Below are 114,527 nucleotides of genomic sequence, written 5' to 3'. Positions count from 1 at the left end.
TCGTCGGTCGGCGGCCGCCGGCCATCCCGCTCCCACAAGGAGGTCCCGTGCCACAACCGGAGTGGTCACCCCCGATGAGCCGGCGTCGACGCCGGCTCATCGCCGTCCTGGCGACGACGGCGACCCTCGCCGCGCTGCTACCCACCGGCACGAGCAACGCCGCACCCGCCGCCGCTCCCGCCGAGCGCACGTCCGGGCCGTTCGCCGAGGGGCACCAGCCCGCCGACCTCGACAACCGCACCGGTACGGCGGCACCCGACGCTCGGCAGCGCGGGCTGGCCCGCGCGGCGGACCCCGACGCGCGGTGGAACCGGCTCGGCACCCCCCAGGCGCTCGGCCCCGGTCGTACCCCCCTCGCCACCGGACTGCCCGCGGACCCGGAGGCCGCCGCGCGCGCCTACCTGACCGCCAACCGCGACCTGTACGGCATGGACGCCGCGACGGTCGCCGACCTGGACCGGGTGCTGGTCCGGCCGATCGGCAGCGGTGCGGTGGTGACCCTGCGGCAACGCTTCGGTGACCTGCCGGCCGGTCACGACGGTCTGGTCACGCTCGCGGTCAGCGGCGGCTCGGTGCTCGCCGTCAACTCCTCGCTGGCCCGGGACACCCGCGCGCCCGCGCCCGCGACCCGCACCGCCGAGCAGGCGTACGCCGACGCGCTCGCCGACGCCGGGTTGAGCCCGACGGCCGTGGCCGACCACACCGTTCGGGCCGTGGCCGTGCCCACCCCGCTGGACGGACCCCGGGCCGCCTACGAGGTGACCATGATCGGCGCGGACGCCGACCACCCGGCGGCGTTCACCAGCTACGTGGACGGCAGCACGGGCAAGGTGCTGATCCGCGAGGACCTTGTCGACTTCGACTCGGAGAACCCGAGCTGGGCGGTCTTCCCGGCCACCCCGCCCCGCGACCTCGCCGCCGGCCAGGACCCCCGGGTCCGCTGGTGCGGCGACCCGGCCCCCGACTGCCAGGCGGCGTTCCGCGACCCGGCCACCGGGCAGCCGTGGGACGTCGACGCGGCGACCGGCACACCCACCTTCACCTCGCGCGGCAACTCGGCGAACACCGTGCTCTCCTGGGGCAACAACACCCCGGTCGGGCCGGCCACACCCAGCCCGGACCGCCGCTACGAGTACCCGTTCACGGACCAGTGGCACCAGGCGAGGTGCAACCCGGAGGTGTTCACGTCCACCCAGCGCAACGACGCGGACGCGGCGATCGCGAACCTGTTCGTCATGCACAACCGCATGCACGACTGGGCGTACCAGCTCGGCTTCACCGAGTCGGCGTGGAACCTCCAGGCGGTCAACCTCACCCCGTCCGGACTCGGCGGCGACGCCGAGCAGGGCCGCGCCCAGCAGGGCGCGCTGACCGGCAACCGCAACAACGCCAACCAGGGCACCCCGCGCGACGGTCTGCCGCCGACCACCAACATGTACCTGTGGCAGCCGCAGGCCGGTGGCCCGTACCCGCCGTGCGTGGACGGCGACTACGACATGACGGTGATCGGCCACGAGTACACCCACGCCATCACCAACCGGATGATCGCCGGCCCGGACAGCGGGATCAGCGGCCACCAGGGCGGCGCGATGGGCGAGTCGTGGGGCGACCTGATGGCCGCGGAGTACCTCTACCAGAACGGCCTGCGCGCTCCCGGCGAAACGCCCTTCGTCACCGGCGGCTACGTCACCGGCAACCTGGTCAGCGGCATCCGCAACTACGACCTGAGCCGCAGCCCGCTGAACTACTCCGACATCGGCTACAACACCGCCGGCCCGGCCGTGCACGCCGACGGGGAGATCTGGGGCGCGACCAACTATCGGGTACGTGCCGCGCTGGTCAAGCGGTACGGCCTGGGCACCCCGCAGCGGCAGCGGGAGTGCGCGCAGGGCACCGTTCCGGCCGACCGGTGCCCGGGCAACCGGCGCTGGTCGCAACTGGTCTTCGACTCGTTCCTGCTCCAGGCGGCCAGCCAGGTCAGCATGCTGGACATGCGGGACAACATGCTCACCGCCGACCTGCTGCGCTTCGGTGGCGCGAACCAGGACCTGATCTGGGCCGAGTTCGCCCGCTCCGGGATGGGCCGGGACGCCGCCACCAACGGCGCCGCGGACACCGACCCGACGCCGAGCTTCGCCTCGCCACGGGGCGGCAACGCGACGCTCACCCTGCGCCCCCGTGGGGACAGCGCCGACGCGCCGATCCGGGTGTACGTCGGGGCGTACGAGGCGCGGGCCGTACCGATCGCCGACACCGACCCGGCGACGCCGATCCCGGACACGGTGGAGATGGTCGCCGGCACGTACGACCTGCTGGCCGTCGCGCCCGGCTTCGGGCACCAGCGGCTCAGCGTGGTCGCCGACGCCGGCAAGGCTGGCTACGTGGACCTGCGGATGAGCCGCAACCTCGCGTCCACGGCGTCCGGCGCGACGATCAGCGGTGACGGGGTCAACCTGGACCGGGTCGCCGACGACACCGAGGCGACGAACTGGGCCTCGCTGGACGGGGTGGCCGGCAAGCAGCTCACCGTGGCGCTGGCCGGTGACGCCCCGCAGGTGGTCAAGCGCGTGAACGTCAGCGCGATGCTGCGGCCCGCGATCGTCGGGGACGCGGACACCGGCAGTCAGAACGCGCTCAGCGCGCTGCGCTTGTTCGCCGTGTCCGCCTGCGACGCGACCACCACCGACTGCGCCGACCCGGCGCGCTGGCGGCGCATCTACACCAGCGCGGCCGACGCGTTCCCCGGCGGGGCGTACCGGGCGTACAGCCGCGACATCAACCTGCGCACGTTCGCGGTGCCGACCACCGTCGCCACCCACCTGCGCCTGGAGGTGCTGGCCAGCCAGTGCACCGGCGGACCGCAGTACGCCGGTGAGCAGGACGACGACCCGGCCACGACGACGGACTGCGCCACGGCCAGCCCGTCCCGTGCCCAGGTCAGGATCGCCGAGTTCCAGGCGTTCGCGAAGTGACACCGTCGGGGCCGGCGGTTCCCCGCCGGCCCCGACAACCCCCGATCAGCGGCGTGCCGGGTGCCAGCGCCCGGTCGGCGCGGGCCGCTCCCAGAGCCGGTCCAGCGGCGGGTCCTCGGTCTCCTTGTTCGCGGCGCGGGTCAGGTGGCGCAGTCGCAGCAGCAGGCCCACCCCGAGCGAGAGCAGCAACCCGCCGAGCAGGAACGCCGCCTGCACCACACCGAACCCGCCGGTCTGCGCGACCGGACGGCCGGCCGACGGTGGCGCCGCGTCGACCGGTTGCTCCGCGACCGGTTCCTCGGCCTGGGTGCTCTCCTCCTGCGCCGGTTCGCTCGGTGGGTCGCTCGGCCGCGCGGGGGTCGGGCTCGGCGTCGGCGTACGGGCGCCGGCGCCGCTCGCTCCCACCACCGATCGGGTGGCGGTCTGGCGGGCCAGCAGGCGCAGGTTGGCGTCGTACGCCTCGGCGGCGAGGGTGACCCGCCCCTGCGTGACGTCCTCGGCGAAGGCCACCCGGTAGCGGGCGGTCACCGTGCGTCCCGGGCAGAGGGTGCCCGGGTCGAGTTGCCGGTCGGTCAACCGGGCCACGTCACCCTCGGTCCGGATCTCCACCGGGAAGTCGCCGTTCTCCTCCACCCGGTCCATCTTCACCTGGTCGAGCCGGATGCCCTGCACCCGGAGCACCATCGACCAGCGCACCTTCGCGCAGCCGCCGCGCCGGTCCGTCTGCGAGACCACCGCGGAGATCGTGCGCACCTGGTCGCCGGCGGTGAACCGGGCCGGCAGGCCGCCCATCTCGGTGGCGAACGCCGCCTGCGCCGGCGCCGCCAGGGTGAGCACCACCCCGGCGCTGCCGGCAACCAACGCCCCGAGCCGCAGCGCGTACCGCCACACGATCACCACCACCTCGTTCCTTCTCGTCCCTGTAGGGAAACGCTAGGAGGAAACGGGCGGATCACACAGAGGGGTGTCTTCGCACCGGACGACAAGGATGAGGGGTCATTTCACCGACAGTGGTGAACCCGTCACCACTGCCCCGCGACACGCCGGGCGTCGGGTCGCTGGAACAATCGGGCGGGTGTCCGAGCTCTCCAGCACGTTCGTCCGGCTGCACGCCCGGCTGACCCCGGTCCCCTTCGTCCCCGAGGTGCGTCTGCATCAGGCGGATGAGCCGATCGGGCTCTGGGAGTTGACCGAGGGCCAGTTCTCCACCGACCGGCCGCCGCCGTTCTGGGCCTTCGCGTGGGCCGGCGGGCAGGCGCTGGCCCGCTACGTCACCGACCATCCGGAGCTGGTCGCCGGCCGGCGGGTGCTCGACCTCGCCTCCGGCTCCGGCCTGGTGGCCATCGCCGCCGCCCAGGCCGGCGCGGCGTCCGTGCGCGCCGTCGAGGTCGACGAACTGGCGGTCGCGGCCGTCGCGCTCAATGCCGAAGCCAACGGGGTACGCGTCGACGCCGAGTTCGCCGACATCCTCGACGGCGACGCGGGCGACGCCGAGGTGGTGCTGGCCGGGGACGTCTTCTACAGCGACGCGATGGCCCGCCGGGTGCTGCGGTTCCTGCTGCGCGCCACCCGGGCCGGGGCGCCGGCCCTGGTCGGTGACCCCGGCCGGGCGTTCCTGCCCCGGGATCGCTTCGACGAGCTGGCCAGCTACGACGTGCCGGTGCCGGAGGCCCTGGAGAGCGTACGGGTGAAGCGCACCACCGTCTGGCGGTTGCGCCCGGGCCTGCCCGGAGCCGCCGGCTAGCGTGTCGGCGTGCTCTTCTCCGGCTCGGCGTCCGCGGTCGAGGCACCCTGGCCGGACGTCGCCGAGGTGACCGACCACGTCGGCGTACGCCACCTCGTCGTCACCCGCCACGCGCTGGTCCGCCAGGTCCTCGCCGACCCGGAGCGCTACCGGCCGGACAACGCCCTGGATGCGGTGACCCCGATGCCGGTGACCGCGCTGCGGGTGCTCGCCGGGCACCGGTTCCGGCTGCCGCCGACCCTGGCGAACAACTCGGGAGCCAGCCATCCGCAGATCCGGGGCATCGTGGCGGACGCGCTGCACCCCGCGAAGGTCGCCGCGCAGCGCGCCTGGCTCACGGCCCTGGTCCGGGAGCGGGTGGCCCGGCTACGGGCCACCCTCGACGCCGGCGCGCCGGTCGACCTGTACGCGGACCTCGCGGCCGACCTGCCCCTGCTGGTGCTGGCCCGGCTGGTCGACCTGCCGGACGCGCCGGTCGGCGCGGTCAAGGAGTTCGCGCGGGCGGCGCTGGAGCTGTTCTGGGCGCCGCTGGACGACGACCGGCAGGTGGCGCTCGCCGCCGAGGTGGGCCGCTTCCACCACGTACTGCGGGAGTTCGCGGCCACCGGCGGCGGCCTGGCCGCCGAGCTGCGCGCCGCCGGGCATCCGCCCGACGTGGTGGTCGGCGCGCTCTTCTTCCTGCTGGTCGCCGGACAGGAGACCACCTCGCAGTTCCTCACCCTGCTGCTGCACCGGCTGGCCGGCGAACCGGCGGTACGCGCCGCGCTGCGCGCCGGTGACGTCGCGGTGGCCGACGTCGTCGAGGAGGGCCTGCGCCTCGAACCGCCCATCGTCACCTGGCGGCGCGTGGCTGCGGCGGACGGCGTTCTCGGCGACACGGCCGTGCCGGCGGGCACCAGCATCGTGCTGTGGCTGGCCCGCGCCGGTCGCGACCCGGCGGTCGTCGACGCGCCGGACGATTTCGTTCCCGGGCAGCGCGGATCGCGGCGGCACCTGGCGTTCGGGGCGGGGGCGCACCGGTGCGTCGGCGACGTTCTGGCCCGCATGGAGGCGGCCGTCGTGGTGGCCGAGGCCGCGCCACTGCTGGACGGGGTGACGGTGATCCGTCCGCCGTGGTGCCCGGACAATCTCACCTTCCGGATGCCGGACGCCTTCGTGGTGCGGTCAGTCGAGCGGCCCGCTGACCAGTAGCACGATGCCCCCGATAACCGCGGCGGCGCCGAGGAGCAGGAGGGCGCCGCCGACGAGGAACCGCACGGCGGCGAAGCCGACGCCGTGCCGTAACTCAGCCGGATCACGGTCGGGAATCCCCCACTGGCGATTCCACAGGTTCCTCGACAACCGGCGGGCCTCGGCGTCGACAAACCCGAACAGGTTGCAGGTCATCGTCAGCCCGATGAACCCCAGCAGCGCGCCGAAGCCGACGACGGCGAGCACTTGCAGGATCCACCGCGCCATGGGCCGCCTCCGCAGGTCGAATCGACTCGATCCGAGGCTAGGCCGGCCGGGCAAGACCGTCCGGGAAGATCGCCACGGGACGCGGAACCCGACCGTGACCCGCTATGTTTCCGGGCGTGTCATCAGCCCACCCGCGCCGCATCTCCGCAGTGGTAACGCTTCTGGCCCTGCTGGCGCTGAGTGCCTGCGCAGCCGGACCCGCGTTCCACGCCCGGCAGATCGCGGCCCAGCCGAGCCCGTCGGCCGTACCGATCCTGTCCACCACGCCGTCCCCGTCGGCCTCGCCGTCGCCGACCGCCCCGCCGGCACGCGGGACCCTGGACTGGTACGTGTCGCAGGCGCCGACCTTCCCCGCAGCGCCACCTCCGGAACCGGTGCCGCTGCCGGTGACCGGTGCGATCCCGTTCTGGCACCGTCTGCCGACCGACCAGAAGGTCGCCTTCATCACCATCGACGACGGCGGGTTGGCCCGCCCGCCGGCGGTGCCCGACTTCATCGCCCGCGCGCACATCCCGGTCACCATGTTCCTGAACTCACCGGCGGCCCAGGAGCACGACGTCTACTTCCGCCAGATCCAGGTCGCCGGTGGGGTCGTCGAGAACCACACCATCCGGCACAACTCGCTGGCCGGCCGGTCGTACGACTACCAGAGGCAGGAGATCTGCGGAGCGGCGGACAAACTTGAGACGCTGTTCGGCCAGCGGGCGACCCTGTTCCGCCCACCGTTCGGCGAGTACGACAGCACCACGCTCCGGGCCGCGCGGGACTGCGGCGCGAAGGCGGTCCTGCACTGGTCCGAGACGGTCCACGAGGGCAAGGTGCGCTACCAGACCGCGGAGAAGGTGGTCCAGCCCGGCGACGTGCTGCTGATGCACTTCCGGCCGGCGCTGATGGACGACCTCCTGGCGGCGTTGAAGGCCATCCACCGGGCCGGACTCACCCCGGCGCTGCTGGAGGACTACCTCCGCTGACCCGGGGCGACCTGACGAAAGTCAGTGCTGGTGGGTGCCGTTCGGGCGCGGCGAGCCGGGGCGGCCGACGCCTAGCGTCAACTCATGATCACATTACGTGGGTTAACGAAACGGTTCGGGTCGGCCGTCGCGGTCGACGCCCTGACCGTCGACGTCGCGCCCGGCCGGGTCACCGGCTTTCTCGGCCCCAACGGCGCCGGCAAGTCCACCACCATGCGGATGATCCTCGGCCTGGACCGGCCCACCGCCGGGCAGGCGCTCGTCGCCGGGCGGTCGTACCGGGAACTGCGACGGCCGTTGCACGAGGTGGGGGCCCTGCTCGACGCCCGAGCCATCCACCCCACCCGGTCCGGACGGGCGCACCTGCTGGCCATGGCCCGCAGCAACGGCATCCCCGCCCGCCGCGTCGACGAGGTGCTCGACACCGTGGGGCTGGACGGGCGTGCCGCCGGCAAGCCGGGTCGCGCCCTCTCCCTCGGCATGGGACAGCGGCTCGGCATCGCCGGAGCGCTGCTCGGCGATCCGCCCGTGCTGATGTTCGACGAGCCGGTGAACGGTCTCGACCCGGACGGGGTGCGCTGGGTACGTCAGCTCACGCGCTCGCTCGCCGACGAGGGCCGGACGGTCTTCGTCTCCAGTCACCTGATGAGCGAGATGCAGCTCACCGCCGACCAACTCGTCGTGATCGGCCGGGGACGGCTGCTCGCCGACGCCCCGGTCGGCGACGTGATCGCGAGCAGCGCGGTCGTCGTACGGGTCCGCAGCCCGCACCGCGAAGGGCTCGCCACCCTCGCCGCCCGTCTCGCCGCGACCGGCGGCACCGTCGAGCGGGCCGGACCGGACGAGCTGAGCGTCACCGGCAGCACCGTGGACCGGATCGGCGACCTGGCGTACGAGCTGGGGGTGCGGTTGCACGAGCTGAGCCCGCACGGCGCGTCGCTGGAGCAGGCGTTCATGGAGCTGACCGCCGAGAGCGTCGAGTACGCCGGCGGGCCGACCGGAGGTGACGCCCGATGAGCACGCGGACCGCCACGCCTACCCGTCCCTTCCCCGGCGCGCTGGCCGCCGAGTGGACCAAGCTGTTCTCGGTACGCAGCACCTGGTGGACGATGGTGGCCGGGCTGCTCGTGATGGCCGCGAGCGCCGGACAGCTGGCCATCTACGCGGCCAACTCCAACACCAACGACGACCCCGCCGACGACGCCGGCATCGTCACCGTCGGCACCGTGTTGATCGACGCGATCGAGCTGACCCAGTACGCCGTACTGGCGGTGGGTCTGCTCGCCATCACCACCGAGTTCACCAGCGGCACCATCCGGACGGCCCTCCAGTGCACCCCGGCACGCGGTCGGGTGCTGCTGGCCAAGGCCGTCGTGACGGGCGCCGTCACCTTCGCCCTCGGGCTGCTGCTCGGCGGTGTCGGCGCCCTCGTCGCCCGCCCGGTGCTGGGCGACTGGGGCAGCGCGCCCACCGCCGACACGATCGGCGACATCGTGGCGGTCGCCACCTACCTGGCCCTGGTCGGCGTCCTCGCGCTCGGCCTCGGCGCGGCACTCCGCAGCGCGGTGCTCACGATCATCGTGCTCTTCGCCACCCTGACGATCGTGCCGCTGTCGCTCCAGGAGCCGGACATCACCGTCCTGAACCGGATCGCCGACGTGTTTCCCGGCGTGGCCGGCGGGCACTTCCTCGCCGGGGACACCGACCCGTACCCCGGTGTGATCGGGTTGCTGCTGCTCGCCGGGTGGGCGGGTGCCGCACTGCTGCTCGGTCGGGCCATGCTCCGCCGTCGCGACGCCTGAGGCGGTGAGCGGGGGCTCTCCCGGCCCCCGCTCACCGCTCGACCAGCCCCGCCTCGTACGCGAGGATCGCCGCCTGCACCCGGTTGCGCACCTCCAACCGGGTGAAGATGCTCGTCAGATAGCTCTTCACGGTGCCCTCCACCAGGTGCAGCCGGCGAGCGATCTCCGCGTTGGACAGCCCCGCGCCGACCAGCGCCAGTACCTCGCGTTCCCGTTCGGTCAGCCCGGCCGTCCGGTCCCGCGCGGCGGGCCGGCGCGCCAACCGCCCGGCGCCCAGCTCGATCACCCGACGTGCCACCCGCGGCGACAGGTACGCCCCGCCGTCGGCGACCGCGTGCACCCCGGCGATCAACTCCCGTGGATCGCCGGCCTTGAGCAGGAACCCGCTCGCGCCGTGCCCGAGCGCCCGAGCCACGTGGTCGTCCTCACCGAAGGTGGTCAGCATCACCGTCGCCGTGGCCGGCGCCAACCGGTGGATCTCGGCCGCCGCGGCCAGGCCGTCCAGGCGGGGCATCCGGATGTCCAGCAACGCCACCCGTGGCCGGTGCGCGCGGACCAGCTCCACCGCCGCCCGGCCGTCGGCGGCCTCGGCGACGACCTCGATACCCGGGTCGGCCGCGAGGATGGCCCGGACCCCGGCCCGGATCATCGCCTCGTCGTCGGCCAGGACCACCCGGACGGGCGCGGCCGGTGCCGTGTCGGTGTCCACTACGCGATGCGCTCCTTGCTGACCAGTCGGTCGTCGGTGAAGCAGAGCCGCCACGTCGCCTCGGCGAGGGGGAAGTTGCCGTCGGTGTAGTACTCGCAGCCCGGCGCCGCGACACCGAGTGGCGGGGCGAGCTGCCGGCGGGGCAGCCCGGGTAGGTCGGCCCGTGCCGTGCCGGGCCGCATCTGGTCGTACGTCGACTCGTCGAGCACCGTGCCGGCCGTGGCGAACGGGTAGTAGACCAGCGACAGGGCCAGCCCGAAGCCGACCGGAGCCGCGAGCGCAGTCAGCAGGCTCCGTCGAGCCCGGCGACGAGCCTCGCGCAGCCGGCGTTCGGCGTCGAGCGGCCGTTCCGAAACGCCCCCGGACGCGGGGACGTCCTCGAACGTCCCGCTGGCGGGGGCCACCGCTGACAGCCCCGGTTCGGCGGCGAGCGGCAGCCGGGCCCGCACCGCGAATCCGCCGTCCGGGGCCGGGCCGGCGTCCAGGACGCCGCCGGCCAGGCGTACCCGCTCGGCGAGCGCGACCAGACCACTACCCGAGGAGGCCGGTCGGGGCAGCGGACCGGCCGGCGGCGGGGCGTTGCGCACCCGCACCTCGACCCCGTCCAGGTCGGACGCCAGGCGCACTGTCACCGGGGCGCCCGGGGCGTACCGGGCCGCGTTGGTGAGCGCCTCCCGCACCACCTGGTGGGCGGCGGCCCCGGTCATGCCGGGCAGGCGCAGGGTGTCCGGCGGCGCGTCCAGTCGTACCGCCATCCCGGCCTCACGAGCCCCGGTGACGAGGTCGACGACGGTCTCCCCCACCGGCCGGACAGCGGCCGGGCCGCCCTCCTCCCGCAGCACCCCGATGATGTCGTGCAGGCGTTCGGCCGCCGCCGCCACGCTGGCCCGCAGCTCCCCGACCGCCGCCCGGTGCGCCGGAGCGAGGTCGTCGGCCAGCTCCAACGCGGCGGCCCGCACCGCGATGAGACTGAGATCGTGACCCAGCGAATCGTGCATCTCCTCGGCGATCCGCGCCCGCTCGCGGAGCCGGATCCGCTCCGCGACGCCACGCCGCTCGCGCGCCACCGCCTCGACGTGCCGGCGGCCGGCGTCGGTCAGCGCCTGCTGCTGCCGGCGGTACCGACCCACCAGCCACGGGAACACCCCGCCGAACAGCAGCACCGACGCCAACAGGAACCAGGTCGCCGCCCCGGTGCCGAGCAACCCGAGGTTCAGCACCGTGCCGCCGACGGCGATCACGCCGAAGAGCACGGCCGCCGGCGTCGCCGTCGCGCTGCGCCGGCCGCTCAGATAGCTGAACACCGGGATGGCGAAGACGAAGTTGCCGTCCACCAGCGAACCGAGCACCACCAGGAGCAACCCCACCAGCGGCCACCGTCGCGCCGACGCGACGGCGACCGCGAGCAGCGCCAGCGAGCCGAACAACAGCGCCACCCCGAAACGCGGGTACGGCGGAGTCACCCGCGCGGCCGCGATCGGCGCGGCCACCAGCGCCCAGAGCGACACGTCCCGCAGTGGACGCCGCCACCGGGGCGCCCCGGGCACGGACGGCTCCAGGATCCTCACGGCGGCCACGCTACCCACGCACGACCTGCCCGGACACCGACGAAAGTCAGGTGTTCAGCTGCTCTCCTCGGCCCAGACGCGCCAGTCGTCGAGCACCCCGTGCAGCGCCGGAGTGAGCCACCCCGGCGCCGACCGCCGGAACACCCCCGGATCGATCGCGCCCGCCCCGGCCGGCACCGCGCCCAGCAGGTTCGGCACCAGGTCGGTCAGGTTCGTCCAGTGCACCAGCTCCGGCGACGCCGGCCAGGCCCCGATCACCACTCCGGCCGGTACCGCCCGACGGTCCAGCGCCTCCAGGGTCAACGCCGTGTGGTTGAGCGTGCCCAGCCCGGCGCGGGCGACCACGACCGCGGGCGCGCCGAGGGACACCGCCAGGTCGGCCATCGTCCACGGCTCGCCGGACGGGCGCAGCCCCATCGGCACCAGCAGACCGCCGGCCCCCTCGACGAGGACCAGGTCGTGCTTGTCCGCCTCCGCGCGGACGGCGTCCACCGCCGTGTACAGCTCCAACGGGGGCAGGTCCGCGACCCGGGCCGCGGCCAGCGGCGCGAGCGGGTCCGGAAAGCTCGCCAGGGTACGACCGGTCAGCGGGGCCGCCAACCGGTTGACCGCGTCCACGTCACCCGGCTCACCACTGGCCGTGCCGGTCTGGCCCGGTTTGACCACCGCCACCCGCAGGCCGGCGGCCTGCGCCGCCGCCGCGATCGCCGCCGTGACGACCGTCTTGCCCACCTCGGTGTCGGTGCCGGTGACCAGCACCGGCCCCTCCCACGCGCTCACGGCACCAGCTCTGTACGCGACTGCGGGGCTCGCAAAACCGGCTCACTCCTCGCGCTCATGGGGCACCGTCCACGATGACGTCCAGCGCCCGCTCGAAGTCCGCCCGCGGCACCCCCGCGCTGATGGTGAGGCGCAGCCGGGAGCGGGTGTCCGGGGTCGACGGGGGCCGGAAGCACCCCACCGCGACGCCCCGGTCCCGGCAGTCGGCCGCCCAGGCCGTCGCGGCCTCCGGACCGGGCGCCGTCACCGAGATCACCGCCGCGTCCGGCGCGGAGACGGTCAGCCCGGCCGCGCGCAGTCGACCGACCGCCAGCGTCACCCGGTCGGCGATCTCGGCGCGCAGGTCGTCACCGGCTCGGGCCAGCCCCAGCGCGGCGTGCACCCCGGCCGCCACGGCCGGCGGCAGCGCGGTGTCGAAGATGAACGTACGGCCGGTCTCGACCAGGTGCCGGACGAACTCGGCCGGACCGGCGACCACCCCGCCCGCCCCGCCGAGCGCCTTGGACAGGGTGGCGGTGACCACCACGTCCGGCTGACCGGCCAGACCGGCGGCGGCCACCGCGCCCGCTCCGGACGGACCGGTGACGCCGAGCGCGTGCGCGTCGTCGACCAGCAGTAGCGCGCCGTAGCGGCGGGCCACCGCGTGCAACTCGGCCAGCGGTGCGAGGTCGCCGTCGACCGAGAAGACCGACTCGGTGACCACCACCGCCGGGCGTCCCGGCGCCACGGCCAGCGCTGCGGCCACCGCCGTCACGTCGGCGTGCGCGCTGACCACCGTCTCGGCGCCCGAGATCCGGCAGCCGTCGATGAGCGACGCGTGGTTGTGCGCGTCGGAGACGAGCAGGGTCCGGGGCTGCACGAGAGCCCGCAACGCGCCCAGGTTCGCCAGGTAGCCGGAGGAGAAGACGAGAGCCCGGTCGGTGCCCAGCCACCGCGCCAGGTCGTCCTCCAGGGCGTGGTGCGCGTCGGTCGAGCCGCGCACCAGACGCGAACCGGTCGCGCCCAGCCCGTACGCGGACAGTGCCGCCGTGGCCGCGGCCGTGACCTCCGGGTGGGTGGCCAGGCCGAGGTAGTCGTTGCCGGCGAGGTCGGTCATCCGGTCGTCGGCGGGACGCGGGTGCAGCCGCCGGGTCAATCCGGCCTTCGCCCTCAACTGCGCGCGACGATCGAGCGCCGCCAGCCAGTCCGCCACCGTCACCCCTTCACCGCCGTCCGCGCCGGTCACGCCGACGTCCGCCGGGCGAAATTACCACCCGCGACCATCGAGCAGACGAATCCATTCGGTACGCGAGGCACGGCGGCGGCGAACGTAGCCGCAGCGAGACCGGCCACCACGGACCGTCGTAACGTCGTCACGGATGGTTGCCGCAGGCGCGGTGCGTCGCCCGACCCGCACGGCCGGCGATCGGGCCCGGCCCCGCCGGTTCGCGTCGACCCCGGCGGCAGGTCGTACCCGGCCGGACCGGGGCCTTGTAGGGTACGAGCCATGCCAGAGATCCTCGACCAGGCCCGCACCCAGGTCCTGGGTGACGGCGTCGGCCTCGACCAGGCCGGCGTCCTCGCCGTGCTCACCCTGCCCGACGAGCACCTGCCCGCCGCCCTGCAACTCGCCCACGAGGTGCGGATGCGGTGGTGCGGCCCCGAGGTCGAGGTCGAGGGCATCGTCTCGCTGAAGACCGGCGGCTGCCCGGAGGACTGCCACTTCTGCTCCCAGTCGGGCCTGTTCACCTCGCCGGTGCGCTCGGTCTGGCTGGACATCCCGTCGCTGGTCGAGGCCGCGAAGCAGACCGCGAAGACCGGGGCCACCGAGTTCTGCATCGTGGCCGCCGTGCGCGGCCCGGACGCGCGGCTCATGAAGCAGATGCGCGAGGGCGTCGCCGCCATCAAGGCCGAGGTCGACATCCAGGTCGCCGCGTCGCTGGGTATGCTGAGCCAGGAGCAGGTCGACGACCTGGTCGACATGGGTGTGCACCGCTACAACCACAACCTGGAGACCTGCCGGTCGTACTTCCCCAACGTGGTCACCACCCACTCGTGGGAGGAGCGCTGGGAGACGCTGCGGATGGTCCGCGACTCCGGCATGGAGGTGTGCTGCGGCGGCATCCTCGGCCTGGGCGAGACCGTCGAGCAGCGGGCGGAGTTCGCCGCGCAGCTCGCCGAACTCGACCCGCATGAGGTGCCGCTGAACTTCCTCAACCCGCGCCCCGGCACCCCGCTCGGCGACCGCCCGGTGGTCGAGGGCAAGGACGCGCTGCGGGCCATCGCCGCGTTCCGGCTGGCCATGCCGCGCACCATCCTGCGGTACGCGGGCGGCCGCGAGATCACCCTCGGTGACCTGGGCACCCGCGACGGCCTGCTCGGCGGCATCAACGCGGTGATCGTCGGCAACTACCTGACCACGTTGGGCCGGCCGGCGACCGCCGACCTCGACCTGCTGGACGAGCTGAAGATGCCGGTCAAGGCCCTCTCCGCCACGCTGTGACGACCATGACGACGACCTCCGACGCCGAACCGACCCGCAGCGGCGGCCCGGCGTCGGCGGCCGTGCCCTGGTGCGACAGGTGCGGCGAGGCGGCTGCCGACGGCCCCCACCCGGGCTGCGCGGCGGCCCGGCAGTTGGAGCCGCCGCGCTACTGCTCGCGCTGTCGACGCCGGATGAAGGTGCAGGTCCTGCCGGTCGGCTGGTCGGCGGTCTGCGTCGAGCACGGCGAGATCCGGGGCTGAGCCGATGCTGCGCGGGCGGGCGGTGACCCTGCGACCGGCGACGGTCGCGGACGTGCCGGCCCTCGCGGCCATCCGGGCGCACCCCGAGGTACGCCGGTGGTGGCGCGGTGGTGACGACCTGGCCGGCGCGGTCCACGCCGACCTCGGTGACGACGACCTGACGCTGTACGCCATCGAGCATGACGGCCGGGTGATCGGCGCGATCCAGTGGTACGCCGAGTCCGACCCGGACTACCGACACGCCAGCCTGGACGTGTTCCTCGATCCGGCGTCCCGTGGCGAGGGCCTCGGCGGCGACGCCATCCGCACCCTGGCCCGGCACCTGATCGACGAGTACGGCCACCACCGGTTCACCATCGACCCGGCGGCGGCGAACACCGCCGCGATCCGGGCGTACGCGAAGGTGGGCTTCCGCCCGGTGGGCATCATGCGGCGGTACGAGCGCGGCGAGGACGGCCGCTGGCACGACGCCCTGCTGATGGACCTGCTCGCCGACGACCTGACGGACTGAACCCAAGGGCGTGCCCGGCACCGCACGGGTGCCGGGCACGCGTTCCTCGAACTGGCTGACGCCTAGCGCTGGAGGGTCAGTACACCCGGCCGCCACGGCAGCCGGTTGTAGTCGCCGCTCGCGTTGGGGTCCTTGCCCTGGTACAGCAACTGCAGGTTGCAGGCGTCGACGGTCTTGGTCTGGTCGGGGTTGGTGCGGACCAGGTCACCGTGGCTGATGTCGTTGGTCCACGTGGCGCCGCTGTTGGCCTTGCCGGCGAACGGGTTGCTCTCGGTGGCGGCCTGCGGGGTCCACGAGCCGCCCAGGCTGGTGGACGTGAACGACCGGAAGTAGCGCTGCCCCTGGCTTCCGATCGCCTCGACGAGCATCAGGTACTGGTTCTGGCCCGCCACCTTGTAGACCTCGACGCCCTCGAACAGGTTGTTGGACGAGTCGGTCATGATCGTCGTGTAGCTCGAGCCGAAGCTGCCCGGGAAGTTCCCCAGCGGCATGCTCGACCGGTAGATCTTGCCGTTGTCCCCGGCGAAGAACAGGTACATGTTCTGGTCGTCACCGATGAGGGTCTGGTCGATCACACCGTACGGCGCGTCCGAGAGGGTGGCCGTGGACAGCGTCTGCGCCGAGGACCAGCCGTTGGCGTTCGTCGGGTCGCTCGACGTCTTGTAGCTGAACGAGGTCGGTCCCCACTGGTACGCCAGCACCCAGATGTTCTTCGGGGCGAAGTACAGCAGGGTGGGCGCCACGGTGCCCTGGCTCATTCCGTTCTGGCTGGCCGAGGCCATGTCGGACCAGTTGGTGAACGTGCCGAAGTTCATCGAGCTGTACTGGCCGCTGCTGTTGACGTATGACCCGTAGACCAGGTGCTGGCCGTTGTAGACCACGTTGGTGAAGTCCTTGAGCGAGAGCCAGCCGTTCTTCGGGCTCGTCAGCGCGCCGGTCGACGACCACCGGTAGGTCGACGGGAGCGCGCAGCCGTTGTTCGGCGGCGGCGTGGTGGTTGGCGGCGGCGTGGTGGGGGCCGGCGTGGTGGGGGCCGGCGTGGTGCCGCCGCCGAAGTCGGTCCGCCACTGCTGGTTGGTCTGCCCGTGGCAGTCGTACAGCTGGACCTGCTGGCCGTTGCCGGTGCCCCAGACGTCCAGGCAGCGACCGGACTGCACGCCGGTGATGGTGCCGTTGGAGTTGATGTTCCACTGCTGGTTGGCCCCGCTGCCGCAGTCCCAGATGATGATTGCGGTGCCGTTGGCGGTGGCCGCGCCGTTCGCGTCCAGGCACTTGTTGCCGTAGACCCGCAACTGCTTGCCACTGGTGTACGTCCACTGCTGGTTCGACTGACTGTGGCAGTCGTAGAGCTGGACCCGGGTGCCGTTGGTCTGCGTGGAGTTGGGCACGTCGATGCACCGACCCGACTGCACTCCGACGATCCGGCCGGCGCCACCGCTCGGCGGCGGGCTCGTGGTCGGACTCACCGTCGGACTCACGGTCGGGCTCACCGTCGGGCTCGCGGTCGGGCTGGAGGTCGGCGGGGCCGCGTTGAGCGCGTTGAGGACGGAGTTGTAGGCGGCCTTCTTGTTGCCGTTGCCGTCGAAGAGCAGCGGGCTCTCGTTGGAGCGCCAGGAGTCGCTGTCGCGTACGCCCCAGACGGTGATGCCGATGCAGCGCGGCACGTTCAGGCACGCCTGGGTCAGCCCGGCGTACTGGGTGGTGGAGGCGTTGGTGACGTCGACCTCGGTCAGCGCCACGTCCACGCCGAGCGCGGCGAAGCTGGACAGCGTGGTCTGGAAGTTGCTCGGCAGCGAGCTGCCACCGGTGAAGTGGGTCTGCAACCCGACGCAGTCGATCGGCACGCCGCGGGACTTGAAGTCCTGGATCATGCGGTAGACGCCCTGCGTCTTGCCGTACGACCAGTTCTCGATGTTGTAGTCGTTGTAGCAGAGCTTGACCGACGGGTCGGCCGCCCGCGCGGTGCGGAACGCCACCTCGATCCAGTCGTTGCCGGTGCCCTGGAGGTTGGAGCTGCGGCGGCTGCCGTCCTCGTTGAACGCCTCGTTGACCACGTCCCACGCGGCGAGCTTGCCCCGGTAGTGGCCCATCACGCCGTTGATGTGGTCGATCATCGCCTGACGCAGGGCGCTGCCGCTCAGGCTCTGCATCCACCCCGGCTGTTGGGCGTGCCAGGCCAGGGTGTGCCCACGCACCTTCAGGCCGCGCTGGGTCGCCCAGTTGTAGATCTGGTCACCGGAGTTGAAGTTGAACTGGCCCCGCTGGGGCTGCGTCGACTCCGGCTTCATCTCGTTCTCGGCCGTGATCATGTTGAACTCTTGTGCCGCGATCGTGCTGTACTGCGAGTTGCTGAGCCGGCCCGCCGCGATGGCGGTGCCGAAGTACCGGCCCGACTGCGCGGCGGCCGCGCCGAGCGTGCTCGCGGCGGCGTTCGCCGAGGGCATCATGACCGCGACGGCGGCCACGGTCACGACGCTGAACGCGCCGGCGAGCAGCGCTCGGAAGACGGGCGATCGCCGTCGCCGAGTGCCGCCGCGATGAACGGATGGGCGCACTGCCATCTCGGCCTCCTTAAAGGGCCAACACCCGGGCCGCCGAGGGCGAGGACGACCGGATGTATCGATTGAGACATCTAACTCAGTCGATGCTAACCACGCACCGGTCCGGGCAATGGAGTTTTCGGAAATGTTTCGGAAATGTTTTGGCCCTGCGCGGCGTGGCCGGTCGCCAGAGTTCGGCGCCGGCCACGCCACGACCCGTCAACGAGTCAGGCGACGGCGCAGGTGGTGTTGTTCACGGTGAAGGCGGTCGGCTTCGGGTTGCTGCCGCTGTGCGTGCCGTTGAAGCCGAAGCTCACCGACGCGCCCGGCGCGATCGTGCCGTTGTAGGACAGGTTCGTCGCGGTGACCGCCGCGCCGGCCTGGCTGACGGTCGCCGACCAGCCCTGGCTGACGGTCTGCCCGCCCGGGAAGCTGAACCGCAGGGTCCAGCCGTTGATCGCGGCGGTGCCGGTGTTGGTGATCGTCACCGTCGCGGTGAAGCCGGTGTTCCAGTCCGTCGTGGCGTACCCGACCGAGCAGGTGCCGCCGACCGGCGGCGCCGCCGTGGTCACCGAGACCGGCGCGGACGCCGCGGAGGTGTTGCCGGCCGCGTCGACGGCCACCACGTAGAACTGGTACGCCGTGGAGGCGGTCAGCCCGGTCACCGCGAGGGTGCTGCCGGTCGGCGACCCGATGAGCGCGTCGGTCGCGCCGGCCTCGCGGTAGACCCGGTAGCCGGTGACGCCCACGTTGTCGGTCGACGGTGTCCAGGCCAGGGTGAGGCCGGTCGCGGTGACCGCCGAGGCGACCGGCGTGCCGGGCGTGCTCGGCACGGTCGTGTCGGTGGAGCCGGTCGGCGGCGTGGTCACGGTGAGCACCGGCGAGGCCGCCGAGGTGTTGCCCGCGCCGTCGCGGGCCACGACGGTGAACTCGTACGACGTCGCCGGCAGCAGCGTCGAGATGGTCAGCGTCGTGCCGGTGACCGGCCGGACGACGACCGTGTCGCTGTTGACCTGGACCTCGCGGACGTTGTAGCCGGCCAGCCCGCTACCGCCGCTGTCGGTGGACGCCGACCAGGTCAGGGTCACCGAGCGGGACGCGAGATTGGACGCCACCGGCTTGCCCGGGACGCTCGGCGCGGTGGTGTCCGGCACGACCGGCCCCGGCTCGTCACCCCAGACGCGGGTGCTGCCGGCGTAGAGCGGAACCTTGCGGTTCGGCCCGGCGGTGGCCTGGTACGACGGGTCGTTGGTCGGATCCCAGGTGCCGCCCTCCGGCACACCGATCTTGAACTGGACCTCCATCCGGTGTGCCGACTGTCCGGCCGGGGCGATGGTGTAGCCGGTGCAGTCCACCTCGACGTACCAGATGTCGCCGCTGTACTGCTTGGCGGTGGTCGGCGACGGGCAGCCCTGGGTGTAGCCGGAGGTGACCTGCACCGGGCCGCTGCCGTCGGGCCGGAAGTAGTACCGGAACTTGCCGTTGGTCAGCGCGCGGGCCGGGAACGCCGACTTGTTGTAGACGATCGCCTTGAGCCCGGTGGCCCGCGGCTCGGCCTGCATGACGGTGGTCTCCACGGTCATCTCGTCCATGTCGGGCGTCTCGGCGACCGGGAAGTTCGCCAGCGGGGTGCCGCCGTACTCGGAGGTCAGCCGGACCAGCGCGGACGTGAAGCCGGCGTTGTAGTCGGTGGCCACCTCGTTCATCACGTAGTCCGACCGACTGTCGGTGTACGCGTCGTTGGCCGAGGACGGGCCGCCGACCAGCGCGCCGTAGAGGGTGTGTCGGGTCTCGACGGGCACGGTCTGGCTGTCCCACCAGGACCCGTGCGCGGTGCGGTGGTGCGGGTTCTTCGGCGCGTTGGCGCCGAACCCGATGACGTAGCTGGAGTTGCGCGGGTTGTCGCCGAGCGCGTAGTTGATCTGCCGGACGGCGAAGTCGTGGTACCGCGCCTTGCGGGTGGTGTCGGTGGTCTTGTCGCTGTAGACCAGCGCGGCGAAGGAGGTGTTGGCCGCGTAGCGCAGTGCGCCCCAGGAGTCGAGCACCGCCATCCCACCGGGCGAGTACGGCACCCGCTGCCCGTTCACCCCGACCGTCCAGTAGTCCAGCCAGCGGTTGGCGTCGTCGACGTACTTCTGCTTGCCGGTCAGGTTCGCCAGCAGCACGTACGCGCCGAACTGCTTGTTGTCCCAGGCGATCGTCCACTTGTAGGAACGGGTCGTGGACTGCGGCTCGGTGCCGAGCTTGTCGTACTCACTCTCGGCCTTGGTCAGGTAGCTGGCGTCGCCGGTGGCCCGGTAGAGCCAGATGGTGGCCCACACCAGCTCGTCCTGGTAGCCGCTCCACGACTTGTAGAACGCGGCCGCGTCGGTGATGCACTCGCTGTAGGCCTTCCGCACGGTGTCGGCGAACGTGTAGAGCTGCCGGGCGTGGGTGAGCAGCTTGTCCGCGTAGGTCGCGTCGGTGGGCCGGAACACCATCGAGGACGCGGCCATCGCCGCCGCCGTCTCCCCCGCCAGGTCCGCGCCGCCACAGCTCGCATCAATCTTGTACGCGGGCCGCGCCATCGGCAGCACCTCGGCCGGGCCCCACCACTTGTGGTCGTCGTCGCCCTTGCCGACCTGTCCGTAGAGGACGTTCGCCGACGGGTGCGCCTTGATGAAGTAGTCGTTGACGAAGCGCAGGTTGTTCAGCAGGTGCGGCAACTGGCCGGAGGCGCTGTAGCCGCTGCGGTACTCCACCGCGCCCCAGGCGAGCATGGTGGCGCTGAACGCCATCGGGAAGCCGAACTTGACGTGGTCGCCGGCGTCGTACCAGCCGCCGGTCAGATCGACTCCCGTACCGGCGCCGTCGGTGAGCGCGCTGTCGCCGCGCCAGGAGACGCGGTTCCAGTCGGGCAGTTGGCCGGACTGCTGCGCCTCGTAGAACAGCAGCGACTTCTGCAACGCCTCGGCGTAGTTGAAGGTGGGCGCGGCGGACGCCGGTCCGGGCGTCGGCGCGGCGACCGCGAGGGCCGCGCCGGTGAGCAGGGCGACGCCGGCGGCCAGCAGCCGCCGGGGCCACGGTTGGTCGACGGGCGACCGGCCGGGGTGGCCGGTGGACGGCCGGGTCAGGTGGCGCATGAAGGGCTCCTGTTAGCCAGGCGCCGCCGGCGGTCGCACCGACGCGGGACGGCGTGGGGGCGGCACGGCCACCGGCGACAGCGGGGGTGGCGGTGTGGCCACGGGCATGGAAGCGCTCCCATGGATATCCGACAATGTAATGTGCGCCACGTCGAATGGGAAGCCCACGCCGCGCCACAGCGCCATCGCGCTCGCCGACGTTACGGCGACACGCGTGTCACCGCGCGGAAAGTCGACCCGGCCGCCAGGTCCGTCCGAGACGTCGTCCCAGCTCAGCCCGATCTACCGAGGCCGTCGGTCGGTCCCGGACATCCCCCGGTGGCCGGTCGTGGTCGTTTCGGACGGCATCGGAACCCCGAGCGGTACGGTCAGCGCGAGCAGACCGCCGTCCCGCTGCACCGAGCTGGGCCGGTCCAGTCGACGCAGCGTCCGCAGCATGGGCGCGTTGTCCGCCCGCACGTGCAACACCAACGCCGCGTAGGCGGCCCGGTCGGCGTGCGACACCAGCCGGCGCAGCAGGGCCGAGCCCAGCCCACGCCGCTGCCAGTCGTCGCGGACCAGAAGCGCCACCTCGGCCTCGTCGCCCTCGCCGAGCAGGTTCGCCATGGCGACCACCGCGCCGTCGGTGTCGGTGGTCGTCGCGACCAGGGTGAGCCCCCGAACCGGCTCCAACAGTCGACGCAGTCGGGCCGGTCGCGGCAGCGCCGCCCCACTCAGGTAGCGCCGTTCCCGACTGCGCGGGGAGCACGACTCGTGCAGCTCCACCACACCCGCCAGGTCGTCCGCGCACGCCGGTCGCACCGCCACCTCGACGCCGTCCGGCAGCACCAGGGTCACCTGCTCGGCGGCCCGCCGAGCCACGGTGGCGGCCAACTCGACCAGGGCCTGTGCCCGGGCGTACTCCGCCGGAGTGAAGGCGGGCGCCGTCCGGCGCAGCGCGAACGTGCCGCCCGCCGGGTCGGCCAGCACCATGCTCGTGCCGGTGCTGCCCCGGTCCGTACCGGTCGCCGCCGGACGCCAGCTCACCGAGTCGGCGCCGAGCAGCGTACGCAACGCCTCACCCGTCGCGTCCGGATCGCGCACCAGCCGGTTGGCCAGGCCGAGCACCCGGGTCGGTTGGTCGACCAGGCCGCGCGCCTCGCTGCGCGCCACCCAGCAGTCCCGCCCGCGCCCTCGTTCGACGGCGGCGATCAGCTCGGTCTCGTCGAGCGTGTCCGGCGCGTCCACCAGGAAGTCGTCGACCGCGCCATGCTCGGTGGGCTGCACCTGCACCGTGAGGATGTTGACCCCGCGCAGCGCGAGGCTCGCCGTGAGGACCGACAGATAGCCGGGCCGGTCGTCCACTGTCGCTCGGATCCGCCACAACGTCATGGGTTGGCTCCCTTCCCCACCCAGAGCCTCGTCCGCGGCTGTTGCCGCCCGGTTGCTCGCCGGTGTCGACCCGGGAACTCCTCGCGCTGGTCAGGGACCGGCGACCACCGGAGGCGCACCGACCAGGTCCAGTCGGTCGCCCAGGATGACCGCGCTGGCCCGGACGAGTTGGGTGAGCCGGTCGACCTCCGTGCTGTGGAAACCCGCGGCGCAGAGGGTCTCGTTGTGCTCGCGGGCCACCACCAGCACCAGACCCGCCCGCCCGAACGGGGCGATCCCGTAGTGGGTGCCGTCGGGGGCGGTCATCGACCGCCCGCGCAGCGGAGTCACCTCCGGCAACCGCGGCGGTACGGGAGCGCGCCAGCTCGCGTGACCGACGGTGGCCCCGCCACCCCCCGTACGCGACGCCCAGTCCACCGGGACCACGGCCGCCACCGCCCAGTCGGCCGCCAGCAGGCCCGGTACGGCGTCCACCAGGGTCGCCAGTCCGTCGGCCGGGTTCGCCGCGACTTGGGCCAGCAGCTCCGCGTCCTGGCCGGTGGTGGTGGGCGCGCCGATCGCCCGCCACACACCGTCCACCCGTACGCCCGGGATCGCCGCGAGACCGGCCAGCAGACGCTCGACCCGTGCCGCGCCGGGCCACACCACCGTGAAGTCGTCCACCGCGCGCCCGCCGAGGCGCTCCAGGACCACGACCTGCACGATGTCCGCGCCGGAGACACCCAGCGTGCGGGCGACCTGACCGAGGGTGCCCGGACGGTCCGGCAGGGTGACCCGAACTCGCAGCAACATGTCTGTCCCTCCGCTCGGCGGGCCGGCGACGGCCGGCGGGCTGCTCACAGCCTGCCGGGTGACCATTTCGTCCCTGTTGCAGAGGCATATCCCGAGCGGAAATTCCGGCGGCCGATTACGGGGCGAAACCGGACGCTGACGCTCAGGGGAGCCCACCCAGGGGCAGGACCGGCGTGGAGGCGAGCTGTGCGTGGTAGTCGGCGGCGGACGTCTCCCGACCCCACTGGGGCATGCCGGTGGGCAGGTCCAGTGGGTCGGTCTCCACCTCGATCAGGGTCAACTGGGCCGGAGGGCCGTCGATGCCGGCCAGGATGGCGGCCAGCTCGGCTTCGGTACGGGCGACGTGCGCGGTGAAGCCCCGGTCCCGTCCGAACACCGCCGGCAGATCCGTGTACCGCCAGTTGTCGATGTCGTTGTACGGCTGGTGCCGCCCGTCGACCGCCCGCTCGACGGTGTAGCCGCCGTTGTTGACCACGATGATGATCGGGCGTTGGTTCGTGGCGAGCATCCGGCTGATCTCCTGCACGGTCAGCTGCAGTGATCCGTCGCCGGTGACCAGCACCGTCCGTCGATCCGGTGCCGCCACCGCGGCTCCGAAGGCGGCCGGGGTGGCGTAGCCGATCGAGCCCCAGATGGGCGGCCACACGACGGTGACGTCGGCGGGCAGGCGCATCGTCGCCGCGCCGAAGGAAGGGGTGCCGGTCTCCGGGACGAAGATGTCCCCCTCGCGCAGCATCCGCTGGATCGCCGGCCAGAGCCGTGCCTGCCGGATCGGCTCGTTGCTCGACGGGTCGAGTGCGGGCGGGTCGGCCGCGAGCAACGGCGCGCGTGACCACTGCGCCGTACGGTTCGGGGCGATCTCGTGCAGGCACCGCAGCGCTGCCGGCAGGGCGACCGGGGCGAAGCGGGTGCCGCCGACGACGGCGGCGTCGCGGTGCAGGCTGATGACCCGGTCGACCTTGATGTCGGCGGTGAACAGGCCGTCCCAGTCGAAGAACGTGGCGCCCACACAGACGAGCGCGTCCGCGTCCTCCACGACCGCGCGGACCTCGTCGACGCTGTCACCGCCGTTGTAGGCGCCCACGTAGTGCGGGTCGGACTCGTCCAGCAGTCCCCGTCCCAGCGACTGCGCGGCGACCGGCCAGTTCCGTTCGGCGGCCAGGGCGGTGACGGCAGCGCCGAGGTGCAGGCGGATCGGCAGGTTTCCCACCAGCAGGGCGGGCCGCTCGGCGCCGGCGAGCAGCCGCCGGGCGGCGGTGGCGAAGGCGTCGAGTTGCCCGGGTGAGACGACCGGCTCGGGGCGGGTGAACGGTCGCCCCGGCTCGGCGACCTCGGCGTGGACCACGTCGCCGGGCATCCGGACGTAGACCGGACGCTGCTGCGACCAGCACTCGGTGAGCACCCGGTCGACCTCGTCCAGCGCGTTCTGCGGCGTCAGCGAGGTCTGGGCGACCGTCACCTCGCGTGCCACCCGTACCCAGTGGTCGAAGTCGCCGTCGGCGAGCGAGTGGTGCATGGAGGTGCGCTGCCGCATGATCTCCGCGGTCGGACCGCCGACGATCGAGACGATCGGCACCGACTCCGCCATGGCCCCGGCGAGGGCGTTGACCGCCGACAGTTCGCCGGGACCGAACGTCGTGAGGATCGCGGCCACACCGGCGAGGCGGGCGTATCCATCGGCGCTGTAGCCGGCGTTGAGCTCGTTGCAACTGCCGACCCACTCGATCCCGTCGAACGCCTCGATCTGATCGAGGAAGTCCATGTTGTAGTCGCCCGGCAGCCCGAAGACATGGCGTACTCCGAGGTCGTAGAGCCGGCTGAGCAACAGCTCGCCCACCGTCGTCGTACCCTCGCTCGCCTTCGCCACGATCGCCCCCCACCGCTCCGGAGACCACTGCCGCGGTCCGCCCGTCAAGACGATATCTGGGCAAATGTCGCAAGAAGGGGAGATCGCCCGTCGACTGGCTCGACCACCGGCGACGCCACCTCACCTGGCCGAAGCGCTGACCACGGCACGTCAGGCGTACCTGACCTTGACAACGTGAACGGGCTGCCATCAACTAGTCGGATGAGTGATCCGGCCGCCAGCGCGCTCCGGCCGGGCGCTGTTCCGGCCGCCCCCGCCGGGATCGACCTCGATCGCCTCGCGAGCTACCTGGCGACGCACCGACCCGAGCTGACCGCCGGGCCGCTGCGCGCCCACCTGATCGCGGGCGGCAAGTCCAACCTCACCTACCTGCTGCGCTTCGGCGAGCGGGAGGTCGTGCTACGCCGCCCACCGCTGGGGCACGTGCTGGCCACCGCGCACGACATGGCCCGCGAGTTCCGGGTCATCTCGGCGCTGGCGCCCACCGAGGTGCCGGTCCCCGGCGCGCTGCTGCTCTGCACCGACACCGAGGTTCTCGGCGCACCGTTCTACCTGATGGAACGGATGCCCGGCGAGGTGTTCCGCACCCGCGCCCAGACCGACCCGCTGGGCGACGAACGACGCCGGGCCCTCGCCATGGCGATGATGGACACCCTCGCCGCGTTGCACACCGTCGAGCCGGCCGCCGTCGGGCTCGCCGACTTCGGCCGCCCCGAGGGCTACCTGGCCCGGCAGGTCCGCCGCTGGGCCGGGCAGCTCGACCGCTCGCGCAGCCGCGACCTGCCCGGCATCGACGAACTGCGCGACCTGCTCGCCGCGACCGCCCCCGAGGGCGCGAACGCCGGCCGCATCTTGCACGGCGACTACCGGCTGGACAACCTCCTCGCCTCGGCCGACCCGGTGGCCGTACACGCCGTCCTCGACTGGGAGATGGCCACCCTCGGCGATCCCCTCGCCGACCTGGGGCTGCTGCTGACGTACTGGGACGTGCTGGGCGACAGCGACACCGCCGCCGGCAATCCCGTCGCCGACGGCCTCGGCCCGCGCGCCGGCTTCCCCACCGGCGCGGAGCTGATCGACAGGTACGCCGGGCGCAGCGACGTCGACGTCGGGCCGCTGCACTGGCACGTGGCGCTGGGCTGCTTCAAGCTCGCCGTCATCTGCGAGGGCATCCACTACCGTCACACGCTCGGGCAGACGCTCGGCGAGGGCTTCGACCGGATCGGCGAGATGGTGGCACCGCTGGTCGCGCACGGGCTGACCGCCGCCAGGGAGCGGTGATGGACTTCGCGTACGACGCCCGGACCGAGGAGCTGCGCGACGAGCTGACCCGGTTCCTGACCGAGCACGTCTACCCGGCCGAGCCGGTGCACGCCGAGCAGGCGGCCACCGGCGAGGAGTGGTCGCGTACCCCGGTGCTGGCCGAGCTGAAGGCCGAGGCCCGCAAGCGCGGCCTGTGGAACCTTTTCCTGCCCGATCCGCGCTACGGCGCCGGCCTGACCAACCTCCAGTACGCGCCGCTCGCCGAGCTGACCGGGCGCAGCCCGCACCTGGCGCCCGAAGCGGTCAACTGCGCGGCCCCGGACACGGGCAACATGGAGCTGCTGGCCGAGTTCGGCTCGGACGCCCAGCGCGAGCGCTGGCTCGTGCCGCTGCTGGAGGGCGAGATCCGCTCGGCCTTCTGCATGACCGAGCCGGAGGTCGCCTCGTCCGACGCGACCAACATCGCCACCCGGATCACCCGCGACGGCGACGAGTACGTCGTCAACGGCCGCAAGTGGTGGTCGTCCGGCGCCATGGACCCGCGCTGCGAGATCCTCATCGTGATGGGCAAGACCGACCCGGACGCCGACCGGCACCGCCAGCAGAGCATGGTGCTCGTCCCCCGGGACACGCCGGGCGTGACCGTCCGCCGGGGCATGCACGTCTTCGGCTACTCCGACGGTACGCACGGCGGGCACGCCGAGATCGACTTCACCGACGTACGGGTGCCGGCGGCCAATCTGATCGGCGCGGAGGGCACCGGCTTCGCCATCGCCCAGGCGCGACTCGGCCCGGGGCGCATCCACCACTGCATGCGGTTGATCGGAATGGCCGAGCGGGCACTGGAGCTGCTGTGTCGCCGGGCCAACGAGCGGATCGCGTTCGGTCGCCCCCTCGCCGAGCAGGGCGTCGTGCGGGAGTGGATCGCCGAATCGCGGGTCCGCATCGAACAGGCCCGCCTGCTGGTGCTTAAGACGGCCTGGCTGATGGACACCGTCGGCAACAAGGGCGCGCACACCGAGATCCAGGCCATCAAGATCGCCACACCGGCGATGGCGGAGTGGGTGATCGACAAGGCCATCCAGGGGTACGGCGGCGCGGGCGTCAGCCAGGACACCCCGCTGGCCGCCCTCTGGGCACAGACCCGCACCCTTCGCCTCGCCGACGGTCCCGACGAGGTCCACCGCAACTCCCTGGCCAAACGCGAACTCCGCCGCTGGCTCCCCTAAAACCCCCCACCCCGTCCCTGCCCCGCGCCCCGCGCCCGCCCCCCAGCACGCGATCTTGCACTTTCTGTCGACAGTTCGCGCGGAATATCCCGTATGTCGCCACAGCAAGTGCAAGATCGGCCGGGAGAGGGGGCGGGGAGCGCGCGGGAGTGGTTACGCGCTGGCTCGGTGGACGAGTTGGGTGTCCAGAAGGATGTGCGGGGCGGGTAGGTCGTCGCCGCGGATGCGGGCGACCAGCAGCCGGGCCATCTGCCGGCCCATCTCCTCGACCGGCTGGAACACGCTCGTCAACGGTGGGTCCGCCTGGCGGGCGACCGGCGCGTCGTCGAAGCCGATCACGGCGACGTCCTCCGGGACACGCCGGCCGGCGTCGCGCAGGGTCCGCAACGCGCCGAACGCCATCAGGTCGGACGCGACGAAGACGGCGTCCAGGTCCGGGCAGGCGTTCAGCAGCCGGCGCATGGCGGTCGCCCCGCTGCTCTCGCTGAAGTCGCCGTACGCGATCAGGTCGGGGTTGACGCCGACGCCGGTGGCCTTGACGGCCTCGGTGTAGCCGGCCAGTCGGGCCAGGCCGGCGCCCATGTCCTGCGGTCCGGCGATGGTGGCGACGCGTCGCCGCCCCTGGCTGGTCAGGTACTCCACCGCCTGCCGTGCGCCGCCAACGTTGTCCACGTCGACGAACCACGCCGGCTGGGCCCCGGGTTGCAGCATCCGGGCCGGTCGGCCACCGAGCACCGCGGGCAGGCCGCGCTCCTCCAGCAGGGTGGGCAGCGGGTCGGAGTCGTGCAACGACAGCAGCAGTACGCCGTCGACGTGCTGGTTGGTGAGGTGGTGCTCGACGCGCTCACGCTCGACCGGCGACTGGGCCATCGCCAGCCAGAGCTGCATGGGCGTCTCCAGCAGGCCGGAGCTGATCCCCCGCACGATCGCCGCGAAGAACGGCTCGGTGAAGACCCGCTCCCCGGATTCGGACACCACCAGGGCGACGGAGTCGGTCCGCTGGGTGACCAGCGCGCGGGCGGCGCGGTTCGGCACGTACCCCAACTCGGCGATCGCCTGTTGGACCGCGGCCCGGGCCTCCGGGCTGACCTGGGGCGAGCCGTTGACCACGCGCGAGACCGTGCCCCGACCCACGCCGGCGCGCGCCGCGACCGCATCGAGGGTCGGGCGCCCGAGCGAGCGGGTGCGCTGCGTTGTCATCGTCTGCTCCTCCGACGGCGGGCGGACCCGGCGCCACGCGAGAGTGGACGCCGGGACCGCCCTGATGGCTGGCCCGAGCCTATTGTGCGGCCAGACCGTTGCGTCGGATCACCGAGGCGTACCACCTGGCGCTGGACTTGGGGATGCGAAGCTGGCTGTCGTAGTCGACGTGGATCATGCCGAAGCGCTTGGTGTAACCCCAGGCCCACTCGAAATTATCCATCAATGACCAGGCGAAGTATCCCCGCAGGGGCACGCCGGCGTTGATCGCTTCGTGGCAGGCCCGCAGGTGCGCGTCGAAGTAGGCCAGCCGGTCGACGTCGTCGACCTGCCCGTCGACGACGGTGTCGACGAACGCGGAGCCGTTCTCGGTGACGTACAGCGGCAGGTCCGTGTACTCCTCGTGCACCCGCCGCAGCGTCTCCACCAGGCCCGGGGCGTCGATCTCCCAGTCCATGTCGGTCACCGGAACGCCCCGGGTGACGAACCGGACGTCCTCGCTGCCCGGCCAGCAGGAGGGTGCCCGCCAGTACGGCTCGGGCTCGGCGCCCTCGATCGGCGCGGCGACCACGTGCCGGCTGTAGTAGTTGATCCCGACCAGGTCCAGCGGCGTGGAGATGGTCGCCAGGTCACCCTCGCGGACGTGGTCGAAGTCGGTGACCTCGCGCAGGTCGGCCACCAGATCCTCCGGGTACGACCCACGCAGCAGCGGGTCGAGGAAGAAGCGGTTGGCCAGCCCGTCGATCCGGCGGGCCGCGTCCACGTCGGCGGGAGCGTCGGTGGCCGCGTCGACCGGGTACAGGTTGACGGTCACGCCCACCTCGGCCGTGGGCCGGACGGCCCGCAGGGCCTGCACGGCCAGGCCGTGCCCGAGCATCAGGTGGTGGCCGGCGCGCACCGAGTCCGCGCCGTTGGACCGGCCCGGGGCGTGTACGCCGGAGCCGTACCCGAGGAACGCCGAGCACCACGGCTCGTTCAGGGTGGTCCAGTAGCGCACCCGGTCGCCGAGCGCGTCGGCGACGAGCGTCGTGTAGTCGGCGAAGCGGGCGGCGGTGTCCCGCGACGGCCAGCCACCGGCGTCCTCCAGCTCCTGGGGAAGGTCCCAGTGGTAGAGGGTGAGCCACGGCTCGATGTCGTGGGCCAGCAGCTCGTCCACGAGCCGCCGGTAGAAGTCCAGGCCCTTCGGGTTGGCCGCGCCCGTGCCACCGGGCTGCACCCGGGGCCAGGAGACCGAGAAACGGTACGACTTGAGGCCCAGCTCGGCCATCAACGCGACGTCGTCGCCGAGCCGGTGGTAGTGGTCGCAGGCCACGTCGCCGGTGTGCCCGTTGACCACCAGGCCCTCGGTGTGGCTGAAGGTGTCCCAGATCGACGGGGTGCGGCCGTCCTCGGCCGCCGCCCCCTCGATCTGGTATGCCGCGGTCGCGGCTCCCCAGAGGAAGCCGGGTGGAAAGGTCAGCCCGGAACGCTCGTCGAGGTCGACGGCGGATGGGCTGGCGGGGTTGCTCACGACTTGACGGCACCTTCCATGATCCCGCCGATGATCTGGCGGCCGAACAGAACGAAGACGATGAACAGCGGAAGGGTAGCGATGAGCGTACCCGCGAAAATCTGAGAATTGTCCGCGAAGTACGCGGTGTTCAGACTGCGCAGGGAGATCTGCACGGTCGGGTTGGCCGGGTCGGCGAGCACCACGAAGGGCCAGAAGAACTGGTTCCACTGCTCCATGAAGGTGAGCAGCCCGAGCACGGCCGCCGCGGGCCGCAGCGCCGGCACCACCACGTGCCAGTAGACACGCCAGGTGGAGCAGCCGTCGACGCGGGCCGCCTCGATCAGCTCGTTGGGCACCGCCTGCTCGGCGTACTGGCGCATCATGAAGATGCCGAAGCCGCCGATCAGGAACGGAACCGTCACCGACGGCATCGTGTTCAGCCATTCCAGCTTGGCCATGAGGATGTACAGCGGGAGCACACCGAGCTGGATGGGAATCATCATCGAGGCCAGGATGATGAGCAGCAGCGCGTTCTTGCCGCGGAAACGCAGTTTGGCGAACGCGAATCCGGCGAGCGAGCCGAAGAACACGGTCGCCACCGTGATCGTGCCCGACACCAGGAACGAGTTCATCAGGCCCTTGACGATGTTCGCGTCGCCGTTGTCGAGCACCCGCTGGATGTTCTCGCCCAGCTTGCCGCCCGGCAGGAACGGCGGGGGCCAGGAGTTCGCGGCGTCACTGGTCCGCGAGGCGATGACGATCATCCAGTAGAACGGGAAGAGCGACAGGATGACGCCGAGGACGAGCCCGAACCAGGTGAGCGGGCTGGCCGTCCAGAGCTTCTCCGCGCTGTGGCGGATGCCGTTGCGTTCGGCCGGTGGCCGGACCGACGGCGGTCGCAGAGTGGTACTGGTCATGGGTGGGCCACCCTCACTTGTCGGAGCTGATGCGGCGGGCCAGCAGGTAGTTGATGAACGAGACGGACGCGATCAGCAGGAACAGCACCAGGGCGACGGCGCCCGCGTACCCCCACCGGAACCGCTGGTTCATGACGTCCAGCAGGTACATCGTGATCGTCTGGAACTGCCCCTCCGTGCCGCCGGAGAGCGCGCCCGAGCCGCTGGTGAACATCAGCGGCTCGGTGAAGAGCTGCAGACCGCCGATGGTCGAGATGATCAGCGTGAAGATGATGGTGGGGCGCAGCTGCGGAATGGTGATCGACCAGAACTGGCGGCGTTGCGAGGCGCCGTCGAGGGCGGCCGCCTCGTACACGTCCTTGCTGATCGACTGCATCGCGGCGAGGTAGATGAGGGCGTTGTAGCCCACCCACCGCCAGTCGACCATGGTGGCGATGGCGACCCAGGAGGCGAAGCGGTTGGCCCGCCAGTCGATGGGGCCGAGACCGACCAGGTCGAGCAGCCAGTTCATCAGGCCGAAGTCCCGGGCGTAGATCATCGAGAAGATGAGCGCCACCACGGCGGTCGAGGTGATGATCGGCATCGCGATGGCCAGCCGGAAGAACATCTGGCCGCGGATGCGGCGGTTCAACGCGTTGGCCAGCATCAGCGCGATGAGCAGCTGCGGGATGGTGGAGAGCGCGAACATCCCGAAGGTGTTCACCACCGCGTTCCAGAACTGCGGATCGTTCGTGAACAGCTCGACGAAGTTGTCCAGGCCGACGAAGCTGATCGTCGCGTTCATCGGTGACCGGTCGGTCATCGCGATCCAGAACGTGTAGACGATCGGGTAGACGCCGAAGATCGCGAAGAGCACGAAGAACGGCAGGACGAAGACGTACGGGGTGAAGCGCAGGTCCAGCCGGTTCAGCTGCCGGCGGCGCGCCGTTGAGTGCCGTGGCGCCGGGCGCGGCCCGCGGGCCGACGCGTCCGGTGGCGCGGGGGTCTTCAGGGAGCTCATGAGCGGTCCTTCACACTCGGCGGCGCCTCGTGGGGCGCCGCGGCAGGGCGTGTTGACGCGGGTTCACGGGTGGTGCCGGAGCGGCACCACCCGTGAGCGCGTCGCAGCCGTTACTTGCCTGCTGCCTGGCCGTTCTTCACCGCGTCCTGCCAAGCGGCGTCGGCGGCCTTACCCTGCTCGATGCTGCGCAGCGCGTTCTCGACCGCGTCCCGGACCGCCTGGTTCTTCGGGCCGAGGTAGACCGGCTTCAGCTCCTTGGCGCCAGCGGCGAAGATCTTGCCGATCGGCGCGCCGCTGAAGTACTCGTTGGTGGCGGCGAGCACGGCCGGGTCCTCGAGGGCCTGCGGCGACGAGGGCAGGTTGCCGACCTTCTTGAACGCCTCGGTCTGGCTCTTGGCGCTGGTCAGGAACTTGGCCAGCTCAGCGGCTTCCTTCTGGTGCTTGCTGGACTTCGGCACGGCCAGCCAGGAACCGCCCCAGTTGCCGCCGTTGCCCGGCGCCTTGGCGACGTCCCACTTGCCGGCCGCCGCGTCACCGGCCTGGCCCTTGATGACACCCGTCATCCAGGCCGGGCAGCCGATGGTGGCGAAGCTGCCGTTCTTGAAGCCGGCGTTCCACTCGTTCGAGAAGCTCCGCAGGTTGTTCGACAGACCCGCGCTGATCATCTTGGTGGTCTGCTGGAACGCGGTCTGCACGTCCGGGTTCTCGCCGACGACGAGCTTGTTGCTCTTGTCGAAGTAGGTGTAGCCGTTGCCGGCGCCCGCCGTCTGCATCAGCACGATGTTGTAGAAGTTGGTGGCCGAGTCGACGAACTTGTGCTTCTTGTCGGCGGCGGTGAACTTCTGGCCCTGCTCGATGAACGCGTCCCACGTCGGCCAGAGGGCGCCGACCTGCTCGCGGTCGGTCGGCAGACCGGCGGCCTTGAAGAGGTCGCTGCGGTAGCAGACGGCCATGCCGCCGACGTCGGTGCCGAGACCGAGCACCTTGCCGTCCGGCGTGAGGCCACCCTCCCACTTCCACGGCAGGAAGTTGCCCTTGAGGTCGTTGGCGCCGTGGTCGGCCAGGTTCACGAACTTGTCGGCCTGCGCGAAGAACTGCACGATCGTGCCCTCTTCGAGGGCGACGACGTCACCGGCACCGGCGCCGGCGGTGATCTGCTGCGTCAGCCGGGTGTTGTAGTCACCGAGGCCGAGGCCCTTGCCGCGCTCCTGGATCGTGACGTTCGGGTGCTCCGTCTGGTACTGCTTGTAGAGATCTTCGTAGCCGAAGCCCTGGTCGCCGAAGACGTCGACGACCAGAGTGACCTTGCCGCCGTCCGAATCGGACGACGAGTCGCCGTCGCCGCAGGCGGTCGCCGCGGCAAGCACGGCGACGGACGCGAGCGCGATCGCCGCAAAGCGGCGACGTGAGGTGACGCTCATCCTGACCCCTCTCAAGTGGTGAGGCTTGGTGTGTCGTACGTGGTGGGGGGTGCTGTAGCGCCCCGCGCCGCTCAGCCGGTGGCCGTGGACGCCTGGGGAGAGCTGTGAAGGAGACTTCCGCCACTCCCCCGGGAGCGCTCCCATGAGATTGCCGGGGCGCTACCAGGGTGTCAATAGACCATTGGGAGCGTTCCCAGATCGTTACCGCCCTGTTTCAGGCCGGCACACGAGGCATCGACGCCAGCCTGACCAGCCCGTTCAGCAGAAGCGACGCAGCAGCGTGGTCGCGACGGCGGGATCGAAGAGCGCCGGGTCGAAGCCGCCGGTGACCCAGCCGGTCAGCAGAGCCCGCTCCGGATGAGCCGGATCGGCCAGGGCCGCCAGCAGCGTCTGGTAGCCCAGTGGACCACCGATTCCCTCCGGCGGGCAGGCGCCCTCCCCGTCCAGGCAGACCGGGTACCGCTCGTCCTGGTCGGCGGTGAGTGCGTCCTCGACGACCAGGTCGTGCTCCCACCAGTCGCCGAAGTCGTACGTGTAGGAGAACCTGCTGCCCTTGCCGAGCACCGCGTCCAGCCGGACGTCCAGCTCGTCGTGCAGCCCCAGGCCCTCGTCCGGGACGGGTTCGCCGTAGGTCACCGTGTCGATCTCGAACGAGTGCAGGTGGCAGTCCCGCCAGCCCATCGCGTGCTGCGCGACCCGGTGCAGTCGGTCCAGCGTGTAGCCGGCCGGGACGAGCACCCGACGCCAGATGATCGGGCGCACGCCGGCGAGGGACATCTTCAGCTGGAAGATCTGACGCGGCATGCTGTCCTGTCCTCCCGCGGCTTAGGCTGCGACCATGATCTGCCGAGCGTGCCGGGCCCGGCGGCACGACGACTGCCCGGGCCGGAACTGGTGCGACTGCCAGCACCGTACCGCTGAACCGACCCCTCCGGTCACCGGTCCGGCCGGCGAATGACGGTCGGAATTCCGATCCGGCGGCTGTGGCCCGAGCCGTCCGTCGAGCCCCTCGACGACGCGGCGTTGACCGCCCTCTACGGCCGCGCCGACCGGCCCCGACTGCGGGTCAACTTCGTCTCCAGCCTGGACGGCGCGGTCACCGTCGACGGCTTCTCCGCCGGGCTGTCGGGCGAACCGGACAAGCGGGTGTTCGGCCTGCTGCGGATGGTCTGCGACGCCCTCGTGGTGGCCGCCGGCACCCTGCGGCACGAGGGGTACCGGGCCGTCCGCCTGGACGAGGGCCGCCGCGCCTGGCGCAGGGCGAACGGGCTGGCCGCGTACCCGACGTTGGTGGTCGTCTCCGGCGCCCTCGACCTGGACCCGGCGCAGGCCGCGTTCGCCGACGCGCCGGTCCGGCCGATCGTGCTCACCCACTCCGACGCCGAGCCACCCCCCGGCCTCACCGACGTCGCCGACGTGCTGCGCTGCGGTACCGGCCGGGTCGACCTCGCCGCCGCCCTGGCCGAGCTGCACGGACGCGGGCTGACACAGCTGCTCTGCGAGGGCGGCCCGCACCTGCTCGGCGCGCTCACCGCGGCCGGCCTGGTGGACGAGCTCTGCCTCACGGTCGCGCCGCTGCTCGCCGGGCCGGGGCCGGGGCGGATCACCGCCGGCGACGCCACCGGGCCGACGCACCTGCCGCTGCGGCACGTGCTCGCCGCCGACGACGGCGTCCTGCTACTCCGCCACGCCCGCGACTGACGGCCGCGCCCTGGAGGCGGCCCGCCACTCACCGACGCGTGACGGGCCGTTGCCCGGTCACCCACCCAGCGTCGCGGGTGTGACCGACCATGGTGTCGTCCGCCGCGTCGCGTGGCGACCTGTCGTACTCCTCGGGCAGGATGCACCTCATGCTTCCCGACCGCGCTGCCCGCCCGACCCGAGTCGTCCGATGACCGACGCCGACCTCGACAGCCCGGGCGAGCTGGTCGGCCGGGTGCTGGGCACCGCCGACGCCACGCCGTTGCAGTTCTGGACGGCGGTGGCCCCCGGCAGCTACCTCCAGCTCGACGACGTGGTGGTCACCCGTCGTGAGCTGCCCAACCGCGAGCCGGTGACGATCGCCGGTGTGGTCACGCAGGTCCGGGCCCGGCACGAGGGCGCCCAGTTCGACTCGGACGTCTTCGCCATCGCCGACGGCACCCTGCCCGCCCAGGTCCAGGAGGCGGCCGAGGTCACCACCACGCGGGTCGACCCGGAGCTGTACGTGCCGCCGACCCCGGGGGCCGTGGTGCACCGGGCCGAGGGCGACGCGCGGGCCCGCGCGCTGCACTTCGACCGGATGGAGCGGCGCATCCCGATGGGGATGGGCCGCGACGGCGTGCCGGTCTACCTGAATGCCGACTTCCTCGACGGCAGCCGGGGCGCGCACGTCTCGATCTCCGGCATCTCCGGGGTCGCCACCAAGACGAGCTTCGCCACCTTCCTGCTCTACTCGGTGTTCCGCTCCGGCGTCCTGGGCGGCGACGCGGTCAACGGCAAGGCGCTCATCTTCAACGTCAAGGGCGAGGACCTGCTGTTCCTCGACCACCCCAACACGCGCCTCGACGAGCCGACCCGGGCGGCGTACGCGAAGCTGGGCCTCAGCGCCGGCGCCTTCCCCGACGTGCGGGTGTACGCCCCGCCCCGGGTCGGTGACGCGGCCGGCACGCCGGACGTGAGCAGCCGGCTGACCGGCGTCGACGCCTTCTACTGGACGCTGAGCGAGTTCTGCTCCGACCGCCTGCTGCCGTACGTCTTCGCCGACGCCGACGACGAGCGCCAGCAGTACACGATGGTGGTCCACTCGGTGGCCGCGCACCTGGCCCGGTACGCCCAGCCCGCCGACGGGGGCGTGAGCATCGACGGGGTGCGGCTCGGGTCCTACGGCGATCTGGTCGACCACATCGTCGAGGCGCTCAACAACGACGAGACCCGCTCCGACTGGGCGGGCAGCGCGGTCGGACTGGGCACCGTCAACGCGTTCGCCCGCCGGCTGATCGGCAGCAAGAAGGACCTGGCCCGGCTGATCCGCGGCGACCTGGCCGTCCGTCGCCCGCACTCGATCAACACCAGCGAGTCGGCGCAGGTGACCGTCGTCGACCTGCACAACCTCCCCGACCGGGCGCAGCGGTTCGTGGTGGGTGTGACGCTCAAGAGCGAGTTCGAGCGCAAGGAGAAGGCCGGCACGGCCAAGCCGCTGCTCTTCGTCGTCCTCGACGAGCTCAACAAGTACGCCCCCCGGGAGGGCTCCTCCCCCATCAAGGAGGTGCTGCTCGACATCGCCGAGCGCGGCCGCTCGCTCGGGGTCATCCTGATCGGGGCCCAGCAGACGGCGAGCGAGGTGGAGCGGCGCATCGTCACCAACTCGGCGATCCGGGTGGTCGGCCGGCTCGACCCGGCCGAGGCGTCCCGCCCCGAGTACGGCTTCCTGCCGCCGGCCCAGCGACAGCGGGCGCTGCTCGCCAAGCCGGGCACCATGTTCGTCAACCAGCCGGACATCCCGGTGCCGCTCTGCCTGGAGTTCCCGTTCCCGGCGTGGGCCACCCGGGTCTCCGAGGCGGGTCGGGCCCCCTCGGAGACGCTGCGCTCGATCACCCAGTCCGCCGACCCGTTCGCCGTGGTGGGCTCCGGCGGCGGCAGCGACGACGACATCCCGTTCTAGGGGGCCGGCACACCTATGAAGATCCTGCACACCTCCGACTGGCACGTGGGCAAGGTGCTCAAGGGGCAGTCCCGGGCCGAGGAACACACGGCCGTGCTGGCCGGGGTGATCGACATCGCCCGCGCCGAGCAGCCCGACCTGGTGATCGTCGCCGGTGACCTCTACGACACGGCCGCACCGACCTCGGAGGCGACCCGGCTGGTCACCCGGGCGTTGACCGCGCTGCGTCGTACCGGCGCGGACGTGGTCGCCATCGGCGGCAACCACGACAACGGGCCCGCGCTGGACGCGCTGCGCCCGTGGGCCGAGGCCGCGGGCATCACGCTGCGCGGCGGGGTGCGCGAGAATCCGGCCGAGCACGTCATCGACGGCACCACGGCCGGCGGTGAGCGGTGGCAGCTCGCCGCGCTGCCGTTCCTGTCCCAGCGGTACGCGATCCGCGCGCTGGAAATGTACGAGCTGACCGCCGCCGAGGCCAACCAGACGTACGCCGACCACCTGGGTCGGGTGCTGGGCCGGCTCACCGAGGGTTTCTCGGAGCCGGACCGGGTGCACCTGGTAACCGCCCACCTGACGGTGATCGGCGCGGCGGCCGGCGGCGGCGAGCGGGACGCGCACACGGTGCTCGGCTACGCGGTGCCGGCCACCGTCTTCCCGGCGACGGCGCACTACGTGGCGCTGGGCCACCTGCACCGGGCGCAGCGCGTCGAGGGCCCCTGCCCGGTCCGGTACAGCGGCAGCCCGCTCGCCGTCGACTTCGGCGAGCAGGAGAACGTGCCGTCGGTGACGGTCGTCGAGGTGACCGCCAGCACGGCGGCCCGGGTGCGGGAGGTGCCGGTGACCGCGGCGAGCGCGCTGCGGACGGTCCGCGGCACGCTGGCCCAGCTCGCCGAGATCGAGGCGCCGGACGCCTGGCTGCGGGTGTTCGTGCGGGAGCACCCCCGCGCGGGCCTGCGCGAGGAGGTCCAGGAGCTGCTCCCCCGCGCGTTGGAGATCCGGATCGACCCGGAGTTGCTGGCGACGCCGGGCAGCGGCACCCGGATCGCGCAGCGGTCGGGGCGTTCCCCCCGGGAGCTGTTCGGCGACTACCTGGACAGCCGGGGCCACGACGACGAGGGCGTTCGGGAACTCTTCGACGAGCTCTTCGAGGAGGTCGATCACTGATGCGACCGATGCGGCTCGACATGGCCGGGTTCACGGTCTTCCGGGACTCCACGACGGTCGACTTCACCGACGCCGACTTCTTCGCGTTGATCGGGCCGACCGGTTCGGGCAAGTCGACAGTGCTGGACGCCATCTGCTTCGCCCTCTACGGCACGGTCCCCCGTTGGGGTGGCGCGCGGGGGTTGGCGAACGCCCTCGCGCCGTCGGCGACCGAGGCCCGGGTGCGGCTGGTCTTCGAGTCCGGTGGCGCCCGGTACGTGGCGACCCGGGTGGTGCGCCGGGACGGCCGGGGCAACGTGAAGACCGCGAACGCCGGGTTGCAGGTGATGCCGGCCGGCTTCGACGTGACCAAGCTCGACACCGGGTTGAGCCCGGACGACCTGGGTGAGGTGGTCGCCGGTACGCCCGCCGAGATGGAGCAGGCGGTGCTGGAGGCGGTCGGGCTGCCGTACGAGCAGTTCACCAGCTGCGTGGTGCTGCCGCAGGGGCAGTTCGCCGACTTTCTGCACGCCAAGCCGGCCACCCGGCAGCAGATCCTGGTCAACCTGCTGGGCCTCGGCGTCTACGAGGACGTGCAGAAGAGGGCCACGGCCCGCGCGGCGCAGGCGGAGGCCAAGCTGGACGCGGTCGACCAGGTGCTCGCCGGCCTGACCGGGGTGGACGACGAGGCGGTGGCCGAGGCCGACGCCCTCGTCGAGGAGATGGTTGAGCTGGCCGGCGCGGTGACCGGGGCCATGCCGGAGTTGGCGGCGGCCCGGGACCGCGCGCGGGAGGCGGCGGTGGCCCTGACCGCGCTCGACGACGAGCTGAGCGTGCTGTCCGCCGTCCGCGCCCCGCGCGGGGTGGCCGAGGTGGCGCACGCGGTGGCCGCGGCGCGCGCCGAGGCCGACGCGGCTGTCGCGGCGGTGTCGCTGGCCGAGGAGCGGGAGGAGAAGCTGCGCGGTGAGTTGGCCGGCGCCGGTGACGAGAGCGCGCTGCGGCTGCAACTGCGGGCGTACGACGATCGGGATCGGCTGACCGGCGAGGCCGACACGGTCCGCGCGGCGGTGCGTACGGCGGACGAGGAGCACACGACGGCGGTGGCGGCGGTGGCCGCCGCCCGCGCCGAGGCCGAGCGGGCCGACGCCGAGTTGGAGGCGGCCTTCCGGGCGCACGAGGAGGCGAAGGCCACCGACCTGGCGGTCGGCCTGCGGGCGCACCTGCATCCGGGCAGGCCCTGCCCGGTGTGCGAGCAGCCGGTGACGCGGGTGCCGGCCGTCCCGGCGGATTCGGCGGTGGCCGCCGCGACGGCGGCCGGCAAGGCGGCGCGGGCCGCCACCAAGGCGGCGCAGGCGGCGGTGCAGCAGCGGGACGCCGCAACGCGTGACCTGGAACGGCTGCTGGTGCAGGCCCGCGCCCGGCAGGAGCAGGTGGACGCCCGGCTGGCCGAACTGGACGGGCAGCTCGCGGGCGCGGCCGAGCCCGCGGTGCTGCGCCGGGAGCTGGCCGAGCACGCCCGGCTGCGACGGGTTCTGGACGAGGCGGCGACCGCCGTCCGGGCGGGCCGGGAAAGCGCCCGCCAGGCCCGCGCCGGGGTGGACGCGGCGCAGGAGCGGCTGCGGGCGACCTGGCGGGGCTTCGACACCGCCCGCGACGGGCTGGCCCGGTTCGGGCCGCCGGCCGCCGACCGGGACGACGTGGCGGCCTCCTGGGCGGCGTTGACCGACTGGGCGACGGCCGAGGCGGAGCGTCGTCGTGCTGACCGGGCCGGCCGGGTTACCGTCGTCGCCGAGGCCGAGGCGGCGGCCGACGAGGTGCAGCGGCGGATCGCCGACATCTTCGCCGCCGCCGACGTGCCGGTCGGCGACGATCCGGTACACGCCGCGACGGTGGCCGTCGAGCGGGCCGAGGCCGACCGACGCCGACTGCACGAGCGCCGCGAACAGGCCGGCACGTTGCGCGAGCAGCGGGCCGGGCACGAGCGCGAGGCGCAGGTCGCGCGGGCCCTCGCGGGCCACCTGCGCGCCAACAACTTCGAGCGGTGGCTGCTGGCGGAGGCGCTGGACCTGCTGGTCGACGGCGCGTCCGGGATCCTGCGGGAACTGTCCTCGGGTCAGTACGAGCTGGTGCACGACAAGGGCGAGTTCTTCGTGGTCGACCACCACGACGCCGGGCTGCGCCGGGGCGTACGGACGCTCTCCGGCGGCGAGACGTTCCAGGCGTCGCTGGCGTTGGCGTTGGCGCTCTCCGAGCAGTTGGCCGGCATGTCGACGACGGCGGCGAGTCTGGAGTCGATCGTCCTGGACGAGGGTTTCGGCACGCTGGACGCGGCCACCCTGGACACGGTGGCCGCCACGCTGGAGAACCTGGCCGCCCGGGGTGACCGGATGGTCGGCGTGGTCACCCACGTCGCGGCGCTGGCCGAGCGGATCCCGGTCCGCTTCGAGGTACGCAAGGACGCCCGCTCGGCGCGCGTCGAACGGACCGGCCGGTGAGCGCGAGGAGTGCAGCGCAGCGGAGCCCCGCAGTCGCGAACGAAAGGTCCGGCCGGTGAGCGCGAGGAGTGCAGCGCAGCGGAGCCCCGCAGTCGCGAACGAAAGGTCGGGTCGGTGAGCGTGGGCGACGCGGCGTTCTTCGTCGACTCGTGGGACCCGTCGTACGGGGCGTCGTTCGAGGCGTCCGCCTCCGGGCCGGCCACCCCGAGCAGCACCCAGGTCGAGGTCGACGTGGAGTTGCCGGCCGTCGACTGGCGGGCGATCGGCGTACGCGCCGACGTGCGGGCGCCGGACGTGGTGCTCCTGGTCGACGGGGTCCGCCGGGTCGACGCGAGCATCTGGACGGCGGAGGAGGACGGCGGGTCGTTTCCGGGGCTGGCGGCGTCGTACGCGGCCGGGGTGGTGCGCTGCGACCTGGGTCGGGGCGCGGCGCAGTTGGCCGGCACGCAGGTGGGCCGGGGTCTGTTCACGGCGAGCCCGTCGGCCCGGGACGTGGTGGCGGGCGCGATCCGCTATCCGGTGCACCGGGTGGGCGGCACCGGCGAGCTGGCGAAGCTGCCGGCGGCCGTGCAGGGCCCGTTGACCGCGTTGGAGGTGGCGGTGTCCGACGCCGCCCGGGTCGACGGCGATCTGTTGGTGGTGGACGGTCCGCTGCGCAGTCGGCACCATCTGCCGCGCACGCTCGGCTACATCAAGACCCAGCACAGCCAGTACCTGGACGCCCGGCTGACGGCGGTGGTGACGGGCCTGGCGCCGGGCGAGCGGTCGCCGGTGTTCCGGCTCCGCACGCCCTGGGGCGGCTGGTCGTGGTATCTGCGGCTGCCGGTGGCCGTGGGCGCGCCGTGGGCCGGCATCGTCCGGGTGGAGTGCTCCACCGAGTTGCCCGTCGAGGCGGCGATCGACCTGGCCGACCTGTCGCTGGTCACGCTGCCCCGGTTCGCGTCGACACCGTACAAGGACCCACGGGCGCCGCAGAACCTCATCCCGATCGCCGGCCTGGAGCGCCGCCTACGCGCGCTGCTCGGCGACTCCCGGCTGCTGCACCGCGCGTTGACCGCCGCGGCACGTGTCGGTCGCTGAGCGGGCGGGTCGCGGTGGGGCGTAAACGAGCGGGTGACCGGGTGGTCGAGCGGGTGGACACCGGTCTGGCCGAGTTGGTGCCGTCGGCGGACCGGCCCGGTTCGTGGACGCTGCTGTTGGACGGCGCGCCGCAGTCGCACGTCGACCTGAGCGACCCCACCCACCTGGAGTTCGAGTACGTCCGGCGGCTGGCCGCAGCGCTGGACCTGATCGCGCCCCCGGGCGAGCCGCTGCGGGTGCTGCACCTGGGCGGCGGCGCGTTGACCCTGCCCCGGTACGTGTCGGCGACCCGGCCCGGCTCGACCCAGCGGGTGTCCGAGGTGGACGGCGCCCTGGTGGAGCTGGTGCGGCGTGTGCTGCCATGGCCTGCGGACGCGCGGCTGCGGGTCCGCGTGCAGGACGCGCGGGCCGTGCTGACCTCGACGCGGGACGCCAGCTACGACGTGGTGGTCGCCGACGTCTTCGCCGGTGCCCGCACCCCGGCGCACCTCACGTCGGTCGAGTACGCCGCGGAGGTCGCGCGGGTGCTCCGTCCGGCGGGCTGGTTGCTGGCGAACCTGGCCGACGGCCCGCCGCTGCGGTACGCCCGCAGTCAGGTCGCCACGGTGCGTTCGGTGCTGCCGCAGGCGTGCCTGGTCGGCGACGCGGGGGTGCTGCGTGGTCGCCGGTACGGCAATCTGGTGCTGGTCGCCGGGCGGACCACTCCCCCGGTGCCCGGCTTGACCCGGCGGGCGGCCGGCGACTGGTTTCCCGGCCGGGTGGTGGCCGATGACGAGTTGGACCGCTTCGCCGGCGGGGCGGCGGTGGTGCGCGACGCCGACGCCACCGGCTCGGATCCACCACCGCCGGGGCTGTTCTCCGTCCGCCGCTGACCGGTCACCGGTGACGCCGCCGAAGTTTTTTTCGTTGTTCGTTGATCCGCTCGGGGCGTGGCTGCGTACCACCGGGCGGCCCGCCTTGTGGGGGCGGCGTTGGTCACGGACATCCCGGAGGTCTGCATGCATGCGGTGGCGGCCGGTTGGCATGGCGACGCGGTTGGCGCGGACTGGTTGTCCGCGCGGTCGTCGTCACGGTCGACCTCGTCTGCCCGGGGGGTCGACGCCCGAGCCACGTCTCGCCAAAATGGTCCGGTGACGCCCCGACCGGCGCCCGGGCGCCACCAGGCGACGACAACCGAGGCCAGCCACTCCGACCAGTTGATCCGGCTGCTCTACGCCGAGCACGCCGGTCCGTTGCTGATGTTCGTCATGCGGCTCACCGGGGGGGACCGGCAGCGCGCGGAGGACATCGTCCAGGAGACGCTGCTGCGGGCCTGGCGCAACGCGCACCGCCTCGGCGCACAGGGGCAGGGTTCCCTGCGGCCGTGGCTGGTCACCGTGGCGCGTCGGATCGCCATCGACGAGCACCGCAGCCAGGAGGCCCGGCCGCCGGAGACGTACGACCGGGACCTGACGGCGTTCGCCGAGGCGGACAGCACCGACCGGGTGCTGCGCACGATGACGGTGGCGGACGCGCTGCGTACGCTGAGTCAGTCGCATCGGGAGATCCTGATCGCGACGTACTTCCGGGGGCGGACGGTGCCGGAGGCGGCGGAGGAGCTGGGGCTTCCGTTGGGCACCGCCAAGTCGCGGGTCTACTACGCGCTGCGCGCCTTGCGCACGGCTCTGCAGGAGCGGGGGGTGACAGAATGAGCCGGCCGGACCACATGGACGTCGCCGCGTACGCGCTCGGCGTGCTTGACGAGCAGGACACCGAGCGGTTCGAGGAGCATCTCGCCGCTTGCTGGGCGTGCGCGGCCGAGCTGGAGACGATGGTGCCGGTGGTGGGCCTGCTCTCCGGCATCGACGGCGAGACGATGATGGCCCTGGAGCAGACCGCCACGGATCCGGCGCTGCTGGACCGGACATTGGTCGCGGTCCGGGCCGACCGGCGGCGCACCAGGTTTCGTCAGCTGCTCGCGACCGCCGCGGCGGTGGTGGTCTTCGGCGGGTTGACGGGTTACGGCTTCGTGAGTGTGGCCGGGGACGAGACGCCGGGCAATCTCGCGGAGCCGTCGACGAGCGCCGGCGTCAACGACCCGCCGACGAGCGCGCCGACCGCGCCGCCGAGCGGACCGGGCGTCGGCGGCACCGAGGAGGAGGGCGACCAGGTCGACGCCACCGACCCGACGACCGGCGTCCAGACGACGATGTTCCTCCTTGAGCGGGAGTACGGCACCCGCATCAACTTCAGCCTGCGGAAACTGCCCGGCCCGCGGACCTGCCGACTGGTGGTGGTGCGCGACAACGCCACCACGGAGGTGATTTCGACGTGGTCGGTGCCCGAGGGTGGTTACGGCACCAACAGCCGCCCGCAGGGTCTTGAGCTGAGCGCGTCGACGTCGGCGTTGACGCGCGACATCAAACAGCTCCAGGTGCAGTCGGTGGACCGTAACGGTGTGGCGAGCCCGCTGGTCACGGTGCCCATGTAGGGTCGCGTACCATCGTCGACGCCGGCCATTGTCCAATGGCCGGCGTCGATTTTTGTTTCCGTCGAAAGTTCCGCGTGGGGCCGTACGCATCATCGTTCGCTACGGTTCAATCAAAACCCGTGAAATTGACCACTGTTACTTCTTCAACCTTGACAGCCCGCTCGCCGTACCTATGGGTGAACTGCCAAGAATGAGGAGGGCACGTGGCACAGATGAAGCGGACCGTCATCGTCGCGAGCGCGATGGTCGCACTAACGGCCTGCGCTCCCGCGGGTTACGACGGGGCGAACTCGAGCGCGGCCGAGCCGGTCGCCGTCGCCGCGGCCGAGCCCAGCGCGTCGGCGGAGCCCGAGGCGTCGGCATCCGCGGAGGCGCCGGTCGCCGACGCGCCGCCGGCCGCGGACGTCGACCTGACCGAGCAGTTGATCGGCAAGAAGATCGCCCGGATGGGCAACGTCGTGACGGACCAGGACGGCTGGGTCCTGTACCGCTTCGACAAGGACACCGCCGACCCGCCCGCGTCGAACTGCGTCGACAAGTGCGCGCAGGTGTGGCCGCCCGCGCTGACCGACGGGAACCCCCAGCTCACCGGCCTCTCCGACGACAAGGTCGGCAGCGTCACCCGCCAGGACGGCACCCGCCAGCTCACGATCGGCGGCTGGCCGGTCTACCGCTACATCGGCGACAAGAAGCCCGGCCAGTGGAAGGGTCAGGCCGTCGGCGGCACCTGGTTCGTGGTCGACCAGAACGGCAAGAAGAACCTGACCTGCCTGCCCACCTCGACGCCGAAGGCCGTCGCGCCGCCGGCGGACAGCGGGTCGAGCGACGCCGGAGGCTCGGGCTACTCGTACTGATCCCGGCACCGCCGGGGTACGACGGTGGCCGGTCGCAGCCGCAGCGGGCGCGACCGGCCACCGTCGTACCCGGTGGCACGTCGGCGGACGGCGGCGACCGGCACCGCCGCGTGACCTGGCAGAGTGGCAGGGTGACCGAGACCGAACCCGCCGCGACCCGGGTGCTGCACCCGCCGGTCGGATACCGGCTGGCCGCGTCGGTCCGCGCGCTGACCTTCAGCCCGTACGACCCGTGCGCGCGGATCGCCGCCGGCACCTTCTGGTGGGCGACCCGCACCCCGCAGGGACCGGCCACCCTCGCGCTGCGACCGACGGGCGGTGATCTGCTCGCCGAGGGGTACGGGCCGGGCGCCGAGCATGTGGTGGCACACGCCGACGGGATCGCCGGGCTGCGCGACGACCTCACCGGCTTCGCCGAGTTGGCGGCGGCGCACCCGCTCGTCGCCCGGCTGGCCCGGGAGCACCGGGGATTGCGCATGCCCACCACCGGGCAGGTCTTCCCCCGACTGCTGCGGGCGGTCTTCGAGCAGAAGGTCACCGGCAAGGAGGCGTACCGGGCGTACGCGGCGACCGTGCGGCACTTCCGCGAGCCGGCTCCCGGCCCGCTTCAGCCGCTGCTGCTGCCACCCGAGGCCGCCGCGGTGGCCGCCACCCCGTACTGGGTGTTCCACCCGTTCGGCGTGGAGCAGCGCCGGGCCGACACGCTGCGCCGGGCCGCCGCGCTGGCCGACCGTCTGGAGCGCTGCGTCGACGCGGCGGAGGCGACCCGCCGGCTGACCGCCATCGCGGGCATCGGGCCGTGGACCGCTGCCGAGGTGGTCCGGATCGCGTACGGCGACCCCGACGCGGTGAGCGTCGGCGACTACCACATCCCGAACACCGTGTCCTGGGCCCTGGCCGGCGAACCGAGGGGCGACGACGCGCGGATGCTGACCCTGCTGGAGCCGTTCCGGGGGCATCGGGGTCGGGTGTGTGTGCTGCTGGAGGCCGCCGGTATCCAGGCGCCGAAGTACGGCCCGCGCGCGCCGATCCGCTCGTTCGCCCGCTTCTGAGCGTTTCCCGGCTGCCGGGCAGCGGCCGGGCCGCCCGGGTTCGGCAACGCCGGCTGTGTTGTGCTGCCCCGATGAGCGTCGAGGTGAGCATCGTTGCGGCGGTTGTCGCGGACGCCGGCGAGATCCTGACCGTCCAGCGCGCCGCGTACCTGAGCGAGGCGCAACACTACGGCGAGCCCTTCCTGCCGCCGTTGACCGAGACCCTGGACGAGGTCGCGGCCGTGCTGGCCGGCCCGGATATCGTGCTCGTCGCCCGCTCGGGGCACCGGCTGGTCGGCTCGGTGCGCGCCCACCTGGCCGGCGACACCGCACAGGTCGGACGCCTCTCGGTCGCCCCCGACCAGCAGGGGCGGGGTCTCGGGGCGCGACTGCTGGTCGCGATCGAGGAGGCCTGCGCCGGCCGCGCGGCCCGGTTCACCCTCTTCACCGGCGCGGACAGCGCCCGCACCCTCGCGCTCTACCAGCGGTACGGCTACCGGGTCGTGGCGCACCGTCCGGACCCGAACGGCACCCCGCTGGCCGTGCTGGAGAAACCGGCCGTCAGCTCCGCTCACAGCGACGCCTGAGCCCGTCGGCCTCCAGCCCGACGTAGCGGCGCAGCAGGCCGCCGTACAGCCGGCCGATCAGACCGGCCAGCGGTCCGCTCTGGTCGATGGCCACGTCGACCCGGGTACGTCCGTCGGGCAACGGCACCAACCGGTGCTCGCCACGGGTGTGCACACCCGGGACGTCGGAGACCCAGGTGAATTCCCGCCCCTCGGTCAGCTCGACGACCCGCCACACCGCCGGGCGCAGTTTCGGCTGGGTCAGGCGGGCGGTCGCGCCGACCGCGAGGGGCCCCGGCTCACCCCGCTCGGCCCGGGTCACCGAGGCGGTCCACTCCGGCCACCGTTCCACGTCCACCAGCACCGCCCAGACCCGCTCGGCGTCGGCGCCGATCTCGCTGTTCGCTGCGAACCGCATCGCGTCCCCTCCCCCGGTGGCGCCGTCCGGCTCCGCCACCTCCTGCCGACGACGCTGCCCGGCGGACCGTCACCGCGGCATCCACCGGGCGGTCCGATCATCGATCGGGCCGTGGGTCCGCCGGCCGCGCGGGATCAGGCGGCTTCGCGCAGGTCGGCCAGGCTCAACGGGGTACGACGCCGCAGCAGCTCTTCCAGCTCGGACACCGTGGCGACCTCGCCGAGCACGTCCCGGCCGCCACCGAACCGCTGTGGATATCGACGGGTCAGCCGGTAGCGGTAGCGGCCCCGGACCAGCTCGACGCTGACCCGCCACCGCCCGCAGCAGTCACAGACCCACTCGGCCATCCCGCGAAACTAGCTCTGACCTGCGGTTATCTGATTCGCCCGCGGGGGACGAGGGGCGCGCGGGCGGACACGCCACCGCCGCACCAGCGGTGATCTGCCTCACGGCTGTCGGTGCCGTCTGATTGACTGGTCGCCGTGGACCTGCCGATCAACCCTCCGGTCGAGCCGATGCTGGCCAAGAGCGTCGCCAAGCTACCCACCACGCCCGGTGTGACGTACGAGCCCAAGTGGGACGGGTTCCGGTGCATCGTGTTCCGCGACGGCGACGAGGTCGAGCTGGCCAGCCGGGGCGGCAAGTCGATGACCCGCTACTTCCCCGAGGTGGTCGAGCAGGCCCGCCGGCAGCTGCCCGAGCGGTGCGCGGTCGACGGCGAGCTGATCGTGATCCGGCGGGACGGGCCGTCCGGTCAGCCGAGGCTGGACTTCGAGCTGCTGGCCCAGCGCATCCACCCGGCGGCATCGCGGGTCAAGCTGCTGGCCGAGACCACGCCCGCCGACTTCGTCGCCTTCGACCTGCTGGCCGTCGGTGACGAGGCGTTGCTCGACCAGCCGTACCCGCGCCGCCGGGAGCGGCTGGTCCAGGCCCTGGCCGAGGTGCGCCCGCCGGTGCACGTCACCCAGGTCACCACCGACCCGGAGACCGCCCGCCGCTGGTTCGACGTCTTCGAGGGCGCGGGGCTGGACGGCCTGATCGTCAAGCCGGCCGACCTGACGTACGAGCCGGGCAAGCGGTTGATGTTCAAGGTCAAGCACGCCCGCACCGCCGACGCGGTGGTGGCCGGCTTCCGCTGGCACAAGTCCGGCCCGGTGGTCGGCTCGCTGCTGCTCGGCCTCTACGACGACGAGGGCGTCCTGCACCACGTCGGGGTGAGCGCGTCGTTCAGCATGGCCCGCCGGGCCGAGTTGCTCGACGAGTTGGCCCCCTACCGGGACACCGGCGGCGAGCACCCGTGGGTGCACGGCGACCACGAACGCGGTCAGCGCATCCCGGGCGGGGTGAGCCGGTGGACCGGCACCAAGAACCTGGAGTGGGAGCCGCTGCGCCCGGAACTGGTCGTCGAGGTGGGCTACGACGCGATGGAGGGCGACCGCTTCCGGCACACCGCCCAGTTCGTCCGGTGGCGACCCGACCGCGATCCCCGCTCCTGCCGCTACGACCAGCTCGACCGTCCGATCCGCTTCGACGTGGACCAGGTGCTGCGCGGCGATCCGGCGGTCACCCTGGATCGGGCCGCCACCGGTCCGGCGTAGCCTGGCCGTCGACCCGACTCCGGAGGATCACGTGAGCCGCACCGCCGACCACCCTCGGATGGCACCCGGTCGCCGGGTCCGTCACCGTTTCGTCGCCTTCGCCGTGGCGGCCCTGCTCACCGCCGGCTGCACGCTACCGGCGTTCGCGCCGCGCACCGAGGTGCAGGGTGAGGCGGCCCCGGCCGGCTCGTCGGCCACCTGGCGGCCGTGCCCGGAGGTGGCCGACGATCTGGTGGGGCGGGGCGCACCGGACATGCGCTACGAGTGCGCGCGGATCGCCGTTCCCCGGGACTGGGGCACCGGCAGCGGGGCCACCGCCGGACCCGGCGCCGGGCAGACCTTCGAGATCGCTCTGCTGCGGGCCCGGTCCACCCGGCAGCGCGACCGCATCGGCTCACTGGTGGTCAACCCCGGCGGACCGGGCGGCTCCGGTGTGGACACCGCCGTCTACCTCTCGTTCGGCACCCAGTTCGGTGGGCTGCCCACCTCGGTCACCGAGCGCTTCGACATCGTCGGCTTCGACCCGCGCGGCGTTTCCCGCTCCAGTCCGGTCAAGTGCATCTCCGACGCCGACCTGGACACGAGCTTCGGCTACGACCCCGACCCGCAGAGCCAGGCGTCGTTCGACGGCTTCGCCGGGTTGAGCCAGCGGATCGGGCGTGGTTGCGGGGACCGCTACGGCGACCAGTTGCCCCTGTACGGCAGTGAGCAGGCCGCCCGGGACATGGATGCCGTCCGCGCCGCCGTCGGTGACGACAAGCTGACCTACCTGGGCTACTCCTACGGCACGCTGCTCGGCGCCATCTACGCCCAGCTCTACCCGCAGCGGGTACGCGCGTTGGTGCTCGACGGCGCCGTCGACCCGCAGCAGCGGTTGGTGGCCGGCTCGGAGAGCCAGGCCCGCGGGTTCGAGCGGGCGTTCGACAACTTCACCCGATGGTGCGCCGCCAACGCCCCGCGCTGCCCGATCGCTCCCGACGCCCGCGCCGCCGTGACCTCGGCCATCGACAAGGCCAAGGTCTCCCCCGTCCGGGGCGACGACGGGCGGGAGGCCACCGCGGGCTGGGTCTTCTACGCGGTCATCTCGTCCCTCTACACGGAGTCCGGCTGGCAGGAGCTGGCACGGGCCATCGACCGGCTGGCCGAGGGCGACCCGAAGGACGTGTTCCGGCTCGCCGACTCGTACGCCGGGCGGGAAAGCGACGGGCACTACTCGAACCTGTTCGACGCCAACCTCGCCATCAACTGCGCAGACGAGACCGAGAAGCCGAGCCGGGAGCAGATCCGCCAGTTGCAGTCGCAGTGGCGCGCGAAGTACCCGCTGTTCGGTCCGGCGCTCGCCGTCGGCATGCTGAGCTGCGTCGAGTGGCCGGGCGGCCGGGACCCGTACCCGACCGGGCGGGCCAACGGCGCGCCACCGATCGTGGTGGTCGGCACGACCGGCGACCCCGCGACGCCGTACGAGCAGACCGGCCGGCTCGCCTCGATGCTGGGCGTGGGCCGGGTGCTCACGTGGGAGGGCGAGGGGCACACCGCGTACCCGCAGACCTCCTGCATCACCCAGGCCGTCGACGCGTACCTGCTCGACCTGACCGTTCCCCGCGAGGGCCTGCGCTGCCCGGCCAAGTGACGTTGTGCCAGGCTGACCGGTATGAGCGACATGATCTTCCGGGAGGCTGTCCGCGCGGACCTGCCCGCCGTCATCGCCCTGCTCGCCGACGACGTCCTGGGCAAGGCTCGTGACTTCACCCAGGTCGACGAGGCGTACGAACGGGCGTTCGCCGACATCAGCGCCGACCCGCGCAACTTCCTGATCGTCGCCGAGCAGGACGGCGACCTGGTCGGGTGCCTACAGATCACCTACATCCCGGGGCTGGGCCGGCACGGTGCCGAGCGCTCCCTCATCGAGTCGGTCCGGGTGCGCTCCGACCGGCGCGGGCAAGGGCTCGGCCGGCAGATGATGGCCTGGGTCATCGACCAGGCCCGGCGGCGGGGCTGCGCCCTGGTCCAGCTCACCACCGACAAGTCCCGTACCGACGCGCACCGCTTCTATCTGGGCCTCGGCTTCAGAGCCAGCCACGAAGGCATGAAGCTTCCGCTCTGACCCGCCCGAGACGCCGGGCCGCCCGCCTACGCCGGCCCGCCGGTAGCGCCGCGGCCCCTGACAGGTGGTCGACGGCTCGGGCCCCAGGTTGCCACTGGACGCCTGTCGAGCTGCCCCAGATGTGGGGCGCAGCGATCCACGCCGACGGCCTGGCCCGACACCCACCTAGGCCAACCACATCAACCGCCTGGCACAACACCCGCTGACGCCAACGGCCTGGCACAGCACCGACCAACGCCAACCACATCAACCGCCGACACAGCACCCACCAACGCCAGCCACATCAACGGCCGACCCGGCACCCGCTGACGCCAACGGCCTGGCACAACAACCACCGACGCCAACCACATCAACCGCCGATACAACACCCGCTGACGCACACCGGCTGGCACAGGCACCCGCCGCACGCCAACCGCGCGCCCCATTTCTGGGGCAGCTCGACAGGGAGCGGACAGACCTAGTGGTCCGCCCTGACCGAGTCGACGGCCCAGCGCACCGGCGACCAGGCACCGGCCAGCGGCGGCCAGCCACCGGCCACCGGCGGCCGGCTCAGACCGCCGCTCAGCAGGCCGTTGCGGGCGGCGGGCGTTGGTCAGCCGTCGACTAGCCGGCCGTCGCGCAGGACGAGGACCCGGTCGGCGAGGTCGATCAGGGCCGGGTCGTGCGTGGCGACCAGGGCTGTCATGCCTCGCGCGTGCACCACCGCGCGAAGCAGGTCCATGATGGACCGTCCCGTCTCCGAGTCGAGCTGACCGGTGGGCTCGTCGGCGATGAGCAGGTCCGGTTCGTTGGCGAGCGCACGGGCGAGGGCGACCCGCTGCTGCTGGCCGCCGGAGAGCTCGTACGGGCGCTGGGCGGCGTGCCCACCCAGGCCCACCAGTTCGAGCAGCACCGCGACGCGCTCCTCGCGCTCGGCGGCCGGCACCTGCGCCAGCCGCAACGGCACGCCGACGTTCTCGGCGGCGGAGAGGATCGGCACCAGCCCGAAGGTCTGGAAGACGAACCCGACCGTGCCCCGGCGCAGCCGCAACAACTCGGCCTCCCCGGCCGAGGTCACCTCGTGCCCGGCCACCACCACCTGGCCGCTGTCCGGCCGGTCCAGCCCGCCGATGAGGTTCAGCAACGTGGTCTTGCCGGCACCCGAGCGACCGCGGATGGCGATCAGCTCGCCGCGGTTGGCGGTGAACGAGACGTCCCGCACCGCGTGCACGGCGTGCTCACCACGGCCGAAGGTGCGGCTCACCCCGCTGACCCGGACCACCTCGGCGGGCGGCACACCCGGCCCGCCAGCAGTCGAGGCCGCTCCCGCGACCGCCATGTCCTGATAGTTCACGCCCGTGCCTCCCGCTCCTCCGAGACCCGGTCACCGGGCCGTACCTGCACATGGTCGGGCTCCAGATCGAGCCGGACCCGCTCCTTCAGCGACAGCGCGTCGACGAACGCGGCCGGCAGTTGCATCCGGCCGTTGCGGTCCAGCACCGCGTACTCCTCGCTGACCAGTTCGGTGTTGCCGTCCGCGTCGACGCGCGCGGTCCGGCGTACCTCGGAAGCGGTTCGACCGTCGCGGATCGCGACGGTCCGGCGGACCTGGGTGGCGACGGCGTGGTCGTGGGTGACGACCACGATGGTCACGCCCAGCTCGGCGTTGATCGTGCGCAGCGCCCCGAAGACCTCCGCGCCGGTGGCCTCGTCCAGCTCACCGGTCGGCTCGTCGGCGAAGAGCACCTCGGGGTCGTTGGCCACGGCCACCGCCACCGCCACCCGCTGCTGCTCGCCGCCGCTGAGCTGACCGGGCCGCCGCTGCGCGCCGTAGCCCACGCCGACCAGGTCGAGCAGTTCCCGGGCCCGTTCCCGGCGGGCCCGCGCCGAACGCTTGCCCGCCAACTGCATCGGCAGTTCGACGTTCTCCTGCGCGGTGAGGTACGGCAGCAGGTTGCGGCCGGTCTGCTGCCAGACGAACCCGACCAACTGCCGTCGGTAGCTCAACCGACGCTTCGCGGAGAGCGAGAGCAGGTCGTAGTCGGCCACCCGGGCGATGCCGGCGGTCGGCGTGTCGAGGCCGGAGAGGATGTTGAGCAGGGTCGACTTGCCCGAGCCGGACGCGCCGACGATCGCCACCAGCTCACCCCGGTCGATGACCAGGTCGAGCCCCTGTAGGGCGACCACCTCCACCCCCTCGGTCTTGAAGATGCGCACCAGACCGTCGCAGACGATGTGGCCACGCAGGCGGTCCTGCCCGCCGGCCCGCTCGGCGGCGCGTTGCGCGGCCCGCTGCTGCAGGGAAGCCAGATCGGGCACCAGGGCACTCTGGGCGGTAACGGTCATCTCAGCTCTCCTCTCCGAGCCGGAGCACCTCGCCGAGGCGCAACCGGCGGTTGTTCAGGGCCTCGACGGCGACCGCGAAGCCAAGGGCGATCGCGCCGAGCGCGACCACCGCGACGACCAGCCCGGGTTCGAACGCCACCCGGACCGGCACTCCGCCGGTGAACGCGGACAGGCCGAGCACCGGATTGAGCACCAGGGGGAGCACCGCGCCGACCAGCGCTCCGGTCAGCACCGACACCCCGACCAGCGGGGTCAGCTCGACCAGCAGCAGCCCCCGCCACTGCCGGCGGGACAGCCCGAGGGTGCGCAGCCGGGACAGCACCTGCCCCCGGGCCCGCGCCCCGGCCAGCACGGTGAACGCGATGGCCAGCAGGCCGAGGACCGTCCCGCCGGCGGCGCCGCCCACGAACCCGAAGGCCAGGACGCCGTTCGCGCCACCGTCCGCGAGCTGGTGTCGTACACCCGCCCGGGTGTCGACGGTGACTCCCAGTGGCCGTGCCCGACCGGTGACCGCCCCCTGCTGCTGGAAGCGCAACTGACCCTCGTCACCGGCCTGCCGTAGCGCCTCCGCGTCGAGCCGGTCGCCGGCGACGAGCAGGCTGGTCGGCGCCGGTTGGGTGGCCCGCTGCGGCAGCGCCTGCCAGGGCAGGATCACGAACCGGCTGGTGCTCGCCGGCAGCAGGGGGAAACCGTCCTGCGCGCCGGCCACCCGGAACTCGTACCGCTGGCCCTGCACCGAGACGAACGCCGAGTCCCGCAGACCCGTCCGCGCCAGGTCCGCGGCGACGGCCGGTGACACGATCGCGGGCAGCGCCCCCGCCTCGGCGTGGGCGGTGCGCAACGGCTCCGGCACCCGCACGTCCACCCCGGACTCGCCGGTCACGGTGGCCAGACCGGGACCGTCGACGAGCAGCACGGTGGTCTGGCCGATCCGCGCGTCGGTGCCGACCTCGTCGGCCGCCAGCCGCTGGTCCGGCTCGATGAGCACCGGTGTGGCGGCCTGGACGCCGGGCAGACCGTTCAGCGCGTCGACCGTGTCCGGGGCGAAGCGTTCCCCCCGGATCAGCGCGTCGGCGGGAACGACCTGTTCGGCGGCCCGGCCCCGGCTCGCGTCGACGCCGCCGGCGACGACCGCGCAGAAGGCCGCCGTGCCGATCGCCAGCACCACGACGACCAGCGGCGCGGCGACCGCCGACCGGCCGGCCCGTGCGGTGCCGAGGAAGGTCACGCTGCCGCGGGTACGCGCGGCGAGCCGACTGACCAGCAACAACGGCCACGGGTACGCACGCAGCGCGAGCACCGCCGCGGCGACCGCGAGCAGCACCGGCACCGACACGAGCAGCGGGTCGACCTCGCCGAGGGTGAGCCCGCGCCGGCGCAGCAGCACGGCGGCGAGCCCGGCCAGCACCAGCAGGAAGACCTCGACGGTCAGCCGGCGAGTCGACGGACGCATCCGGACCAGGTCCCGGCGGGCCGCGCCGACACCCTGCACCGTCAGCGTCGCCAACGGCAGGGCCAGGGTGACCAGCAGGGTCACCACGGCGGCGTACGGCGCGGTCGGGTCGGGCGTACCGGGGAAGAGGGTGCCCAACCACCAGCCGACCGCCGCGGCGACCGGCACCACCAGCAGTGACTCGGCGAGGCTGCGGCGCGCGCCGGCGGTGGCCGCGCCGCCACGGGCCCGGATGAGGGCGAACTCCGAGCGGCGTCGGCGGGTGGACAGGGTCGCCGCGAGCAGGATCAGCCCGGCCAGGGTGGCCAGGACGCCCGCACCGACCACCGCGAGCAGGGTCCGGGCGGAGTTCACCTGGGCGGCGAACGCGCGCAGCGGGATGTCGACCGCCTGCGTCAACGTGAGACCGGGCGGAACGTGTCGCTGCAACTGTTGCAGGCCCTCGATCATCTGGTCGAGCTGGCGCGCGCTGATCCGATCCACGCCGAGCCGGTAACGCCACTGCGTACGCACCGGCCAGCCGGCCGCGGCCCCCTTGTCGAGGACCACCGGGGCGACCACGCCGACGCCGATGAAGGGCTGGCCGTCGCCCTCCGGTTCGACGACCTGGAGCACCTGCGGCAGACCGCCCCAGGCGCCACTCGCGCGGTCGACCGGTCGGAACAGCCCGGCCACCACCATGGGTGTCGGTTTGCCGCCGTCGTCGGGCTGACCCAGGTCGAGTCGGCTACCGACGCGCAGGTTGAGCTTGCGCGCCACGTCCGCGTCGAGAGCCAGCTCGATGGGTCGGCCGGCGACGTAGGTCTCGTTCGGCCAGGCGCCCTCGACGAGGGTGCTCTCCTGCTGGATGCCGGGCATGGCGCGCAGACCGAGGTGGACCAGCAGGTTGCGGGCCTTCAGGTCGGGACCGACCACCAGGTTCGGCGTGGTGTCCACGCTGAACCAGCGCTCGGTGACGGCGGACCGTAGCTGCGGTGGCATCTCCTCGACCAGGCTGTCGAACTGCTTGCGGGCTCCGGGCATGACCGGTGCCGCAGCGGTGTCGACCTCCCCGGTGGCGTAGTTGAGATCCCGGCGGTCAGCCGACTCGCTGTTGAGCTGCGCCCGCAGGCCCTCTTCGGCGAGCCGGTTGACCAGTCGGGGCACCCCGCTGACCAGCAGCGTGACCACCAGGGTCAGCACCGCCAGAAGCAGGAACTGCCCGCCGTACGCCCGGACCCGGCGGGCGGCCGCGCCGACGCTCATCGTTCTCCCCCGATTCGCAGCTGCACCGCCGCCACCCGCTGTCGGATGCCGGTGGCGATGAACGCGCTGAAGGCGAGCGCCGCCAGCAGCAGGCCGACCGCGGTCAGGCCGATGGGCACCCAGGGCAGCGCGAACGCCGCCGGGGGCACCGGCCGGCCGGCGGCCGGAGTGAGGATGACCAGCGGAGCCATGGTGGCCCCGACCACGGCGCCGAGCAGCAGCCCGACGCCGACGCCGATACCGGCCAGGAAGGTCTGCTCGGCCAGCAGCGCCCGGGCCAGCAGCCGGGGCGTCGCGCCGAGGGTGGTCAGCACCGCGAACTCGCTCAGCCGACGCCGTGCGGTGGCCCACACGTCGACCATGAGGCCCACCAGGGCGAGCAGTACCGCGCCGAGCGCGGCGGCGAGCATTCCGGTGCGTGAGCCCCGCCAGTACGGGTCGTCGGCGGCGGCCGCGATCTCGGCGCGCCGGTCGAGGACGGTGACGCCGGCCAGTTCACCGGCGGCGCGGGTGGCGGCCGCCGGGTCGTCGGCGCCGATCCACCACTCGGGGGTGTTCCGGACGGTTCCACCACCGCGGACCAGCGCCTCGACCGCTGCGGGCAGGTCGAGCAGTACGCCCTCCCCCGAGGTGGTCGGCACGGAGCTCAGCTCACCGATCAGCCGGGCCGGCACGGACGCGCCGGCAAGGGCCAGGGTGAAGGTGTCGCCGGTGTGCAGGCTCATCGCGTCGCGCACAGCGGGCGTCATGAGGACCGGAACGGGCGCGATCTGCCCGGCGGGCACAATGGCGAAACGGGTGGGCGGATGGAATGCGTACTGTCCATCGGGAATCGAGTCCACCGGATAGTCGGCGACGACGCCCCGCGCGCTGGACCGGGCCGGGATGGGCGGGTTACCGCCGGCGGTGGTGTTCCAGGCCCCGGTCAGCTCGGCGGGCCGCTTGGCGCCGTCCGCGCCGACCAACGTCAACCCGTCCACCTGGAGCCGGTACGAGTTCCCGGCGTCCGCTCCGCCGTCGGCCTCGAATCCGGCCAGTCGCAGTCGCGCGTCTCCCACGTCGGGTAGCCGCACGGTGAACGGCGTCTCCCGTCCGTCGCTGGTGGCGTCGACGGCCGGCAGCCGGTAGGCCGACCCGTCGCTGCTGGTGACCAGCAGCGACACGGTGACCTTCAGCGGGCGGGAGAGCCCGTTGACGGGCGTGCGAGCCGTACCGGTGATCGCTCGGGTGCCGGCGGGCAGTTCGAGGCCGCCGGGAGCGCCCCGGGCCGCGATCATCCGCTGGTACTGCGTCGACGCCGGATCGGCGCTCAGCCGGTCGGCGAGCCGGACGACGCCCCCCGCGCCGGCCGCGTCGAAGCCGATCACGGTGACGGGCAGGTCGCCGCGACCGACGCGCATCTCGTCGCGCCACACCGGCAGCGCCCGGCGCACGCCCGGCAGCGCGGCGAGTTCACCGGCCCGGGTCACCGGGGCGGCGCCGCCGCGCTCGGTCACCCGCAGGTCCGCGCCGACCGTGTGGCCGGCCTGCTCGACCTGGGACCGTTCCCCGGTGCTGACCAGGGACCAGGCGAGCGTGCTGCCGCCGACGGCGAGGGCGAGCAGCAGCACCGGCCCGGCGTGGGGACGCCGGCCGGCCTGCCACATGCCCAGCATGGTGGCGGTCCACGGTCGCCGGTCGACGAACCGTTCGGCGAACCGGGTGAGCGGCGGGAGCACCCGCAGTGCCAGCACCGCCCCGGCCAGCACGCCCAGGGTCGGGGCGGCGACCAGCAGCGGGTCCAGTCCGAGTCGGCCGTTCGAGCCGGCGAGCGGCGAGGCGTACCGGCGGAGCTGCACCCAGGCGAGCACGGCGAGTGCCACGAGCACCAGGTCGACGCTCGCGCGCTGGATGCTCGCCGACCGGTTCGGGCGGGATCGGGCGGCCATGTCGGCCACGTACGTGCCGGAGCCCCGCAGCGTCGGCGCGACCATGGCGACCAGGCAGCCGGCGGCCGTCGCGGCGGCCGCGGCCCAGATCAGGGTGGTGTTACCGCCGGCGGTGGAGAGTTCCGCCGCGCCGCCGGGCCGGACGAACCGCAGCGCCTCTCCGGCGATCACCGGCCCGAGCAGGGCGGCCGGGGCCACGACCAGGGTCGCCTCGCGGGCGGCCAGGCCGGCCAGTTGGCGGCGGGCGGCGCCACGGGCGCGCAGCAGCGCGGTCTGCGGACGACGGTCCTCGTGCAGGAGCGCGGCGACCAGCACCAGCGCGTAGCCGCCGAGCACCAGGATGAGCAGCAGCGGGGTAGCCAACGCGGAGCGGCCCACCAGGTCGGCTCGGGCGATCCGGTCCAGCAGTTGGTCGATCTTCGTGGTGACCTGCCCCGAGCTGCCCAGTTCGGCGGCCTCGGGCACCGTGACCGCGGCCGCGCTGACGGCGGCCCGTACGGCGGGCAGGTCGGCGGCGTCGACACCGCCGAGGTCCGGTTCGGCCAGCCAGGACGCCGTCACCGAGCCCGGAAAGAGGGTGGTGAAGTCGGCCGGGTCCAGCGCGAACGGCCCGTACGAGGTACCGGACCCGACGCTGCCCGTACCCACACCGGGGGCCAGCAGCCAGTACGCCTCGGTCGGGTCGCGGGGCCGCCAGGTGCCGGCGAGCACCACCGCGCTGGCCTTCTCGGTGGCGCGGTCCCGCAGCGGAATCCGCGCGCCGACGGTCAGGCCGAGTGTCGTGGCGACCCGCTCCGGCAGGCTCACCTGGGCCGGCTTCGCTCCGGCGCGGGGCCAGGCCCCGTTGGTCAGCTCGGCGTGCGCGGTCAGGCCCTCGAGAGTGGCCAGGTTCGCGAAGATGGGATCGGTGCCCTTGCGCGGCACCGAGCCGAGATCGCCGGTCAGTTCCCGGCCGGTGCCGTACCGCGCGGCGGAGACGGCGACCGGCACTCCGGCGAGCCCGTCGGCGAACTGTGCCCGCGCCGCCCCGTCACGCTTGGCGAACTCGGCGGCGTCGCGGCCGCCGGACCCACTGACCAACAGGCCGCGTTCCTCGACCGGCGACGCCGCGACCAACGCGCGTTGTCCGGCGTCCACCGCGCGTCGGTTGTAGTCCGACAGGCCGGTGACCAACGCTACGGCGACCAAGGCGGCGAGCACCGCGGCAAACAGCAGTCCCCGCGCCTCGCGGGCCCGCCTCCACACCAGCTTCATCCGACGCCTCCCCTGGCCCTGGTGGGCCGACGACCTTCAAGACAGGTCACCTACGGGGAAAGGTTCGCGCCCGTTACATGATCGTTATTACGAGAACGGCCGGCGCGGTCACGCGCCGCGTCGGGCCGCCCGTACGGCGAAGGCGATCGCGCCCACGACGAGCAATGCGCCGATGAGCTGGAGGCCCGGCGAGTCGTCGGCCCCTCCGTACACGACGGCGGTGACGCCGAGGGCGACGGCCGCGATGGCGACGACGTACCTCACGCGGTCTCCTCCTCGACCCATTCGAGGAGGTCTCCGGGCTGGCATTCGAGCACCCGGCACATCGCTTCGAGGGTGCTGAAGCGGACGGCCTTGGCGCGGCCGTTCTTGAGCACCGCCACGTTCGCCGGGGTGAGCCCGACGCGCTCGGCGAACTCGCCGACGCTCATCTTGCGCTTGGCCAACTCGACGTCGATCCGGACGACGATGGGCATCAGATCACCGCTTCCATGTCGGTCCGTAGCGTGGTGGCCTGCCGCAGCAGGGCGCGCATGACCACCATGAGGAGGCCCAGCACGGTGACGCCCACGGTCAGCAGGAACAGCAGGAGCGGCAGTCCGGGGTCGTCGGCGTTGAACCCGACGTAGAGGAAGACGCCCACCAGCACCAGCCACGCGGCGGCGATGGCCCAGACGATGGCGTCCACCCACTTCAGCGACGCCTCGGTGAAGATGCGGTCGTTCTTGACCAGGCTGAGCAGCTGCCACGTCGCGACGATCACCACCTGGACGCAGAGCACCCAGAAGACCGTCACGATCGTCGCCGGCCACCGGAGGTACGCGTCCTGTGGCGACTCCTGCGCCATGTGCGCGAACTGCCCCGGCAGCGAGAGGGTCTGGAAGAGGACCAGGACCCCGAACAGCACCAGGAGGAACACTCGGAGAGCGGACACCGCTCGACGTTCAACAAGCATGCATCGAGTTTCGCTCGTAACCTATCGAAAGTCAATCGGTACGACGATTGACGTGCGGCGGTGCCACGCGGATCACATCGGGGTGAGGAGACAGAACTCGTTGCCCTCCGGATCGGCGAAGACCTTCCACGGGATGGTGCTGTCGCCCAGGTCGATCGGGGTCGCGCCGAGAGCCAGCAGTCGCGCCGCCTCGGCCTCCATCTCGTCGTTCGGGTACGGGCGCACGTCGAGGTGGACACGGTTCCACCCCGTTTTCACGTCGGGCGTCCGCAGAAACTGCAGGTACGGACCCACGCCTCGGGACGAGCGCAGGACCGCGCTGTCGTCGGTCACCTTGTGCACGGTCCAGTCCGTCGCCTCGCCCCAGAAACGGGCCATGGCTCTCGGGTCCGCGCAGTCGACCACCACGGAGGCGATCGGGCCGGTGTCCTGGTCCGGGTCGTGCCAGTCCAGCACGCAGAACTCGTTGCCCTCCGGGTCGGCCAGGACGATCCACGACACGTCCCCCTGACCCACGTCGACGGGCGTCGCGCCGAGATCCTTCAGGCGCGCGACGACCTCGGCCTGGTGCGCCGTCGAGGTCGTCGCCAGGTCCACGTGTACGCGGTTCTTTCCCGTCTTGGGCTCGTCGGAGACGACGATGTCGATAAAGACGGCGACGGGATCGGGATAGCCGATGCCCTTCGGTTCGAGGTTGGTCACACCGGGCCCCTCGCTGGACATCTCCCAGCCGAGCACCTCGGCCCAGAACTCGCCGAGCGCCACCTCGTCCCGAGCCTTCATGTTGATCTGCACAAGCCGCGTCGCCATGGCGGCGATGCTATCGATGCTCGCGCGCCCTATGCAGCCCTATTCAGGTCGACCGCCGGTCACGCGCCGGAGGCCCGACCCGGGTCGTTCATCTGGCGACGGAACGCGAGGTACGCGGTCAGGTTCGCCAGCAGCATCACCACTCCGATCGCCGAGGCCAGGAGCCCGACGTCGAGGCTCGGCAGCGCGACGAAAGTCAGGGCGGCGAGCACGATGGCGAAGATGTTCAGGAAGGTGAAGGCCAGCACCAGTTCGTTGAGGAGGCGGGACCGGCGGTCCTGGAGGCGGCCGACCAGTTGCTGGTGCAGCGTCCGGACGAAGTCGAGCCGCTCGTCCAGCGTGGTGAGGACGAGCCGGAACTTCCACTGCTGCTCCAGCGCGTTCCACACGGTGCCGCCGGCCGCGTCGAGGTGCGCCTCCACCGACGAATAGCCGAGCCGGAACAGGCGGATGCGGTGGTAGCCGCCGAGAATGCGCTTGGCCTGGTCTTCCAGAGCGCTCATGGACAGGCCGCCACGCCCGGGGTCAATCTGGGACAGCTCCGCCGAGAGCACCGCGTCGTAGCGCAGGGCCGCCGCCCAGCAGACGTGATGCACCCCGGTCAGCCGGGCCAACAGCAGGGCCGGGCGCGACCCGAAGTCACTGACCACGGCCGTGGTGTGCGAGCCGACCCGCAACACGCCATCGGAGATGCCGTCGGGCGTGCAGTCCACGCCGTCCGGGCTGAACCGCTCGGCGATGGCCCGTCGGCGTGCCGGATCGCAGTCCGGATCGACCCGGACGGCGAAGGTGGTGTTGGCCCAAAGGACGAACACCTCGTCGGTACCGGCCGGCGCCGGCAGGACGGCACGCAGGAGCCGCGTCACCGCGGGCAGCATCCGCTGCACCGGCGGGGCGACCTCGGCAACCACGTCGCCGACGCCGCTGACGATGCCGTCCGGCAGTTGGTAGGTGACGCAGACCAGGCCACAGTCGACGTTCCAGAGGCTGATCCGGGCCGAGACCACCTGCCACGCGCCGGATTCCGTGGTGGGCGACAGCGCGGGATCGATCTCCTGCCCGGCGGTCCGCAGGACCTCCGCGCCACCGCTGATCTCCATCGTGGGCCGGGGCATGCTGCCGAGCAGGTCGTCGAGGAGCCGTTGACCGTAGGGCTGCAACGCCAGGTCGTCGAGGCCGTCGGTGACGCTCCACCCCGTGGGCACGTCACCCTCGGCCGGGGCCGGCGCGGAGAGCTGACACGGGAAGTAGGCGAGCACCCGTACCGACGTGACATCCGTGAGCATCAGCCACCTCTCCCCCGACCAGCGCCTTGCAGGGTATCGACAATGTCAACTGGCTCGGCCGGTGCGGATGCCACCCTGCGGACTATGTGCGGCGGTGGAATTCGTTGCGGCGTGGGAGCTGGTCGGGGTCGAGCCAGGCCGGCGGCACGAACTCCGGGTGGCCGTCGTCGCCGAGTCGCACCACCCAGTCGGTCTGGTGGACGTGCCGGTGGTGGTGGCCGCAGAGCAGGACGGCGTTGTCGAGGCTGGTCGGCCCGCCGTCGGCCCAGTGGCGGATGTGGTGGGCGGCGCACCAGCGCGGCGGCCGGTCGCAGCCCGGGAACGCGCAGCCCCCGTCGCGCAGCACCAGTGCCCGGCGCAGCGGCCCGGTGACGAGTCGTCGTTGCCGGCCGACATCGAGGACCTGACCGCCGCGGCCGAGCACGGCCGGCAGGATGGCGGCGTCGCAGGCGAGCCGGCGCACCGTGTCGGGGGTGAGCCGCAGGCCAACGTCGAGCGTGCCCGCGCCCAACTGCCGGGTCAGCCCGTCGAAGCTGGTGGTGACGACGAGCTGCGCGGGGTCACCACCGGTCTCGGGCAGCTCACCGGTACGCAGCGCCAGCCGGCACACGTCCGCGAGGGCATCGTGGCGACGCTGACCAGCGCAGCGGTTGTCGTCCGGCCCGGCGGGCGCGCTCAGCGGGTCGATGGCGGCGCGGAGCAGCGCGGCGGCCTCGGCGTCGAGGATGCCGCTGAGCCGGAGCCGTCCGCCGGTCTGCTCGGAGACGGTGACGTGCCGGTCGAGGGCCGCCCGGGCGTCCTCGGCGGCCAGGGCTGCCGCGTCGGCGGCGTCGGCAAGACCGGGAGCGACGTGATCGAGGATCCGGGTGCCCATCCGCCGCAGCAGCGTCGGATCGAACTGCCCTGCCCACTCGACGAGCACCCCGACCGCCTTGTCGGCCACCTCCGCGCCCGCCACGGCTGACACCGTGGCGGCCGTGTCGGCGATGACCCGGGCCTGCTCCACGCTGACCGTGCCGTCCGCCAGTGCCTGGCGCACACCTGGCGGCGCGACGTCGACCGAGGCCGCGAGGGCGACCAGCCGGCGCGCGGCGCCGACGTCGAGTCGCAGCCGCTCACGCAGCCACACCGCCGTCGAGGACGCCCCTGCGCGACAGCCGTGCCCCGACCGTCCAACTCACGGATCGCCGCCAACTGCACCGCCGCCAGACGCTGCGTCAGCCGGTGGCTGGCGTCGAGCGCCGCGATCAGATCGTGGTCAGCGAGGGCCCAGACGGCGGTGTCGGCGCACGCCGCCACCGCCCGGTCCGCCTGTGCCAGCTCATCGAGCCCAGGCAAATTCTAGAACAGGTGTACGACAAGAATCGGCCACGCCGAGCACTGCGAACCAACCGTTCGGGCGCGGTCAGCCCTCGGCCAACTCCGGACGGTGCTCTCGAATCCAGGCCACCACGTCCGACTTGCGCCAGACCTTGCCCTGCACCAGATCAGCCACCGGCTCCGGGAAGTTCCGGTGGCTGGTGATCACGTAAACGCGCTGCTTGCTGATGCCGCCAAGCATCGCGCGAATCTCCGCAGCGCCCACCAGATCCATATGGCGGACGGTAATCAGTTGACCCGACTCCTTGACCCTGGTCAACTTACCGGTCACCGTAGGAGGTATGCCTTCGCCGAACGAGCCGCCGGTCCCGTACGCCCAGCGGAGAGCGATCCGCCCGCACACGCCGATGCGCCCGCTGTGGTTGTGCCGCGTCTGCGCGGCCGCCTGGCCGGCCCGCCGGCCCGACTGCTGCTGACGATGCAGTACCGGCGGGATCGGGTGGGGTTGTCGGTCTACCTGGCGAGCCAGTTGTTCGAGGCGACGGCCGACCTGCTCAAGCTGAACCCGGACGCGGTACCCGACCCTCGGGAGCTGTTCGACAGGTTTGTGGCGTGGACGGCTCGGCCGCCCGAGTGAGACGGCGCTATGGCGTGCGCTTGGCGCGGCTGGGCTGCACCCGCTTGGGTTCGCCGGGCATCTTCGGGTGGTCCGGCGGGTACGGCAGGTCGCCCTGGCCGGCGGCGGCGTCGCGGTCGGCCCACTCCAGCAGGGGCGTGATGTCCCACGGGGCGTCGTCGATGCCGGCGTGCGGGTCGCCGCGCTCGGCGAGCCGGGCCGGCACGGTCCGCAGGTCGAAGTCGTCCGGGTCGACGTCGGGCAGCTCGTCCCAGGTGACCGGAGTGGAGACGGTGGCCCGGGCGTTGGCGCGCAGCGAGTACGCGCAGGCGATCGTCCGGTCCCGGGCCATCTGGTTGTAGTCGACGAAGACCCGACTGCCGCGCTCCTCCTTCCACCAGGCGGTGGTCACCAGGTCGGGGTTGCGGCGTTCGACCTCACGGGCCAGGGCGATGGTGGCGCGACGGACCTCGGTGAACGTCCAGCGGGGTTGGATGCGCAGGTAGACGTGAACGCCGCGCCCGCCGGAGGTCTTCGGCCAGCCGATCGCGCCCAGCTCGTCGAGGACAGCGCGCACCTCGGCGGCGGCCCGGCCGGCGTCGGCGAAGTCGGTGCCGGGCTGCGGGTCGAGGTCGATGCGCAGTTCGTCGGGGCGGTCGGTGTCGGCGGCGCGCACCGGCCACGGGTGGAACACGATCGTGCCCATCTGCGCCGCCCAGGCCACGTGGGCCAGGTCGGCCGGGCACAGCTCGGCCGCGCCGCGACCGCTCGGAAAGGTGATGTCGGCGGTGGTGATCCAGGGCGGCACGCCCCGGGTGGGCACCCGCTTCTGGAAGAACGCCTCACCCTCGACGCCCTCGGGGAAGCGTTGCAGCGTGGTGGGCCGGTCCCGCAGGGCGCGCATGATCCCGTCGCCGACGGCGAGGTAGTAGTGGAAGACGTCCGCCTTGGTGAAGCCCCGCTGGGGGAAGATCACCCGGTCGGGGCTGCTGAGTCGTACGGTGTGCCCGGCCACCTCGACCTCGGCGACTGCCTTGGTGCCACCCATCCCGCGACCTTATGCCACGCCCCCGACGTTCGACGTACCGTTGACGGGTGAGTCTTGACGACAACAACCTGCCCAAGACCGAGGACGAGTGGCGCGTCCGCCTGACCCCGGAGGAGTTCCACGTCCTGCGGGAGCACGGAACGGAACGTCCGTGGACCGGCGAGTACGTGGACACCAAGACGTCGGGCGTCTACCACTGCCGGGCCTGCGGTCTGGAACTCTTCTCCAGTGACACGAAGTTCGACTCGCACTGCGGGTGGCCGAGCTTCGACGACGCCATCCCGGGCCGGGTCAAGGAGATCGAGGATCGCAGCCTCGGCATGGCCCGTACGGAGATCCGCTGCGCCCGCTGCGACAGTCACCTCGGGCACGTGTTCCACGGCGAGGGTTTCACGCCGAAGGACACCCGGCACTGCGTCAACTCGATCTCGGTGCGCCTGGAACCCCGCTGACCTGATCGTCGTACCCGCTGAGCAGCTGGACCTCGGCGGACCGGGACTGTTCGATCCGCCGGGCCAGGTCGCGGACCCGCTCGTCGCGGCCGACGCCGACCTGGGCCCGGGCCAGGTCGGCGGCGGCTCGCTGGTGGTCGGCGAGGACCTCGCGCAGCACCCGGTCGACGTCGGAGTCCGACGCGGCCCGCAGCCGGTCGAGCGCCGCGTCGTCGCCGTGCCCGGCGTGGTCGTGCCCGGCGGCGGCGCTGACGCCCGGTCCGGTTGTCGGCAGCCAGCCGCGCATGGTCGACAGCTCGTCGGCCTCGGTCACCTCGATGGCGGCGGCCAGTGTCTTCAGCGCGTCGTCGCGTAGCCGGTCCCGGGCGAGCCGGACGATCTGGAGGGTGCGCTCGCTGTGCCCGGCCATGGTGCTCAGGAACACCACGTCGATGCCGCTCAGCTCGGCGGCGGCCGGCGCGGAGTCGGCCACCACCGGGGACGCGGGAGCCGGCGGGCGCGGGGACGGCCCGGCGCAGCCGGCGAGCAGCGACGCGGCGACCAACCACGCCAGGTGGGTTGCGCGGGGCATGCCGGGGCTCCGATCGGGTGGGGGTGGCGACGCGGGTGCGGCCGGGACCGCACCCGCGCGGTCAGACCTGTTGCCAGAGCGCCGGTACGTTCGGCGGCTCCCAGCCGGCGATCGCGGTGTGCGCCTGCCGGCAGCGGTACGTCCGGCCGCCGTAGGTGACCTGGTCGCCGACCTGGTAAGCCCGGCCGGCCGTCCAACTGCCGCCCGCCGGGGGCGGGGTCGTCGGCGCGGCGGTGGGGCTGGTCGTCGGTCGCGGCGTGGGTGAGGTGGTCGGCGTCGGGGTGGGGGTCGACCCGCCGCCACCGATCTGCACGTCGATGCAGGAGTAGAAGGCGTTCGCGGTGTCGGAGATGTTCCACACGGCGAGGATCTTCTGCCGCCCGGAGAAACCGCCCAGGTTGACGGTGTGCGAGACCGTCGCGCCGGGCTGCTGCCCGTTGCCGTTGACCACGCCGACGCGGGTGTTGCCGATCCAGTACTCCCAGTTGCTGGTGGCGTGCCGGGCCGTGTTGAACCAGGTGAAGGTCAGCGAGCTACCGACCGACGTGGCCGGCCAGCCCCGGCTGTCGTCGTTGAGGACGGCGAACTGGGTGATGCCGGCGTTGCAGCTCTTGAGGCCCTTGGGCCCTTCGACGCTCTGCGGCTCGTACTTGATCTGCCCGCAGTCGGGCACCTTGCCCTGCGCGCAGAGCGCCTGCCGGCTGGGCGGGGCGGAGACGTAGCCGTGCGCCTGGGCTGGCGCGGCGACGGTGAGGGTGGCGGCGACAGCGCCCGCCGCCACCAGCGGGACGGTGATTCTTCGGCGCATGGGGGCAGCTCCTTCGGCAGGTGCGGTGAGGTGCCCCCAAGGTAATTTAAACTTTATTAACAGTAAAGAGCGTCATCGATAAATACATCGATGGTGACGAGTTGACCTCTCACAGTCGCAGCAGGCTGCCGTTGTCGTCGACGCCGTCGGCGCTCTCGTCGTCGAGCCAGACGCCGCCGGTGGCGAGGTAGCGGAAGCGGTACTCCCCCGGACCGAGCTTCACGGTCACCGTGCGGGTGCCGTCGCGCCGCGCCACCAGCTCGTGCCGACCGGGCTCCCAGCCGTTGAACGAGCCCACGACGCTCACCGGACCGGGTGGCGCGTCTCGCGGGAGGCAGAAGGTCACCCGGGTCTGGCTGCCGAAGAGCTTGTTGCGCTTGATCATGGTGATCCTCCGGGGGTCACGGCGGTTCACCTGGCCTAACGCAGGACACGCCGACGCCGACACGCCATCCGGCGAGGCCGGCTGGCGGTAATTCGCCCGTCGCCGCCCCACCCTGAGGCAGTGTGGTAACACATGTCCTGATACGGGGGGTTCCTGTGGCAACGTGCGAGGTCTGCGGCAACGACTACTGGATGGCGTTCGAGGTGCACACCGTCAGCGGTGACGTGCACACCTTCGACTCCTTCGAGTGCGCGATCCACCGCATGGCGCCCATCTGCGAACACTGCCAGGTCAAGATCGTCGGACACGGCGTCGAGGTCAACGGGCGATTCTTCTGCTGCGGGCACTGCGCCCGAGCGGTCGAGGGCGCCGAGGGCGCCGAGATCCGCGACGCCGTCGGCGCGCGCCCGGCCTGACCCGGGTCGGCCTGATCGGGTCGGCCCGGCCGTGGGCCAACCGGACCGCCAAGCTGGGGTACGGTCGTCGCCATGCGGCCATTCCTGGGCGTCCTGCCCCCGCCGCGCTCCTGAGCGGAGCGCCGCGCCTCTCGCCGACCGGGTGACCTGACCCCGCTCGGCCACTCTGTCGTACGCGCTCCGTCGACGTCGTCCCGTCAACGGCTCACCCTTCGGAGCGCTCCCGTGTCCACCACCCGCACCCTGTTGCCGGCCGCCTCGGCCGCCCGCAGCGGCCTGCTCCAGATCACCGTCACCGGCGTGCTGTGGGGCACCACCGGCGTGGCGGTGCAACTCCTGCGCGAGGGCACCGGGCTCAGCCCGGTGAGCATCGGCTTTCACCGCCTCGCCATCGCCGCGCTCGTGCTGCTGGCGTGCGCCGCCGGCCGGCTCCGCACGATCGCGGCCACCCTGCGCGTCGCACCCGTACCGCTGCTGCTCACCGGCGTCGGCCTCGGCGTCTACCAGGCGCTCTACTTCGCCGCCGTGGCGCTGGCCGGAGTCAGCGTGGCCACCATCGTCAGTCTGGGCCTGGCCCCGGTGCTCGCCGCGGCCTGGGAGTCGGCGCGCGCCCGTCGGCTCCCCGGGCCGCTGCGACTCGGCACGCTCGTCGCGGCGGTGGCCGGCCTCGTCCTGATCACCGCCGCCACCGAGCAGCCCGGCACGGCGGCGCCCGCCCCGCTGCTCGGCCTGCTCGCGGCGGCCGGCTCCGGCCTCGGGTACGCGGTGACCACCCTGATCAGCCGCCAGGTGTCGCAGCGCGCCGCGCCGATGACACTCACCACCATCTCCACCGTGGTCGGTGCGCTGACCCTGGCGCCGTTCGCCCTGGTCGCCGGGGTCAGCGTGCCGGTACGCCTCGACACCGTGGCACTGCTGCTGCACCTCGGCGTGGTCACCACCGCGGTTGCGTACGCGTTGTTCTACGCCGGGCTGCGCACCACGCCGGGCAGCGTCGCGGCCGTGCTGACCCTGCTCGAACCGCTCACCGCCGCCGCCCTGTCGGTGGCGCTGCTGCACGAACCGCTCCCCCGGCCGGTGATCGTCGGCGGTGTTCTGCTGCTCACCGCCGTGGCCGCCACCTACCTCGCACCCGAGCGCGCGAACATCGGGTGAACCAGCCCGACCTACCATCGGTGGATGCCCCAGCAGACCACCGAGATCCGAACCGCGCTCTTCGCCGACCTGGACGCCCGCACCCTTCACGACCTGCTCAAGCTGCGCATCGATGTGTTCGTGGTGGAGCAGAACTGCCCGTACCCGGAACTCGACGGGCGTGACGTCGAGCCGGGTACCCGACACGTCTGGCTGACCGACGGCGACGCTCTGATGGCGTACCTGCGGATCCTGGCCGACCCGGACGGCGTCGCCCGGATCGGCCGGGTGGTGGTGGCCCCGGCGGCCCGTGGTGGCGGGCACGCCGGCCGGCTGATGGCGGCGGCGCTCGACCTGGTCGGCGACCAGCCATGCGTGCTGGAGGCCCAGTCGCACCTGGTCGCGTTCTACGCCCGACACGGCTTCACGGTCAGCGGCCCGGAGTACGTCGAGGACGGCATCCCGCACACCCCGATGCGCCGAGACGCGCGACCGGCAGCCATTGACGTCTGACGATCAAACTGGCATCGTGCCGGATAGAGCCATCGCGGGAGCCAGCGAGTAGGCACGGGAGCGGGCAACTCCCGGCAGTCCGGGTGTCGTCGTCCGACCTCATCCCCCCGGGGGCTCCATGTCCACAATCGCCCGAACACCACGCGTGCTCCGGCCGCTCGCCATCGCGGCAGCCGCCACGCTCCTGCTGACCACGGCGCTGAGCGTCTCGCTGGTCCCATCCGCCTCCGCGCACGGCTCGGTCGTCGACCCACCCTCGCGTAACTACAGCTGCTGGCAGCGCTGGGGTGGTGACTTCCAGAACCCGCGCATGGCCACCGAGGACCCGATGTGCTGGCAGGCCTGGCAGGCCGACCCGCAGGCCATGTGGAACTGGAACGGCCTGTTCCGGGAGGGTGTGGCCGGCAACCACCAGGGCGCGATCCCGAACGGCCAACTGTGCAGCGGCGGACGGACCCAGAACGGCCGCTACAACGCCATGGACACGGTCGGCGCCTGGAAGACCACCTCGGTGGCGAACAACTTCCGGCTGCGCTTCTTCGATCAGGCCAGCCACGGCGCCGACTACATCCGGGTGTACGTGACGAAGCAGGGCTTCAACTCGGCCACCCAGCCGCTGGGCTGGAACGACCTGGAGTTGGCCGGTCAGATCGGCAACACCCCGGCGTCGCAGTGGGACAAGGACACCGGCGGCGTCTCCATCCAGATCCCGGTGAGCGCACCGGGACGGACCGGGCGGCACATCGTCTACACCATCTGGCAGGCGAGCCACCTGGACCAGTCGTACTACCTGTGCAGTGACGTGGACTTCGGTGGCGGCACCAGCACCCCGCCGCCCACCACACCGCCGCCGACGACTCCGCCGCCCACCACGCCCCCGCCGACGACTCCGCCGCCCACCACGCCCCCGCCGACGACTCCCCCGCCGAGCACCCCGCCGCCGGCCGGGGCCTGCACGGCGACGTACCAGATCACCGGGCAGTGGTCCGGCGGCTTCCAGGCCGAGGTGAAGGTCACCGCCGGTGGCTCACCCACCAAGGGCTGGTCGGTGAGCTGGAACTACAACAACGGCCAGCAGGTCGCCTCGTCGTGGAGCGCCACCGTCACCACGAACGGCACGCTGGTCACCGCGCGCAACGTCAACTACAACGGCACGCTGGCTGCCGGAGCGAGTACGACATTCGGTCTGCTCGGCTCGTGGAACGGCAGCAACCCGGTTCCGCTGGTCTCCTGCACGGCGACCAGTTGATCCCCGTCCGGTGCCGCACCCGGGCGGGGGCGCGGCGCCGGACGGCGGGAATGCGGTGGTGCCCGGCGATCCGTCCGGGCACCATCTCCGCATGATCGACATCTTGGTGCTCACCCCCGACGACTGGCCCACCTGGCGGGAGCTACGGCTGGCCGCCCTCGCCGAGGCGCCGGACGCGTTCGGCTCACGGCTCGCCGACTGGCAGGGTGACGGCGATCGCGAGCAGCGCTGGCGCGACCGGTTGAGCATCCCCGGCTCACTCAACCTGATGGCCGCCCTGGCCGGGCGTCCGGTCGGGATGTCGAGCGGCGTACCCACGTCGGACCCGCTGACGCTGGACCTGATCTCGATGTGGGTGCATCCCGACGCTCGCGGCAGCGGTGTCGGCGACCGCCTGGTGAACGAGGTGGCGCACTGGGCCCAGAAGCGCGGCGCGGAGCGGCTACGGCTCTGCGTCAGGGTGGACAACGCGCGCGCCAAGTCCCTCTACCGCCGCGCCGGCTTCCGCTTGACCGACGAGCCGGGTGACCTCATGCCCGACGGCATACGCCGAGAACAGATCATGCTCCGCCCCCTCCGCCCCACCCCCTCGCACTAACCAACAACCCCCGTCACCCCGCGCCCGCCGCGCCCCCGCGCCGCCCCGTCACCCCGCGCCGCCCCGTCACCCCCCGTCCCGCCGCGTCGATCATGGAGTTGTGGTGGTCGACAAAGCACCCACGGGCGGGCAAACCAGGCACCACGACCCCATGATCGACGAGATCGGGCAGCCGGTGCGGCGATCTTGCACTTTCGGTTGCCAGATCGCGGCCTATGCCCCTTTCGTCGCGACAGAAAGTGCAAGATCGCGGGGCAGGGCAGGGGGCGGGGCAGGGCAGGGCAGGGGGGCAGGGGGCAGGGGGGCAGGGGGGCAGGGCTGGGGTGGGCGCACCCGGGCGGGGGTGAGGGCGGCGGGCGGCGAGGGTCAGACCAGGCAGTTGACGATCTCGGCGACCGAGCGGCGGCGGCCCGTGTAGAACGGGACCTCCTCGCGGACGTGCCGGCGGGCCCCGGAGGCGCGCAGGTCCCGCATCAGGTCGACGATCCGGTGCAGCTCGTCGGCCTCGAACGCGAGCATCCACTCGTAGTCGCCAAGCGCGAACGAGGCGACCGTGTTGGCGCGTACGTCCGGGTAGCCGCGTGCCATCTTCCCGTGCTCGGCCAGCAGCTCACGCCGCTCGGCGTCGGGCAGCAGGTACCACTCGTACGAGCGCACGAACGGGTAGACGCACAGGTAGGGGCGGGCCTCCTCGCCGGCCAGGAACGCCGGGATGTGGCTCTTGTTGAACTCGGCCGGCCGGTGCAGCGCCATCTGCGACCACACCGGGGTCAGCGCCCGGCCCAGCGTCGTGCGCCGGAACCGCAGGTACGCGTCCTGGAGGGCGTCGCTCGACGCCGAGTGCCACCAGATCATCACGTCCGCGTCGGCGCGCAGGCCGGCCACGTCGTACACGCCCCGGATCACCACGTCCTTGCCGGCCAGCTCGTCGAAGAGGGACTCGACCTCACCGGTGACGTTGTCCCGCAGCGACGGCAGCGTTCCGCTGGCCCGGAACACCGACCACATCGTGTAGCGGATGCTGTCGTTCAGCTCGCGTAGCCGGGCCGCGTTGGTCTGCTCGCTCATCTCGCCGATCCTCCCAGTGCTGTGATGATCTCGTCGGCCGCCGTCTCGCCGGAGCGGACGCAGACCGGTATGCCGACACCGTCGTAGCCGGCGCCGGCGAGGACCAGGGTGGGGTGCGCGGCCCGCAGCGCCGTCCGCGCGGCGGCAACCCGGTCGGCGTGCCCCGGGGTGTACTGCGGCAGCGCGCCGCCCCACCGCTGCACGTGCCCGTCGACCGGGGCGGGCAGCGGGGTGTCGAGCACGGCCGACAGCTCCCGGTGCACCGTCGCGGCCAGGTCGGCGTCCGGGCGCTGGAGCTGCGCCTCCTCGCCGTAGCGGCCCACCGAGGCGCGCACCAGCGCCAGCCCGTCCGGCCGCCGCAGGTGCCCCCACTTCGTGGTGAAGAACGTCGCCGCCTTGATCAGCAGCCCCTCGGTGCTCGGCACCAGGAAGCCGGACAGCTCGGGCAGCGGCGGCTGCGGCAGCGCCAGGGTGACCAGCGCGACGCTCGCGTAGTCCAGCTCGCCGACGACCGACGCGGCCTGCGGGGCCGGGCCGGCGAGCAGGCGGGCCGCCGGCCGGGCCGGCACCGCCAGCACCACGGCGTCCACGTCGACGCTCTGCGGATCGCGGGTCGGGCCGACGGTGAGCCGCCAGCCACTGTCGGTCCGGGTCACCTCGCGCACGGCGGCGTCCCGTCGGATCGTCGCGCCGCTGGCCGTCACCGCCGCCTCGATGAGGGTGCCCAGCCCGCCGGCCAGGGTGCCGAAGACCGGGGCGCCGGGTGCGCGCGGGGCGGCGGCCTGCGCGGCCCGGACCGCGCCGACCAGGGTGTGCTCCACCCGCGCCGCGCGGGCCAGCGCCGGCATCGTGGTGACCAGGGACAGGTCGTCGGCGCGGCCCGCGTACACGCCGCCGAGCATCGGGTCGACCAGCCGGTCGACCACCTCGTCACCGAAGCGGGAGCGGACCAGCGCGCCCACCGAGACGTCCGCGTCGGGCCCGACCAGCGGCCGACCGCCGTCGAGGTCGGCGTCCGCCGCCGGCCGGGCGACCGCCGCCACCCGATCCAGATCCCCGGGTACGCCCACCAGCGTCCCGCCCGGGATGGGGCGCAGCCCCCCGTCGACCACCAACGCGGCCTGCCCGACGGTGGGGTGCACGATCTTCTCGGCCAGCCCGAGCCGGCGGGCCAGCGCCACCGCCGCGCTCTCGGCCCCGGTGGGGTCGCGCATCAGGAACGACTCGGCGCCGAACTCCACCGGTCCACCGGCCAGCGTGCCGGTGCGCAGCTTGCCACCGAGCGCGCCGGACTGCTCGTACACGGTGATCTCGGCGCCCTCCGGCGCGCGGTCGCGCAAGCGGACCGCGGCGGCCAACCCGGCGATCCCGCCGCCGACCACCGCCACCCGCCAGGGCTGCCGCATCGCCTTCTCAGCCCTGGTCGGCCCGGCGGCTGGACACCTCGTGCACCAGCGCGACCACCCGGGTCAACACGTCCGGGTCGACCTCCGGCAGCACACCGTGGCCGAGGTTGAACACGTGCCCGGGGGCGGCCCGGCCCTGCTCGACGATGCGGCGTACCTCGGCCTCGACCACCGGCCACGGCGCGAGCAGCACGGCCGGGTCCAGGTTGCCCTGCACCGCCCGGTCCGGCCCGATCCGGCCGGTGGCCACATCCAGTGGCGTACGCCAGTCGACGCCGACCACGTCCGCGCCGGCCTCACCCATCGCGCCCAGCAGCTCGGCGGTGCCCACCCCGAAGTGGATGCGCGGCACACCGGCGTCCGCCAACCCGCTGAGCACCTCCGTCGAGTGCGGCAGCACGTAACGGCGGTAGTCGGCCTCGGAGAGCGCGCCGGCCCACGAGTCGAAGAGCTGTACGGCGGACACCCCGGCCTCGATCTGCACCCGCAGGAAGGCCAGGGTCACCTCGGCCAGCCGGGCGCAGAGCGCGTGCCACAGCTCGGGGTCGCCGTACATCAGGGCCTTGGTCTTGGCGTGGGTCCGCGACGGGCCACCCTCGACGAGGTAGCTGGCCAGCGTGAACGGCGCCCCGGCGAAGCCGATCAGCGGGGTGTCGCCCAGCTCGACCACGAGCTGCCGGACGGCCTCGTCCACGTACGGGACGTCGTCGCGGCTGATCGGACGGATCCGCTCGACGTCGCCGGCGGTACGGATCGGCTCGGCGACCACCGGGCCGGTGCCCGGCACGATGTCCAGGTCGACCCCGGCCGCGGCGACGGGCACCACGATGTCGCTGAACAGGATGGCCGCGTCCACCCCGTGCCGGCGAACCGGCTGGAGGGTGATCTCGGTGACCAGCTCCGGGCGGCGGCACGACTCCAGCATCGGCACGTTGGCCCGGATCTCCCGGTACTCCGGAAGGGAGCGTCCCGCCTGGCGCATGAACCAGACCGGGGTGTGCGGGCCGGGCCGACGCCGGCACGCCCGGACGAAGGGCGAGTCGGCCGGGCCGCCGGGGCGCGGGTGTCCGTCTCGGGCGGCAGTGCCCGTGGTATCCGTGGTCATCGCCGCAATCGTGCCACGCCGCCCACCTCGGACCGGGTGGGGGTGAGAGGAAGGGCACGTTCCACACCCGGACGCCTCTCGCGAGTGTCGGCGCGCCGTCGAAGCGGGCGACCACACGGCGGCATAGGCTGCCGACATGGCCCCCCCGATCGCGCTCCCGGAGACCTTCGCCCGCGCGGTCGCCGGGCTCCGGTCGCCGGCGCCCCGGCCGGAGATCACCCTGGAGGAGGTCGGCGCGCCCCAACGACTCGCGCCGTACACGTTCGCGCTCTCCGCGACGGTGCTGCGCGACGGCGACGAGGTGGCCACCGGGCGGCTGATCCTGCTGCACGATCCCGCCGGGCACGAGGCGTGGCAGGGCACCCTGCGGTTAGTCACCTATGTGACGGCCGAGTTGGAGGTCGACCTCGCCGCCGACCCGCTGCTACCCGGGGTCGGCTGGACGTGGCTGACCGACGCCCTCGACACGCAGGACGCCCGTCACCGCGCGATCGGCGGAACGGTCACCCAGACCATGTCGACCCGGTTCGGTGACCTGGCCGGCCCACCGACGGCCGGCGACATCGAGATCCGCGCCTCCTGGACACCCGTCGACGACAACCTGGCCCCCCACCTGCTCGGGTGGTGCACCCTGCTCGCCTCGACGGCCGGTCTGCCCCCGCCCGGGGTCACCGCGCTCGCCGACCGCCGCCCGGCCGCCACCGCCTGAGGGCGGGGGTGGCGGCGGGCGGCGCGGCGGATCAGAGGTAGTTCTCCGCCTCGTCGCAGACCTTGTCGAGGCCCTTCATCGCCGCGTCGTACTTGCTCTTGTTGCCGGCGGCCGCCGCGCCCAGCGCCGTGGTCAGCTTGTCCAGGCAACTGGCGATGACCTTCTTCTGCCGGGTCTGCTCGTCACGGTCGTTCCGGGTACCGGTCAGATCCTGCTCGGTGTTGTCGAGCTTGTCCTGCATGACCTGCAGTTCGGTCTTGAGCCGACCGATCTCGGTGGTGTTGGCCGCGATGGTGCCGTCGCGCTGGCTGACCTGGGCGTTGAGGCGCTTCTCGGTCCGGTTCAGCTCGTTGTTCTTGGTCACGAACAGCCCGGTCATCACCCCGCTTACGAGGAAGAGCAGCGTGGCCACCAGAGCCAGCACCAGCACGGCGCGGCTGCGCCGCGGGGCCGGCGCAGCGCCGTACGGCGCCATACCGGGCGGGCCCGACATGGGCTGCCCGTACGCGGGACCGGAGACCGGCGGGCCCGACATGGGCTGCCCGTACGCCGGGCCGGAGACCGGCGGGGCCGACATGGGCTGCCCGTACGCCGGGCCGGAGACCGGCGGGGCCGACATGGGCTGCCCGGCGTACGGCGGGGCGCTGGCCGGGTAGGCGGTCGTCTGGCCGGCGCCGTACTGCGGGGCGGCCTGGCCCGGCGCGTACTGCTGCGGCGGCATCGCCTGGCCCGGGGCGTACTGCTGCGGGGCGGGCTGACCGGTCGGGTACTGCGCGGTCGGTTCGGTGCCGGTCGGCTGGGGCACCGCCGCGTGCGGCACCGTCGCGTCGGCGTCGGGCGCACCGGCCGGCGGGGTGGCGGCCGGCGGCGTCGGCGCGGCGGGCGGGGTGCCCTCCGGGCCGGTCGGTGGCTGGGACATGTTTCTTCCTCCAGGTGAGCGGGTCCTCCGCTGGTGGGCGCGACGGACCGGATGCAGCGTCGGGATCGTCCGGGGCCGAGGACCCGGACGGGGTTGGGGACGGCCCGGAGGGCCGTGGGGTGGCGCGAGCGGCCGAGGCCGCGGGTCAGCAGATCTTGAAACCGTCGCAGGCGACCTTGATCGGTACGGCCAGCCCGATGCCCTCGGCGTCGCGAGCCTTGGCGGTGGCGATGCCGACCACCTGCTTGCTGCCGTTGATCACCGGGCCGCCGGAGTTGCCGGGGTTGATCGGCGCGTCGAACTGGATGGCCGGGCCGGAGCCACCCTGGGCGGCGCGCAACGCGCTCACCACACCGGTGGTGACACTGTCTTCCAGGCCGAGCGGAGCGCCGACGACGACGATCTGCTGGCCGGACTTCACGGCGGTGGGCGCGGTGACCAGGCCGGTGAACTTGCCGGTGGTACGCAGGTGCGCCACATCGTTGGTCTTGTCGACCTTGACGATGGTCGCCGGGAAGCGCTGGTCCGTGCGCTCCAGGAAGACCTCGCGTCCGCCGCCCTCCCACACCGACTCGACCACGTGGAAGTTGGTGAACAGGTTGGTGCCGCCGCCGGCCGCCGGCTTGCCCACCGCGAACGCGCTGCCGGTGAACTGGCCGGCGCGTACCCGGAACACGCTGGGCAGTACGGCGCTGGCCACCGCCTCCGGGTTGAACGCGGCGCCGGCCTGCTTCTCCAGGGCGTCGGCGCGCTTCTCAAGGCCGTCGAGGCGGGCGCCGTCGCCGTCCTGGGCCTGCGCCAGCCGGCCGTCGGTGGCGGCGAGCCGGTCACCGAGGCGGTCGAGCTGGTACGCCTGCATACCGACCACGGCGGCCAACGCGACGACGAGCACCGTGGCCAGCACGACCGGCCAGCGGCGTCGGGTGGGTCGCACCGGCGGCGGGGTGACACCCGGCCAACCGGGCTGGCCGGCGGGGTACGGCGGCGCGCTGGCCAGGTCTCCGGCCGGCGGGTAACCACCGCCGTACGACGCGGGAGCGACCGGGGCGTACGGCGCGGGCCCCGCCGGGTAGGGCGCTTGTCCCGGCGGCGCGGCGGGCGGGCCGGCCGGAACCGGACCCTGACCCCACTGCCCGCTGTTGGGCGGCGCCGACCAACCGGCGCGGGGCGTCGGGACGGCCATGGGTTGCTCGGTGCCGCCTGGCGTGCCGGACCAGGTGGCGCCGACCGGTGGATGCGGTTCGATGCGCGGGGGCAGCGGACCGGGCCGTTCGGCGGCTGAACCGCTCATGCCGTCCGGGTCGGCGCCCATCGGTCGCCCGTCGCCCGCACCGAAACCAGCCGTCATGATCGTCTTGCCCTTCCCCGTGATCTCCCCGTGCGGCCGTCATCCCGGATGTCCACCCGATCGGGGCCGACGGCTCGATGGACCGTACCTGCGCGAACGGGCTTTGTCTCCCCCGATGTCCGGCATCCGAAAGGACGCCTTGCGGACACCTGGTCGACACACGCCGGACCGGCTGCGCACGCGGGATCGGTGCGCGCACTAGGGTTGGCAGGTGACCGACGAACCACCCCTGCGCCGTCGGCCCACCGCAGAACCTCCGGGACACGCACCCCAGCACCCGCCGTCGGCCCAGCCGCAGCCGGCGGGCGAGGGGCCCGACCCGACCGACGGTGGGCCCGTTCCGCTGACCGCACCGCGTGACGGCACCCCCGAACCGGTGGCCGCCCCGGCCGAACTCGCCGAGGTCGTGGCCCGTTTCGCGGCGGGCACCGGCCCGGTTGCCCTCGATGCCGAACGCGCCTCGGGCTACCGCTACAGCCAACGCGCGTACCTCGTGCAGCTACGCCGCGCGGGCGCCGGCACGGCGCTGATCGACCCGCTGCCGCTGCCCGACCTCAGCACGCTGGACGCGGCGATCGGCGACGCCGAGTGGGTGCTCCACGCGGCCAGCCAGGATCTGCCGTGTCTGGCCGAGGTGGGGCTGCGCCCACGCCGGCTGTTCGACACGGAACTGGCCGCACGGCTGGCCGGGTTCGAGCGGGTCGGCCTGGCCGCGCTGACCGAGCAGCTACTCGGCTACACCCTGGAGAAGCACCACTCGGCGGCCGACTGGTCAAATCGCCCGCTGCCCGAGTCGTGGCTGACCTACGCCGCGCTCGACGTGGAGATGCTCACCGATCTGCGCGACGCGCTCGACGCCGAACTGGCACGGCAGGGCAAGTCGGCCTGGGCCGCCGAGGAGTTCGCCGCCCTGGTCCGTACCGGCGCACGCCCGCCCCGGGTGCGTGCCGAGCCCTGGCGGCGCACGTCCGGCATCCACCGCGTGCGAGGGGCGCGGGCTCAGGCCCGGGTCCGCTCCCTGTGGTACGCCCGGGACCAGATCGCCGCCCGACGGGACGCCGCGCCCGGTCGGGTGCTGCCCGACTCGGCCATCGTCGCGGCGGCCGAGCTGGACCCGAAGGACGAGAAGACGCTGCTGACACTGCCCGGTTTCGGCGGCCGATCGGTCCGCCGGCTGGCCCGTACCTGGCTGGCCGCGCTCGACGACGCCCGGGAGCTGCCGGACGACGCCCTGCCGGTCACCCCGACGGTGGAGGGGCCACCCCCACCGCACCGCTGGGCCGAGCGGGACCCGGTGGCGGCCGGTCGCCTGGCCCGCTGCCGGGAGGTGGTGGTCCGTCTCGCGGGCGAGCACAACCTGCCCCCGGAAAATCTGATCACCCCGGATTCGGTACGTCGGCTGGCCTGGACTCCTCCGGAGGAGATCACCGAGGCCACGGTGGCAGAGGCGCTCCGCGGCTTCAACGCCCGCGAGTGGCAGATTGGCCTGCTCAACGCACACCTGACCGAGGCCCTGGCCCCCAACCCCATCCCCTGACCCACCCCCTCCCCCCGCCGTTGATCATGAAGTTATCGCCATCGCCATCGGCGTGTCGTGACAACAACTTCATGAGCAGCGAGGTGGGACGGGGGGTGTGGGGTGGGCCACAGTGGGGCGTGGGGACGGGGTTGGTTACTGGCGAGTAGCATTCGGGGTGACGTGCCCCGCCCGGCCGACGCTCGTTCGGTCCGGAGCGCCGCCCAGCGGTGCGGAGGCCGAATTGTGGTCGATTAGGAGGCTCAAGTGCCCCGTGAAGTTCGGGATGTCGTCTTCGTCGACGGCGTCCGTACCCCATTCGGCAAGGCGGGTGGCATGTATGCCAACACCCGCGCCGACGACCTGGTGATCCGCTGCATCCGGGAACTGCTGCGCCGCAACCCGCAGCTCCCGCCGGAGCGGGTCGAGGAGGTCGCCATCGCTGCCACCACCCAGATCGGCGACCAGGGCCTCACCATCGGCCGTACGGCCGCGCTGCTGGCCGGCCTGCCCAAGACCGTTCCCGGCTTCGCCATCGACCGGATGTGCGCCGGCGCGATGACCGCCGTGACCACCGTGGCCAGCGGCATCGCCATGGGCGCGTACGACGTCGCCATCGCCGGCGGCGTCGAGCACATGGGCCGCCACCCGATGGGTGAGGGCGTCGACCCCAACCCGCGCATCATCGCCGAGAAGCTGGTCGACCCGTCGGCGCTGGTCATGGGCGCGACCGCGGAGAACCTGCACGACCTGGTCCCGCACATCACCAAGGAACGCACCGACGCGTTCGCGCTCGCCTCGCAGCAGAAGACCGCCAAGGCGTACGCCAACGGCAAGCTCCAGGACGACCTGGTGTCGATGTCCATCCGCGACGCCGAGGGCGGCTGGGGTCTGGCCGGAGTGGACGAGGCTCCCCGGGACACCTCGATGGAGAAGCTCGCCACCCTGAAGACCCCGTTCCGCCCGCACGGCAAGGTCACCGCCGGCAACGCGGCCGGCCTGAACGACGGCGCCACCGCGAGCCTGCTCGCCGACGAGGCGACCGCCCGCGAGCTGGGCCTGCCGGTCGCCATGCGGCTGGTGTCATTCGGCTTCGTCGGGGTGGAGCCGGAGGTGATGGGCGTCGGCCCGATCCCGTCGACCGAGAAGGCCCTGCGCCTGGCCGGGCTCACCATCGACGACATCGGCCTGTTCGAGCTGAACGAGGCGTTCGCCGTACAGGTGCTCGCCTTCCTCGACCACTTCGGCATCGCCGACGACGACCCGCGGGTCAACCCGTGGGGCGGCGCGATCGCCATCGGCCACCCGCTCGCCTCGTCCGGCGTACGGCTGATGACGCAGCTGGCCCGCCAGTTCGCCGAGCACCCCGAGGTCCGCTACGGCGTGACCGCGATGTGCATCGGCATCGGCATGGGCGGCACGGTCATCTGGGAGAACCCGAACTGGGAAGGTGGCGACAAGTGAAGGCACCGAACGAGGTCGTCACCAGGGCGCTGCTGCGCCAGGTGAGCGTGCCGGGGCTGGACCGTCCGGCCGCCCTGATCACCCTGGACAACGGCTTCGACCACACCAAGCCGAACACGTTCGGCCCTGGTGGGCTGGCCAGCCTGGACGAGGCGATCAGCGCCGCGCTCGCCGCCGACCCGGCGTTCATCGCGGTCACCGGTAAGCCGTACATCTTCTGCGTGGGCGCGGACATCGTCGGCCTGCCGCAGCTCGCCGACCGCGCGCAGGCGCTGGAGATCGGTCGGCTCGGTCACCGGGTCTTCGCCCGGCTCAAGGACAGCAGCGTGCCCACGTTCGCGTTCGTCAACGGCGCGGCGATGGGTGGCGGCCTGGAGTTGGCGCTGCACTGCCACTACCGGACGCTCTCCGGCGGCGCTGCCGCGCTGGCCCTGCCCGAGGTCTCCCTCGGTCTGGTGCCCGGCTGGGGCGGCACGCAACTGCTGCCGAACCTGATCGGCATCCCCGCCGCCACGCAGGTGATCATCCAGAACCCGCTGATGCAGAACAAGATGCTCAAGCCGAAGCAGGCCGCCGAGCTGGGCATCGCGGACGTGCTGCTGGAACCGGCCGACTTCCTGGAGCGCTCGCTCGAGTGGGCCGCCGGTGTGGTGCGCGGCCAGGTCACGGTGACCCGGCCCGAGGTCGACAGGGACATGTGGGCGGGCGTGCTCTACTTCGCCCGGGAGACGCTGAACCAGCGGCTGCACGGCGCGGTCCCGGCCGCGTACAAGGCGTTGGACCTGCTGGAGACCGCGAAGGACGGCGACTTCGCCGCCGGCACCGCCGCCGAGGACGAGGCCCTCGCGGACCTGGTCTTCTCCGAGGAGCTGCGCAGCGGTCTGTACGCCTTCGACCTGGTGCAGCGGCGGGCCAAGCGCCCGGCCGGCGCACCGGACAAGGGCCTTGCTCGCACGATCACCAAGGTCGGCATCGTCGGGGCCGGCCTGATGGCCAGTCAGTTGGCGCTGCTGTTCGCCCGCCGCCTCCAGGTGCCGGTGGTGATGTCCGACCTCGACCAGGCCCGGGTGGACAAGGGCGTCGGCTACGTGCACACCCAGATCGAGAAGGCCGTCACCAAGGGCCGGATGGACAAGGGCACGGCCGCCAAGCTGTACGGCCTGGTCAGCGGCACGGTCGACAAGAGCGCCTTCAGCGATGCGGACTTCGTCATCGAGGCGGTCTTCGAGGACTTGGGCGTCAAGAAGCAGGTGTGGGCCGAGCTGGAGAAGATCGTCTCCCCGGAGGCGGTGCTCGCCACCAACACCAGCTCGCTGTCGATCACCGAGATGGCGGCGGAGTTGGAGCACCCGGAGCGGGTGGTCGGCTTCCACTTCTTCAACCCGGTGGCGGTGCTGCCGCTGCTGGAGATCGTCCGGGGCGAGCGCACCGACGACGCCACCCTGGCCACCGCGTTCGCGGTCGGCAAGCAGCTCAAGAAGTCGAGCGTGCTCGTCAAGGACGCCCCGGCGTTCGTGGTGAACCGGCTGCTCACCCGCTTCCTGGGTACCGTCTTCGCCGCCGTGGACGCCGGCACCCCGCTGGACGTCGCGGACAGCGCCCTGGACCCGCTGGGCCTGCCGATGCGACCGCTCGCCCTGCTCCAGCTCGTCGGGCCGGCCGTGGCGTACCACGTGGGCGGCACCCTGCACGCCGCGTACCCGGACCGGTACGACGTCAGCGAGAACCTGAAGCGGATCGCCGACTCGGGTCAGCCGCTCGTCGTCGACGACCAGATCAACGCTGAGGTCGCGAAGCTGCTGGTGGTGGGCGATGAGCCGCTGACCGCCGAGCAGGTACGGCAGAACGCGCTCGACGCGCTCGCACAGGAGATCCGGCTCATGCTGGACGAGGGTGTGGTCGCCGAGGCACAGGACATCGACCTGTGCATGATCCTGGGCGCCGGCTGGCCGTTCCACCTGGGCGGTGTCACGCCGTACCTGGACCGCACCGGCACCTCCGAGCGGGTCACCGGCCGGCGGTTCCTGCCGCGCGGGGCGGCGAGCCTGCCCGCCTGACCGATCAGCTCCTCCGTCGCGGTGGCCGGACCGTCCCTCGTGGACCGGGCCGGTCACCGCGACCGTTTGCGGGCGGTCGTGGTGGCCCGCGGGACCCGGTCGGTACCGCACGGGTGCCCTGACCGGGTTACGATCACGCGTTTCGCACCCCATCCTGGAGCTGACTGATGTCCCAGCCACCGGCCAACCCCTTCGGGCCGCCGCCGCACGACTCCCCCGTCCCGCCGCAACAGCCGGGCCAGCCGGCAGCGCCGTACCAACCGGGCCAGCCGTACCAGCCGGCAGCGCCGCAGCAGCCCGGCCCGCCGCAGCCCGGTTGGCCGCAGCAGCAGGGCTTCCCGCCCCCGCAGCAGCCCGGTGGCTGGCCGCAGCAGCAGGGCTTCCCGCCCCCGCAGCCGGGGCAGCCCTACGGGGGCCCGCACCTGGCCGGCCCGCCGCCGAAGAAGTCGAACGTCGGCAAGATCCTCCTGATCGTGCTGGCCGTCGTGCTCGTGCTCTGCCTCGGCGGCGCGGCGATCACCTGGTTCGCGGTCAAGGACGAGGTGGGCGACGTCGTCGACGCCACCAAGACCCGGGTCGTCGCGCCGGCCGCCCTCGCCGGCCGGGCCAAGAACACCGACCCGCAGTTGCAGACGGTCGCCGACCAGATGGTCACCCAGATGAAGACCGAGGTGCAGAACGAGACCAGCACGGTCGGCGCGTTCTACGGCGATCCGACCAAGCAGGACCTCGTCCTGATCGCCGCGGTGTCCGGCGTGATGGCCGACCCGAAGAAGGAGCTGGACGAGGCGGTGACCGGGCTCGCCAGCCAGCTGTCGGTGACCAACATGGCGGCGGTCGAGGCGGGGCCGCTGGGTGGCGACGCGCGCTGCGGCGACGGCAAGGCCGAGAGCGTCCCCCTCGGCGTCTGCGTCTGGGCCGACCGGGGCAGCGTGGGCCTGGTGGTCATGTACTTCAAGACCGCCGCAGAGGCCAAGGCGGAGTTCGTCGGCGTCCGGGGTCAGATCGAGCAGCGATCCTGAACGAACGCACGACCGGGCCCCGGCCACCCGAGGGTGACCGGGGCCCCGCCGTACCGCCGTCAGGCGACCGGGAAGTACGCGTCGAGCTTGCCGCGTAGGTGAGCCGCGTAGATGAAGCCGAGCGTGGGGCTCCCTCGGAAGGCGGCGGCGACGCCGGTACGGGCGTCCACGGCCACCGGACGGGCCAGCGCGGCGAACTTCAGCCGCTGCTTCTCCTGGGCCCACGCCGCGGCTGCCGGCTCGACCTCAAGGCCGACCACGGCGGGGAGCACCGCCACCCCGTTCTGGAAGCCCCGCAGTTGCCCCTTGCGCGCCAGCACGTAATCCATCGCCGAGGTGCTGAACGCCTCCAGGACGTCGGCCGTCACCCGCATCGTCGGCGCGGCGATCGTGAACAGGTGCAGCTTGGTGGCCATCCACCGCATCCTGAAGTCGCCCCGGTAGCCGATCAGCACCGGCGTGCCACCCCAGTCCTCGATCCGCACCTCGCAACCGTCGGCCCGCAGCCGGTCACCGGTCGCGGTGAGGTACGCCTGCACCGGCTCCATCGCCGTCGTATCCATCCGCCACACACCCTTCACCCTGCTGTGGCCGCTCATCTAACAGCACCGGGCGCGCACCCCGCCACTGCCATGATCGCCGATCAAGTGGATGTCCATTACGGACCTTTAGCGTCTGTCGCGTCATTGATGCCTGCATAAGTATTGGAGTACGAGAGTGGGCTCAACCATCATCCGACGCGGTGTCGCCGCGGCGGCGGGCGTCCTGCTCGCGTCCGCGCTGCTGCCGATCAACGCGCAGGCCGCTCCCCCCGGCGCCAGGGTCGCCGAGGCGGCGAACTCGCTGCGGGCGAGTCTCGGCGCGGAGGGCATCGTCGAGATCGACCGCGACACCGCGACGCTGCGGCGGCTGGCCCGGCTCGACGGTTACCTGACCGGGCCGAGCGCTGCCGCTCCCGAGCGGATCGCCCGCGAGTATCTGGCGGCCCATCGCTCGGCTGTCGGCCTGACCGCCGCCGAGATCGCCGCCCTGCGGCTGCGCAAGGACTACGTCGACATCGAAGGCACCCATCATCTGAGCTTCGTACAGCACGTGAACGGGGTCGACGTCGTCGGCAACGGCCTCAAGGCGCATGTCACCAGGGACGGCCGGCTGATCGCGGTCGACGGCGTGCCGCTGGCCGGGCTGCCCGCCACGCTCGGCGCGGCGCGCGTGGACGCCGTCGCCGCCCACCGAGCCGCGGTACGCACCGTGTCGGGCGTGCCGGCCGCGGCCGTGCGCTCCCGGACCACGTCGTCCGCGACCTTCTCCGACGGCGATCGCGCCCGCCAGGTCGTCTTCAACACGAAGGCCGGCCCGAGACTGGCCTGGGAGGTGATCGACATGGCCGGGGGCTACCTCAGCGTGGTGGACGCGGCCGACGGCAGCGTTCTCTTCCAGCGGAGCATGGTCGCCAACCACCACGCGACGACGTGGCAGAACTACCCGGGCGCCCCGGTCGGCGGAAGCCAGCGCACGGTCGACCTGAACAGGTGGTTGCCACCGAACGCGACCCGGCTGGAGGGCAACGTCGGGCACGTCTACTCCGACGTGAACGCCGACAACGTCGCCCAGGCGTCGGAAGAGGTCGCGCCGAACGCCGCGAGCAGCTTCGATTTCCCGTTCACGAACTTCTCCGACCAGGTCGGCGCACCGTGTTCGGCGCAACGGCAGTGCTCGTGGAATCCGGCGGTGCCGTACTCCTGGCAGACCAACCGCGAGCAGAACGCCGCGCAGCTCTTCTCCTTCCTCGGCACCTGGCACGACCACCTCGCGGCCGCACCGATCGGCTTCACCCGGGCGGCCGGCAACTTCGAGGCGGTCGACGGCGATGCGGTCGTCGCCGAGGCGATGGACGGCGCGGACACCGCCAACGGCCTGCCGGACAGCAAGCACGCCAACAACGCCAACATGACGACCCCGCCGGACGGCATGGCGCCGCGCATGCAGATGTACCTGTTCGTCAAGTCGGCAAGCGTTCTCGCCGGCAACTCGGGAGACACCGCGGACATCCTCTACCACGAGTACACCCACGGACTGTCCGACCGGCTGGTGGTCGACGCCAACGGCAACTCGACCCTCATCAGCGCCCAGGCGCAGGCGATGTACGAGGCGTGGAGCGACTGGTACGGCCTGGACTACCTGGTCGACAGCGGTCTTGAGCGGGACGACGCCGTCGACGGTGACGTCCGCGAGGGCGACTACATCCTGGGCGGTCGTTCGGTGCGTAGCGAGGCGATGGACTGCCCGGTGCACAGCACCGAGCCGGTGTGTGCCGGCAACCCCGCCGCGGGCACGGGCGGCTACACCTACGGCGACTACGGCAAGATCCGCAACTCGTCGACCGTGCCGGGGACCACCGAGCCGGAGATCCACGCCGACGGTGAGATCTGGGCACAGACGCTCTGGGACCTGCGTGCCGCGATCGGCAGCCGCCTGGCCCGCTCGCTGATCACCCGGGCGATGGAGCTGTCGCCGTCGGACCCGTCCTACCTGGACATGCGCGACGCGATCCTGCTGGCGGACCGGGTGGTGAACCACGGTCGCGGGCAGCGGGAGATCTGGCGGGTCTTCGCCGCGCGTGGCATGGGCCTGCACGCGAGTACGGACGGCGCCAGCGACACCACTCCGACCGAGGACTTCTCGGTGCCCCGGCGCTGACGCGCCGGCATGGGTACGGCGGGGCGTCGCGACTGCGGCGTCCCGCCGTACGGCACCAGGCCGACGGCGTCTAGCCCGCCGGCCCCGCCGGGGTCGCCGCCCGCTCGGCGGCGCTGCGCAGCACGCAGAACTCGTTGCCCTCCGGGTCGGCGAGCACCACCCAGCCGGCGCCGTCCGGCCTGGTCTGATCGTCGACGAGGGTCGCGCCGATGCCGAGCAGTCGCTCAACCTCCTCGGCCCGGGTCCGGTCGGCGGGTTGCAGGTCCAGGTGCAGCCGGTTCTTCACCGCCTTGCCCTCGGGCACGGCGATGAACAGCACCTCCGGGCCGCCCGGCGGCAGCAGCATCGCCTCCGGGTCGCCGGGAAGGTCGTCCGGCTGCATCGGGCAGTCGAAGACCTTCGACCAGAAGCCGGCCAGGGCGTACGTGTCGGCACAGTCGATGCTGATGTTGTGGATCGTCGAACTCACAGTGGTCCTCCACGAGGGTGATGTCGCGCAATCGTCGCTCAGCCGCTGATGGCCACCGGGCCCGGTACCGCCGGGGCGTCCACCGCCGGCAGGGTGACGGTCACCTCCAGGCCGCCACCGGGCTGGGCGACCACCCGGACCGTTCCACCGTGCGCCTGACAGACCGCGCGGACGATGGACAGCCCCAGGCCGGAGCCGCGCGCGCCGGTACGTTCCCGGCCGCCGCGCCGGAACGGCTCGAACAGCCCCGGCACGTCGGCCTGGTCCACCTCGAAACCGGTGTTGCCCACCACCAGCCACGAGCGGTCGCCGTCGGTGCCCGTCCGTACCCACAGCCGGCCGTGCAGGTGGTTGTAGCGGACGGCGTTCTCAATCAGGTTGCCGGCCAACCGGTCCAGCAGCCCCGGGTCGCCGACCACCGGGGCGGACTCCAGTGACGTCTGCACCCGCAGGCCGATCCGGTCGACCTCGCGGCGCATCGCGGACAGCGCGTTGGCGGTGCCCGTGGCCAGGTCGCACTCGCTGCGCCGGCCCAGCCGACCCCCGGCCTGGGCCTCGCTGCGGGCCAGCACCAGCAGCGCGTCCACCAGGCTGTTCGCGCGCTCCGAGGCGTCCCGCACCACGGTCGCCATCCGGCGGTACTCGGCGGCGTCCGCGTCGTCGTCGCTGAGCGTCACGTCGATCTCGGTCCGCATGACGGCGAGCGGGGTACGCAGCTCGTGCGAGGCGTTCGCCACGAATCGCTTCTGCGCCTCGAACGCGGACGCGATCCGGTCCAGCATCGCGTCGAACGTCTTCGCCAGCTCGGCCACCTCGTCGTCCGCGCCCGAGTAGCCGATGCGCTGGTCCAGGGTCGCCTCACCGAGCCGCTGGGCGGTCGCGGTGACCTGGTGCAGGGGTCGCAGCGCCCGGCCGGCCACCGCGTACGCGCCAGCGACCCCCACCACGCTGATCGCCAACAGCGCGACCAGGCCCTTGGCCAGCAACTCCCCGGAGGCGGAGTCGACGAGTTGACGCTGCCACTGGGCGGCGTCCAACTCGCCGCCGTCGGCAAGCAGCACGGTCGTGCCGGGCAGCAGTTCATCGGTGGGCCGCAGCGCGTCGCGCACCAGCAGCCAGGCCAGCAGCACCAGGATCGCGCCCGCGCCGACCAGCAGTACGCCGTTGAGCAGCGTCAACCGCAGCCGCAGGGTGGGCCGCAGCCGTGCCGGCCGGCTCACGGCAGCACCTCGGCGGTGCGGTAGCCCGCCCCCACCACCGTCTCGATCAACGGCGGATCGCCGAGCTTCTTGCGCAAGGTCATGACGGTCACCCGGACGATGGTGGTGAACGGGTCGGTGTTGGCGTCCCAGACCCGCTCCAGCAGCTCCTCGCTGGACACCACCGCGCCGCGGGCCTTGAGCAGCTCGCTGAGCACGCCGAACTCCTTGTTCGTCAGGTCCACCGGCACACCGGCGCGGGTGGCGACCCGGCGGGCCGGGTCGAGCACCAGGTCGGCCAGTTCGAGCACCGGCGGCGCGGCCGGGGTGGCCCGCCGACCCAGCGCCTGCACCCGGGCGACCAGCTCGTCGAACGCGAACGGCTTGGGCAGGTAGTCGTCCGCGCCGAGTTGCAGCCCCTCCACCCGGTCGGCCACGGTGCCGCTCGCCGTCAGCATGAGCACCCGGGTCAGCGCCCCGGAGGCGGCGAGGTCGGCGCAGATCTGGTCGCCGTGCACACCGGGCAGGTCGCGGTCGAGGACCACCACGTCGTACCGGGTGACGAACGCCGCCTCGTGGCCGGCGTCACCGTCGTACGCCACGTCGACCGCCATGCCCCGCTTGCGTAACCCGCGCGCGATCGCGTCGGCGAGGTTGCGTTCGTCCTCGACCACCAGTACCCGCATCCCGGCCTCCTCGCTGCTGACCACCGACAACCTAGTGCCGGCGGGCAAGCAATCCTCCCTCGTGGGGCCGCCGGTGGTCAGCTTGGCAGCCGCCACAACCCGAAGTCGCCGTCCCGCCGCCGGCAGAGCAGTTGACCGGTGAGGGTCTGACACTCCCCGCCCGCCCCCGGCAGCACGTCCAACGTGCGCACGGTCCCGGCACGGACGTCCAGCCGGGCGACGAGCAGCCCGCCGCCGGGGTGTCGGCGTACACCGATCAGAGGACCGTCGGAGGCGTACTGCGCCACCTCCCACCGTCCCAGCTCCGCGAGCACCCGGCCGGTCGGCGCGTCGAGCACGACGAGATTCTCGACGCCCGGCGGGGAGCTGCCCACCGAACTGGCGAGCAGCCGACCGGCGGACGGCCAGACCCATCCCCAGCGGTCGTCGCTCCAGCGCGGCACACCGGTCGCGGCGTCGATCGTCCGTACGCCGCCGGAGCGGGTCTGCACGCAGATGACGACACCGCAGTCGCTGGCGAACATCGCCTCGCCGGACGGGACGCTCCAGCGCTGCCGCAGGTCGTCAAGGCCGTACGCGGTGATCATGGCGGTACGGCCACCGATGGTGACGAGCAGGTCGCCCAGCGGCTGCACGGACACGGCGCCCGAACCGCCGGGCGGGCGGACGTCGGCACGGGCCAGGACGACGCCGGTGGCCGCCTCGCGGATCTCGGTCGGCCCGTCGGGGTGGCGCAGCACCAGACGGTCCACCCCGTACCCACCCTCGTGGAACGACAGGTCGACGCCGGGATCGACGGACATCTGCCAGCGCACCGTGCCGCAGCACGGATCGACGGCGCGCAGCGCACCCCCGTTCTCGCCCGCCGACCACAGCAGCAGAGCGCCGTCGGAGAGCCCGGTGGCGTTGCCGGGCTGCTGCCACCGGTACGCCCCGGTCTGGCGGTCCAACGCGATGGTGAGCGTCCCCTGCCCGTCCGCGCCGACCTCGTGGCCGGTGACCAGCAGCGTCTCGCCCTGCTGCGCGACCCCCCAGTACCGGCCCTCGGTCGGTAGGGACGCCCGCCAGGCCAGCTCGCCGCCGGGCAGGCGGGTGGCCCGGACCTGCCGCTGTCCCGGCTCGGACAGCGGTTCCACGAGGACGAGCAGATCGTCAGTGACCAGCGCGTCGGCGCCCGGCCCGGCCGGCAGCGTCACCACCTCACGCGGGGCGGTCGGCGTCGACGCGGCGAGGCCGACGAGCACCAGCAGCGCGACGAGCGCGGTGCGGGTCCGACGCCCCCTCCTCCACGGTGGGCGGGGCAGCGGATCGGGGTCCGACCCGTCCCGCAGCTCCCCGAGGTCGATCACCGCATCGCTCACCGGGACAACCTCCAGAGTGCCGTCGAGCCGTCGAGCCGTCGGCAGAGCAGGACGGGCCGCGCCGACTGACACCCGCCCGCCACCTCCGGCAGGACGTCCAGAATCCGCGTCCGGCCGGCGGTGAGGTCCAGCTCGGCCACGACGAGCCGACCGTCGGACGTCGGGTGTACGCCGAGCAGCGCGTCCTCCCTGCGTACCTGGTTCACGAGCTGCCACCGGCCCAACTCGGCGCGTTCCCGTCCGGTCCGCGCGTCGCGCACCGCGTACTGCTGCTCGGACGTGGCCACCAGCAGCCTGTCCCGCCGGACGTCCACCAGCATGTCCGGCCCCGGGTCCGACCAGCGGACCGCGCCGGTGGCGGGCTCGATGGTCTGGATGCCGCCGGTCTGCTGGACCGCGCACAGCAGATCCGCGCACGGTACCGCCCAGGCCACCAGCGGCACCGGCGATGTCCAGGCCCGCTCCATCGCGGGCAGCCGGAAGGCGACCAGCTCGGTGCTGCCGGGTGGTACGAGCAGCACCAGGTCGTCCACGACCTGCACCCGCTGGAACGCCGAGCGATCACCGGGCAACGTGTCGACGCTGTGTCGCAGGTCCCCGGTGTCGGCGTCGTACACCTGCACCTCACCGGTCGGCTGGACGAACACGATCTGGTCGACCTGCCCGCCCCGCCGGTGGAATTCGGTGCCACCGAACGGAACCGGCACCGACCACAGGAGCCGGCCGGTGTCGGGCGTCACCCGACTCACCGTGCCCAGCGCGTCGCCCGTGTCGTTGGCGAGGAGCATGCCCCCGTCGGTCGCCCGCTGGGCGATCCCCGGGTGACGCCAGCGCCGCTGGCCGGTCTGCGCGTCGTAGGCGGTGGTCTCCAACACACCGCTGGCGACGCTGACACCCACCGCCAGCAGCATTCCGCGTTGGATCCACACGGTCACGTAGTCACCGCTGCGATCCAGCGCCGCGCGCCACCGACGCCGTACGCCGTCTCCGCCCGCCGGCCCGGCCTGGTCGTAGACGCTCAGGTACCGGTCCCCGGTGGGCGTGGACGCGTCGACCACCACGACGCCATCCTCGGTGAGGTACGCCGAGGCGCCCGGCGCGGTCGGCACCGACGTGACGGCACGGTGCCGGACCGGTGTCGCGCCAGCGAGGGTGACCAGGGCAAGCAGCAGCACGGCCACGGTACGCAGGGGGCGGCCGGCGGCGCGCGGCGGGCGGACCGGCGGCAGCGACGGAGGCTCGTCCCGGATCTCGCCCAGCTCGATGATCGACAAGGACCGTCCCTCCATCGCCGGCGCAACCGACCGGGTGCGGCCCGGCAAACCGGCCGTGGGCGTACCGGCCCGGCAAAAGCGACGCACCCTCGCCTGTACGATGGCGCGTCGTGGCTGTGCCGGTGGTAGACCCCTCGCTGAATTCCGTGACCGACCCCACGTCGGCCGAGGTCGAGCCGACACGGCGGCCTCGACGTCGCCCGGCCCGAGCCGACCTGTTGGCCCTCGGAGCCTATGTGGTGCTGGGCGTCTTCGTCTGCCTCAACTACTGGGGGGACGTGACCGGTCGGGTCTCGTCGCACCTGCCCACCGACCACAGTTGGTTCGAGTGGCTGTTCGCGCACGGCGCGTACTCGCTGCGGCACCTGGAGAACCCGCTGTTCACGGCCCGGCAGAACGCCCCGGACGGGGTGAACATGATGGCCAACACCTCGCTGCTCGGGGTGACGCTGCCGCTGGCCCCGCTCACCATGCTGCTCGGCCCGCAGGTGATGTACGCCCTCTACCTGGGCGGGGCCCTGGCCGCCACCGCCGGCACCGCGTACTGGATGCTCTCGCGGCACCTGGTGCGCTCGCGGGCGGCGGCCTTCGTGGGCGGGGCCTTCCTCGGTTTCGCGCCGGGCATCATCCACCACGCCAACGGCCAACCCAACTTCGTCTCCAACTTCCTGCTCCCGCTGATCGTGGTGCGGGTGCTGCGCCTCGGCGAGCCGGGCCGGTGGCGGCGCAACGGGCTGGCGCTCGGCGCGCTGGTGGCGTACCAGATCTTCATCAACGAGGAGATGCTGCTCCTCACCGCGCTGGCCTGCCTCGTCGTCGTGCTGGCGTACGCGGTACAGCGGCCCCGGGCCACCCGCGCCATGGCCGGGACGTTCCTGGCCGGGATGGGGGTGGCCGGTGGGCTGGCCCTGACGCTCACGGCGTACCCGATCTGGTTCCAGTTCGACGGCCCCCAGTCCTACCGGGGCCTGCAGGGTGGCGTCTTCCACAACTGGGGCGAGGATCTGGTCGCCTTCGTCTCCTTCGCCCGGGACACCTGGGCGGGTGACCCGGCGATCGAGAAGACGATCGGGCTGACCGAGCAGAACACCTGGTTCGGCTGGCCGCTGGTACTGCTCTCGCTGGTGGCCCTGGCGCTGCTGGTACGCCGCTCGCTCGCCGCCCGGGTCGTCGCGGTGCTCGTCGTGGTGTTCACCGTGGCCTCGATCGGGCCGTGGGTGCGCTTCGACGGGGTGGAGACCGACATCCCCGGCCCGTGGTCGTACGTGTCGGACGATCTGCCGCTGGTCGAGATGATGATGCCGACCCGGCTGGCGCTGGTGGTCGCCGCCGCGGTGGGCGTACTGCTGGCGCTGTTCTGCGACGCGGCGGCCCGGCAGGCCCGCGCGGGCCTCGCGCCGGCCCCGCGCGCCGGGGAGCCGGCCGCCGCGCCGGTCGCGCCGCGCCGACGGTGGCTGCGACCCCTGGGGTACGCGGCGGTCGCCGTCGCCCTGCTGCCGCTGTTCCCCCGGCCGCTGCCCGCGCAGCAGATCGACCCGCCGCCGCACTTCATCACCGCGGGCGGCTGGCGACCGTACGTGCCGGCGGGCCGGACCCTCGTGCCGGTGCCGATCCCGAGCAACGTGCACGGTCTGCCGACGCTGCGCTGGAGTGCCCTGACCGAGCAGGAGTTCCCCATTCCGGGCGGCTACTTCATCGGCCCGAACGAGTTGGGTGAAGGTGTCTTCGGCGCGCCGAACCGACCGACCAGCAGCCTCATCTACTCCACCATGGACGCGGGAGTCCTGCCCCCGCTCACCGACGAGAACCGGCGGCAGGCCGTCGAGGACCTGCGGTTCTGGCGGGCGTCGGTGGTGGTGCTCGGCGCCCACCCGCGCGAGGCGGTGCTGCGCGAGCTGGTCACCGCGCTGCTCGGGCCGCCGCAGCGGGTCGACGACGTCTGGGTCTGGGACGTCCGCGCCCTGGTGGGCTGATCAACCGACGAGGGGCCGCACGTCCCACATCCACCCGCCGTCGACCGGGCGGCCCGCGCCGATCAGGTCGTCGACCGTCCGCCGGACGGCGTCGCCGTTGGGCAGCCGGCCGAGTACCACGACCGCCGCTCGCCAGTGCCGCAGATCCTCGACGGCCTGGCGGCGGTCGGCCGCGCTCAGCACCGGTGTCAGGCCGGTCTCGGCGACCCGGCGCAGCAGCAGGGCGGTGGGCCGGTCCGGGGCGCCCCAGCGGGCCGCCGGGTCGTCCGGCCCGCTCGGCCCGATGAAGTACCCGCCGGGGGCGTCGAACGACAGCCCGGCGCGCGCCGACCAGAGCATGACCGGGCTCAGCGCGGCGCCGGTGACCGGAGGCAGGCCCACCACGGTCCGTCCGGGCGGCACCAGCGTCCGCCATCGGCCCTCGGCGACGAAGGCCGGCACCGGCGGGACCGGAACAACCCGGATCGGTGTCGGCGTCAGCGGCAGCAACGCGGCGGCCACCGCCGACGCCCACACCAGCCGTACCGGCAGGCCCGGCACGGCCGTCCGGCGGGCCCCGGCGACGCGGTCCACGAAGAGCGCCACCAGGACGCCGAGCACCGGCACGCAGACCAGCGCGAACCGGGCCGGCACCGCCAGGTCGAGCAGCGGCAGCCCGGCGACGAGCCGGTACGGGCCCGGGATCCCGGTGGCGCTGCCGTCCACCCGCAGGTCGGTGCCGAGCGACAGCAGGGCGAAGACCACACCGCAGCCGGCCAGGGCGCGGACCAGCGGTCGTCGCCACAGCCAGACCACGACCACGACGGCGAGGACCAGCAGCCCGGGTCCGAAGAACGAGTTCTCCTCCGTCGGGTTCGGTGAGAGCAGACCCGGCAGCCAGTCGTCCCCGAGCACCGTCTGCCGGGCCGAGGCGGTGAACGACGCCGCGTCGAGCTGGAAGCCGTGCGCGGCGAAGGCCATCCCGGTGTAGTGCTGCGGGCCGTGGAACTGGAACCACAGCGGGTACGCCAGCAGCACCGCGCCGACCACCGCCGCCACCGCGAGCCGGCCGAGGAGGGCCGGCGCGAGACGACGGGCCGCGGCCCGATCGGCCAGGGCGTAGCCCAGCGCGAACACCCCGGCGGCGAGCGCCAGGAAGACCAGCACCTCCTCGCCGATGAAGACCTGCCAGACGAGCAGCAGCCCGAGGCCGACACCGGGCCGCCACACCGCCGACCGGCCGGTGCCCGCCCGGAACACCAGGGCGAGGATCGCCGGCAGCAGGAACTGGGCGGCCACGTGCAGGTGCGCGCCGGCCTGGGCGACCATGCCGGGGGCGAATCCACAGACCAGCCCGCCGAGCGCCGCCGCGGAACGGGCGGAGACGAGCCGACGGCGCAGCAGCGCGTACCAGGCCGTGGCGGTGCCGGCGAGGCAGCCGACCACCGCCACACAGAACGCCACCTGCGAGCCGAACAGCAGCGTGACCGGGGCCAGCGGCACGCCCAGGCCGAGCACCGACGTGTTCGCCATCAGGTTGACGCCGTACGGCGCGTTCAGGGCGGCGCTGAAGAGCGGGTTCTCCCCCGCGACCACGGCGTGCGCCGCGTGGGCCAGCATCCACTCGAAGAGCACCTGGTCACCGGCCTGGTGGAAGAGCCGCTGAGGATGACCCCACTGCCGGCTGGTCAGCACCGCGGCCAGCGCCAGGTAGCCCGCGACCACCAGCGCGTCCGGCAGCCACGCCGCTCGTGGCGGGCGCGCGGTCGGGGAATCGGCCGGCGTCGTCGACGGCGCCGTTCCCGTGGTCATCAGACCGAGCGGTCGGTCAGCGTCCGGACATCCCACACCCAGACGTCCAACTCCTGGCGGCCGGGGCCGACCAGCTCTTCGACGGTACGCCGCAACGGCTCGGCGTTCTGCTGACGGACCGGGAGTACGAGGATCGCCGCCCGCCAGTGCCGCAGCTCGTCCGTGAAGCGCCGGCGCTGCCGGTCGTCCAGTTTGGAGGTACGACCGGTGGTCGCCACCTCCTCCAGCAGTTGGCCCACTCCGCTGGGTCGTCCGCCGAACCGGCCAGGGTCACCGGTGTTGCCGTTGCGGGGGGCGAGGAAGTAGCCACCCGGGATCTTGAAGTCGAGGTTGGTGGCCGCCGCCCAGCGCATGCCGTGCGTGTTGCCCATGCTGGGCACCGGGATCGGCACGAGCGTCTGGTCCGGACCGACGTACGCCCGCCACCGGTCGGCGGTGATGAACTCCGGCACCGGGGGCCGGGAGACCATCCGCAGCGGCATCGGAGCGATCGGCAGCAGCGCAAACGCCAGGCCGGCGGCGGTGAGCGTCCGGACGGTACGTCGGTCGGCCGGCCGCAGCGCCCAGGCCCGCTCGACGGCGATCGCGAGCAGCAGACCGATGACCACCGTGGTGATCAGACCGAACCGGGTGGGCACCACCGCGTCCAGCAGGGGCAGGTGCACCAGCAGCTCCCACGGCCCGGTGACCAGGTCCCGGTCCCACCAGGAGATCTGCTCACCGAGCGAGAGCAGGGCGAAGAACGCGCCGGTCGCGGCGAGCGCCCGGACGAGCATCTCCCGACGCAGCCAGACCACGACGCCGACGGCGAGCATCGACAGGCTCCAGCCGAAGAAGGCGTTCTCCTCCGAGTAGTTGGGCGCCAGATTGACGTTGGCCCGCTGGTTGCCGCCGAGAGTGGCCGAGCCGGGCGCGAAGAAGGCGGCGATGTCGTTGCCGTAGTCCTGCACCGCGTCGCTGAGCCCGTGGTACGCCATCGGCCCGACGAACTGCACGTACAGGGGGTACGCCAGCAGGGCCCCGGCCAGCAGCGCGCAGGCGGCGAGACCGGCGGCCAGCGGTCGCCACGCCGCCCGCCAACGGTCCGGCTCCTGGACCACCACAGCGATCAGGAAGATCCCGCAGGCCAGCGCCGTGAAGAGCAGGATCTCCTCGTTGATGAACGCCTGCGCGGTGACGAGCAGAGCCAGCAGGGCGCCGTCGCGGACCGGCCGGCGCGAACGGGTCAACACCAGGACCCGCCAGACGATGAACGGCAGCAGGAACTGGCTGATGATGTTCGGGTGCCAACTCGCGTGCGAGAGCATCGCCGGGGAGAAGCCGCAGAACCAGCCACCGACGGCCGCCGCGAGCGGCGTACGCACGAGGTGGCGGCGGAGCACGAGATACCAGGCCATGGCGGTGCCGGCGAGGCCGAGCGTCACCAGCACCACGAAGGACACCGCCGGACCGAACAGCAGGGTCACCGGCACCATCGGGATGCCCAGCGCCAGCACCGCCGTGTTGGCCATCAGGTTGACGCCGTCGGGGTAGTTGAACTGCTCGGTGTAGAACGGGTACTCACCGTGCAGCACCACCCGTACCGAGTGGGCGAGGAAGAACTGCACCTGAGCGGGGTCACCGGTGTAGAGCGACGCCACCCGGCCGGCCGGGTCCAGCCAGAGCCGGCTGGTCACCCAGAGGGCGGCGAGCAGGAACAGCGCCCCGACCGCCAGGTGTTGCCGCCGTCGGGTCCAGCGGGCCCAACGGCTCCGCCTCGGCCCGGACGCCGGGACCGTCCCGTCCGGCGCGGTGGTCGCCGCCCCGGTCTCGTCCCGGTCGACCTCGTGCGGCACGACCTGGTCCAGCGCGACCTGGGCCGGCGCGGCCTGGGCCGGCGCGGCCTGGTCCACCGCGACCTCGTGCGGCACGGCCTGGGCCGGCGCGGTTGTTTCGGGCGCGGTCGAGGTCACCGGGGCCGGGGCGGTGTCGACCCGGTCGGTCAGGGCGGCGGAGTCGCCGGGCGCCCCGACGGACCTGGCCCGGGAAGCGAGGGCGCGGGACTCGGCAGGCGTCACAGTCGGCGGAGTCTACCCGAGTGGCGAAAAGGGCACTAAAGCCCCGGTGATGTCCATTGTGGCGGACGAGGAACCGGCCAGCGGCGGCGTCGCATCGGACATCTCGTACTATGGCGCTTTCCGACAGCGACGGCGAGGCGATCGGGGGCGGATCAGGTGACTCCGGGCCGCCGGCACGGCAGGATGCTCGCCGCCCTGCTGACGGCGTTGTTGGTCAGCACCGCGTGCGGTCCCGTCGCGGACCGCGCGCCTCGCGACCTGCGGGTGGGGTACGACAGCCTCGACGGCACGCTGGCCGTGTGGCCGCCCCGGGGCGATCTGTCCGGCGACGCCGCAGCGACGACGGCGGTCACCGAGGCGGTACGCGACTGGCGGTCACCGGACGACGACCGGGCGCACCTGCCATCGTCCGGCATCCTCTTCTCCGGACGCGTCGACGGGACCCCGGTTGCCCTGGTCGCGGCCGACGTGCCGGGCGAGAGCGCGTCCTGGCTGCTGCAACTCACCGGTGACGGCGGCCGGTACGCGATCAGCCGCGCCACCGAGTACACCGACCCCGGCTACCTTGTCTACTCCGACGTGCTGCCGGTCCAGACGCCCGGCGGTCGGCGCTACCTGGTCTCGGCCCGGGTGCAGCAGTTGCTCGGGCCGCAGGGTCGGGCGTTGGCCGTCACCGACGGCCTCAGCGCCCCGGTCGACGTGCCAGCCTGCACCGCGGTCGGCGTGACGGCGACCCTGCGCGCCACCGAGTCACTGCCCCGGGGGCGGGCCGCCGACCGGCTGCTCGATCTGGGCACCGGCACGACCGACCCGCGTTATCCGCTGGTACGGGACGAGTCCGGCGCCGGCCGGCGGGCGCTCACCGGCCTGGACACCTGTGTGCTGGCCGGCGAGCGGGGCCCCTTCGGCAGCATTCCGCGCCGGATCGGCGACCGGGACGCGCCGAAGTCGGTACCGACGTCCTGGCCGATGGCGAAGCTCTCGGTCCGGTCGCTCGGCGAGGTGGCGCTCGGCGGCGGCGAGCCGGCCGAGTTGCAGCAGCTCAGCTGGGACACCGACGCCGGCACGATGACCGCCGTCGTCTACCGGCCGGCGGACGGGAGCGCCCCGGTGGTGTCGCCGGCCGACCGGGCCACCCCGTTGCAGACGTACCAGCTTCCGATCCCCAACCAGCCGCTGCTGGTGCTCAGCTGGCGGGCCACCCGGGACAGCTCGCTCTCCGTGCCGCCGGGCACCCCGCTGCTGGTGGAACGCCCCGGCCTGGTGGTCGTGCCGGAGCCGTCCCACACCCAGACCTACAGCCTCGCCAACACCGACAAAACCCACTACCGCTCAGTAAGCCCTCACCGCTAACCCCCACCCCACCCCACCCCACCCGGCCCGCCCCGGCCCGGCCCGGCCCGGCGATCTTGCACTTTCTGCTGCGACATAAGGCGCAAAAGGGTGCGCTTCGACAACCGAAAGTGCAAGATCGGCGCGCGGCGAGAGGGCGGGAGGGTGGCGGGAGGGCGGGAGGTCGCGCGGGGACGCGGCCGGGGTGGCGCGGACGCACGACGGCGGGCAGCCCCTGGGGGCGCCCGCCGTCGGTGGAGCCGGGGCTAGTTCTGGGCGGCCGTGTTGCTGGTGGGGGTCAGGTGGTCCGGGGTGGCGTCCAGGCGGGAGATCCAGCCGGTGACGTCACGGGCCACGTCCTGCGCGGTCAGGCCGAGGTCGGCGAGGATCTGCGCGCGGGTGCCGTGCGGGTGCCAGTCGGCCGGTACGCCCAGGTCCTTGAGCGGCACCCGGACGTCGGCGTCGCGCATCGCCTGGCCGATAGCGTCGCCGACACCGCCGACGCGGACGCCGTCCTCGACGGTGACCACCAGGCGGTGGCGGGCGGCCATGTCGACCAGCTCGGCCGGGACCGGACGCACCCAGCGGGGGTCGACCACGGTGACGCCGTAGCCGTGCTCGGCGACCCGGGCGGCGACCTCCATGCCCATCTGGCCGAAGGAACCGACGGCGACGAGAAGCACGTCGGTACGCGCCGACTCGGCCAGCACGTCGACGGTGCCGACCCGGCGCAGCGCCGGAAGGTCCGCGGCGACCGCGCCGGTCGGGAAGCGCAGGACCGTCGGGCCGTCGTCGGTGGCGACCGCCTCGCGCAGCTCCTCGCGGAGGGTGACGGCGTCACGGGGAGCGGCGATCCGCAGACCGGGCACCACCCCGAAGACCGACATGTCCCAGATGCCGTAGTGGCTGGGGCCGTCCGGGCCGGTGATGCCCGCCCGGTCCAGCACGAAGGTCACCGGCAGCTTGTGCATCGCCACGTCCAGCAGGACCTGGTCGAAGGCACGGTTGAGGAACGTGGCGTAGACGGCGACCACCGGGTGCAGGCCACCGAGCGCCAGGCCGGCCGCCGAGGTGGCGGCGTGCTGCTCGGCGATGCCCACGTCGTACACCCGCTCGGGGTACTTGCGGGCCAGCTTGGCGATGCCGGTCGGCTCGGCCATGGCGGCGGTGATGCCCACCACGTCGGGCCGATCGTCGGCGATGGCCAGCAGCTCGTCGGCGAAGACGTGGGTCCACTTCACCGAGGGTGCGGCCAGCAGCGTGCCGGTCTCCACGTCGAAGGCGCTGCTCGGGCCGTGCAGGCAGTCCGCCTCGTCCTCCTCGGCCGGACGGTAGCCGTACCCCTTGCGGGTCACGGCGTGCACGATCACCGGGCCGCCGAAGTTCTTCGCCGCGCGCAGGGCCGACTCGACGGCCGCTACGTCGTGCCCGTCCACCGGGCCGACGTACTTGATGCCCAGGTCCTCGAACATGGCCTGCGGGGCGACCGCGTCCTTGATGCCCTTCTTGACCGCGTGCAGCACCTCGTACATCGGCTTGCCGACCAACGGGGTGGAGCCGAGGGCGTCCTTGACCGTGTCGAGGACCTTCTCGTAGCCCGGGTTGAGTCGCAGCGAGGAGAGGTGGTCGGCCAGCCCGCCGATGGTGGGCGAGTAGGACCGGCCGTTGTCGTTGACCACGATGACCAGCGAGTTGCCGGCGGTGGCGATGTTGTTCAGCGCCTCCCAGCACATGCCGCCGGTGAGCGCGCCGTCGCCGACCACGGCCACGACGCTGCGCTGCTCACCGCGCAGGGCGTACGCCTTGGCCAGCCCGTCGGCGTAGGAGAGCGCGGTGGAGGCGTGCGAGTTCTCGATGAGGTCGTGCTCGCTCTCGGCCTGGCTGGGGTAGCCGGAGAGGCCACCGCGCTGGCGGAGCTTGTCGAAGCCGGCCTGCCGCCCGGTGAGGATCTTGTGCACGTACGCCTGGTGGCCCGTGTCGAACAGGAGCCGGTCCCGGGGGGAGTCGAAGACGCGGTGCATGGCCAGCGTCAGCTCGACCACGCCGAGGTTAGGCCCGACGTGCCCGCCGGTGCGGGAGACCTTGGCGATCAGGAAGTCCCGGATCTCGGCGGCGAGCACATCCAGCTCCTCGCCGGACATCCGCTTGACGTCCTGCGGACCTCGGACCGTCTCCAGCAGCCGACCGTGGTTGGCCGTGTCCTCTTCAACGCTCATGACCGGAGAGTCTATCGGCCGCCCGGTACTCCGCAGCCTGGCCCGAGCCGCTTGCCGCGGAGCAGCCCGCTGAGCACCTGGTCAGGCTGGCGGCAGCAGCAGTCCGACGCACTCGACGTGCTGGGTCATCGGGAACAGGTCGAAGCCGCGCAGCGCCGTCAGCCGCCAGCCCATCTCGGCGAAGGTGCGGACGTCCCGGGCGAAGGCGGCCGGATCACACGCCACGTACGCGACCGCCCGTGGACCGGCGGCGGCCAGGGCGCGCACCACCGGGGCGCCGGCGCCGGAGCGCGGCGGGTCGAGCACCACCACGTCGACCGGGCCGGTGATCCGTCGGCGGGCCAGCGCGGTCTCCACCCGCGCCGACACGACCTCGACGCGGGGCAGGTCGGCCAGGTTCTCCCGGGCGGCGGCGACACCCTGCGCGGAGGCCTCCACCAACGTCACCCGACCGGACGCGCCGACGCGGGCGGCCAGCCCGGCGGCGAACAGCCCGGCGCCCCCGTAGAGGTCCCAGGCGACCTCGCCCGGTCGGGGGTCCAGAAGCTCCAGCACGGCCGTGTTCAGCGTGTCGGCCGCCGCCGGGTGCACCTGCCAGAACGCGGACGCGGGCAGCGCCCAGTCCCGCCCGGCGGCCACCTCACGGACCTCGGTGGGCCCGCTCACCGGGGTGACGACCCCGTCGCGGACCTCGGCGACGCTCACGTCCCCGCCGCCGCTGACGACGGTCTCCACCGCCTCCGCTGCCGGCCAGCGCGCACCGGCCGGACTGAGCACCGCAAGCTGCTGGATGGCCGGGTGGGCGATGCGGCAACGGTCGATCGGCACGACCTCGTGCGAGCGGTGTTTGAGCAGGCCCGCCCGGTCGGCGGCGTCAACCGCGTAGCGGACCCGGGTACGCCAGCCGAGCGGTCCGCCCGGGAGCGCCTCCACCTGCACGCCGAGCCGATCCAGCTCGACGTCGGTGAGCCCGCCGAGACGGGCCAACTGCTCCCGCACCACGGCGGTCTTCCAGGCCAACTGCGCGGCCGGGGCGACGTGTTGCAGGTCGCACCCGCCGCAGGCGCCCGGCTTCGCGTACGGGCAGGGCGGCTGCACCCGGTCCGGCGAGGGGTCCAGCACGGTCACGGCGTCGGCCCGGACGAACCCCCGGTGCACCTCGGTGACCTCGGCGATCACCCGTTCCCCGGGCAGCGCGTGGCGGACGAACACCACCTGCCCGTCCACCCGGGCGACACAGTGCCCGCCGGGGGCCACCGCGTCGACGGTCAGTTCGACCCGCTCCGCCTCGCCGAGGCCCCGCTCGGCCGTCGAAACCGAGGCCGAGGCCGATGCCGATGCCGAGGCCGGGGCCGGGGCCGTGGCCGCAGCCGCAGCCGCACCCGCGGTCGTACGCTCAGTCACGGCTCTCTCCCAGCGTCTCGCCGCCCGCCGGGGTGGCCTCGCCGGGCGGCGGCGCGGCCACCGCCGCCGGCACGGTGCCCCGGGGTCCACGCGCCGGCGTGTTGGAGAGCGTGGCGTCGAGCCGGTCCAGGTTCTTGCTGGCGGTCGAGGCGAGCTGCCACGGCACGCTGACCACCATGACCCCCGGTTCGAAGAGCAGCCGGCCCTTGAGGCGCAGCGCGCTCTGGTTGTGCAGCAGGTTCTCCCACCAGCGACCCACCACGTACTCGGGGATGAAGACGGTGACCACGTCGCGCGGCGACGTACGGCGGGTGGAGGCGACGAAGTCCAGGATCGGTCGGGTGATCTCCCGGTACGGCGAGTCGACGACGGTGAGCGGGATCGCCATCTCCCGCCGTTCCCAGTCGGCCTGCAGGTCGCGGGTGTCCTTCTCGTCCACGTTGACGGTCACCGCGGTCAACGTGTCCGGGCGGGTGGCCCGGGCGTACGCGATGGCCCGCAACGTCGGCTGGTGCAGCTTGCTGACCAGCACGATCGCGTGGTTGCGGGCGGGCAGCACGCCCCGGCTCTCGTCCGGCGGGGTCAGTTCGGCGGCGACCCGGTCGTAGTGCCGGCGGATGGCCAGCATCAGCGCGTAGATCACCGCCATCGCGGCGATCGCGATCCACGCGCCGAGCAGGAACTTGGTGATCAGGACGATCACCAGCACCGTGCCGGTCAGGCCCATGCCGAACGTGTTGATGGCCCGGGAGCGGTGCATCCGCTTGCGGGCCTCCGGGTCCCGCTCGGTGCGCAGCCGCCGGTTCCAGTGCCGGATCATGCCGGCCTGGGAGACGGTGAACGAGACGAACACCCCGACGATGTAGAGCTGGATGAGCCGGGTCACCTCGGCCTGGAAGCCGACGATCAGGACGATCGCGAAGAGGGCGAGGAACGTGATGCCGTTGGAGAAGGCCAGCCGGTCGCCCCGGGTGTGGAACTGGCGGGGCAGGTAGCGGTCCTGGGCGAGGATCGAGCCGAGCACCGGAAAGCCGTTGAACGCGGTGTTCGCGGCCAGGAAGAGGATGAGCGCGGTCATCCCGGCCACCACGTAGAGCAGGATCGAGCCGGCGCCGAAGACCGTCTCGCCGAGCTGGGTGGTGACCGTCTTCTGCACGTACCCCTCGGGGCCCGAGACGATCTGCAGGGCGGGGTCCTCGACGAACTGCAGGTGGGTCAGCCGGGCCAGCCAGATGATCCCGACGAGCAGGCTCACCGCGATCGCGCCCAGCAGCAGCAGTGTGGTGGCGGCGTTGCGGCTCTTCGGCGCCTTGAACGCGGGGACGCCGTTGGAGATCGCCTCGACGCCGGTGAGCGCGGCCGCGCCCGAGCTGAACGTCCGCAGCAGCAGGAAGATCAGCGCGAAGCCGGTCACGCTGTGCTCGGCCTGGATGACCAGGTCGGCGCTGGGCGCGCGGAGGTCGTCGCCCAGGACGAAGACGCGGAACAGCCCGGTGAGCAGCATTCCGCCCATCACGATCACGAAGCCGTAGGTGGGGATGGCGAAGGCGGTACCCGACTCGCGCAGCCCGCGCAGGTTGACGGCGGTCAGCAGGATCACCGCGAGGACCGCGATCATGACCTTGTGGGTGGCCACGAACGGGACCACCGAGCCGAGGTTGGCCACCCCCGAGGAGACGGACACGGCCACCGTGAGCACGTAGTCGACCAGCAGGGCGCTGGCCACGCCGATGCCGAACTTGGGGCCGAGGTTGACCGTGGCCACCTCGTAGTCGCCGCCGCCGGAGGGGTAGGCGTGCACGTTCTGCCGGTAGCTGGCCACCACCGTGAGCATCACCACGACGACCGCGAAGGCGATCCACGGGGAGAACACGAACGCCGACGCCCCGGCGATCGACAGGGTCAGCAGGATCTCGTCAGGCGCGTACGCGACGCTGGACAGCGCGTCGGAGGCGAACACGGGCAGCGCGATGCGCTTCGGCAGGAGGGTGTGCTGCAGGCGGTCGGACCGGAACGGTCGACCGAGGAGCAGCCGCTTCAGCAGCGAGGTGGGACTGGCCACGAACGCCAAGAGTACGACCACCACGGTGCGAACGCGGGGGTGGGCGATCATCGCCGTGCACGGCGGCGGGGTACGGTCGGTCCCCGCTCTCGACCGGGACGTGGCAGGCTCGCACTCGAAGGCCACCGGTAGCGGGAACGGTACGCACCTTGGGAGGGACAGCGTGCACGTCGTGATCATGGGATGTGGGCGGGTCGGGTCGACCCTCGCCCACAGCCTGGAGTCCCGGGGACACTCGGTGGCGGTGATCGATCAGGACGCCGACGCCTTCCGCCGGCTCGGCCCCGACTTCGCCGGCATCACGGTGACCGGGGCGGGCTTCGACGGCGAGGTGCTGCGCCAGGCCGGCATCGAGCGGGCGGACGCCTTCGCGGCGGTCTCCAGCGGCGACAACTCCAACATCATCTCGGCCCGCCTGGCCCGCGAGACCTTCGGCGTGTCCCGGGTCGCGGCCCGGATCTACGACCAGCGCCGGGCGCAGGTGTACGAGCGCCTCGGCATCCCCACCGTGGCAACGGTGCGGTGGACGGCCGACCGGATGCTGCGGCACCTGGTGCCCGAGGGCAACGTGGAGATCTTCCGCGACCCGACCAGCACCGTGTCGATCGTCGAGGTCCCGGTGCACCGGGAGTGGATCGGTCACCCGGTGCACGTGCTGGAGCAGTCCTCGGGTGCGCGGGTCGCCTACCTGATCCGCTTCGGCATCGGAACGCTGCCCACCGCGTCCACCCTCGTGCAGGAGGGTGACCAGGTGTTCATGCTGGTCAGCGACGACATCGTGGCCGCGGTCACGGCGGTGGCGGCAACGCCGCCGGAAGGAGGGCACTGAGCCATGCGGATCGCCATCGCCGGCGCCGGCAACGTGGGCCGTTCGATCGCCCAGGAGCTGATCGAGAACGGCCACCAGGTGATGCTGATCGAGCGTCAACCGAAGATGCTCCGACCGGACCGGGTGCCCGCCGCCGAGTGGGTGCTCGCCGACGCGTGCGAGGTGGCCAGCCTGGAGGAGGCGAACGTCGCCGGCTGTGACGTGGTGGTCGCCGCCACCGGCGACGACAAGACCAACCTGGTGCTGTCGCTGCTGGCCAAGACCGAGTTCGCGGTGCCCCGCGTGGTCGCCCGGGTCAACCGGGCGGAGAACGAGTGGCTCTTCACCGAGCAGTGGGGCGTCGACGTCGCGGTGAGCAAGCCCCGGGTGATGGCCGCCCTGGTCGAGGAGGCGGTCACCGTCGGCGACCTGGTCCGGCTCATGACGTTCCGGCAGGGCGAGGCCAACCTGGTCGAGATCACCCTGCCGCCGACCGCCCCGTACGTCGGTCAGCCCCTGCACGCGGTGCCGCTGCCCCGCGACTCCGCCCTGGTGGCGATCCTGCGCGGCAAGCGTGTCCTGGTGCCCAGCCCGGACGACCCCATCGAGGCCGGCGACGAGTTGATCTTCGTTTGTACGGCCGAGGTGGAGGACGACGTGCGCGCGGTCATCCTCGGCCCGGACAGCGTCGAGCGGACCCGCGGCTCACGCTGAGCCGTCCCCGGCGCCGGCCCTGCTCAGGCGCCGGGCAGCGGGGTGGGCTGCGGCTCCCGGGTGACCCGGCGCACCGTCCAGACGGTGATGAGCAGCAACAGCGCGTACGGCGGATAGCCCAGCGCCAACCGGGCCACGCCCAGCGCGGTGTCCTGGTGGGCCAGGTAGAGCCCGGCCTGCACGCCCACCTTGGCGAGCCACACCACGCCCCAGAGCACGGTCAGCCGGGTGAAGATGCGGACCAACTTCGGGTCGGTCCGCCACTCGGAACGGCCCTTGGCGACCAGCACCGACCAGATCCAACCGACGAGGGGCTGTCGGACGGCCGCCGAGATCAGCAGGGCGATGCCGTAGCCGATGCCGTACAGGATGCCGGGCAGGTAGAAGTCGCGCTCATCGCCGGTACGCCACGCGATGGCGGCGCCGATGCCGACGCCGAACAGACCGTTGACCGCATGTCGGATCGGCCGGCGCTGGGCCAGCCGCAACCCGGCGATCAGCAGCGCGACGGCCACCGAGGCGATCACGGCGGGCCGCAGGTCACCGATGATGTTGGCGACCACGAAGACGACCACCGGGATGCTCGACTCGACCAGCCCACGCCAGCCGCCGAGCTGGTCGGCCATCTGCTCGGCGATCGTCGGCAGCGCCTCGTCGTCCTCGGCAGGAGTCTCCGGCTGTGCCGCCCGGTCCTGTCCCGTCGTCATGACCGGCCTTCCGTCCCCGGCGCCGTCACTTCGGCGAGTCCAGCTCGTAGTACGGGTTGTAGATGACCTTGCGGTCGTCGCGCATCGCCACCCGGCCACGAGCGGTCAGGTGCCGCCCCGGCTCGATCCCGGAGATGTGCCGCCGGCCCAGCCAGACCAGGGTGACGACGTCGCTGCCGTCGTACAGGTCGGCCTCCAGGGTGGGCAGGTTGGTGCGCGGCGTGTAGACCACGGTGCGCAGCCGACCGGCGACCGAGACCAGTTGACCCCGGGAGCACTGCTGGGCCAGGACGCCACCGCACTCGGCGCTCTCCTGCCGCAGCTCCTGCGCGTCGATCTCGGCCTCGCTGGCGGTGAACCGTTGCAGGATGCGCCGCAGCGACACCTTGCTCTCGTCGGTCGTCATGACCTCCGCGTCACCCTCTCCACGCTCGCCGGGACCAGCCCGGCTCCGGCGACGCCGGAACCGTCCCGCCAGCGTACGCCGACGGGGTCGGTTCCGGCGGGCCGGGACGCGGTCGTTCAGACCTGGCGGGGCTCGCTGGACGCGTCCTCGGCCTGGTCGGCCATCTCGCGGGGCAGTCGCAGCGGCAACGGCTCACGGACCGGCTTCGCCTCCTGGCCACGGTCGACCACCAGGCCTTCCAGGCACTCGGCGAGCGGGCCCGAGCTGGCCGAATCGGTGGCCGCCGGCCCCTGGAAGACGCCACGGACCATCCAGCGCGGCCCGTCGACGCCGACGAACCGCAGGTTGGTCGGGCCGTCCGGGGTCCGTACCTGGGCGTGCAACTCCGTGCCGTACTCGCCGTCGACCTCCTGCGCGGAGGCGCCGTCCCGCAGCAGCGACTGCCGGATCTCCTCGCGCACCTCGTCCCAGATCCCCTCGGACCGGGGGGCCGCGAAGACGCCGAGCTGCAACGCGTTGTCCCCGTGCACCAGCACGACCTGCTGGATCACGCCCTGCGGGTCGGCCTGCACCCGCACCTCCACCTCGGCGACCGCCGGAATGTGCAGGCTGCCCAGGTCGAGCCGCTGCACCTCGTCGTCAACCTCGGAGATGTCGTACGGCCCGCGCACCAGCGCCGCCGCCGCGCCGCCCTCGTCGAGGACCTCGGTGCCCCGCTCGTCGCGGGTGTGCCGCCCGGCGTCGGCCCGCTTTCGGGAGAAGATCACTGCGCCCACCCTCCGCTGTTCACGATCACCCTGCCACTTCTTCCGTCTGCCCGCCGGCCGGCGACGGCACCAGCTGAGCGTGCCCACCGGTCGAACCGTGCCCGCCGGTACCACGCGTGGACCCGGGCAGCTCGGCCACCGGCTCGAACCGCGCCCGTGCCACGCGCTGGATCACGAGCTGGGCGATCCGGTCCCCGCGAGAGATCTTCGCGGGCGTGTCCCGATCATGGTTGATCAGGTTGACCATGATCTCACCCCGATAGCCGGCGTCGACCGTACCGGGCGCGTTGAGCACCGTCACGCCGAGCCTGGCCGCCAGGCCGGACCGGGGATGGACCAGGCCCACGTAGCCGTCCGGCAGGGCGACGGCCACGCCGGTGGGCACCAGGGCGCGGCCGCCGGGCGGCAGCTCCACGTCCGCGGCGGCCACCAGGTCGGCCCCGGCATCGCCGGGATGGGCGTACGTGGGCATCGGCAGCTCGGCATCGAGCAGCCGTACGGGCACGGGTACGACGTCGGTCACGGGTCCCCTCTTCGGTCCGGTTGTCTCCGGTGACCCTGCCATCCTGCCGGTTGGCCGGCCCGCCGTGCGCCGTACCCTCGCAGGAGTGAGCATGTCGCCCTCCCCGTCCGCCGATCGGCCAGGGGTTCCGGCCCGCCCGGCGTACGCCGAACGGCTGGACCTGCCCTGGTGGCTGTGGCTGATCAGCCTGGTGGCCGCCGGACTGCTGGCGGTCGAGATCTGGATGGGTGGCTCCGGCGCCCGCGCCTGGGTGCCCTTCGCCGTGCTGCTGCCGGTCACCGCCGTCGGGCTGTGGTGGCTGGGCCGGATCGGGGTGGCGGTCGTCGACGGTGAGCTGCGGGTGGATGACGCCCGGCTGCCGGCGCGCTTCGTGGGCGACGTGGTCCCGTTGGACGCCTCCGGGCGTCGTGAGGTGCTGGGCGTGGGCGCGGACCCGCTCGCCTTCGTGGTGCAGCGGCCGTGGATCAGCGGCGCGGTGCAGGTGGTGCTCGACGACCCGGCCGACCCGACCCCGTTCTGGGTGGTGAGCAGCCGGCGTCCGGTCGAGTTGGCCGAGGCGCTGCTGGCCGCGCGGGACGCCGCCAGGCCCGCCGACACCAGGCCCGCCGACACCACGGCCGGCGAGCCGGGCTGAACGCCGCCCAGGGCCCGCTCAGGTGCCCGTGGGCGGGCCGGGCAGGGCCGGCGGTGACGCCGGCCGGGCGATGCCGCGACGACGCAGGTCCGCCTGGAGCTGGTCGGCCATCTGGCGGGTGGCCCGGCGGTTCAGGAAGCTGGCCACCGCCGCGCCCGTGAGGAACGGCCCGAGGGTGGTGAGGTTGCGGCCGAAGCGCCGCAGCAGCATGTCCCGCATCTCCTTGCGGGCGGCGGTGCCGAGCACCGCGCCGACCCCCACGCCGGGCACCATCGGGTTGACCCCGCGCTGAGTGGCCCAGGAGTGCACCAGGGCCACCGCCCGCTGACTGCCGGCGTCGGGCAACGACACGCCGTGGATCTCGTGCAGCTCACCGATCAGTTTCAGCTCCACCGCCACAACGGCGACGGTCTCGGCGGCGAGCAGCACGGGCGCGGAGAGCAGCGTGGGCGCCACCGTCCACTCGACGGCGGCGACTCCCCCGCCGGCCGCGCCGATCCCGGCCGTGGTGCGGGAGGCGTTGCGGATCAGTCGCTCGGCCAGGGCGGCGTCGTCCAGGCCGGGGAAGTGTCGACGCAGGGTGGCCAGGTCCCGGACCGGCACGTGCGGGGCTATCTCGGCCACCGTGTCGACCATCCAGCGCACCGCGGCACGGGGCTTGAACAGGTCGGAGATGCCCCGGCTGCGGGCCTGGGACACCATCCGGGTGAGTAGTTGGCGTCGCCGGGCTGGCGCGATGTCGTCCTCGGTCAACGCCGCGACGGTGGCGCCGAGGTCGTCCGCGCCGCCGTCGGTGGTGTCGCCTCGATCGCTCATGGGTGGAACCTCCCGGTGCTGTGGCTACCCGCTACGAGTCAAGCAGGTACCCACCGGCGTCGCACGCCTACACCGGTAGCGGCGGCCCCGATCAGGAGGCCGCCGCCGGTGTCGTGCGTGTCAGACGCACTCTCGGCAGATCAGCTCGCCGTTGCGCTCGACCGCCAGCTGGCTGCGATGGTGGACCAGGAAGCAGCGGGCACAACGGAACTCGTCCTGCTGCATCGGTAGCACCTTGACAGTGAGCTCCTCGTCGGCCAGGTCGGCACCGGGCAGCTCGAAGCTCTCGGCGACCTCGGCCTCGTCGACGTCCACCGCGCCCGACTGTGAGTCGACGCGCCGGGCCTTGAGCTCTTCCAGGCTGTCCTCGCCGAGGTCGACCTCGTCGCGACGCGGGGCGTCGTAGTCGGTGGCCATCGGATGTCACTCTCCCATATCGATGTTGTCGCTTCCGGTTGTAACGCCGGACGACGCTGTTTCGGTTCCGCTGGCCGGCAACCACTTGTGTCGGGCACCCGACCCGCGGACCGTACGGGTCGGGACCGCTGGGGCCACTCCCCTGCGAGCGCGGAACCTTACCCCCCCTTGGGCGAGGCATGTATACCGCCCTTGCGGCTGAGATGTACGCCCCCGCACGCGAAGTTGTTCCCAATGTGATTCAGGCGACACGAAGATAGGGGTAGTAGTACCCGGTTCGCGGTCGGCGCGCCGGCATGTCGGACTGTTTCCACGCGACGGCCGGACAACCGTTAACCTCAGCGGCGTATTCGACGGCCGGCGGTCAGCGCGATCGTTGGCGGCCGCCACCACCCACCTCAGCTCCGGGGAGCGCCCAGATGAGTTTTGCGCGAGTGCGAGCACTCGTCGTCGTCGGCCTGCTGGGGGTCCTGGCGCTGGCGTTCGTGATCACCGCGATCGTCCGGGACAGCCAGGGCAAGGCCGGGGCGGCGGGCAGCTGCCCGGACGGCTGGCCGCTGGCCGACGTCACCCTGCACGAGACCAAGGACGTCAAGATCAACGTCCTGAACGCGACCGACGAGCCGGGCCGGGCGAGCGCCGTCGCCGACGACTTCCGGAACCGCAAGTTCCAGGTCAAGAAGGTCGGCAACGCGCCCAAGGGCATCGACGACGTGGCCGTGCTGAAGTTCGGCCCCAAGGGTGTCAGCTCCGCCCACCTGCTGAAGGCGTACTTCCTGGACAACGCCGATCCGGTCTACGACCCCAAGCGCACCGACGACACCGTGGACGTGGTGTTGGGCAACGGCTTCCAGCAGCTCGCCACCACCACCGAGGTCAACCAGTCCCTCGGCGACCTGGGCCCGCCGGTCGCGCCGCCGGGTTCCTGCCCGTCCCCCGGCCCCAAGAAGTGACGGCCTGACCGGCAGTCCCACCTTAGGGGCCGCCGGAGGCGTCCAGGGCGGCCAGCCGGTCGTGCAGCCCGGCGAAGAGGGCCGGCGGGGCCGCGATCACCAGGTCCGGGCCCGCCGGGCGACCGGCCAGGCCGGCCACCCGGGCGCCCGCCTCGGCGGCGACCAGGCCTCCGGCGGCCTGGTCCCAGGCCGACAACCCCTTCTCGAAGTACGCGTCCAGCCGCCCCTCCGCGACCATGCAGAGGTCCAGCGCGGCGGCGCCGAGGCGACGGATGTCACGTACCGAGGCGATCAGTCCGGCCACCACCGACGCCTGGTGCGCCCGACGGCCGGCGTCGTAGCCGAAACCGGTGCCGACCAGCGCCTGCCCCAGGTCGGTCTCACCCGAGCAGCGCAGCCGGACACCGTCGCGCCACGCCCCGCCGCCGGCCGTGGCGGTCCACTCCTCACCGGTGTGCACGTTGCGCACCACGCCGGCGACCACCGTCCCGTCCACCTCGGCGGCCAGCGACACCGCGCTGTACGGCAACCCGTAGAGGTAGTTCACGGTGCCGTCGATCGGGTCGACGATCCACCGCACCCCGCCCGGTGCCACCGGACCGGTGTCCGTCGTGCCGTACTCCTCGCCGAGGACCGCGTCCCCCGGTCGCAGCCGGCGCAGGGCGTCGAGGACCTGGCGCTCGACGGCCCGGTCGGCGGCCGTGACCACGTCGGTGACCGTGCTCTTGGTCGCCGCCACGGAAACTCCCTCGACCCGCATCCGGTACGCGGTCGACGCGGCGTCCCGCGCCACCTCGATCGCGATCGCCAACAATTCCCGCGTTAACGGTGCCGAACGGTCCATTCCAGGGTCCCCTTCCGGCACGACCGGGGCGTTGCGGGCCGTGCGCGAGTATCATCCTTACAAAGTCCACATCTGCGCCGAATCGGCGGTCCCGCCGCCGTTACGCCGTGCGGCGCAGGATGATCGCCGCAGACGGCGTTACAATTCACCCCTACCCACGCGCCGCGGGCCGCCGAGACCACCGGCCGGCCCGGGACACGGGGGTTCCTCAACCACATCGCCCGGCCCGGTTGACCCGCCGTGCCGGACGACCCGGCCGTGCCCGCTCTTCGCCTCCGGAAGGTCATTCGTGACAGAACCCCGCCAGCCCGGCGCCGACGTTCGCTCGCTCACCGACACCCTGATCGCCCATGCGCAGAGCGCTGGCGGTCAGCTCACGTCGGCTCAGCTCGCGCGCACCGTCGAGACCGCCGAGGTGACTCCGGCCCAGGCCAAGAAGATCCTGCGGGCGCTCTCCGAGGCGGGAGTGACCGTGGTGGTGGACGGCTCGGCCAGCACCCGCCGCCGGGTCGCCGCAGCTCGCTCGACGACCCCGGCGTCCCGAGCCACCACCGCCAAGACGACCAAGAAGGCCGCCGCGCCCGCCCCGAAGCAGGCGCCCGCCTCCGACGAGGCGGCGGCGACGCCCGCCCCGCGCAAGGTGGCCGCTCGCAAGACCGCCGGGGTCGCCGCCGCGGCAGCCACCCCGGCCAAGGCGACCAAGTCCACCCGCGCGACCAAGGCCACCGTGGCCGCGGCGGCCGGCGCCAAGCCGGTCAAGGCAGCCGGCAAGGGCGAGGGCGCCGAGGGTGAAATCGACCCGGAGGAGCTCGCCGCCACCATCGAGGACGTGGTGGTCGAGGAGCCGGCCGAGCTGGCCCAGGCCGCCGAGACCGACGCCGCCGCGTCGGCCACCGACAACGACTTCGAGTGGGACGACGAGGAGTCCGAGGCGCTCAAGCAGGCTCGGCGCGACGCCGAGCTGACCGCCTCCGCCGACTCCGTGCGGGCGTACCTGAAGCAGATCGGCAAGGTCCCGCTGCTCAACGCCGAGCAGGAGGTGGAGCTGGCCAAGCGGATCGAGGCCGGGCTCTACGCCGCCGAGCAGCTGCGCGCGGCCGACGAGGGCGAGGAGAAGCTCGCCCGGGAGATGGTCCGCGACCTGGGCTGGATCTCCCGCGACGGCGAGCGCGCCAAGAACCACCTGCTCGAGGCGAACCTCCGTCTGGTCGTGTCCCTGGCCAAGCGGTACACGGGACGCGGCATGGCCTTCCTCGACCTCATCCAGGAGGGCAACCTCGGTCTCATCCGGGCGGTCGAGAAGTTCGACTACACCAAGGGCTACAAGTTCTCCACGTACGCCACCTGGTGGATCCGGCAGGCCATCACCCGCGCCATGGCCGACCAGGCCCGCACCATCCGTATCCCGGTGCACATGGTCGAGGTCATCAACAAGCTCGGCCGCATACAGCGTGAGCTGCTCCAGGACCTGGGCCGCGAGCCCACTCCGGAGGAACTGGCCAAGGAGATGGACATCACACCCGAGAAGGTGCTGGAGATCCAGCAGTACGCTCGGGAGCCCATCTCGCTGGACCAGACCATCGGCGACGAGGGCGACAGTCAGCTCGGTGACTTCATCGAGGACTCCGAGGCCGTGGTCGCCGTCGACGCCGTCTCGTTCTCGCTCCTGCAGGACCAGCTCCAGCAGGTGCTGCAGACGCTCTCCGAGCGTGAGGCGGGCGTCGTACGGCTGCGCTTCGGCCTGACCGACGGTCAGCCGCGGACGCTGGACGAGATCGGGCAGGTCTACGGGGTGACCCGGGAGCGGATCCGCCAAATCGAGTCCAAGACGATGTCCAAGCTGCGACACCCGTCCCGGTCACAGGTTCTCCGGGATTACCTGGACTGAGCCTGTTTCGTCAACCGAACGTGTCGTTTTGACCACCTGGCGTGCAACGCCAGGTGGTGATCGTCCGGATACACGAATGTGATCGTTGACGTGGCACCCTGGGTTCACGGCACACTGTCCCTGCCATGTGTGACCTCGGTCCCCCGCGGGCACACAGGGAAGGCAAGGCCCAGCACGGGTGTTGCACGATAGGTGAGCAACGACCGAAGAGATTGTTCATCGGTGACGACCAGAGGAGGAAGGCGATGACCCCGACCCTCACGCCGCCGCCCGAGACGGTGGCTCCCCCAGCCGCCGATGAACGGTGCGACCGCTGCAATGCTGCCGGCAAGCTCCGTATCTCTCTCTCGGGTGGGAGCGAGTTGGTGTTCTGTGGGCACCACGCGAACAAGTACGCGGAGGATCTCGTGAAGATCACCGTTCGGTTCGCGACGGACCCCGAGTTCACCTGGCGTGGCGCCGATCTGATGGCGAACTAAGTCCGCGACCGACATAGCCGACCGGAGGTACCCCACACGGGGTGCCTCCGGTCGGCTTTTCCCTGCCCAGCCCTGCCCAGCGCCCGCCAATATCCACGCAACTTCGGGGATATTGCTGATTCCGACGCGCGAGAGGCAGCAACATCCCCGAAGTTGCGCAGATCTTGGGCACCGGGCCCTCCCCGCGCCCCGCGCCGCCGCGCGCCCCGCGC

General features: G+C 72.7%; 101 protein-coding genes and 2 pseudogenes. 46 read left to right on the top strand and 57 right to left on the bottom strand.

The window, feature by feature from the left end:
* Positions 1-47: 47 nt before the first annotated feature.
* On the top strand, positions 48-2,972 hold the full coding sequence (locus AB0B55_RS08735) for a M36 family metallopeptidase (protein ID WP_357171307.1): 2,925 nt from the start codon (positions 48-50) through the stop codon (positions 2,970-2,972).
* Between the two features lie 45 nt (positions 2,973-3,017).
* Here AB0B55_RS08735 and AB0B55_RS08730 read toward each other — a convergent pair whose 3' ends face one another.
* Positions 3,018-3,875: a hypothetical protein gene (locus AB0B55_RS08730; RefSeq protein WP_357122955.1), complete on the bottom strand. Its 858-nt coding sequence runs from the start codon at positions 3,873-3,875 to the stop codon at positions 3,018-3,020.
* 172 nt (positions 3,876-4,047) lie between these two features.
* Here AB0B55_RS08730 and AB0B55_RS08725 point away from each other — a divergent pair, with 172 nt between their 5' ends.
* Together AB0B55_RS08725 and AB0B55_RS08720 are read left to right on the top strand one after the other, a co-directional pair.
* Positions 4,048-4,716, top strand: coding sequence for a 50S ribosomal protein L11 methyltransferase (locus AB0B55_RS08725; protein ID WP_357122952.1), 669 nt, complete (start codon positions 4,048-4,050; stop codon positions 4,714-4,716).
* Between the two features lie 66 nt (positions 4,717-4,782).
* On the top strand, positions 4,783-5,907 hold the full coding sequence (locus AB0B55_RS08720) for a cytochrome P450 (RefSeq protein WP_357171582.1): 1,125 nt from the start codon (positions 4,783-4,785) through the stop codon (positions 5,905-5,907).
* Here the strand turns inward: AB0B55_RS08720 and AB0B55_RS08715 are convergent.
* Positions 5,881-6,174 (bottom strand): hypothetical protein, encoded by a 294-nt coding sequence (locus tag AB0B55_RS08715; RefSeq protein ID WP_357122949.1) that lies wholly within the window; start codon positions 6,172-6,174, stop codon positions 5,881-5,883. The genes AB0B55_RS08720 and AB0B55_RS08715 overlap by 27 nt on opposite strands.
* 116 nt (positions 6,175-6,290) lie before the next feature.
* On the opposite strand from AB0B55_RS08715, the gene AB0B55_RS08710 reads away from it, so the two are divergent.
* The 3 genes from AB0B55_RS08710 to AB0B55_RS08700 all read left to right on the top strand — a co-directional run bounded on the left by AB0B55_RS08710 (position 6,291) and on the right by AB0B55_RS08700 (position 8,947).
* Positions 6,291-7,145 carry a polysaccharide deacetylase family protein gene (locus AB0B55_RS08710; protein WP_357122946.1) on the top strand — a complete coding sequence of 285 codons (855 nt, stop codon included), beginning with the start codon at positions 6,291-6,293 and terminating at the stop codon, positions 7,143-7,145.
* A gap of 84 nt (positions 7,146-7,229) precedes the next feature.
* Entirely contained in the window at positions 7,230-8,162 is a 933-nt protein-coding gene (locus AB0B55_RS08705; RefSeq protein ID WP_357122942.1) for an ATP-binding cassette domain-containing protein, read from the top strand.
* The gene (locus AB0B55_RS08700) at positions 8,159-8,947 is read left to right on the top strand and encodes an ABC transporter permease (RefSeq protein WP_357122939.1); all 789 of its coding nucleotides are present in this window, start codon (positions 8,159-8,161) and stop codon (positions 8,945-8,947) included. The genes AB0B55_RS08705 and AB0B55_RS08700 overlap by 4 nt, the downstream gene beginning before the upstream one ends.
* A 31-nt stretch (positions 8,948-8,978) precedes the next feature.
* Here AB0B55_RS08700 and AB0B55_RS08695 read toward each other — a convergent pair whose 3' ends face one another.
* The 4 genes from AB0B55_RS08695 to AB0B55_RS08680 all read right to left on the bottom strand — a co-directional run bounded on the left by AB0B55_RS08695 (position 8,979) and on the right by AB0B55_RS08680 (position 13,196).
* Positions 8,979-9,656 carry a response regulator transcription factor gene (locus tag AB0B55_RS08695; protein WP_357122935.1) on the bottom strand — a complete coding sequence of 226 codons (678 nt, stop codon included), beginning with the start codon at positions 9,654-9,656 and terminating at the stop codon, positions 8,979-8,981.
* Positions 9,656-11,224: a histidine kinase gene (locus AB0B55_RS08690; RefSeq protein WP_357171304.1), complete on the bottom strand. Its 1,569-nt coding sequence runs from the start codon at positions 11,222-11,224 to the stop codon at positions 9,656-9,658. Before AB0B55_RS08690 ends, AB0B55_RS08695 begins: the two co-directional genes overlap by 1 nt.
* Before the next feature lie 54 nt (positions 11,225-11,278).
* The gene (gene bioD, locus AB0B55_RS08685) at positions 11,279-11,983 is read right to left on the bottom strand and encodes a dethiobiotin synthase (protein WP_357123389.1); all 705 of its coding nucleotides are present in this window, start codon (positions 11,981-11,983) and stop codon (positions 11,279-11,281) included.
* A gap of 76 nt (positions 11,984-12,059) precedes the next feature.
* The gene (locus tag AB0B55_RS08680) at positions 12,060-13,196 is read right to left on the bottom strand and encodes an 8-amino-7-oxononanoate synthase (RefSeq protein WP_357123386.1); all 1,137 of its coding nucleotides are present in this window, start codon (positions 13,194-13,196) and stop codon (positions 12,060-12,062) included.
* Positions 13,197-13,490: 294 nt separating this feature from the next.
* On the opposite strand from AB0B55_RS08680, the gene bioB reads away from it, so the two are divergent.
* The 3 genes from bioB to AB0B55_RS08665 are packed head-to-tail and all read left to right on the top strand — an operon-like array spanning position 13,491 to position 15,239.
* On the top strand, positions 13,491-14,486 hold the full coding sequence (gene bioB, locus AB0B55_RS08675) for a biotin synthase BioB (protein ID WP_357171302.1): 996 nt from the start codon (positions 13,491-13,493) through the stop codon (positions 14,484-14,486).
* A 5-nt stretch (positions 14,487-14,491) separates the two neighbouring features.
* The gene (locus tag AB0B55_RS08670) at positions 14,492-14,728 is read left to right on the top strand and encodes a hypothetical protein (protein WP_355051765.1); all 237 of its coding nucleotides are present in this window, start codon (positions 14,492-14,494) and stop codon (positions 14,726-14,728) included.
* Between the two features lie 4 nt (positions 14,729-14,732).
* On the top strand, positions 14,733-15,239 hold the full coding sequence (locus AB0B55_RS08665) for a GNAT family protein (RefSeq protein WP_357122923.1): 507 nt from the start codon (positions 14,733-14,735) through the stop codon (positions 15,237-15,239).
* A gap of 62 nt (positions 15,240-15,301) precedes the next feature.
* Here the strand turns inward: AB0B55_RS08665 and AB0B55_RS08660 are convergent, their stop codons facing one another.
* The 5 genes from AB0B55_RS08660 to AB0B55_RS08640 all read right to left on the bottom strand — a co-directional run bounded on the left by AB0B55_RS08660 (position 15,302) and on the right by AB0B55_RS08640 (position 24,931).
* The gene (locus AB0B55_RS08660; protein ID WP_357122920.1) at positions 15,302-17,800 is read right to left on the bottom strand and encodes a non-reducing end alpha-L-arabinofuranosidase family hydrolase; all 2,499 of its coding nucleotides are present in this window, start codon (positions 17,798-17,800) and stop codon (positions 15,302-15,304) included.
* 206 nt (positions 17,801-18,006) lie between these two features.
* Positions 18,007-20,901: a glycoside hydrolase family 9 protein gene (locus AB0B55_RS08655; RefSeq protein WP_357171299.1), complete on the bottom strand. Its 2,895-nt coding sequence runs from the start codon at positions 20,899-20,901 to the stop codon at positions 18,007-18,009.
* A gap of 282 nt (positions 20,902-21,183) precedes the next feature.
* The gene (locus AB0B55_RS08650) at positions 21,184-22,272 is read right to left on the bottom strand and encodes a GNAT family N-acetyltransferase (RefSeq protein ID WP_357171297.1); all 1,089 of its coding nucleotides are present in this window, start codon (positions 22,270-22,272) and stop codon (positions 21,184-21,186) included.
* A 90-nt stretch (positions 22,273-22,362) separates the two neighbouring features.
* Positions 22,363-23,064: an amino acid-binding protein gene (locus tag AB0B55_RS08645; RefSeq protein WP_357171296.1), complete on the bottom strand. Its 702-nt coding sequence runs from the start codon at positions 23,062-23,064 to the stop codon at positions 22,363-22,365.
* 142 nt (positions 23,065-23,206) lie between these two features.
* Entirely contained in the window at positions 23,207-24,931 is a 1,725-nt protein-coding gene (locus tag AB0B55_RS08640) for a thiamine pyrophosphate-binding protein (protein ID WP_357122909.1), read from the bottom strand.
* 201 nt (positions 24,932-25,132) lie between these two features.
* Here AB0B55_RS08640 and AB0B55_RS08635 point away from each other — a divergent pair, with 201 nt between their 5' ends.
* The gene (locus tag AB0B55_RS08635) at positions 25,133-26,212 is read left to right on the top strand and encodes a phosphotransferase family protein (protein WP_357171294.1); all 1,080 of its coding nucleotides are present in this window, start codon (positions 25,133-25,135) and stop codon (positions 26,210-26,212) included.
* A complete protein-coding gene (locus AB0B55_RS08630; RefSeq protein WP_357171292.1) occupies positions 26,212-27,423 on the top strand; it encodes an acyl-CoA dehydrogenase family protein in 1,212 nt (403 codons plus the stop codon). Before AB0B55_RS08635 ends, AB0B55_RS08630 begins: the two co-directional genes overlap by 1 nt.
* 153 nt (positions 27,424-27,576) lie before the next feature.
* Here the strand turns inward: AB0B55_RS08630 and AB0B55_RS08625 are convergent, their stop codons facing one another.
* The 6 genes from AB0B55_RS08625 to AB0B55_RS08600 all read right to left on the bottom strand — a co-directional run bounded on the left by AB0B55_RS08625 (position 27,577) and on the right by AB0B55_RS08600 (position 34,257).
* Positions 27,577-28,623, bottom strand: a complete 1,047-nt coding sequence (locus tag AB0B55_RS08625) for a LacI family DNA-binding transcriptional regulator (protein ID WP_357122900.1) — start codon at positions 28,621-28,623, stop codon at positions 27,577-27,579.
* A gap of 79 nt (positions 28,624-28,702) precedes the next feature.
* Positions 28,703-30,133 (bottom strand): GH1 family beta-glucosidase, encoded by a 1,431-nt coding sequence (locus tag AB0B55_RS08620; protein ID WP_357122897.1) that lies wholly within the window; start codon positions 30,131-30,133, stop codon positions 28,703-28,705.
* On the bottom strand, positions 30,130-30,975 hold the full coding sequence (locus tag AB0B55_RS08615; protein WP_355051884.1) for a carbohydrate ABC transporter permease: 846 nt from the start codon (positions 30,973-30,975) through the stop codon (positions 30,130-30,132). The genes AB0B55_RS08620 and AB0B55_RS08615 overlap by 4 nt, the downstream gene beginning before the upstream one ends.
* A 70-nt stretch (positions 30,976-31,045) precedes the next feature.
* Positions 31,046-32,032, bottom strand: a complete 987-nt coding sequence (locus AB0B55_RS08610) for a sugar ABC transporter permease (protein WP_357122894.1) — start codon at positions 32,030-32,032, stop codon at positions 31,046-31,048.
* Positions 32,033-32,142: 110 nt separating this feature from the next.
* Positions 32,143-33,453 carry an extracellular solute-binding protein gene (locus AB0B55_RS08605; RefSeq protein ID WP_357122891.1) on the bottom strand — a complete coding sequence of 437 codons (1,311 nt, stop codon included), beginning with the start codon at positions 33,451-33,453 and terminating at the stop codon, positions 32,143-32,145.
* A gap of 258 nt (positions 33,454-33,711) precedes the next feature.
* Positions 33,712-34,257, bottom strand: a complete 546-nt coding sequence (locus AB0B55_RS08600) for a plasmid pRiA4b ORF-3 family protein (RefSeq protein WP_357122888.1) — start codon at positions 34,255-34,257, stop codon at positions 33,712-33,714.
* A gap of 150 nt (positions 34,258-34,407) precedes the next feature.
* On the opposite strand from AB0B55_RS08600, the gene AB0B55_RS08595 reads away from it, so the two are divergent.
* The 11 genes from AB0B55_RS08595 to AB0B55_RS08545 all read left to right on the top strand — a co-directional run bounded on the left by AB0B55_RS08595 (position 34,408) and on the right by AB0B55_RS08545 (position 46,756).
* Positions 34,408-35,154: a pyrimidine reductase family protein gene (locus AB0B55_RS08595; protein ID WP_357171290.1), complete on the top strand. Its 747-nt coding sequence runs from the start codon at positions 34,408-34,410 to the stop codon at positions 35,152-35,154.
* Positions 35,155-35,344: 190 nt separating this feature from the next.
* Entirely contained in the window at positions 35,345-37,096 is a 1,752-nt protein-coding gene (locus AB0B55_RS08590) for an ATP-binding protein (RefSeq protein ID WP_357122882.1), read from the top strand.
* Positions 37,097-37,111: 15 nt separating this feature from the next.
* A complete protein-coding gene (locus AB0B55_RS08585) occupies positions 37,112-38,260 on the top strand; it encodes an exonuclease SbcCD subunit D (RefSeq protein WP_357122879.1) in 1,149 nt (382 codons plus the stop codon).
* Complete coding sequence (locus AB0B55_RS08580; protein WP_357171288.1) at positions 38,260-40,734, top strand: SMC family ATPase; 2,475 nt, start codon at positions 38,260-38,262, stop codon at positions 40,732-40,734. The genes AB0B55_RS08585 and AB0B55_RS08580 overlap by 1 nt, the downstream gene beginning before the upstream one ends.
* 114 nt (positions 40,735-40,848) lie before the next feature.
* On the top strand, positions 40,849-41,814 hold the full coding sequence (locus tag AB0B55_RS08575) for a hypothetical protein (protein ID WP_357122872.1): 966 nt from the start codon (positions 40,849-40,851) through the stop codon (positions 41,812-41,814).
* 14 nt (positions 41,815-41,828) lie between these two features.
* Positions 41,829-42,686: a fused MFS/spermidine synthase gene (locus AB0B55_RS08570; RefSeq protein WP_357122869.1), complete on the top strand. Its 858-nt coding sequence runs from the start codon at positions 41,829-41,831 to the stop codon at positions 42,684-42,686.
* Positions 42,687-42,812: 126 nt separating this feature from the next.
* Entirely contained in the window at positions 42,813-43,505 is a 693-nt protein-coding gene (locus AB0B55_RS08565) for a sigma-70 family RNA polymerase sigma factor (RefSeq protein ID WP_355051883.1), read from the top strand.
* Positions 43,502-44,284 (top strand): zf-HC2 domain-containing protein, encoded by a 783-nt coding sequence (locus AB0B55_RS08560; protein WP_357171286.1) that lies wholly within the window; start codon positions 43,502-43,504, stop codon positions 44,282-44,284. Before AB0B55_RS08565 ends, AB0B55_RS08560 begins: the two co-directional genes overlap by 4 nt.
* 203 nt (positions 44,285-44,487) lie before the next feature.
* Positions 44,488-45,138 carry a hypothetical protein gene (locus AB0B55_RS08555; RefSeq protein WP_355051743.1) on the top strand — a complete coding sequence of 217 codons (651 nt, stop codon included), beginning with the start codon at positions 44,488-44,490 and terminating at the stop codon, positions 45,136-45,138.
* 131 nt (positions 45,139-45,269) lie between these two features.
* The gene (locus AB0B55_RS08550; RefSeq protein ID WP_357122862.1) at positions 45,270-46,190 is read left to right on the top strand and encodes a DNA-3-methyladenine glycosylase 2 family protein; all 921 of its coding nucleotides are present in this window, start codon (positions 45,270-45,272) and stop codon (positions 46,188-46,190) included.
* Positions 46,191-46,261: 71 nt separating this feature from the next.
* Positions 46,262-46,756 carry a GNAT family N-acetyltransferase gene (locus tag AB0B55_RS08545; protein ID WP_357122859.1) on the top strand — a complete coding sequence of 165 codons (495 nt, stop codon included), beginning with the start codon at positions 46,262-46,264 and terminating at the stop codon, positions 46,754-46,756.
* On the opposite strand, the gene AB0B55_RS08540 is transcribed toward AB0B55_RS08545, so the two are convergent.
* Entirely contained in the window at positions 46,731-47,153 is a 423-nt protein-coding gene (locus AB0B55_RS08540) for an SRPBCC family protein (RefSeq protein WP_357171284.1), read from the bottom strand. The two genes, AB0B55_RS08545 and AB0B55_RS08540, sit on opposite strands and share 26 nt — an antisense overlap.
* A 134-nt stretch (positions 47,154-47,287) precedes the next feature.
* Complete coding sequence (locus AB0B55_RS08535) at positions 47,288-47,500, bottom strand: hypothetical protein (protein ID WP_357122853.1); 213 nt, start codon at positions 47,498-47,500, stop codon at positions 47,288-47,290.
* Between the two features lie 135 nt (positions 47,501-47,635).
* Between AB0B55_RS08535 and AB0B55_RS08530 the strand changes: the two genes are divergently transcribed.
* The 3 genes from AB0B55_RS08530 to AB0B55_RS08520 are packed head-to-tail and all read left to right on the top strand — an operon-like array spanning position 47,636 to position 50,855.
* On the top strand, positions 47,636-48,751 hold the full coding sequence (locus AB0B55_RS08530; RefSeq protein WP_357171282.1) for an ATP-dependent DNA ligase: 1,116 nt from the start codon (positions 47,636-47,638) through the stop codon (positions 48,749-48,751).
* A gap of 58 nt (positions 48,752-48,809) precedes the next feature.
* The gene (locus AB0B55_RS08525) at positions 48,810-50,381 is read left to right on the top strand and encodes an alpha/beta hydrolase (RefSeq protein ID WP_357123381.1); all 1,572 of its coding nucleotides are present in this window, start codon (positions 48,810-48,812) and stop codon (positions 50,379-50,381) included.
* Between the two features lie 21 nt (positions 50,382-50,402).
* Positions 50,403-50,855: a GNAT family N-acetyltransferase gene (locus tag AB0B55_RS08520; protein ID WP_357122847.1), complete on the top strand. Its 453-nt coding sequence runs from the start codon at positions 50,403-50,405 to the stop codon at positions 50,853-50,855.
* A 592-nt stretch (positions 50,856-51,447) separates the two neighbouring features.
* Here the strand turns inward: AB0B55_RS08520 and AB0B55_RS08515 are convergent.
* The 11 genes and pseudogenes from AB0B55_RS08515 to AB0B55_RS08465 all read right to left on the bottom strand — a co-directional run bounded on the left by AB0B55_RS08515 (position 51,448) and on the right by AB0B55_RS08465 (position 63,705).
* Positions 51,448-52,173 (bottom strand): ABC transporter ATP-binding protein, encoded by a 726-nt coding sequence (locus AB0B55_RS08515; RefSeq protein WP_357171581.1) that lies wholly within the window; start codon positions 52,171-52,173, stop codon positions 51,448-51,450.
* Between the two features lie 11 nt (positions 52,174-52,184).
* Entirely contained in the window at positions 52,185-53,180 is a 996-nt protein-coding gene (locus tag AB0B55_RS08510) for an ABC transporter ATP-binding protein (RefSeq protein WP_357171279.1), read from the bottom strand.
* A gap of 1 nt (position 53,181) precedes the next feature.
* Entirely contained in the window at positions 53,182-55,878 is a 2,697-nt protein-coding gene (locus AB0B55_RS08505; RefSeq protein ID WP_357171277.1) for an FtsX-like permease family protein, read from the bottom strand.
* Positions 55,875-59,060, bottom strand: a complete 3,186-nt coding sequence (locus AB0B55_RS08500) for an ABC transporter permease (protein WP_357171275.1) — start codon at positions 59,058-59,060, stop codon at positions 55,875-55,877. Before AB0B55_RS08500 ends, AB0B55_RS08505 begins: the two co-directional genes overlap by 4 nt.
* A 108-nt stretch (positions 59,061-59,168) precedes the next feature.
* On the bottom strand, positions 59,169-59,324 hold the full coding sequence (locus AB0B55_RS08495; protein WP_357122834.1) for a hypothetical protein: 156 nt from the start codon (positions 59,322-59,324) through the stop codon (positions 59,169-59,171).
* Complete coding sequence (locus tag AB0B55_RS08490) at positions 59,321-59,536, bottom strand: helix-turn-helix transcriptional regulator (RefSeq protein WP_355051732.1); 216 nt, start codon at positions 59,534-59,536, stop codon at positions 59,321-59,323. Before AB0B55_RS08490 ends, AB0B55_RS08495 begins: the two co-directional genes overlap by 4 nt.
* Complete coding sequence (locus AB0B55_RS08485; RefSeq protein ID WP_355051731.1) at positions 59,536-59,994, bottom strand: DUF2975 domain-containing protein; 459 nt, start codon at positions 59,992-59,994, stop codon at positions 59,536-59,538. Before AB0B55_RS08485 ends, AB0B55_RS08490 begins: the two co-directional genes overlap by 1 nt.
* A 93-nt stretch (positions 59,995-60,087) precedes the next feature.
* A complete protein-coding gene (locus AB0B55_RS08480; protein ID WP_357122828.1) occupies positions 60,088-60,825 on the bottom strand; it encodes a VOC family protein in 738 nt (245 codons plus the stop codon).
* 59 nt (positions 60,826-60,884) lie between these two features.
* Positions 60,885-62,111 (bottom strand): hypothetical protein, encoded by a 1,227-nt coding sequence (locus tag AB0B55_RS08475; RefSeq protein WP_357171272.1) that lies wholly within the window; start codon positions 62,109-62,111, stop codon positions 60,885-60,887.
* Positions 62,112-62,193: 82 nt separating this feature from the next.
* Positions 62,194-63,449, bottom strand: a pseudogene (locus tag AB0B55_RS08470) (DUF222 domain-containing protein).
* 67 nt (positions 63,450-63,516) lie between these two features.
* Positions 63,517-63,705, bottom strand: a complete 189-nt coding sequence (locus tag AB0B55_RS08465; RefSeq protein WP_357122822.1) for a hypothetical protein — start codon at positions 63,703-63,705, stop codon at positions 63,517-63,519.
* Positions 63,706-63,772: 67 nt separating this feature from the next.
* On the opposite strand from AB0B55_RS08465, the pseudogene AB0B55_RS08460 reads away from it, so the two are divergent.
* Positions 63,773-64,068: pseudogene (locus AB0B55_RS08460) on the top strand (hypothetical protein).
* Between the two features lie 7 nt (positions 64,069-64,075).
* Here AB0B55_RS08460 and ligD read toward each other — a convergent pair.
* Positions 64,076-65,095 carry a non-homologous end-joining DNA ligase gene (ligD, locus tag AB0B55_RS08455; protein ID WP_357122819.1) on the bottom strand — a complete coding sequence of 340 codons (1,020 nt, stop codon included), beginning with the start codon at positions 65,093-65,095 and terminating at the stop codon, positions 64,076-64,078.
* 47 nt (positions 65,096-65,142) lie between these two features.
* Here ligD and msrB point away from each other — a divergent pair, with 47 nt between their 5' ends.
* Complete coding sequence (msrB, locus tag AB0B55_RS08450) at positions 65,143-65,547, top strand: peptide-methionine (R)-S-oxide reductase MsrB (RefSeq protein ID WP_355051724.1); 405 nt, start codon at positions 65,143-65,145, stop codon at positions 65,545-65,547.
* Here the strand turns inward: msrB and AB0B55_RS08445 are convergent.
* The 3 genes from AB0B55_RS08445 to AB0B55_RS08435 all read right to left on the bottom strand — a co-directional run bounded on the left by AB0B55_RS08445 (position 65,513) and on the right by AB0B55_RS08435 (position 67,311).
* Entirely contained in the window at positions 65,513-66,118 is a 606-nt protein-coding gene (locus tag AB0B55_RS08445) for a DUF305 domain-containing protein (protein WP_357122816.1), read from the bottom strand. The genes msrB and AB0B55_RS08445 overlap by 35 nt on opposite strands.
* A gap of 61 nt (positions 66,119-66,179) precedes the next feature.
* Positions 66,180-66,926: a lytic polysaccharide monooxygenase gene (locus AB0B55_RS08440; protein ID WP_357122813.1), complete on the bottom strand. Its 747-nt coding sequence runs from the start codon at positions 66,924-66,926 to the stop codon at positions 66,180-66,182.
* 109 nt (positions 66,927-67,035) lie between these two features.
* Positions 67,036-67,311: an isoamylase early set domain-containing protein gene (locus tag AB0B55_RS08435; RefSeq protein WP_357122810.1), complete on the bottom strand. Its 276-nt coding sequence runs from the start codon at positions 67,309-67,311 to the stop codon at positions 67,036-67,038.
* A gap of 155 nt (positions 67,312-67,466) precedes the next feature.
* Here AB0B55_RS08435 and AB0B55_RS08430 point away from each other — a divergent pair, with 155 nt between their 5' ends.
* The 5 genes from AB0B55_RS08430 to AB0B55_RS08410 all read left to right on the top strand — a co-directional run bounded on the left by AB0B55_RS08430 (position 67,467) and on the right by AB0B55_RS08410 (position 71,221).
* Positions 67,467-67,727 (top strand): Prokaryotic metallothionein, encoded by a 261-nt coding sequence (locus AB0B55_RS08430; RefSeq protein ID WP_355051720.1) that lies wholly within the window; start codon positions 67,467-67,469, stop codon positions 67,725-67,727.
* 225 nt (positions 67,728-67,952) lie between these two features.
* Positions 67,953-68,882: a DMT family transporter gene (locus tag AB0B55_RS08425; protein WP_357122807.1), complete on the top strand. Its 930-nt coding sequence runs from the start codon at positions 67,953-67,955 to the stop codon at positions 68,880-68,882.
* A gap of 24 nt (positions 68,883-68,906) precedes the next feature.
* Positions 68,907-69,374 carry a GNAT family N-acetyltransferase gene (locus AB0B55_RS08420; RefSeq protein ID WP_357122804.1) on the top strand — a complete coding sequence of 156 codons (468 nt, stop codon included), beginning with the start codon at positions 68,907-68,909 and terminating at the stop codon, positions 69,372-69,374.
* 118 nt (positions 69,375-69,492) lie between these two features.
* Entirely contained in the window at positions 69,493-70,623 is a 1,131-nt protein-coding gene (locus tag AB0B55_RS08415; protein WP_357122801.1) for a lytic polysaccharide monooxygenase, read from the top strand.
* A gap of 91 nt (positions 70,624-70,714) precedes the next feature.
* Entirely contained in the window at positions 70,715-71,221 is a 507-nt protein-coding gene (locus AB0B55_RS08410; RefSeq protein WP_357171270.1) for a GNAT family N-acetyltransferase, read from the top strand.
* A gap of 366 nt (positions 71,222-71,587) precedes the next feature.
* On the opposite strand, the gene hemQ is transcribed toward AB0B55_RS08410, so the two are convergent.
* From hemQ to hemE, 3 genes are read right to left on the bottom strand one after another with little or no spacing between them, the layout of a single operon-like run.
* Positions 71,588-72,289 carry a hydrogen peroxide-dependent heme synthase gene (hemQ, locus tag AB0B55_RS08405; protein WP_357122795.1) on the bottom strand — a complete coding sequence of 234 codons (702 nt, stop codon included), beginning with the start codon at positions 72,287-72,289 and terminating at the stop codon, positions 71,588-71,590.
* Positions 72,286-73,695, bottom strand: coding sequence for a protoporphyrinogen oxidase (gene hemG / locus AB0B55_RS08400; protein ID WP_357122792.1), 1,410 nt, complete (start codon positions 73,693-73,695; stop codon positions 72,286-72,288). The genes hemQ and hemG overlap by 4 nt, the downstream gene beginning before the upstream one ends.
* A gap of 7 nt (positions 73,696-73,702) precedes the next feature.
* Positions 73,703-74,800: a uroporphyrinogen decarboxylase gene (hemE, locus tag AB0B55_RS08395; protein WP_357171268.1), complete on the bottom strand. Its 1,098-nt coding sequence runs from the start codon at positions 74,798-74,800 to the stop codon at positions 73,703-73,705.
* Between the two features lie 136 nt (positions 74,801-74,936).
* Between hemE and AB0B55_RS08390 the strand changes: the two genes are divergently transcribed.
* Positions 74,937-75,509, top strand: a complete 573-nt coding sequence (locus AB0B55_RS08390) for a DUF3000 domain-containing protein (RefSeq protein WP_357122786.1) — start codon at positions 74,937-74,939, stop codon at positions 75,507-75,509.
* A 31-nt stretch (positions 75,510-75,540) separates the two neighbouring features.
* Here AB0B55_RS08390 and AB0B55_RS08385 read toward each other — a convergent pair whose 3' ends face one another.
* Together AB0B55_RS08385 and AB0B55_RS08380 are read right to left on the bottom strand one after the other, a co-directional pair.
* Positions 75,541-76,428, bottom strand: a complete 888-nt coding sequence (locus AB0B55_RS08385) for a hypothetical protein (RefSeq protein WP_357171265.1) — start codon at positions 76,426-76,428, stop codon at positions 75,541-75,543.
* Positions 76,429-76,573: 145 nt separating this feature from the next.
* Positions 76,574-77,776, bottom strand: a complete 1,203-nt coding sequence (locus tag AB0B55_RS08380; RefSeq protein ID WP_357171263.1) for a S1C family serine protease — start codon at positions 77,774-77,776, stop codon at positions 76,574-76,576.
* 211 nt (positions 77,777-77,987) lie between these two features.
* On the opposite strand from AB0B55_RS08380, the gene AB0B55_RS08375 reads away from it, so the two are divergent.
* The 4 genes from AB0B55_RS08375 (at position 77,988) to AB0B55_RS08360 (ending at position 83,835) form a co-directional block, all read left to right on the top strand.
* Positions 77,988-79,313 (top strand): ribonuclease D, encoded by a 1,326-nt coding sequence (locus AB0B55_RS08375; protein WP_357171261.1) that lies wholly within the window; start codon positions 77,988-77,990, stop codon positions 79,311-79,313.
* Positions 79,314-79,559: 246 nt separating this feature from the next.
* Positions 79,560-80,756, top strand: coding sequence for a thiolase family protein (locus AB0B55_RS08370; protein ID WP_357122774.1), 1,197 nt, complete (start codon positions 79,560-79,562; stop codon positions 80,754-80,756).
* Complete coding sequence (locus AB0B55_RS08365; protein WP_357171259.1) at positions 80,753-82,813, top strand: 3-hydroxyacyl-CoA dehydrogenase NAD-binding domain-containing protein; 2,061 nt, start codon at positions 80,753-80,755, stop codon at positions 82,811-82,813. The genes AB0B55_RS08370 and AB0B55_RS08365 overlap by 4 nt, the downstream gene beginning before the upstream one ends.
* Before the next feature lie 167 nt (positions 82,814-82,980).
* A complete protein-coding gene (locus AB0B55_RS08360; RefSeq protein ID WP_357171257.1) occupies positions 82,981-83,835 on the top strand; it encodes a hypothetical protein in 855 nt (284 codons plus the stop codon).
* A gap of 59 nt (positions 83,836-83,894) precedes the next feature.
* Here AB0B55_RS08360 and AB0B55_RS08355 read toward each other — a convergent pair whose 3' ends face one another.
* A complete protein-coding gene (locus tag AB0B55_RS08355) occupies positions 83,895-84,398 on the bottom strand; it encodes a levansucrase (protein WP_357171255.1) in 504 nt (167 codons plus the stop codon).
* 154 nt (positions 84,399-84,552) lie between these two features.
* Here AB0B55_RS08355 and AB0B55_RS08350 point away from each other — a divergent pair, with 154 nt between their 5' ends.
* Entirely contained in the window at positions 84,553-86,535 is a 1,983-nt protein-coding gene (locus AB0B55_RS08350; RefSeq protein WP_357171253.1) for a M4 family metallopeptidase, read from the top strand.
* A 70-nt stretch (positions 86,536-86,605) separates the two neighbouring features.
* Here AB0B55_RS08350 and AB0B55_RS08345 read toward each other — a convergent pair whose 3' ends face one another.
* From AB0B55_RS08345 to AB0B55_RS08325, 5 genes are all read right to left on the bottom strand, one after another.
* Positions 86,606-87,004, bottom strand: coding sequence for a VOC family protein (locus AB0B55_RS08345; RefSeq protein ID WP_357122758.1), 399 nt, complete (start codon positions 87,002-87,004; stop codon positions 86,606-86,608).
* Between the two features lie 38 nt (positions 87,005-87,042).
* A complete protein-coding gene (locus tag AB0B55_RS08340) occupies positions 87,043-88,224 on the bottom strand; it encodes a HAMP domain-containing sensor histidine kinase (protein ID WP_357171251.1) in 1,182 nt (393 codons plus the stop codon).
* Positions 88,221-88,889 (bottom strand): response regulator transcription factor, encoded by a 669-nt coding sequence (locus tag AB0B55_RS08335; protein ID WP_355053305.1) that lies wholly within the window; start codon positions 88,887-88,889, stop codon positions 88,221-88,223. Before AB0B55_RS08335 ends, AB0B55_RS08340 begins: the two co-directional genes overlap by 4 nt.
* 77 nt (positions 88,890-88,966) lie before the next feature.
* On the bottom strand, positions 88,967-90,250 hold the full coding sequence (locus tag AB0B55_RS08330; RefSeq protein ID WP_357122752.1) for a PQQ-binding-like beta-propeller repeat protein: 1,284 nt from the start codon (positions 90,248-90,250) through the stop codon (positions 88,967-88,969).
* Positions 90,247-91,524, bottom strand: coding sequence for a PQQ-binding-like beta-propeller repeat protein (locus AB0B55_RS08325; protein ID WP_357171249.1), 1,278 nt, complete (start codon positions 91,522-91,524; stop codon positions 90,247-90,249). Before AB0B55_RS08325 ends, AB0B55_RS08330 begins: the two co-directional genes overlap by 4 nt.
* Positions 91,525-91,646: 122 nt before the next feature.
* Here AB0B55_RS08325 and AB0B55_RS08320 point away from each other — a divergent pair, with 122 nt between their 5' ends.
* Positions 91,647-93,497, top strand: a complete 1,851-nt coding sequence (locus tag AB0B55_RS08320) for a hypothetical protein (RefSeq protein ID WP_357171580.1) — start codon at positions 91,647-91,649, stop codon at positions 93,495-93,497.
* Here AB0B55_RS08320 and AB0B55_RS08315 read toward each other — a convergent pair whose 3' ends face one another.
* A complete protein-coding gene (locus AB0B55_RS08315; RefSeq protein WP_357171247.1) occupies positions 93,498-95,288 on the bottom strand; it encodes a hypothetical protein in 1,791 nt (596 codons plus the stop codon).
* Complete coding sequence (locus AB0B55_RS08310; protein WP_357171579.1) at positions 95,288-97,180, bottom strand: hypothetical protein; 1,893 nt, start codon at positions 97,178-97,180, stop codon at positions 95,288-95,290. The genes AB0B55_RS08315 and AB0B55_RS08310 overlap by 1 nt, the downstream gene beginning before the upstream one ends.
* Positions 97,181-97,528: 348 nt before the next feature.
* On the opposite strand from AB0B55_RS08310, the gene AB0B55_RS08305 reads away from it, so the two are divergent.
* Positions 97,529-98,698, top strand: a complete 1,170-nt coding sequence (locus AB0B55_RS08305) for a hypothetical protein (protein WP_357171578.1) — start codon at positions 97,529-97,531, stop codon at positions 98,696-98,698.
* Positions 98,699-98,943: 245 nt separating this feature from the next.
* Here the strand turns inward: AB0B55_RS08305 and dxs are convergent, their stop codons facing one another.
* The 3 genes from dxs to AB0B55_RS08290 all read right to left on the bottom strand — a co-directional run bounded on the left by dxs (position 98,944) and on the right by AB0B55_RS08290 (position 104,359).
* The gene (gene dxs / locus AB0B55_RS08300; protein WP_357122743.1) at positions 98,944-100,893 is read right to left on the bottom strand and encodes a 1-deoxy-D-xylulose-5-phosphate synthase; all 1,950 of its coding nucleotides are present in this window, start codon (positions 100,891-100,893) and stop codon (positions 98,944-98,946) included.
* A gap of 81 nt (positions 100,894-100,974) precedes the next feature.
* Positions 100,975-102,165: a TRAM domain-containing protein gene (locus AB0B55_RS08295; RefSeq protein ID WP_357171577.1), complete on the bottom strand. Its 1,191-nt coding sequence runs from the start codon at positions 102,163-102,165 to the stop codon at positions 100,975-100,977.
* Between the two features lie 124 nt (positions 102,166-102,289).
* Entirely contained in the window at positions 102,290-104,359 is a 2,070-nt protein-coding gene (locus AB0B55_RS08290; RefSeq protein ID WP_357122739.1) for an APC family permease, read from the bottom strand.
* A 163-nt stretch (positions 104,360-104,522) separates the two neighbouring features.
* On the opposite strand from AB0B55_RS08290, the gene AB0B55_RS08285 reads away from it, so the two are divergent.
* Positions 104,523-105,188, top strand: a complete 666-nt coding sequence (locus tag AB0B55_RS08285; RefSeq protein ID WP_357122736.1) for a TrkA family potassium uptake protein — start codon at positions 104,523-104,525, stop codon at positions 105,186-105,188.
* A 3-nt stretch (positions 105,189-105,191) separates the two neighbouring features.
* Positions 105,192-105,881 (top strand): TrkA family potassium uptake protein, encoded by a 690-nt coding sequence (locus AB0B55_RS08280; RefSeq protein WP_355053285.1) that lies wholly within the window; start codon positions 105,192-105,194, stop codon positions 105,879-105,881.
* Between the two features lie 23 nt (positions 105,882-105,904).
* On the opposite strand, the gene AB0B55_RS08275 is transcribed toward AB0B55_RS08280, so the two are convergent.
* The 4 genes from AB0B55_RS08275 to dut form a co-directional block, all read right to left on the bottom strand.
* Positions 105,905-106,588, bottom strand: coding sequence for a DUF3159 domain-containing protein (locus AB0B55_RS08275; RefSeq protein WP_357122733.1), 684 nt, complete (start codon positions 106,586-106,588; stop codon positions 105,905-105,907).
* Positions 106,589-106,613: 25 nt separating this feature from the next.
* The gene (locus AB0B55_RS08270; protein WP_357122730.1) at positions 106,614-106,994 is read right to left on the bottom strand and encodes an OB-fold nucleic acid binding domain-containing protein; all 381 of its coding nucleotides are present in this window, start codon (positions 106,992-106,994) and stop codon (positions 106,614-106,616) included.
* Between the two features lie 116 nt (positions 106,995-107,110).
* A complete protein-coding gene (locus AB0B55_RS08265) occupies positions 107,111-107,761 on the bottom strand; it encodes a DUF3710 domain-containing protein (RefSeq protein ID WP_357122727.1) in 651 nt (216 codons plus the stop codon).
* 25 nt (positions 107,762-107,786) lie between these two features.
* A complete protein-coding gene (gene dut, locus AB0B55_RS08260) occupies positions 107,787-108,284 on the bottom strand; it encodes a dUTP diphosphatase (protein ID WP_357122724.1) in 498 nt (165 codons plus the stop codon).
* 91 nt (positions 108,285-108,375) lie between these two features.
* Here dut and AB0B55_RS08255 point away from each other — a divergent pair, with 91 nt between their 5' ends.
* Positions 108,376-108,918, top strand: coding sequence for a DUF3093 domain-containing protein (locus AB0B55_RS08255; protein ID WP_357122720.1), 543 nt, complete (start codon positions 108,376-108,378; stop codon positions 108,916-108,918).
* 18 nt (positions 108,919-108,936) lie between these two features.
* Here AB0B55_RS08255 and AB0B55_RS08250 read toward each other — a convergent pair whose 3' ends face one another.
* Complete coding sequence (locus AB0B55_RS08250; protein ID WP_357122717.1) at positions 108,937-109,734, bottom strand: hypothetical protein; 798 nt, start codon at positions 109,732-109,734, stop codon at positions 108,937-108,939.
* Positions 109,735-109,854: 120 nt separating this feature from the next.
* Entirely contained in the window at positions 109,855-110,151 is a 297-nt protein-coding gene (locus AB0B55_RS08245; protein WP_007075406.1) for a DUF4193 domain-containing protein, read from the bottom strand.
* A 434-nt stretch (positions 110,152-110,585) separates the two neighbouring features.
* On the opposite strand from AB0B55_RS08245, the gene AB0B55_RS08240 reads away from it, so the two are divergent.
* Complete coding sequence (locus AB0B55_RS08240) at positions 110,586-111,104, top strand: LytR C-terminal domain-containing protein (protein WP_357123363.1); 519 nt, start codon at positions 110,586-110,588, stop codon at positions 111,102-111,104.
* 22 nt (positions 111,105-111,126) lie between these two features.
* Here the strand turns inward: AB0B55_RS08240 and AB0B55_RS08235 are convergent, their stop codons facing one another.
* Positions 111,127-111,948, bottom strand: a complete 822-nt coding sequence (locus AB0B55_RS08235; RefSeq protein WP_357122714.1) for an inositol monophosphatase family protein — start codon at positions 111,946-111,948, stop codon at positions 111,127-111,129.
* 289 nt (positions 111,949-112,237) lie between these two features.
* Between AB0B55_RS08235 and AB0B55_RS08230 the strand changes: the two genes are divergently transcribed.
* Positions 112,238-113,836 (top strand): RNA polymerase sigma factor, encoded by a 1,599-nt coding sequence (locus tag AB0B55_RS08230; RefSeq protein ID WP_357122711.1) that lies wholly within the window; start codon positions 112,238-112,240, stop codon positions 113,834-113,836.
* 245 nt (positions 113,837-114,081) lie between these two features.
* Positions 114,082-114,315 (top strand): hypothetical protein, encoded by a 234-nt coding sequence (locus AB0B55_RS08225; protein WP_355053276.1) that lies wholly within the window; start codon positions 114,082-114,084, stop codon positions 114,313-114,315.
* The last annotated feature ends 212 nt before the right edge of the window (positions 114,316-114,527 follow it).

Source organism: Micromonospora sp. NPDC049107, assembly GCF_040648595.1.
Classification (GTDB): Bacteria; Actinomycetota; Actinomycetes; order Mycobacteriales; family Micromonosporaceae; genus Micromonospora.
Note: the sequence above shows the minus strand (reverse complement) of the source record. Positions and strands in the feature narration are given on the sequence as shown.

Bases quoted from the DNA above. Each gene is read 5' to 3' on its own strand.
- AB0B55_RS08715 (WP_357122949.1), bottom strand. From the start codon at position 6,174: ATGGCGCGGTGGATCCTGCAAGTGCTCGCCGTCGTCGGCTTCGGCGCG.
- AB0B55_RS08705 (WP_357122942.1), top strand. From the start codon at position 7,230: ATGATCACATTACGTGGGTTAACGAAACGGTTCGGGTCGGCCGTCGCG.
- AB0B55_RS08700 (WP_357122939.1), top strand. From the start codon at position 8,159: ATGAGCACGCGGACCGCCACGCCTACCCGTCCCTTCCCCGGCGCGCTG.
- bioB (WP_357171302.1), top strand. From the start codon at position 13,491: ATGCCAGAGATCCTCGACCAGGCCCGCACCCAGGTCCTGGGTGACGGC.
- AB0B55_RS08670 (WP_355051765.1), top strand. From the start codon at position 14,492: ATGACGACGACCTCCGACGCCGAACCGACCCGCAGCGGCGGCCCGGCG.
- AB0B55_RS08665 (WP_357122923.1), top strand. From the start codon at position 14,733: ATGCTGCGCGGGCGGGCGGTGACCCTGCGACCGGCGACGGTCGCGGAC.
- AB0B55_RS08660 (WP_357122920.1), bottom strand. From the start codon at position 17,800: ATGGCAGTGCGCCCATCCGTTCATCGCGGCGGCACTCGGCGACGGCGA.
- AB0B55_RS08655 (WP_357171299.1), bottom strand. From the start codon at position 20,901: ATGCGCCACCTGACCCGGCCGTCCACCGGCCACCCCGGCCGGTCGCCC.
- AB0B55_RS08650 (WP_357171297.1), bottom strand. From the start codon at position 22,272: ATGACGTTGTGGCGGATCCGAGCGACAGTGGACGACCGGCCCGGCTAT.
- AB0B55_RS08645 (WP_357171296.1), bottom strand. From the start codon at position 23,064: ATGTTGCTGCGAGTTCGGGTCACCCTGCCGGACCGTCCGGGCACCCTC.
- AB0B55_RS08635 (WP_357171294.1), top strand. From the start codon at position 25,133: ATGAGTGATCCGGCCGCCAGCGCGCTCCGGCCGGGCGCTGTTCCGGCC.
- AB0B55_RS08630 (WP_357171292.1), top strand. From the start codon at position 26,212: ATGGACTTCGCGTACGACGCCCGGACCGAGGAGCTGCGCGACGAGCTG.
- AB0B55_RS08625 (WP_357122900.1), bottom strand. From the start codon at position 28,623: ATGACAACGCAGCGCACCCGCTCGCTCGGGCGCCCGACCCTCGATGCG.
- AB0B55_RS08610 (WP_357122894.1), bottom strand. From the start codon at position 32,032: ATGAGCTCCCTGAAGACCCCCGCGCCACCGGACGCGTCGGCCCGCGGG.
- AB0B55_RS08605 (WP_357122891.1), bottom strand. From the start codon at position 33,453: ATGAGCGTCACCTCACGTCGCCGCTTTGCGGCGATCGCGCTCGCGTCC.
- AB0B55_RS08600 (WP_357122888.1), bottom strand. From the start codon at position 34,257: ATGCCGCGTCAGATCTTCCAGCTGAAGATGTCCCTCGCCGGCGTGCGC.
- AB0B55_RS08595 (WP_357171290.1), top strand. From the start codon at position 34,408: ATGACGGTCGGAATTCCGATCCGGCGGCTGTGGCCCGAGCCGTCCGTC.
- AB0B55_RS08590 (WP_357122882.1), top strand. From the start codon at position 35,345: ATGACCGACGCCGACCTCGACAGCCCGGGCGAGCTGGTCGGCCGGGTG.
- AB0B55_RS08585 (WP_357122879.1), top strand. From the start codon at position 37,112: ATGAAGATCCTGCACACCTCCGACTGGCACGTGGGCAAGGTGCTCAAG.
- AB0B55_RS08580 (WP_357171288.1), top strand. From the start codon at position 38,260: ATGCGACCGATGCGGCTCGACATGGCCGGGTTCACGGTCTTCCGGGAC.
- AB0B55_RS08565 (WP_355051883.1), top strand. From the start codon at position 42,813: ATGCATGCGGTGGCGGCCGGTTGGCATGGCGACGCGGTTGGCGCGGAC.
- AB0B55_RS08560 (WP_357171286.1), top strand. From the start codon at position 43,502: ATGAGCCGGCCGGACCACATGGACGTCGCCGCGTACGCGCTCGGCGTG.
- AB0B55_RS08545 (WP_357122859.1), top strand. From the start codon at position 46,262: ATGAGCGTCGAGGTGAGCATCGTTGCGGCGGTTGTCGCGGACGCCGGC.
- AB0B55_RS08540 (WP_357171284.1), bottom strand. From the start codon at position 47,153: ATGCGGTTCGCAGCGAACAGCGAGATCGGCGCCGACGCCGAGCGGGTC.
- AB0B55_RS08535 (WP_357122853.1), bottom strand. From the start codon at position 47,500: ATGGCCGAGTGGGTCTGTGACTGCTGCGGGCGGTGGCGGGTCAGCGTC.
- AB0B55_RS08525 (WP_357123381.1), top strand. From the start codon at position 48,810: ATGGCACCCGGTCGCCGGGTCCGTCACCGTTTCGTCGCCTTCGCCGTG.
- AB0B55_RS08520 (WP_357122847.1), top strand. From the start codon at position 50,403: ATGAGCGACATGATCTTCCGGGAGGCTGTCCGCGCGGACCTGCCCGCC.
- AB0B55_RS08515 (WP_357171581.1), bottom strand. From the start codon at position 52,173: ATGGCGGTCGCGGGAGCGGCCTCGACTGCTGGCGGGCCGGGTGTGCCG.
- AB0B55_RS08510 (WP_357171279.1), bottom strand. From the start codon at position 53,180: ATGACCGTTACCGCCCAGAGTGCCCTGGTGCCCGATCTGGCTTCCCTG.
- AB0B55_RS08505 (WP_357171277.1), bottom strand. From the start codon at position 55,878: ATGAGCGTCGGCGCGGCCGCCCGCCGGGTCCGGGCGTACGGCGGGCAG.
- AB0B55_RS08500 (WP_357171275.1), bottom strand. From the start codon at position 59,060: ATGAAGCTGGTGTGGAGGCGGGCCCGCGAGGCGCGGGGACTGCTGTTT.
- AB0B55_RS08490 (WP_355051732.1), bottom strand. From the start codon at position 59,536: ATGCCCATCGTCGTCCGGATCGACGTCGAGTTGGCCAAGCGCAAGATG.
- AB0B55_RS08480 (WP_357122828.1), bottom strand. From the start codon at position 60,825: ATGGCGACGCGGCTTGTGCAGATCAACATGAAGGCTCGGGACGAGGTG.
- AB0B55_RS08475 (WP_357171272.1), bottom strand. From the start codon at position 62,111: ATGCTCACGGATGTCACGTCGGTACGGGTGCTCGCCTACTTCCCGTGT.
- AB0B55_RS08465 (WP_357122822.1), bottom strand. From the start codon at position 63,705: ATGGATCTGGTGGGCGCTGCGGAGATTCGCGCGATGCTTGGCGGCATC.
- ligD (WP_357122819.1), bottom strand. From the start codon at position 65,095: ATGGGTGGCACCAAGGCAGTCGCCGAGGTCGAGGTGGCCGGGCACACC.
- AB0B55_RS08445 (WP_357122816.1), bottom strand. From the start codon at position 66,118: ATGCCCCGCGCAACCCACCTGGCGTGGTTGGTCGCCGCGTCGCTGCTC.
- AB0B55_RS08440 (WP_357122813.1), bottom strand. From the start codon at position 66,926: ATGCGCCGAAGAATCACCGTCCCGCTGGTGGCGGCGGGCGCTGTCGCC.
- AB0B55_RS08435 (WP_357122810.1), bottom strand. From the start codon at position 67,311: ATGATCAAGCGCAACAAGCTCTTCGGCAGCCAGACCCGGGTGACCTTC.
- AB0B55_RS08420 (WP_357122804.1), top strand. From the start codon at position 68,907: ATGCCCCAGCAGACCACCGAGATCCGAACCGCGCTCTTCGCCGACCTG.
- AB0B55_RS08415 (WP_357122801.1), top strand. From the start codon at position 69,493: ATGTCCACAATCGCCCGAACACCACGCGTGCTCCGGCCGCTCGCCATC.
- AB0B55_RS08410 (WP_357171270.1), top strand. From the start codon at position 70,715: ATGATCGACATCTTGGTGCTCACCCCCGACGACTGGCCCACCTGGCGG.
- hemQ (WP_357122795.1), bottom strand. From the start codon at position 72,289: ATGAGCGAGCAGACCAACGCGGCCCGGCTACGCGAGCTGAACGACAGC.
- hemG (WP_357122792.1), bottom strand. From the start codon at position 73,695: ATGCGGCAGCCCTGGCGGGTGGCGGTGGTCGGCGGCGGGATCGCCGGG.
- hemE (WP_357171268.1), bottom strand. From the start codon at position 74,800: ATGACCACGGATACCACGGGCACTGCCGCCCGAGACGGACACCCGCGC.
- AB0B55_RS08390 (WP_357122786.1), top strand. From the start codon at position 74,937: ATGGCCCCCCCGATCGCGCTCCCGGAGACCTTCGCCCGCGCGGTCGCC.
- AB0B55_RS08385 (WP_357171265.1), bottom strand. From the start codon at position 76,428: ATGTCCCAGCCACCGACCGGCCCGGAGGGCACCCCGCCCGCCGCGCCG.
- AB0B55_RS08380 (WP_357171263.1), bottom strand. From the start codon at position 77,776: ATGACGGCTGGTTTCGGTGCGGGCGACGGGCGACCGATGGGCGCCGAC.
- AB0B55_RS08360 (WP_357171257.1), top strand. From the start codon at position 82,981: ATGTCCCAGCCACCGGCCAACCCCTTCGGGCCGCCGCCGCACGACTCC.
- AB0B55_RS08355 (WP_357171255.1), bottom strand. From the start codon at position 84,398: ATGGATACGACGGCGATGGAGCCGGTGCAGGCGTACCTCACCGCGACC.
- AB0B55_RS08335 (WP_355053305.1), bottom strand. From the start codon at position 88,889: ATGCGGGTACTGGTGGTCGAGGACGAACGCAACCTCGCCGACGCGATC.
- AB0B55_RS08315 (WP_357171247.1), bottom strand. From the start codon at position 95,288: ATGACCACGGGAACGGCGCCGTCGACGACGCCGGCCGATTCCCCGACC.
- AB0B55_RS08305 (WP_357171578.1), top strand. From the start codon at position 97,529: ATGCTCGCCGCCCTGCTGACGGCGTTGTTGGTCAGCACCGCGTGCGGT.
- dxs (WP_357122743.1), bottom strand. From the start codon at position 100,893: ATGAGCGTTGAAGAGGACACGGCCAACCACGGTCGGCTGCTGGAGACG.
- AB0B55_RS08280 (WP_355053285.1), top strand. From the start codon at position 105,192: ATGCGGATCGCCATCGCCGGCGCCGGCAACGTGGGCCGTTCGATCGCC.
- AB0B55_RS08275 (WP_357122733.1), bottom strand. From the start codon at position 106,588: ATGACGACGGGACAGGACCGGGCGGCACAGCCGGAGACTCCTGCCGAG.
- AB0B55_RS08270 (WP_357122730.1), bottom strand. From the start codon at position 106,994: ATGACGACCGACGAGAGCAAGGTGTCGCTGCGGCGCATCCTGCAACGG.
- AB0B55_RS08255 (WP_357122720.1), top strand. From the start codon at position 108,376: ATGTCGCCCTCCCCGTCCGCCGATCGGCCAGGGGTTCCGGCCCGCCCG.
- AB0B55_RS08250 (WP_357122717.1), bottom strand. From the start codon at position 109,734: ATGAGCGATCGAGGCGACACCACCGACGGCGGCGCGGACGACCTCGGC.
- AB0B55_RS08245 (WP_007075406.1), bottom strand. From the start codon at position 110,151: ATGGCCACCGACTACGACGCCCCGCGTCGCGACGAGGTCGACCTCGGC.
- AB0B55_RS08235 (WP_357122714.1), bottom strand. From the start codon at position 111,948: ATGGACCGTTCGGCACCGTTAACGCGGGAATTGTTGGCGATCGCGATC.
- AB0B55_RS08225 (WP_355053276.1), top strand. From the start codon at position 114,082: ATGACCCCGACCCTCACGCCGCCGCCCGAGACGGTGGCTCCCCCAGCC.